At 70.0% G+C, this 114758-nt stretch carries 105 protein-coding genes, 4 tRNA genes and 1 pseudogene (1 of these 110 only partly in view); 68 read left to right on the forward strand and 42 right to left on the reverse strand.

Going from position 1 to position 114758, the window contains the following annotated elements:
- Window positions 1–158: 158 nt before the first annotated feature.
- Entirely contained in the window at window positions 159–674 is a 516-nt protein-coding gene (locus KZ829_RS30470) for a DciA family protein (protein WP_183225830.1), read from the forward strand.
- 44 nt (window positions 675–718) lie between these two features.
- Complete coding sequence (locus tag KZ829_RS30475) at window positions 719–1183, forward strand: hypothetical protein (protein WP_220147323.1); 465 nt, start codon at window positions 719–721, stop codon at window positions 1181–1183.
- A gap of 38 nt (window positions 1184–1221) precedes the next feature.
- Here KZ829_RS30475 and KZ829_RS30480 read toward each other — a convergent pair whose 3' ends face one another.
- Window positions 1222–1788, reverse strand: coding sequence for a hypothetical protein (locus KZ829_RS30480; protein WP_183225828.1), 567 nt, complete (start codon window positions 1786–1788; stop codon window positions 1222–1224).
- Between the two features lie 542 nt (window positions 1789–2330).
- On the opposite strand from KZ829_RS30480, the gene gyrB reads away from it, so the two are divergent.
- The 9 genes from gyrB to KZ829_RS30525 all read left to right on the forward strand — a co-directional run bounded on the left by gyrB (window position 2331) and on the right by KZ829_RS30525 (window position 10359).
- Complete coding sequence (gene gyrB / locus KZ829_RS30485) at window positions 2331–4283, forward strand: DNA topoisomerase (ATP-hydrolyzing) subunit B (protein ID WP_220147324.1); 1953 nt, start codon at window positions 2331–2333, stop codon at window positions 4281–4283.
- 109 nt (window positions 4284–4392) lie between these two features.
- Complete coding sequence (gene gyrA, locus KZ829_RS30490; RefSeq protein ID WP_220147325.1) at window positions 4393–6906, forward strand: DNA gyrase subunit A; 2514 nt, start codon at window positions 4393–4395, stop codon at window positions 6904–6906.
- A gap of 3 nt (window positions 6907–6909) precedes the next feature.
- A complete protein-coding gene (locus KZ829_RS30495) occupies window positions 6910–7824 on the forward strand; it encodes a DUF3566 domain-containing protein (protein WP_220147326.1) in 915 nt (304 codons plus the stop codon).
- 74 nt (window positions 7825–7898) lie between these two features.
- Window positions 7899–7972, forward strand: a tRNA-Ile gene (locus KZ829_RS30500).
- A gap of 96 nt (window positions 7973–8068) precedes the next feature.
- On the forward strand, window positions 8069–8197 hold the full coding sequence (locus KZ829_RS30505; RefSeq protein ID WP_211304171.1) for a DLW-39 family protein: 129 nt from the start codon (window positions 8069–8071) through the stop codon (window positions 8195–8197).
- A gap of 8 nt (window positions 8198–8205) precedes the next feature.
- Window positions 8206–8281: transfer RNA gene (locus tag KZ829_RS30510), tRNA-Ala, on the forward strand.
- A 621-nt stretch (window positions 8282–8902) separates the two neighbouring features.
- The gene (locus KZ829_RS30515; protein WP_220147327.1) at window positions 8903–9085 is read left to right on the forward strand and encodes a hypothetical protein; all 183 of its coding nucleotides are present in this window, start codon (window positions 8903–8905) and stop codon (window positions 9083–9085) included.
- Complete coding sequence (locus KZ829_RS30520) at window positions 9082–9753, forward strand: DUF6461 domain-containing protein (RefSeq protein ID WP_220147328.1); 672 nt, start codon at window positions 9082–9084, stop codon at window positions 9751–9753. The genes KZ829_RS30515 and KZ829_RS30520 overlap by 4 nt, the downstream gene beginning before the upstream one ends.
- A gap of 93 nt (window positions 9754–9846) precedes the next feature.
- A complete protein-coding gene (locus KZ829_RS30525; protein ID WP_308285729.1) occupies window positions 9847–10359 on the forward strand; it encodes an NUDIX domain-containing protein in 513 nt (170 codons plus the stop codon).
- Here the strand turns inward: KZ829_RS30525 and KZ829_RS30530 are convergent.
- A complete protein-coding gene (locus KZ829_RS30530) occupies window positions 10248–10700 on the reverse strand; it encodes a hypothetical protein (RefSeq protein WP_220147329.1) in 453 nt (150 codons plus the stop codon). The two genes, KZ829_RS30525 and KZ829_RS30530, sit on opposite strands and share 112 nt — an antisense overlap.
- A 177-nt stretch (window positions 10701–10877) precedes the next feature.
- Here KZ829_RS30530 and KZ829_RS30535 point away from each other — a divergent pair, with 177 nt between their 5' ends.
- The 3 genes from KZ829_RS30535 to KZ829_RS30545 are packed head-to-tail and all read left to right on the forward strand — an operon-like array spanning window position 10878 to window position 12708.
- Complete coding sequence (locus KZ829_RS30535) at window positions 10878–11651, forward strand: SDR family oxidoreductase (protein WP_220147330.1); 774 nt, start codon at window positions 10878–10880, stop codon at window positions 11649–11651.
- Between the two features lies 1 nt (window position 11652).
- Window positions 11653–12105, forward strand: a complete 453-nt coding sequence (locus tag KZ829_RS30540) for a hypothetical protein (RefSeq protein WP_220147331.1) — start codon at window positions 11653–11655, stop codon at window positions 12103–12105.
- Between the two features lie 51 nt (window positions 12106–12156).
- Entirely contained in the window at window positions 12157–12708 is a 552-nt protein-coding gene (locus KZ829_RS30545; RefSeq protein WP_220147454.1) for a YbaK/EbsC family protein, read from the forward strand.
- Window positions 12709–12737: 29 nt separating this feature from the next.
- On the opposite strand, the gene KZ829_RS30550 is transcribed toward KZ829_RS30545, so the two are convergent.
- The 4 genes from KZ829_RS30550 to KZ829_RS30565 all read right to left on the reverse strand — a co-directional run bounded on the left by KZ829_RS30550 (window position 12738) and on the right by KZ829_RS30565 (window position 16137).
- The gene (locus KZ829_RS30550) at window positions 12738–13379 is read right to left on the reverse strand and encodes a DsbA family oxidoreductase (protein ID WP_220147332.1); all 642 of its coding nucleotides are present in this window, start codon (window positions 13377–13379) and stop codon (window positions 12738–12740) included.
- 1 nt (window position 13380) lies between these two features.
- Window positions 13381–13824 (reverse strand): SufE family protein, encoded by a 444-nt coding sequence (locus KZ829_RS30555; protein ID WP_220147333.1) that lies wholly within the window; start codon window positions 13822–13824, stop codon window positions 13381–13383.
- A gap of 157 nt (window positions 13825–13981) precedes the next feature.
- A complete protein-coding gene (locus KZ829_RS30560; RefSeq protein WP_220147455.1) occupies window positions 13982–14347 on the reverse strand; it encodes a CBS domain-containing protein in 366 nt (121 codons plus the stop codon).
- A 56-nt stretch (window positions 14348–14403) separates the two neighbouring features.
- A complete protein-coding gene (locus KZ829_RS30565) occupies window positions 14404–16137 on the reverse strand; it encodes a proline--tRNA ligase (protein ID WP_220147334.1) in 1734 nt (577 codons plus the stop codon).
- 171 nt (window positions 16138–16308) lie between these two features.
- On the opposite strand from KZ829_RS30565, the gene KZ829_RS30570 reads away from it, so the two are divergent.
- From KZ829_RS30570 to KZ829_RS30625, 12 genes are all read left to right on the forward strand, one after another.
- Window positions 16309–17208 carry a sulfurtransferase gene (locus KZ829_RS30570; RefSeq protein WP_220147335.1) on the forward strand — a complete coding sequence of 300 codons (900 nt, stop codon included), beginning with the start codon at window positions 16309–16311 and terminating at the stop codon, window positions 17206–17208.
- Between the two features lie 104 nt (window positions 17209–17312).
- Window positions 17313–17864, forward strand: a complete 552-nt coding sequence (locus KZ829_RS30575; protein ID WP_220147336.1) for an RNA polymerase sigma factor — start codon at window positions 17313–17315, stop codon at window positions 17862–17864.
- Complete coding sequence (locus KZ829_RS30580; RefSeq protein WP_220147337.1) at window positions 17861–18694, forward strand: cupin domain-containing protein; 834 nt, start codon at window positions 17861–17863, stop codon at window positions 18692–18694. Before KZ829_RS30575 ends, KZ829_RS30580 begins: the two co-directional genes overlap by 4 nt.
- Window positions 18691–19551, forward strand: coding sequence for an ABC transporter ATP-binding protein (locus tag KZ829_RS30585; RefSeq protein WP_220147338.1), 861 nt, complete (start codon window positions 18691–18693; stop codon window positions 19549–19551). Before KZ829_RS30580 ends, KZ829_RS30585 begins: the two co-directional genes overlap by 4 nt.
- Window positions 19548–21014 (forward strand): hypothetical protein, encoded by a 1467-nt coding sequence (locus KZ829_RS30590; RefSeq protein WP_220147339.1) that lies wholly within the window; start codon window positions 19548–19550, stop codon window positions 21012–21014. The genes KZ829_RS30585 and KZ829_RS30590 overlap by 4 nt, the downstream gene beginning before the upstream one ends.
- Window positions 21011–21661: a hypothetical protein gene (locus KZ829_RS30595; protein WP_220147340.1), complete on the forward strand. Its 651-nt coding sequence runs from the start codon at window positions 21011–21013 to the stop codon at window positions 21659–21661. Before KZ829_RS30590 ends, KZ829_RS30595 begins: the two co-directional genes overlap by 4 nt.
- A 114-nt stretch (window positions 21662–21775) precedes the next feature.
- The gene (locus KZ829_RS30600) at window positions 21776–23530 is read left to right on the forward strand and encodes an HSP90 family protein (protein WP_220147341.1); all 1755 of its coding nucleotides are present in this window, start codon (window positions 21776–21778) and stop codon (window positions 23528–23530) included.
- Window positions 23527–26322: an ATP-binding protein gene (locus KZ829_RS30605; protein ID WP_220147342.1), complete on the forward strand. Its 2796-nt coding sequence runs from the start codon at window positions 23527–23529 to the stop codon at window positions 26320–26322. The genes KZ829_RS30600 and KZ829_RS30605 overlap by 4 nt, the downstream gene beginning before the upstream one ends.
- Window positions 26323–26365: 43 nt before the next feature.
- A complete protein-coding gene (locus tag KZ829_RS30610; RefSeq protein WP_220147343.1) occupies window positions 26366–26971 on the forward strand; it encodes a TetR/AcrR family transcriptional regulator in 606 nt (201 codons plus the stop codon).
- Window positions 26972–27131: 160 nt separating this feature from the next.
- Window positions 27132–28061, forward strand: a complete 930-nt coding sequence (locus tag KZ829_RS30615; protein WP_220147344.1) for a hypothetical protein — start codon at window positions 27132–27134, stop codon at window positions 28059–28061.
- A 273-nt stretch (window positions 28062–28334) separates the two neighbouring features.
- A complete protein-coding gene (locus KZ829_RS30620; protein WP_220147345.1) occupies window positions 28335–29864 on the forward strand; it encodes a chaplin in 1530 nt (509 codons plus the stop codon).
- Window positions 29865–30077: 213 nt separating this feature from the next.
- Window positions 30078–31235 (forward strand): acyl-CoA dehydrogenase family protein, encoded by a 1158-nt coding sequence (locus tag KZ829_RS30625; protein ID WP_220147346.1) that lies wholly within the window; start codon window positions 30078–30080, stop codon window positions 31233–31235.
- A gap of 7 nt (window positions 31236–31242) precedes the next feature.
- On the opposite strand, the gene KZ829_RS30630 is transcribed toward KZ829_RS30625, so the two are convergent.
- The gene (locus tag KZ829_RS30630) at window positions 31243–31728 is read right to left on the reverse strand and encodes a MarR family winged helix-turn-helix transcriptional regulator (RefSeq protein ID WP_204296596.1); all 486 of its coding nucleotides are present in this window, start codon (window positions 31726–31728) and stop codon (window positions 31243–31245) included.
- 100 nt (window positions 31729–31828) lie between these two features.
- On the opposite strand from KZ829_RS30630, the gene KZ829_RS30635 reads away from it, so the two are divergent.
- Window positions 31829–32401, forward strand: a complete 573-nt coding sequence (locus KZ829_RS30635; RefSeq protein WP_220147347.1) for a YceI family protein — start codon at window positions 31829–31831, stop codon at window positions 32399–32401.
- 166 nt (window positions 32402–32567) lie between these two features.
- Window positions 32568–34040 carry a glutamate-cysteine ligase family protein gene (locus KZ829_RS30640; RefSeq protein WP_220147348.1) on the forward strand — a complete coding sequence of 491 codons (1473 nt, stop codon included), beginning with the start codon at window positions 32568–32570 and terminating at the stop codon, window positions 34038–34040.
- A 2-nt stretch (window positions 34041–34042) separates the two neighbouring features.
- Here the strand turns inward: KZ829_RS30640 and KZ829_RS30645 are convergent, their stop codons facing one another.
- Window positions 34043–35203, reverse strand: coding sequence for an A24 family peptidase (locus tag KZ829_RS30645; protein WP_220147349.1), 1161 nt, complete (start codon window positions 35201–35203; stop codon window positions 34043–34045).
- A gap of 158 nt (window positions 35204–35361) precedes the next feature.
- Between KZ829_RS30645 and KZ829_RS30650 the strand changes: the two genes are divergently transcribed.
- The gene (locus tag KZ829_RS30650; RefSeq protein ID WP_220147350.1) at window positions 35362–36033 is read left to right on the forward strand and encodes a PASTA domain-containing protein; all 672 of its coding nucleotides are present in this window, start codon (window positions 35362–35364) and stop codon (window positions 36031–36033) included.
- 1 nt (window position 36034) lies between these two features.
- Here the strand turns inward: KZ829_RS30650 and KZ829_RS30655 are convergent, their stop codons facing one another.
- Entirely contained in the window at window positions 36035–36337 is a 303-nt protein-coding gene (locus KZ829_RS30655) for a hypothetical protein (protein WP_220147351.1), read from the reverse strand.
- Window positions 36338–36720: 383 nt separating this feature from the next.
- Between KZ829_RS30655 and KZ829_RS30660 the strand changes: the two genes are divergently transcribed.
- The 3 genes from KZ829_RS30660 (at window position 36721) to KZ829_RS30670 (ending at window position 38396) form a co-directional block, all read left to right on the forward strand.
- Window positions 36721–37602 carry a helix-turn-helix domain-containing protein gene (locus KZ829_RS30660; protein ID WP_220147352.1) on the forward strand — a complete coding sequence of 294 codons (882 nt, stop codon included), beginning with the start codon at window positions 36721–36723 and terminating at the stop codon, window positions 37600–37602.
- Window positions 37572–37790 carry a DUF397 domain-containing protein gene (locus KZ829_RS30665; RefSeq protein WP_372441892.1) on the forward strand — a complete coding sequence of 73 codons (219 nt, stop codon included), beginning with the start codon at window positions 37572–37574 and terminating at the stop codon, window positions 37788–37790. Before KZ829_RS30660 ends, KZ829_RS30665 begins: the two co-directional genes overlap by 31 nt.
- A gap of 162 nt (window positions 37791–37952) precedes the next feature.
- Entirely contained in the window at window positions 37953–38396 is a 444-nt protein-coding gene (locus KZ829_RS30670) for a hypothetical protein (protein ID WP_220147353.1), read from the forward strand.
- 3 nt (window positions 38397–38399) lie between these two features.
- Here KZ829_RS30670 and KZ829_RS30675 read toward each other — a convergent pair whose 3' ends face one another.
- The 3 genes from KZ829_RS30675 to KZ829_RS30685 all read right to left on the reverse strand — a co-directional run bounded on the left by KZ829_RS30675 (window position 38400) and on the right by KZ829_RS30685 (window position 40283).
- The gene (locus tag KZ829_RS30675) at window positions 38400–39023 is read right to left on the reverse strand and encodes a hypothetical protein (protein WP_220147354.1); all 624 of its coding nucleotides are present in this window, start codon (window positions 39021–39023) and stop codon (window positions 38400–38402) included.
- A 143-nt stretch (window positions 39024–39166) separates the two neighbouring features.
- Entirely contained in the window at window positions 39167–39991 is an 825-nt protein-coding gene (locus KZ829_RS30680; RefSeq protein ID WP_220147355.1) for a WecB/TagA/CpsF family glycosyltransferase, read from the reverse strand.
- Window positions 39992–40200: 209 nt separating this feature from the next.
- A tRNA-Leu gene (locus tag KZ829_RS30685) sits at window positions 40201–40283 on the reverse strand.
- Between the two features lie 232 nt (window positions 40284–40515).
- Here KZ829_RS30685 and KZ829_RS30690 point away from each other — a divergent pair.
- From KZ829_RS30690 to pknB, 7 genes are all read left to right on the forward strand, one after another.
- On the forward strand, window positions 40516–41301 hold the full coding sequence (locus KZ829_RS30690) for an FHA domain-containing protein (protein ID WP_183225796.1): 786 nt from the start codon (window positions 40516–40518) through the stop codon (window positions 41299–41301).
- Between the two features lie 5 nt (window positions 41302–41306).
- Complete coding sequence (locus KZ829_RS30695) at window positions 41307–41789, forward strand: FHA domain-containing protein FhaB/FipA (RefSeq protein ID WP_043525772.1); 483 nt, start codon at window positions 41307–41309, stop codon at window positions 41787–41789.
- On the forward strand, window positions 41786–43141 hold the full coding sequence (locus KZ829_RS30700; protein WP_220147356.1) for a PP2C family protein-serine/threonine phosphatase: 1356 nt from the start codon (window positions 41786–41788) through the stop codon (window positions 43139–43141). The genes KZ829_RS30695 and KZ829_RS30700 overlap by 4 nt, the downstream gene beginning before the upstream one ends.
- 77 nt (window positions 43142–43218) lie before the next feature.
- Window positions 43219–44673: an FtsW/RodA/SpoVE family cell cycle protein gene (locus KZ829_RS30705; protein WP_220147357.1), complete on the forward strand. Its 1455-nt coding sequence runs from the start codon at window positions 43219–43221 to the stop codon at window positions 44671–44673.
- The gene (locus tag KZ829_RS30710; RefSeq protein ID WP_220147358.1) at window positions 44670–46172 is read left to right on the forward strand and encodes a peptidoglycan D,D-transpeptidase FtsI family protein; all 1503 of its coding nucleotides are present in this window, start codon (window positions 44670–44672) and stop codon (window positions 46170–46172) included. Before KZ829_RS30705 ends, KZ829_RS30710 begins: the two co-directional genes overlap by 4 nt.
- A gap of 1 nt (window position 46173) precedes the next feature.
- Window positions 46174–47511: a serine/threonine-protein kinase gene (locus tag KZ829_RS30715; protein ID WP_220147359.1), complete on the forward strand. Its 1338-nt coding sequence runs from the start codon at window positions 46174–46176 to the stop codon at window positions 47509–47511.
- Window positions 47508–49277 carry a Stk1 family PASTA domain-containing Ser/Thr kinase gene (gene pknB / locus KZ829_RS30720; RefSeq protein WP_220147360.1) on the forward strand — a complete coding sequence of 590 codons (1770 nt, stop codon included), beginning with the start codon at window positions 47508–47510 and terminating at the stop codon, window positions 49275–49277. Before KZ829_RS30715 ends, pknB begins: the two co-directional genes overlap by 4 nt.
- Before the next feature lie 55 nt (window positions 49278–49332).
- Here pknB and KZ829_RS30725 read toward each other — a convergent pair whose 3' ends face one another.
- From KZ829_RS30725 to KZ829_RS30740, 4 genes are read right to left on the reverse strand one after another with little or no spacing between them, the layout of a single operon-like run.
- Window positions 49333–49983: an aminodeoxychorismate/anthranilate synthase component II gene (locus KZ829_RS30725; RefSeq protein ID WP_220147361.1), complete on the reverse strand. Its 651-nt coding sequence runs from the start codon at window positions 49981–49983 to the stop codon at window positions 49333–49335.
- Window positions 49984–49987: 4 nt separating this feature from the next.
- A complete protein-coding gene (locus KZ829_RS30730; protein WP_220147362.1) occupies window positions 49988–50245 on the reverse strand; it encodes a hypothetical protein in 258 nt (85 codons plus the stop codon).
- A gap of 3 nt (window positions 50246–50248) precedes the next feature.
- Window positions 50249–51742 carry a class E sortase gene (locus KZ829_RS30735; RefSeq protein ID WP_220147363.1) on the reverse strand — a complete coding sequence of 498 codons (1494 nt, stop codon included), beginning with the start codon at window positions 51740–51742 and terminating at the stop codon, window positions 50249–50251.
- Complete coding sequence (locus KZ829_RS30740; RefSeq protein WP_220147364.1) at window positions 51742–52539, reverse strand: DUF881 domain-containing protein; 798 nt, start codon at window positions 52537–52539, stop codon at window positions 51742–51744. The genes KZ829_RS30735 and KZ829_RS30740 overlap by 1 nt, the downstream gene beginning before the upstream one ends.
- Window positions 52540–52736: 197 nt before the next feature.
- Here KZ829_RS30740 and KZ829_RS30745 point away from each other — a divergent pair, with 197 nt between their 5' ends.
- The 5 genes from KZ829_RS30745 (at window position 52737) to KZ829_RS30765 (ending at window position 58827) form a co-directional block, all read left to right on the forward strand.
- Window positions 52737–53000 carry a cell division protein CrgA gene (locus KZ829_RS30745; protein ID WP_183225786.1) on the forward strand — a complete coding sequence of 88 codons (264 nt, stop codon included), beginning with the start codon at window positions 52737–52739 and terminating at the stop codon, window positions 52998–53000.
- A gap of 174 nt (window positions 53001–53174) precedes the next feature.
- Window positions 53175–55328: a (Fe-S)-binding protein gene (locus KZ829_RS30750; protein WP_220147365.1), complete on the forward strand. Its 2154-nt coding sequence runs from the start codon at window positions 53175–53177 to the stop codon at window positions 55326–55328.
- Between the two features lie 129 nt (window positions 55329–55457).
- Window positions 55458–56792 carry a hemolysin family protein gene (locus KZ829_RS30755; RefSeq protein ID WP_220147366.1) on the forward strand — a complete coding sequence of 445 codons (1335 nt, stop codon included), beginning with the start codon at window positions 55458–55460 and terminating at the stop codon, window positions 56790–56792.
- A complete protein-coding gene (locus KZ829_RS30760) occupies window positions 56785–57825 on the forward strand; it encodes a hemolysin family protein (protein WP_220147367.1) in 1041 nt (346 codons plus the stop codon). The genes KZ829_RS30755 and KZ829_RS30760 overlap by 8 nt, the downstream gene beginning before the upstream one ends.
- A 123-nt stretch (window positions 57826–57948) precedes the next feature.
- Window positions 57949–58827, forward strand: coding sequence for a LamG-like jellyroll fold domain-containing protein (locus KZ829_RS30765; protein WP_220147368.1), 879 nt, complete (start codon window positions 57949–57951; stop codon window positions 58825–58827).
- Window positions 58828–58903: 76 nt separating this feature from the next.
- Here the strand turns inward: KZ829_RS30765 and KZ829_RS30770 are convergent.
- Window positions 58904–58977, reverse strand: a tRNA-Gly gene (locus KZ829_RS30770).
- Window positions 58978–59030: 53 nt separating this feature from the next.
- Complete coding sequence (locus KZ829_RS30775; protein ID WP_220147369.1) at window positions 59031–59537, reverse strand: pyridoxamine 5'-phosphate oxidase family protein; 507 nt, start codon at window positions 59535–59537, stop codon at window positions 59031–59033.
- A 91-nt stretch (window positions 59538–59628) separates the two neighbouring features.
- Here KZ829_RS30775 and dcd point away from each other — a divergent pair, with 91 nt between their 5' ends.
- Both dcd and KZ829_RS30785 read left to right on the forward strand, forming a co-directional pair.
- Window positions 59629–60207 carry a dCTP deaminase gene (gene dcd, locus KZ829_RS30780; protein ID WP_220147370.1) on the forward strand — a complete coding sequence of 193 codons (579 nt, stop codon included), beginning with the start codon at window positions 59629–59631 and terminating at the stop codon, window positions 60205–60207.
- A 71-nt stretch (window positions 60208–60278) separates the two neighbouring features.
- Window positions 60279–60563, forward strand: a complete 285-nt coding sequence (locus KZ829_RS30785; protein WP_204296630.1) for a YciI family protein — start codon at window positions 60279–60281, stop codon at window positions 60561–60563.
- Between the two features lie 33 nt (window positions 60564–60596).
- Here KZ829_RS30785 and KZ829_RS30790 read toward each other — a convergent pair whose 3' ends face one another.
- Entirely contained in the window at window positions 60597–61139 is a 543-nt protein-coding gene (locus KZ829_RS30790) for a phosphoribosyltransferase (RefSeq protein ID WP_220147371.1), read from the reverse strand.
- A gap of 123 nt (window positions 61140–61262) precedes the next feature.
- Between KZ829_RS30790 and KZ829_RS30795 the strand changes: the two genes are divergently transcribed.
- A complete protein-coding gene (locus tag KZ829_RS30795) occupies window positions 61263–62396 on the forward strand; it encodes a PP2C family protein-serine/threonine phosphatase (protein ID WP_220147372.1) in 1134 nt (377 codons plus the stop codon).
- 1 nt (window position 62397) lies between these two features.
- On the opposite strand, the gene KZ829_RS30800 is transcribed toward KZ829_RS30795, so the two are convergent.
- Complete coding sequence (locus KZ829_RS30800; protein ID WP_204296618.1) at window positions 62398–62553, reverse strand: hypothetical protein; 156 nt, start codon at window positions 62551–62553, stop codon at window positions 62398–62400.
- 267 nt (window positions 62554–62820) lie between these two features.
- On the opposite strand from KZ829_RS30800, the gene KZ829_RS30805 reads away from it, so the two are divergent.
- Entirely contained in the window at window positions 62821–64677 is a 1857-nt protein-coding gene (locus KZ829_RS30805; protein WP_220147373.1) for an acyl-CoA dehydrogenase, read from the forward strand.
- Between the two features lie 153 nt (window positions 64678–64830).
- A complete protein-coding gene (locus KZ829_RS30810; protein ID WP_220147374.1) occupies window positions 64831–67071 on the forward strand; it encodes a S8 family serine peptidase in 2241 nt (746 codons plus the stop codon).
- A 3-nt stretch (window positions 67072–67074) separates the two neighbouring features.
- Here KZ829_RS30810 and KZ829_RS30815 read toward each other — a convergent pair whose 3' ends face one another.
- Window positions 67075–67593, reverse strand: a complete 519-nt coding sequence (locus KZ829_RS30815) for a SixA phosphatase family protein (protein WP_220147375.1) — start codon at window positions 67591–67593, stop codon at window positions 67075–67077.
- 114 nt (window positions 67594–67707) lie between these two features.
- Between KZ829_RS30815 and KZ829_RS30820 the strand changes: the two genes are divergently transcribed.
- Complete coding sequence (locus KZ829_RS30820; RefSeq protein ID WP_183225773.1) at window positions 67708–67983, forward strand: DUF6458 family protein; 276 nt, start codon at window positions 67708–67710, stop codon at window positions 67981–67983.
- Window positions 67984–68019: 36 nt separating this feature from the next.
- Here KZ829_RS30820 and trhA read toward each other — a convergent pair whose 3' ends face one another.
- On the reverse strand, window positions 68020–68697 hold the full coding sequence (gene trhA, locus KZ829_RS30825; RefSeq protein ID WP_220147376.1) for a PAQR family membrane homeostasis protein TrhA: 678 nt from the start codon (window positions 68695–68697) through the stop codon (window positions 68020–68022).
- Window positions 68698–68775: 78 nt separating this feature from the next.
- On the opposite strand from trhA, the gene KZ829_RS30830 reads away from it, so the two are divergent.
- The 3 genes from KZ829_RS30830 to KZ829_RS30840 are packed head-to-tail and all read left to right on the forward strand — an operon-like array spanning window position 68776 to window position 70974.
- Complete coding sequence (locus KZ829_RS30830) at window positions 68776–69381, forward strand: 5-oxoprolinase subunit B family protein (protein ID WP_220147377.1); 606 nt, start codon at window positions 68776–68778, stop codon at window positions 69379–69381.
- On the forward strand, window positions 69378–70217 hold the full coding sequence (locus tag KZ829_RS30835; RefSeq protein WP_220147378.1) for a 5-oxoprolinase subunit C family protein: 840 nt from the start codon (window positions 69378–69380) through the stop codon (window positions 70215–70217). Before KZ829_RS30830 ends, KZ829_RS30835 begins: the two co-directional genes overlap by 4 nt.
- Window positions 70213–70974 (forward strand): LamB/YcsF family protein, encoded by a 762-nt coding sequence (locus tag KZ829_RS30840; RefSeq protein WP_220147456.1) that lies wholly within the window; start codon window positions 70213–70215, stop codon window positions 70972–70974. Before KZ829_RS30835 ends, KZ829_RS30840 begins: the two co-directional genes overlap by 5 nt.
- A gap of 3 nt (window positions 70975–70977) precedes the next feature.
- On the opposite strand, the gene KZ829_RS30845 is transcribed toward KZ829_RS30840, so the two are convergent.
- The 6 genes from KZ829_RS30845 to pdhA form a co-directional block, all read right to left on the reverse strand.
- Window positions 70978–72771, reverse strand: a complete 1794-nt coding sequence (locus KZ829_RS30845) for an NHL domain-containing thioredoxin family protein (RefSeq protein ID WP_220147379.1) — start codon at window positions 72769–72771, stop codon at window positions 70978–70980.
- A 573-nt stretch (window positions 72772–73344) separates the two neighbouring features.
- Window positions 73345–77118, reverse strand: a complete 3774-nt coding sequence (locus KZ829_RS30850) for an LppU/SCO3897 family protein (protein WP_220147380.1) — start codon at window positions 77116–77118, stop codon at window positions 73345–73347.
- 331 nt (window positions 77119–77449) lie between these two features.
- Window positions 77450–77590, reverse strand: coding sequence for a hypothetical protein (locus KZ829_RS30855; RefSeq protein ID WP_183225767.1), 141 nt, complete (start codon window positions 77588–77590; stop codon window positions 77450–77452).
- A 199-nt stretch (window positions 77591–77789) separates the two neighbouring features.
- Window positions 77790–79268: a dihydrolipoamide acetyltransferase family protein gene (locus KZ829_RS30860; protein ID WP_220147381.1), complete on the reverse strand. Its 1479-nt coding sequence runs from the start codon at window positions 79266–79268 to the stop codon at window positions 77790–77792.
- A gap of 5 nt (window positions 79269–79273) precedes the next feature.
- A complete protein-coding gene (locus KZ829_RS30865; protein WP_220147382.1) occupies window positions 79274–80251 on the reverse strand; it encodes an alpha-ketoacid dehydrogenase subunit beta in 978 nt (325 codons plus the stop codon).
- Window positions 80251–81390 (reverse strand): pyruvate dehydrogenase (acetyl-transferring) E1 component subunit alpha, encoded by a 1140-nt coding sequence (pdhA, locus tag KZ829_RS30870; protein ID WP_220147383.1) that lies wholly within the window; start codon window positions 81388–81390, stop codon window positions 80251–80253. The genes KZ829_RS30865 and pdhA overlap by 1 nt, the downstream gene beginning before the upstream one ends.
- 1631 nt (window positions 81391–83021) lie before the next feature.
- Here pdhA and KZ829_RS30875 point away from each other — a divergent pair.
- A complete protein-coding gene (locus tag KZ829_RS30875) occupies window positions 83022–83270 on the forward strand; it encodes a hypothetical protein (RefSeq protein ID WP_220147384.1) in 249 nt (82 codons plus the stop codon).
- 295 nt (window positions 83271–83565) lie between these two features.
- Here KZ829_RS30875 and KZ829_RS30880 read toward each other — a convergent pair whose 3' ends face one another.
- From KZ829_RS30880 to KZ829_RS30890, 3 genes are read right to left on the reverse strand one after another with little or no spacing between them, the layout of a single operon-like run.
- Complete coding sequence (locus tag KZ829_RS30880; protein WP_220147385.1) at window positions 83566–84768, reverse strand: hypothetical protein; 1203 nt, start codon at window positions 84766–84768, stop codon at window positions 83566–83568.
- A 32-nt stretch (window positions 84769–84800) separates the two neighbouring features.
- Window positions 84801–86462, reverse strand: a complete 1662-nt coding sequence (locus KZ829_RS30885) for a GTPase (protein ID WP_220147386.1) — start codon at window positions 86460–86462, stop codon at window positions 84801–84803.
- Window positions 86459–88321: an ABC transporter gene (locus KZ829_RS30890; protein WP_372453917.1), complete on the reverse strand. Its 1863-nt coding sequence runs from the start codon at window positions 88319–88321 to the stop codon at window positions 86459–86461. The genes KZ829_RS30885 and KZ829_RS30890 overlap by 4 nt, the downstream gene beginning before the upstream one ends.
- Before the next feature lie 200 nt (window positions 88322–88521).
- Here KZ829_RS30890 and dnaK point away from each other — a divergent pair, with 200 nt between their 5' ends.
- From dnaK to KZ829_RS30910, 4 genes are all read left to right on the forward strand, one after another.
- Window positions 88522–90363, forward strand: coding sequence for a molecular chaperone DnaK (gene dnaK, locus KZ829_RS30895; protein ID WP_220147387.1), 1842 nt, complete (start codon window positions 88522–88524; stop codon window positions 90361–90363).
- Window positions 90360–90974, forward strand: a complete 615-nt coding sequence (gene grpE, locus KZ829_RS30900; protein WP_220147388.1) for a nucleotide exchange factor GrpE — start codon at window positions 90360–90362, stop codon at window positions 90972–90974. Before dnaK ends, grpE begins: the two co-directional genes overlap by 4 nt.
- Window positions 90975–91046: 72 nt before the next feature.
- Window positions 91047–92231, forward strand: a complete 1185-nt coding sequence (dnaJ, locus tag KZ829_RS30905; protein ID WP_220147389.1) for a molecular chaperone DnaJ — start codon at window positions 91047–91049, stop codon at window positions 92229–92231.
- Window positions 92232–92269: 38 nt separating this feature from the next.
- A complete protein-coding gene (locus KZ829_RS30910; RefSeq protein ID WP_220147390.1) occupies window positions 92270–92713 on the forward strand; it encodes a heat shock protein transcriptional repressor HspR in 444 nt (147 codons plus the stop codon).
- Window positions 92714–92776: 63 nt separating this feature from the next.
- On the opposite strand, the gene KZ829_RS30915 is transcribed toward KZ829_RS30910, so the two are convergent.
- The 4 genes from KZ829_RS30915 to KZ829_RS30930 form a co-directional block, all read right to left on the reverse strand.
- Window positions 92777–93223, reverse strand: a complete 447-nt coding sequence (locus KZ829_RS30915; RefSeq protein WP_183225756.1) for a hypothetical protein — start codon at window positions 93221–93223, stop codon at window positions 92777–92779.
- Window positions 93224–93407: 184 nt separating this feature from the next.
- Window positions 93408–94559 (reverse strand): cation:proton antiporter, encoded by a 1152-nt coding sequence (locus KZ829_RS30920; protein WP_246636571.1) that lies wholly within the window; start codon window positions 94557–94559, stop codon window positions 93408–93410.
- 66 nt (window positions 94560–94625) lie between these two features.
- Window positions 94626–95123, reverse strand: a complete 498-nt coding sequence (locus KZ829_RS30925) for a cation:proton antiporter regulatory subunit (protein WP_183225754.1) — start codon at window positions 95121–95123, stop codon at window positions 94626–94628.
- A gap of 10 nt (window positions 95124–95133) precedes the next feature.
- On the reverse strand, window positions 95134–96357 hold the full coding sequence (locus KZ829_RS30930; protein WP_308285731.1) for a sugar efflux transporter: 1224 nt from the start codon (window positions 96355–96357) through the stop codon (window positions 95134–95136).
- An 81-nt stretch (window positions 96358–96438) separates the two neighbouring features.
- Between KZ829_RS30930 and clpB the strand changes: the two genes are divergently transcribed.
- The 6 genes from clpB (at window position 96439) to KZ829_RS30960 (ending at window position 103398) form a co-directional block, all read left to right on the forward strand.
- Window positions 96439–99027, forward strand: coding sequence for an ATP-dependent chaperone ClpB (clpB, locus tag KZ829_RS30935; RefSeq protein WP_220147392.1), 2589 nt, complete (start codon window positions 96439–96441; stop codon window positions 99025–99027).
- A gap of 613 nt (window positions 99028–99640) precedes the next feature.
- Window positions 99641–100606 carry a hypothetical protein gene (locus KZ829_RS30940; RefSeq protein WP_220147393.1) on the forward strand — a complete coding sequence of 322 codons (966 nt, stop codon included), beginning with the start codon at window positions 99641–99643 and terminating at the stop codon, window positions 100604–100606.
- A gap of 101 nt (window positions 100607–100707) precedes the next feature.
- A complete protein-coding gene (locus KZ829_RS30945) occupies window positions 100708–101442 on the forward strand; it encodes a hypothetical protein (RefSeq protein WP_220147394.1) in 735 nt (244 codons plus the stop codon).
- 377 nt (window positions 101443–101819) lie between these two features.
- Window positions 101820–102194, forward strand: coding sequence for a hypothetical protein (locus KZ829_RS30950; RefSeq protein WP_220147395.1), 375 nt, complete (start codon window positions 101820–101822; stop codon window positions 102192–102194).
- A gap of 50 nt (window positions 102195–102244) precedes the next feature.
- Window positions 102245–102622: an ArsR/SmtB family transcription factor gene (locus tag KZ829_RS30955; protein ID WP_014440216.1), complete on the forward strand. Its 378-nt coding sequence runs from the start codon at window positions 102245–102247 to the stop codon at window positions 102620–102622.
- 101 nt (window positions 102623–102723) lie between these two features.
- Entirely contained in the window at window positions 102724–103398 is a 675-nt protein-coding gene (locus KZ829_RS30960) for a class II aldolase/adducin family protein (protein ID WP_183225749.1), read from the forward strand.
- A gap of 224 nt (window positions 103399–103622) precedes the next feature.
- On the opposite strand, the pseudogene KZ829_RS30965 reads toward KZ829_RS30960, so the two are convergent.
- From KZ829_RS30965 to KZ829_RS30980, 4 genes and pseudogenes are all read right to left on the reverse strand, one after another.
- Window positions 103623–104372 (reverse strand): annotated as a pseudogene (locus KZ829_RS30965) (DedA family protein); the annotation flags it as partial.
- A 117-nt stretch (window positions 104373–104489) separates the two neighbouring features.
- Window positions 104490–106985 (reverse strand): polynucleotide kinase-phosphatase, encoded by a 2496-nt coding sequence (locus KZ829_RS30970; protein ID WP_220147396.1) that lies wholly within the window; start codon window positions 106983–106985, stop codon window positions 104490–104492.
- The gene (locus KZ829_RS30975) at window positions 106982–108343 is read right to left on the reverse strand and encodes a 3' terminal RNA ribose 2'-O-methyltransferase Hen1 (protein ID WP_220147397.1); all 1362 of its coding nucleotides are present in this window, start codon (window positions 108341–108343) and stop codon (window positions 106982–106984) included. Before KZ829_RS30975 ends, KZ829_RS30970 begins: the two co-directional genes overlap by 4 nt.
- A 53-nt stretch (window positions 108344–108396) precedes the next feature.
- Complete coding sequence (locus KZ829_RS30980) at window positions 108397–108582, reverse strand: hypothetical protein (protein WP_220147398.1); 186 nt, start codon at window positions 108580–108582, stop codon at window positions 108397–108399.
- A gap of 360 nt (window positions 108583–108942) precedes the next feature.
- Here KZ829_RS30980 and fbaA point away from each other — a divergent pair, with 360 nt between their 5' ends.
- Window positions 108943–109968 carry a class II fructose-bisphosphate aldolase gene (fbaA, locus tag KZ829_RS30985; RefSeq protein ID WP_220147399.1) on the forward strand — a complete coding sequence of 342 codons (1026 nt, stop codon included), beginning with the start codon at window positions 108943–108945 and terminating at the stop codon, window positions 109966–109968.
- A 352-nt stretch (window positions 109969–110320) separates the two neighbouring features.
- Window positions 110321–110593 carry a hypothetical protein gene (locus KZ829_RS43415; RefSeq protein ID WP_246636538.1) on the forward strand — a complete coding sequence of 91 codons (273 nt, stop codon included), beginning with the start codon at window positions 110321–110323 and terminating at the stop codon, window positions 110591–110593.
- Window positions 110594–110597: 4 nt separating this feature from the next.
- Here KZ829_RS43415 and KZ829_RS30995 read toward each other — a convergent pair whose 3' ends face one another.
- Together KZ829_RS30995 and KZ829_RS31000 are read right to left on the reverse strand one after the other, a co-directional pair.
- Window positions 110598–110918, reverse strand: coding sequence for a hypothetical protein (locus KZ829_RS30995; protein ID WP_220147401.1), 321 nt, complete (start codon window positions 110916–110918; stop codon window positions 110598–110600).
- Between the two features lie 23 nt (window positions 110919–110941).
- Window positions 110942–112144, reverse strand: a complete 1203-nt coding sequence (locus KZ829_RS31000; protein ID WP_220147402.1) for a hypothetical protein — start codon at window positions 112142–112144, stop codon at window positions 110942–110944.
- Window positions 112145–112201: 57 nt separating this feature from the next.
- Between KZ829_RS31000 and KZ829_RS31005 the strand changes: the two genes are divergently transcribed.
- Both KZ829_RS31005 and KZ829_RS31010 read left to right on the forward strand, forming a co-directional pair.
- Window positions 112202–113194 (forward strand): ADP-ribosylglycohydrolase family protein, encoded by a 993-nt coding sequence (locus KZ829_RS31005; RefSeq protein WP_220147403.1) that lies wholly within the window; start codon window positions 112202–112204, stop codon window positions 113192–113194.
- A gap of 72 nt (window positions 113195–113266) precedes the next feature.
- Window positions 113267–113689, forward strand: a complete 423-nt coding sequence (locus KZ829_RS31010) for a DUF3151 domain-containing protein (protein WP_220147404.1) — start codon at window positions 113267–113269, stop codon at window positions 113687–113689.
- Window positions 113690–113735: 46 nt separating this feature from the next.
- On the opposite strand, the gene KZ829_RS31015 is transcribed toward KZ829_RS31010, so the two are convergent.
- Window positions 113736–114758, reverse strand: the 3' portion of a protein-coding gene (locus KZ829_RS31015) for a chromosome partitioning protein (protein WP_220147405.1). The gene runs 663 nt beyond the window's last position; only the last 1023 of its 1686 coding nucleotides appear in the window; its start codon lies beyond the right edge, outside the window; the stop codon is at window positions 113736–113738.

The following is a 114758-nucleotide window of genomic DNA, read 5'->3' on the forward strand; positions in this document are numbered from 1 at the left end:
GCAAGCCTGCCCGACCCGAAGAGTCCCCTCAGCGCCTCGAGGACGCCCTCGGGGACCTCTGGGCGGGGGTGGATGAGGCCCGGGAGCTTCGAGGCGCTGTGGGAGGCGCTGAGCGCGCTGACCGTACCCCTGAGAACGGCCCGGACGATCCACAGGCTGTGGACAACGACGGCCTTGCCGGACCGGAACTGGCCCGGGCCGTGCTGGATGCCGCGCTCGCGCGGCGACGCGAGGCCGCGCGCACCCCGCGCAAACGAACCGGGACCGGACAGGGCAGCGGGCGACGGTTGCGCGGCTACTCCGGACCGGGCCCGGATCCGCGCGATCCGCAGCCGTTCGGGGCGATGCTGGAGCGCCTCATGCGGGCCCGGGGCTGGGAGAAACCGAAGGCCGAGGCCACCGTCTTCGGCTCGTGGGAGAAGGTCGTCGGGCCGGACATCGCGGCGCACAGTCGTCCGGTGCGGCTGGAGGGCGGGGTGCTGACCGTCGAGGCCGAGTCCACCGCCTGGGCCACCCAGCTGCGGCTATTGGCCGCCACGTTGCTGCGGAAGATCGCCGGCGAGGTCGGGAACAACGTGGTGACCCGGCTCAACATCCACGGGCCGGCGGCGCCGTCATGGAGCCGGGGGCCGCGCCGGGTACAGGGTCGTGGGCCGCGGGACACCTACGGCTGAAACCGGAACGGCGTCCCGTGCGTCTGAACCGCATGATCATGCATGTGCGCCGGGTCCTGGTCCTGATGTTGCTGGTTCTCGCCCCGATTCCGGTAGCCGCGCGGCCGGCCTGGGCATGCTCCTGTGCGTCCGGCTTCGATCCGCTGGAGCGGGCCGAGACCGCCTTCGTCGGGGTGGTTCAGGAGGTCGACGGCGACCTGTGGGACTCACGGGTCGATGTCCGGTTCGCCGTCGAATCGGTGCTCAAAGGTGATGTGGACGACTCGGTGACGTTGGCTACCGAGAAGCACGAGGCGTCCTGTGGATACAGGTTCGTCGAGGGCGGCCGGTACCGGGTGTACGCCACCGACGACCGGACGAACTCGTGTGACGGCAACGAACTGCTGGCGACCGGTGTGGAGGTCGAGGACACCGATCGTTCCCAGATCTTCTGGGCCGGATCGGTGCTGGTCGTCCTGCTGGTGGCGGGTGGCGTGACCTGGTTGATCCGCCACCCACGTGCCCGGTGACCGGGCTTTCAGCAGCCGGGCTCTCGGTGGTCGGGCTCTCAGTAGTCGGCGAAGACCGCGAAGCCGCGGTCGGCGCAGCGGCGGTAGAAGCCGGCCAGGACGGCCAGCTCGGTGCGCGCGAAGCTCCAGTGCGGCGAGTTGCCGGCGTCGTCGCGCAGGGCCGCGAGCCGCTGGTCCAGCCACCGCAGCTGCTGCTCGGCGAGCCGGCCGGCGGAGATCGCGGTGCGCATGACGTCCGTGACGGTGTCGAAGGTGACCAGGTCGCCGTGCTTCTCGTGGCCCTCGACGAACCGCTCGAGGCCGCCGGCGATCCAGGCGCAGCCGTCCGGGTCGATGACCGGGTCCTCGTCCTCGGCGGCCGCCTCGGTGGCGTAGAGCACGCCCTCCAGGCCCAGGAGAAGATCGATGAGCTCGGTGTACGCGGTGGCCCGCACCGTGCCGGTCTTGGCGATGTGCAGCGCCAGCGCGCCGGTGGGCGCGGCGATCTCGGGCCGGTCGGCGATCGCTCCGAAGTCGACGAACTCGGCGGGAGCCACCGGATCGTAGTACTGGTTCGTCCGCGGCCAGTGCACCGCGACGTTGTCCAGGCCCTTGTCGTGCGCCATCCGGGGCCACCCCTCCTCGACCTGCCCTGCGACCACCCGGCCGTCTCCGGCCCGCGCGGGCGAGGTTACGACACGGCCGCGGGACGTTGTCGAGCAGTGTGGCAGTGAGTGCGGGCCGGGCATCGCAGGCGCGCCCGAGCGGTGAAACTGCCGCAGCGTTTGCCATTGCGCGGGGCACCAGTGGCGTGTAGGGGATTACGTGGGTAGCGCCTCAAATCGCGCTACGGCACTCTCAGGCACCCTGAAGGGGTGCCGGACCCTCGCCGATTCGTTCCGGCGGAGTAGAATCGACAGCGACCGGGAAAACTGTGCTTGACGGTCGGGCCGGCCCCCCTGCCAGCCTGCATCGTCACGCTATGCGGTTTTTCCAGCCGATCACGATCCGCGGGCGGTCCGCGGCGACCGGCGCGCATGGTTCCACCGGTGGTCCGCTCCTCCCCGCGGGGTCATCTCCGGTCCTCGTGCGTGCTCATGTCGTCGCCGGCCCGGCCCGCCAACCCCGTAGCGGGGCCTTCCGGCCCGGCGCGAGAAAGTGGCCGAGGGTGTCAGAGAATCAGCAGGAATACGGTGCCGGGTCGATCACCGTGCTCGAAGGCCTTGAAGCGGTCCGCAAGCGTCCCGGTATGTACATCGGCTCCACCGGTGAGCGCGGTCTGCACCACCTGGTCTGGGAGGTCGTGGACAACGCCGTCGACGAGGCACTGGCCGGCTACTGCGACACCATCGACGTGGTCCTGCTCGCCGACGGCGGCGTCTCGGTCACCGACAACGGCCGTGGCTTCCCGGTCGACCTGCATCCGACGCTGAAGAAGCCGGGTGTCGAGGTCGCGCTGACCGTCCTGCATGCGGGTGGCAAGTTCGACGGCCAGGCCTACAAGGTCTCCGGCGGTCTGCACGGTGTCGGTGTCTCCGTGGTGAACGCGCTCTCGACGAGGATGGCCGTCGCGATCCAGAAGGACGGGTTCTGGTGGCGGCAGAAGTACGACTACTCCGTTCCCGGCGAGCTGGTGAAGGGCGAGCCGACCGACAAGCTCGGCTCGACCGTGCAGTTCTGGCCGGACCCGAACATCTTCGAGACCGTCGATTTCGACTACCAGACGATCTATCGCCGGTTGCAGGAGATGGCGTTCCTCAACCGCGCCCTGACGATCAACTACACCGATGAGCGGGCCGACGCGGCCGACGAGAACGGTGAGCCCCGCCGGGTCACCTTCATGTACGAGGACGGCATCGCCGACTTCGTGCGGCACCTCAACGCCACGAAGAGCGCCATCCACAAGTCGGTGATCCAGTTCGAGGCCGAGGACAACGACGCCGGTATGGGCGTCGAGGTCGCGATGCAGTGGAACGAGTCGTACGGCGAGTCGGTCTACACCTTCGCGAACCGCATCAACACGCATGAGGGCGGTACCCACGAGGAGGGTTTCCGTGCCGCGCTGACCACGATCGTCAACAAGTACGGCATCGAGAAGAAGTTCCTCAAGGGCGATCAGAAACTGTCCGGTGAGGACATCCGTGAGGGTCTCGCCGCGATCATCTCGGTGACCCTGCGGGAGCCGCAGTTCGAGGGCCAGACCAAGACGAAGCTCGGCAACACCGACATGAAGAGCTTCGTGCAGAAGGTCGCCAACGAGCAGCTGGCCGACTGGTTCGACCGGAACCCGGCGGACGCCAAGCTGATCATCACGAAGGCGGACCAGGCGGCCCGCGCCCGGATCGCCGCGCAGCAGGCCCGCAAGCTGGCCCGGCGCAAGTCGTTGCTGGAGTCCGGCTCGATGCCGGGCAAGCTGGCCGACTGTCAGTCCACCGACCCGCGCGAGACCGAGCTGTTCATCGTCGAGGGTGACTCGGCCGGCGGCTCGGCCAAGTCCGGCCGGGAGAGCCGCATCCAGGCGATCCTGCCGATCCGCGGCAAGATCCTCAACGTGGAGAAGGCCCGGATCGACCGGGTGCTCAAGAACAACGAGGTCCAGGCGCTGATCACGGCCATGGGCACCGGCATCCACGACGAGTTCGACATCTCCAAGCTGCGGTACCACAAGATCATCCTGATGGCCGACGCCGACGTCGACGGCCAGCACATCCAGACCCTGCTGCTCACTCTGCTGTTCCGCTTCATGCGGCCGATGGTCGAGCAGGGGCACGTCTACCTGGCCTCGCCGCCGCTCTACAAGCTCAAGTGGAACAAGCGGGGCGACGACGCGCAGTACGCGTACTCCGACCGCGAGCGGGACGGTCTGATCGCGCTGCGCCAGCAGAAGAAGGCGAACGCGAAGCCGGACGACATCCAGCGGTTCAAGGGTCTCGGCGAGATGAACTTCCACGAGCTGTGGGACACCACGATGAACCCGGACACCCGAACCCTGCGCCAGGTGACGCTCGACGACGCCGCGGTGGCGGACGAGCTTTTCAGCGTGCTGATGGGTGAGGACGTGGAGGCGCGGCGGTCGTTCATTCAACGCAATGCCAAGGACGTCAGGTTCCTGGACATCTGAGTCCGGCGAGCCGTATCCACAGCTTGCACCGCATTTCCACAACGTTATCCACAGCTATATGCCCGTTCTGGTCGTATTTGCCTGGCATCACCTTGAGTAAGGGTTAAAAGTGACTGACACTCCCGAGCCCCCCGACGGCGACGAGATCCAGAACGACGCCGGCGGCGGTGTGACCCAGCGGGTCGAGCCGGTCGGCCTCGAGGTCGAGATGCAGCGTTCGTACCTCGACTACGCGATGAGCGTGATCGTCGGCCGTGCGCTGCCCGACGTCCGTGACGGCCTCAAGCCGGTGCACCGCAAGATCCTTTACGCGATGTACGACGCCGGCTTCCGTCCGGACCGCGGGTATGTGAAGTGCGCCCGCGTCGTCGGCGACGTGATGGGCAACTACCACCCGCACGGTGACTCGTCGATCTACGACGCCCTGGTCCGGATGGGTCAGATCTGGTCGCTGCGGTACCCGCTGATCGACGGCAACGGCAACTTCGGCTCGCCGGGTAACGACCCGCCGGCCGCCATGCGGTACACCGAGTCGAAGCTGTCCCCGCTCGCCATGGAGATGCTGCGGGACATCGACGAGGACACCGTCGACATGCAGGACAACTACGACGGGCGGACCAAGGAGCCGACGATCCTGCCGGCCCGGTTCCCGAACCTGCTGGTCAACGGGTCCGAGGGCATCGCGGTCGGCATGGCCACCAAGATCCCGCCGCACAACCTGCGCGAGATCGCGGCGGCCGTGCAGTGGCAGCTCGACAATCCCGAGTCGGACGAGGCGACCGCGCTCGAGGCGATGCTCGAGATCGTGAAGGGCCCGGACTTCCCGACGTACGGCCTGATCGTCGGGCAGACGGCGATCACCGAGGCGTACCGGACCGGTCGGGGCTCCATCCGGATGCGCGCGGTGGTCGAGGTCGAGGAGGACCAGCGCGGCCGGCCCTGCCTCGTGGTGACCGAGTTGCCGTACCAGGTGAACCCGGACAACCTGGCCGAGCGTATCGCGGAATTGGTCAAGGAGGGCAAACTCACCGGAATCGCGGACATCCGCGACGAGTCCTCCGGCCGTACCGGTATGCGCCTGATCCTCGTGCTCAAGCGCGACGCGGTCGCCAAGGTGGTGCTGAACAACCTCTACAAGCACACCCAGCTCCAGGAGACGTTCGGCGCCAACATGCTGGCGCTGGTCGACGGCGTCCCCCGCACGCTGAACCTCGCCCAGTTCATCCGCTACTACGTCGACCACCAGATCGAGGTCATCCAGCGGCGGACCGCGTTCCGGCTGCGCAAGGCCGAGGAGCGCGCACACATCCTGCGCGGTCTGGCCAAGGCGCTGGACATGCTGGACGAGGTCATCGCCCTGATCCGGCGCTCGCCCACGGTGGAGGACTCACGTCAGGGCCTGATGCAGCTGCTCGACGTCGACGAGGTCCAGGCGACCGCGATCCTCGACATGCAGCTGCGCCGGCTGGCCGCCCTGGAGCGGCAGCGGATCGTCGACGAACTCGCGAAGATCGAGCTGGAGATCGCCGACTTCAAGGACATCCTGGCGAAGCCGGAGCGGCAGCGCTCGATCGTCTCGGAGGAACTGGCCGAGATCGTCCAGAAGTTCGGGGATGACCGGCGTACCCAGATCATCCCGTTCGACGGCGAGGTCTCCATGGAGGACCTCATCGCCCGGGAAGACGTTGTGGTGACCATCACACGTACCGGCTACGCCAAGCGCACCAAGGTCGACATGTACCGGTCGCAGAAGCGTGGCGGCAAGGGCGTGAGCGGCGCATCCCTGCGGCAGGACGACATCGTCTCGCACTTCTTCGTCATCTCGACCCACGACTGGATGCTGTTCTTCACGAACAAGGGCCGGGTCTACCGGGCGAAGGCGTACGAGCTGCCCGAGGCCAACCGGGTGGCCAAGGGCCAGCACGTCGCGAACCTGCTGGCCTTCCAGCCGGACGAGCACATCGCGCAGGTCATCCAGATCCCGAACTACCAGGTGGCGCCGCACCTTGTGCTCGCCACTAAGAATGGGCTCGTGAAGAAGACCCGCCTGGAGGAATTTGACTCCAACCGCAGCGGTGGCATCATCGCCATCAACCTGCGGGAGGATGACGAATTGGTGGGCGCGGCGCTGGTGGCTTCGGAGGACGACCTGTTGCTGGTCTCCAAGAAGGCACAGGCCATCCGGTTCAACGCCACCGACGAGGCGCTGCGCCCGATGGGGCGGGCCACGTCCGGTGTGATCGGCATGCGGTTCGGCGAGAACGACGAACTCCTCGCGATGGAAGTCGTCCGCGAGGGTATGGATGTGTTGGTCGCCACCGACGGTGGGTATGCGAAACGCACGCCCATCGAGGAGTATCCGGTGCAGGGGCGTGGCGGTAAGGGGGTGCTGACCGCCAAGATCACGGAGCGTCGTGGTGGACTTGTCGGCGCTCTGGTGATCAGCCCGGAGGATGAACTGTTTGCCATCACCAGCAATGGTGGTGTCATCCGGACTCCCGTGAAGCCTGTACGGCGCACACGGGATCGGAACACAATGGGGGTCAAGCTGATGGACCTCCCTGAAGGTGTAACCATCGTGGCGCTTGCTCGCAATGCCGACGAGCCTGACGAACAGGACTAGTTGATGCCGGAGACACAGGCGAAGTCGGGGGGCCCGGGGAGCTCAGCGACTCCGGACGAGGCGGCCAAGAAGGATGGCGCCGCCTCGAACGGTCGCGAGACCGCAGGGCGCGCCGCTGTCCCCGCCGATGCCCCGTCCGCGCCCAAGTTCACCCGCGCGCCGGGAATGGCCCCGCCGCCGGGTGAACCGGCCGCCGGCAGCAGCGACGGCGCGGACAAACGGCCGGGCGCGCAGTCGGGGGTGAAGGGGTCGGCCTCGGTGCCGGTCGTCACCAAGGGCAAGGGCGCCGCTCCTGGGACGCCCGCCGGGCGTACCCCGGGAACTCCTCCCGGCGCGAGCCCGAGCACCCCGCCGCGACCCACCACCGCGCCCGCGTCAGCGGCGCCGGTCGCTCCCGGTGCCGCCGCCGGTGCCGCGAAACAGCGGACCGGCACCGCCCCGGGCGGGCCTGCCGCCGGAGGTGCGGCAGCGGTCGGGGCCGCCCGTGTCTCGGAAGCGGTCCGTTCGGCCCGCTCGACGGTGTCGTCGGCGGCTGCGCGCGGCCCCCGTCGTGCCCGGCTGAACCTGAAGCGGATCGACCCCTGGTCGGTGATGAAGTTCTCGTTCGCCGTGTCGATCGTGCTTTTTATTGTCGTGGTGGTCGCCACCTCGGTGCTCTACCTCGCCCTGGACACCATGGGCGTGTGGAGCTCGGTCAACGGCAACCTGCAGGACCTGGTCACCGCCAGCGGCGGCAGCGAGACGTCGTCCAGTGGCACGTTCAAGATCACCGCCTGGGGCGTCATCGGCACGTCGATGCTGATCGGCGCGGTCAATGTGGTGCTCTTCACCGCGCTGGCCACGCTGAGCGCGTTCATCTACAACGTCTGCGCCGACCTGGTCGGCGGCATCGAGCTGACACTGGCCGAGCGGGACTGACGAACGCACCGGGTTGCGGGTACCCCGCTTTGGAAGCCCGCAACCCGATGCGGTAACGTTTAGTCCGCAGGTGAGGGGCTATAGCTCAGTCGGTTAGAGCGCAGAGCTGATAACTCTGAGGTCGCTGGTTCGATTCCAGCTAGCCCCACGGGTGACTGAGAGGCCCCACTCACGAGATAACGTGAGTCGGGGCCACTTGTCATTCACCGTCCTTTCCGAGCGGTGCCTAGGGGGTAGCAGTTCAGTGCTGAAGAAGCTCCTCATCATTGCCGGTGTCGTCGGGGTCGCGGCCCTGGTGGTCAAGAAGGTCAAGGCCTCCAGCGACGAGCGTGCTCTGTGGCACGAGGCGACCACCGCTCCCGACCTGCGATAGCGGGTCACGGGGCCCTAGCTCAACTGGCAGAGCACCGCCTTTGCAAGGCGGGGGTTAGGGGTTCAAGTCCCCTGGGCTCCACCAAATCGGTCTGTGACCAAGATCGTGGGGACCCCATCGGGGCAATCTCAGCCCAGGTCCCACCGGTCCGCGCCGGCCACCATCCCAGCGAATGCAGGATTTGAACCTGTGACCTGCGGGTTATGAGCAGCCTTCGGGGGTTCACCGGCCGCCCTCCACGAGGAGGGTGATGTCCTTGTGAGCCAGTTGGCCGCATGGGCCGTTTCGCCACCGGGCCAGTCACTTGAAGGGTGACGTCACGGCCTACAGGGCCTCCGAGCGTGGGACGGGTGGAGTCAGCATTGCTCGTAGACGGCGAGGCCGTCTCCGTTGTCATCCGTCAGGTTCTCGTCCCGAACATTGTCGGCCGAGATCCAGCCACTCTTGCTAGCCGCACGCCGCGGATGCCGGCTGGGCCGTGGCGACGCCGAGTCCAGCAGTGAGCAGCATCGCAGCAATCCCTGCGCGTAGGGCTCGGGCAGAATGGTCTTCGGTTCGAGTGCCGCGGGTGCCGTGACCACCGGCGGTGGTATGTCCACCACGCTGCCGCCGGGGTGGGAGCGAGCGCAGCGCACTTCACTGTCCTACGTGTATGGACGACGGTGCGGAGCATCACATGGAAGCGCTACGCAACGCTGTCACTTCTTGACCGGCCGGATCGCCGACACCCTGGCCACTATGGACTTCAACGCGACGCGGATCACTCCGGTGATCAATGAGGCGAACATGGAACACCTGATCCGCGCCGCTCATCGACGGTTGGTCGATTGGCGTCAACCGGTAGGCGGGCGCGAGACTTACAAGAACTTTGATCTACTGGCGCGGTGAATCGCCGCTCCGCCCTTCTCCTGATCGCACTCTCCGGCCTGTCCGGCTGTGGCAGCCCCGGTTTCGCCGAGCCCCTTCCGTCGGCCGGTCCGGAGGCCGACTACGGCTGGCCGGCCCGGAGCGCCGACCTCACCCACGGGTTCTGCTTCACCCTGGTTCGGGGCATCAAGCCGTACGCCCTGATCGAGCGGCTCGGTGGCGACGAACTGGAGCGGGTCGAGTGGCACCGGATCGTCGGCCCCGGCGACGGGGAGACGGGCGACCCGAAGCGGTTCTTCATCGGGATCGCCAGCGCCGGCGACTGGTCGATCCTGGTGGAGGACAACGGGTCGCTCGGTGTCACCCCGCAGATCGTGGAACCGCTGTCGGCGGACGGCGGGGAGGTCGTCTCCTACCGGGGAGGTGGGGGTGTGCCCGGCCGGCTCATGGTCTTCCGGGACGGGAAACTCGCTCTGGACCTCGACCCGGCGGCACCGGAGCGGGCCGGGGGCGGTGGGCTGGACGAGTTCCGGTTCGAGCTGATCACGGCCGGGCTTCTCGGAGGCGGCGGCGTGACGGATCCCACGGGGGCGGCGCTCGGCTTCATGGCCCGGCACACCGGCATCGCTTTGACCTCGGAGCTCCTGCGGGACCGTACATATCTGCTGGTCACCGTTCCGAAGCCGTAGGTGTGCATTTGCCCGGTCTTGGGCTGTGCCGGTTATCCACAGAGGAATGAATGAGCCCTGCGGCGCACAGTCCCGGCGGTTAGCCTGCATGGCGTGGACGAACGAAGACGGGCCGCCGCCGTGATCGTGCGGGACGGCCGTGTGCTGATGGTGCACGAGCGCAGCCGGCGATCCGGTGGCGGTGAGTGGTGGACCCTTCCCGGCGGCGGTCTGCGTCCAGGGGAGACGGCCGAGGAAGCGGTGCGGCGCGAGGTGTTCGAGGAGACCGGCCTCGTCGTCAGCGACGCCCGCTATGTGCTGGAGATGCCCTACCCGTCCGGCATGACCTCGGTCTTCGCGGTCAGTGTCGCGGATGGCGAGCCACGTGTCGGGCGCGATGACGGCTCCGGCCCGGAGCAGCTCGGTGTCGACTGGCTGCCCGTTCCCGAGCTGCCGATCGAGACCAACGGGGTGCCGGTCCCTCCGTTGATGGTGGTGCTGCCGACGCTCGCCGGTCAGACCGTGGGGGTCGAGTCCGCCACCGGGGCGTCCTCCGGCTCCGCGGAGGGTGCGGGCACCGGGAGGAACGGGGCGGTCACCGCGCGGCGCCGCTCCACCACGAAGTAGACGCAGGTGGCGGTGTAGCCCACGGCCAGGAGGCTGCCGAGTATGCGTATCGGCAGGGACATGAACGGGGCACAGCTCGCGGCGACGGCGGTCAGTGCCCAGATCGCCAGCAGCACGGCGTTGACCGTGTCCGTCCAGTACCAGTTGACCTGGGACCGGCGACGAGCCTGACGCTGGACCTCCACCACCAGGGCGTGCGCCATCATCGCCGCCAGCAGACCCAGCAGCAGGGTGGCGAAGAGCGAATGATGGCCGCCGGCGATGGAGACGAGCGCGGTCGCGCCGGTCAGTAGCGCGAGCCCACTGACGGTCCCAACGCGTGCCTTTCGGCGGTCCTCCACAATCACTGACGGTCGGCATGATCCGGCCGGAACTGAGGGCTTTCCGGAAAACAGGCCTTCGCGGTCCGCGGATCCGCGGACCTCTGAAAGGGTTTGGGTCTATTGTCCGCCCGCATCGTGATCGAGGGCACGTCACGATGCCGGGCCGTGGTTCGTCCCCTCCGCATGAGTGACTCGATGACAGTGCTGGTGACCGGGGCGAGCGGCACTCTCGGAACGGCGGTGGTGCCCGCCCTGACGGCCGCCGGCCACCGGATGCGGCCGATGAGCCGGCGGGCGCGGCCGGGATGGGTGACCGCCGACCTGGCGAGCGGAGACGGCCTCGACGACGCCGTACGCGGTGCCGACGCGATCGTGCACCTGGCCTCGGCGCCGGGCCGCCGGCAGCGGGAGACGGACGTGGAGGGCACGCGGCGGCTTCTCGCCGCGGCGGCCGGGGCAGGGGTACGGCACGCGCTGTACGTGTCGATCGTCGGGATCGACCGGGTGCCACTCGGCTACTACCGCACCAAGCTCGCCACCGAGGTCGTGGTCCGTGACTCCGGGGTGCCGTTCACGATCCTGCGGGCCACCCAGTTCCCCTCGCTGGTCGACACCCTCTTCACCACGTCGAGCCGGCTGGGCCCGCTCATCGTCGACCCGGGACTCCGTGTGCAGCCGGTGCACGTCCAGGACGTGGCGGAGCGGATCGTGGCTCTCCTCGGTGAACCGGCCACCGGGCAGGCCGCCGAACTGGCGGGGCCACAGGTGCTGACCTTCGGGGAGATGGCCCGTCCCTGGCTCGCGGCGCGTGGCAGTAAGCGGCCGGTCTGGTCGGTGCGGCTGCCGGGTGGTCTGGCCCGGGCGGTTCGGGAGGGCGGTCTGGTCGGTACCACCGGATCCACGGGTACGCGTACCTGGGACGACTACCTGGACGAGCGGTACGGGAACGCCGGGTGCGAACCTGTGTGACATGCACGAGGCGGTGGACCGGATCGAGGCGGCCTGGGAGTGGTGGTCAGCTGCGATCGACGAATCCCAGGAGGGGCGCTGGGTTCGCGACACCGTGGAGAGGCGGGTGCTGGCGGACATCACGGTCGCTACCCGGTGTCTCCACGGCGGCCGGTTGCCGCCGTTCACCGATGACCCGTTGCGCGTACGGGTGGGGCGAATAGCAGCCTGGGCGGGCGTCCTTCGTTTGGCCGCCCGGGCCGGTGGTTGGACCCTGTCGCCCGTGGTCGGGCACCGGCCACCGCATCCGGCGCGCATGCCGGAGCTGCTGTCCGGCATCTATGCGGTCGCTGAGTGGGGTGAGGTCTGGCTGGCGCGGCCGGAGACTCCCCCAGAGCGGGCCGTAGCGGCTGCCGAGCACTTCTTGGCCGGGCCCGGGTCGATGGAGGACCTCGAGTCGTTCTTCTACGACTGAGGCGTACCCCGCCGCGTTGTGATCGATTGACTGGGCAAGGATGTAGTCATGATGGGACGGCTGCGGACCGAAATCGCCCAGACCCGGCCGGATCTGCTCGCGCCGGCCGTGGCCGAGGCGCTGACGGTTTGGCCGGCTGAGGCGCCGATCGACGCCGACCAGGTGCTGGTCGCGCCTATCGACCCGGGGCTGGCGGACACGGCGGCCTTCTGCGAGGCGTACGGAGTGGGGCTGGCCGAGTCCGCCAACTGCGTGATCGTGGCCGGGCGCCGGGGCGAGGCCACCCGCTATGCGGCCTGCATCATCCTCGCGACCACGCGCGCCGACGTGAACGGCGTGGTCCGGCGGCACCTGGACGTGCGGAAGGCAAGCTTCGCGTCGATGGACGACGCCGTGGCGCTGACCGGGATGGAGTACGGCGGGATCACCCCGATCGGGCTCCCCGCCTCGTGGCCGATTCTGGTCGATGCCCGTGTGGTTGCCGCCCCGCACGTGATCGTCGGTTCCGGTGTTCGGCACAGCAAGATCGCCATCGCCGGCCCGGCCCTCGGTGCCTTACCCGGCGCCGAGGTCATCGATGGCCTGGCCCGTGATGCGGCGTGACGGTTATCGATTCTGTTTCACGTGAAACGTCATAGACCGGTATTGACGTCTGCTCGGCGGGCGATCTCCGCGAAGGCGGCGACCAGCGTCTCTGTCTCCTGAGCGCCCTGGACCTGGTACTTGCCGTCGATCACGAAGTTCGGGACGCTGCTGATTCGGAGCGCCCGTGCCTCCTCGATGTCGATCCGGACCGCCTTGGAGCCGGCGTCCGTCTCCAGATAGGTGAGCGCGGCGGTGCCGTCCAGGCCGATCGAGCCGGCGACCGTGGCCAGGGCGGGAAGCGAACCGATGTCGATGCCGTCGGTGAAGTGCGCGCGCTGGAGCGCGTCCAGCATGTCGGCCTGCCGGTCCTGTGTCTGCGCCCAGGCGATCAGCCGGTGCGCCGCGAAGGTGTTGGCCGCGATTGCCCGGTCGAAGTCCAGGTTCAGGCCCTCACTGGTGCCGATCGCGGTGACCTGCGCGAAAATCTGCTCGGCGCGGGCCGGGCCGCCGAACTTCGCCGCCATCACCTGCTTGATCGGCAGTGGATCCGGCACCGGGGCGGGGTCCAGTTGATAGGCCCGATAGGTGACCGTGGCCGGGCCGTCGAATGCGTCCAGGGCGTTCTCCAGCCGCCGCTTCCCGATGTAGCACCACGGGCAGACCACATCGGACCAAACCTGAATATCCACGTCACTCCGTTTCGGCCGGGGTCGCCTGGGCGGCGACCTGGCGCTTGAGGCGGGCCAGAATGGCGGTCCCGCCGCGGACCCGCAACGGGCTGATCGCTTGGGCCAGCCCCATCCGGGCATAGAGATCATCGGGTACGGCGAGGATCTCCCCGGTGCTCGCCCCCGCCAGTCCCTCGGCCAGGATGCCGGCGAACGCCCGGGTCGTCGGCGCCTCCGGTGGGCAGTCGAAATGGGCCACCACGGTGTCGTCCGGCTGCACCACCGCCTTCAGGAAGAACGCGGTCTGGCACTCCGGAACCTGCTCCATGCCCTCGTGCCCGGCCAGGTCCGCGGGCAGTGGCGGAACGGCGTCGGCGAACTCCAGCAGCATCTCGAGCACGACCTCGCGCGGGGCGGAGGCGAACTCGTCGACGATCTCGACCAGCTTCGGTGGCATGTCAGTCACGCCATCGACCCTAACGCGCTGATCAGCGTGACCCGTTGTGGTGTGCCGGGCCCTTGGTAGCGCCGGATCGTGAGCCGGTCAGGCGGCGGCTGAGGTAGGCAGCAGCGCGATGTCGCTCAGGCAGCGGCCTTGAGGGTAGGCGGCAGCGCGATGTCGGTCAGGCAGCGGCTGACGTGGGCAGCAGCGCGATGTCGCTCAGGCTCAGGATCCCGACCAGATTGCGGTCGGCGTCACAGACCAGCAGACGGCGGACGCCCCGCTCACGCATGGCCTGCACCGCCTCCTCCACCGAGGCGCTCTGCTCGACCATGAGCAGCTCGCGGGTGGCGATCGCACCGAGCGTCGTGGTGGCCGGTGGCAGGTCCTCCGCGATGGCGCGGATCACGATGTCCCGGTCGGTGACGATGCCCGTCATGGTCGGGCCGCTGGTCACCACCACATCGCCGATGCCCCGGTCACGCATGGCCTGGGCCGCTTCGTCGAGCGGGGTGTCCTCTGGCAGATAGACCACCTGACGGGTCATCGCATCCGCGACCAGTCTCACCGCGCTACCACCCTTCCGCTGCCGGTATCTCACGGTTACCCGACCTCCGCCGTGATCACACCCGCCACATCCGCAACGGGCACTTCCTGCCGGTCCTGACTGCGCCGGTCGCGCACTTCCACATACCCCTCCGAAAGACGGCGACCGACCACGACGGACCGTGGGATGCCGATGAGCTCGGCATCGGTGAATTTGACGCCCGCCGACACGTTGGGCCGGTCGTCGACGAGCACCCGCAGCCCGGCCCGGGAAAGTGTGGCCCCGAGCGTGAGGGCCGCCTCGACCTGGCCGTCCTTGCCGGCCGCGACGATGTGCACGTCGGCCGGGGCGATCGCGGCGGGCCAGACCAGGCCCCGATCGTCGTGGTGCTGCTCGGCGATCGCCGCCACCGCCCGGGACAGGCCGATGCCGTAGCAGCCCATGGTGGGCCGCACCGGTTTGCCGTCGGCGCCGAGCACGTCGACCTTGAACGCGTCGGTGTAGCGCCGGCCGAGCTGGAAGATATGGCCGATCTCGATGCCCCGGCGCATGGTCAGCCTGCCCTCGTCGCAGGCCGGGCAGGGATCGCCGGGCCGCACCTCGGCCGCCTCGATGACGCCGTCCGGCGTGAAGTCGCGGCCCGCCACCACGTCGGTCGCGTGCTTGCCGGGCTGGTTGGCGCCGGTCAGCCAAGCCGTGCCGGTCGCGACGCGGGGATCGGCCAGATACCGGATCTTGATGCCCTGCGGGCCGATGTAGCCCTTGACCAGGTCGGGCCGTGACGCGAAATCGTCGAAGAGGACCGCGGTGGCCGGCGCCAGGACGGCGTTGAGCCGCTTGAGATCGACGTCACGGTCGCCGGGCAGGCCGATCGCCAGCAGCTCCGGCTCGCGGCCCGGGTGCTGGACGGTGACCACCACGTTCTTCAACGTGTCGGCGGACGTCCAGTCGGTGCGCCCACCGAGCGCCCGCTCGTTGGCCAGATCGACCAGCGAGGCGATCGTCGGCGTATCGGGGGTGTCGTGCACCGCCATGGCCGGGGCGGTCGGCTGTCGCACGGTGGGCGCCGGAGTGGTCACGGCCTCGGTGTTGGCCGCGTAATCGCACGCGGTGCAGCCGACATAGGTGTCCTCTCCGACCTCGGCCGCGGCCAGGAACTCCTCGGACGCCGAGCCGCCCATCGCGCCGGAGGTGGCCGCGACGACCGTGTGCTCCAACCCCAGCCGGTTGAAGATCCGCTGGTAGGCGGCGCGCATCCGCTCGTACGCCTCCGCGAGCCCGGCATCGGTGAGGTCGAACGAATAGGCGTCCTTCATCAGGAACTCGCGACCGCGCAGCAGACCACCGCGGGGACGGGCCTCGTCCCGGAACTTGGTCTGGATCTGGAACAGGATCAGGGGAAAGTCCCGATACGACACGGTCATCTCCTGCACCAGCAGGGTGACCATCTCCTCGTGGGTGGGCGCGAGCAGATGGTCGGCCCCACGCCGGTCCTTGAGGGTGAAGATGTCGTCGCCGTACTCCGTCCAGCGGCCACTGGTCTCGTAGGGCTCGCGGGGCAGCAGCGCGGGGAACGAGACCTCCTGCCCGCCGGCCGCGAACATCTCCTGCTGGACCACGGCGGTGACGCGGTCCAGCACGAGCTTGCCGAGTGGCAGCCAGGTGTAGCCGCCCGGAGCGGCGCGACGGACGAATCCGGCGCGCACGAGGAGGCGATGACTCGGCACCTCCGCGTCCGCCGGCTCCTCACGCAGGGTCTTGAGCAGCAAGGTGGACATCCGAAGCAGCATGCAGGCGAGCTTAGGGACCGGGTACGACGAAAACATCCGGTTATCTCGTTGTCACCGGCATCACGTTGTGTTGGTCCCCCGCACGTGGCGGTAGCGAGCGGTGACAACCATGCCGTCACGGCCGCGCCAAGCCCGCACGATCAGGCAGCGACAGGCGCTAGCGTGACAGGCATGTCCGTACCGAACGATCCGGCGCAGGCGCTGCAGGCGTACGCGCATCCCGACAAATTGGTCACCACCGAGTGGCTCGCCGCGAATCTGGACACCCCCGGCCTGGTCGTCGTCGAGTCGGACGAGGACGTGCTGCTCTACGACACCGGCCACATCCCCGGCGCGGTCAAGGTCGACTGGCACCTGGAGCTGAACGACCAGGTCAGCCGGGACTACCTGGACCCGGCGGCCTTCGCGGCCCTCTGCGCGGCCAAAGGCATCGGCCGTGACGACACGATCGTCTTCTACGGCGACAACTTCAACTGGTGGGCGGCGTACGCGCTGTGGGTCTTCGGTCTGTTCGGCCACCGCGACGTGCGGCTGCTCGACGGCGGCCGGCAGAAGTGGGTGGCCGAGGGCCGTCCGGTGACCCGTGAGAAGACCGTCCGCCCGGCCGCCGACTACCCGGTTCCGGTGCGTAACGACTCCGAGATCCGCGCTTTCCGTGACCAGGTGATGGGTCATATCGCCACCGGGCGGCCGCTGGTCGACGTGCGCTCCCCCCAGGAGTACACCGGAGAGCTGACCCACATGGAGGCGTACCCCCAGGAGGGCGCTCTGCGTGGTGGCCACATCCCGGGCGCGGTGAGCAAGCCGTGGAAGTCCGCGGCCAACGACGACGGCACGTTCAAGTCGCACGACGACCTCGTCAAGATCTATCGCGACGAGCTGGGCCTGGAGTCGGCGGACGACATCATCGCCTACTGCCGTATCGGCGAGCGGTCCAGCCACACCTGGTTCGTGCTGCGGCACCTGCTCGGCTACCCGCAGGTGCGCAACTACGACGGCTCCTGGACCGAGTGGGGGAACCTGGTCCGGGCGCCGATCGCCAAGGGTCCGGAGCCCGGAACCCTCAGCTGATCCATCCCGAAACGGCGCTGCCGAATGGCGGCGCCGTTTTCTCGTGAACCGAATCCGGGGCCATCGGCGATAGTCCAGATGTGCGACGGAGAAGATTTCGACCGGTGCCGCCGGTCAGCGAGCAGAGCAGTGACGCTGACCTGCTGCGCGCCATCGCCGACGGGCAGACCGCGGCGCTGCGCCTGCTGCACCACCGGCATGCCGGCTGGCTGCGCGCCCGGCTTCGCCGACGCTGCGCGGACCCCGATGTGGTCGATGCCGCGATCCAGGACACCTTCGTCGCGGTCTGGAAAGACGCTCAACGGTACGAGGAGGAGCGCGCCGACGCGGCCGCCTGGCTCTGGACCATCGCGGTCCGCCGGCTGCTCTCGGCCCTACGTGGCCCGGCGCATCGCTGGCTGAGCAGCCCTTCCGGCGAGCTGCCCGACGTGACCACCACACCCTCCGCCGAGGAGCTGGTGCTGCTCGGTGTCGAGCACGGCGCCCTGGGCCCGGCTCTGGACCGGTTGTCCCCCGAGCTGCGCCACCTGATCGAGGCCACCGCGCTGGACGGGCTCACCGTCCGGGAGGCGGCGAAGCTGCTCGGCATTCCGGAGGGCACCGCCAAGACCCGGCTGATGCGGGCCCGGAGCAGATTGAGGGAGCTGCTGACATGAGCGAGTGGCATCTGGACCCGGAGCTATTCGAGCAGTATGAGCAGGGCGTTCTCAACCCGAGCCGGGTCATGGCGGTGGAGGCGCACATGTCGGCCTGCGCCACGTGCCGCGGCCGGGTTCCGGTCGACATCACCTGGCTGACCGGAAACTGGTCGATCGTCTTCGACAACGTCCACGCCCCGCAGGCCGGTCCCGTCCAGCGGTTGCTGACCCGGGTGGGCCTGCCCGAGCACCGGTTTCGGCTGCTCACCGCGACCCCGGCGCTGCGCTGGTCGTGGCTGATCGCCACGCTGTCGGTCGTCGCCCTCGCGGTGATCGCGGCCTCGCTGGCCGCGGTCGGCGAGACCGGCGGGGCGAGCCGGTTGTTCCTGGTCCTCGCCCCGGTCCTGCCGGTGGTCGCGGTCTCCGGCGCCTACGGTTCGGGCATCGACCCGATGCACGAGATCACCGGGACCACACCCTCGGCCGGTCCGGCCCTGGTGCTGTGGCGGGCGATTGCGGTGATCGGCGCCGCCACGGCGCTGGCCGGCGTCGCCGGGCTCCTGATGCCCGGTCCGGGGTGGTATGCGGCTGCCTGGCTGCTGCCCGCGTTGCTGCTCTGCACCGGCACGCTCGCGCTGGCCACGGCCTGGTCCCTCCAGGCCGCGGCGGTCGCGCTCGGCGGCCTCTGGCTCGCCGGGGTGTCCTGGGGGCTCGGCGTCCGGTCCGAGGTCTTCATCCCGTTCGTGTTCGGCCCGATCGCGCAGTTCGTCTACCTCGCCGCGGCGGCCGCCGCCGTGGCCGTCCTGATCCGGCGGCGACGCCACTTCGACCTGGGGGAGAGCCGATGACCACGGTCACCGTGCAGGGAGTGTCCAAACACTACGGATCGCTGACCGCGCTCGACGGCGTCGACCTGGAGATCGGGGTCGGCGTGACCGGCCTGCTGGGGCCGAACGGCGCGGGCAAGAGCACCCTGCTGCGCTGTCTGGCCACCGCGCTCGGCCCGGACAGCGGTTCGATCCGGGTGCGCGGGTTCGACCCTGCCGTGCCCGCACAGCGCACCGAGGTGCGGCGCCGGATCGGCTACCTCCCACAGAATCCGGGTCTGTATCCCAACTTCACGGCGTACGACCTGCTCGACTACGTCGCGGTGCTGAAGGAGATCACCGATACGCGGCAGCGTCGCGCCGAGGTCCGGCGGGTGCTCGACGAGGTCGAGCTCACCGACCGGGCGAAGACGAAGGTGCGCAAGCTCTCCGGCGGCATGCGGCAGCGGCTCGGCCTTGCCCAGGCGCTGCTCGGCGACCCGGAGCTGTTGATCCTGGACGAGCCGACGGTCGGCCTCGACCCCGAGCAGCGGATGCTCTTCCGCGCGCTGATCTCCCGCATCGGCGAGCGCCGCACCGTGCTGCTCTCGACGCACCAGACCGAGGACGTCGGGGCGCTCTGCGAGCGGGTCGTGGTGATGAGCGGTGGCCGGGTGGTCTTCGAGGGCAGCCCTCGCGAGCTGGCCGGCGTCGCCGACGGGCAGGTGTGGTTGTCCGAGTCACCACCGCAGGGAAATACGGCGTATTGGCGCAATGCGGACGGGCTCTACCGGGCCATCGGGCAGCAGCCGGACGGCGCCGAGGCGACCCGGCCGTCCATCGAGGACGGGTACCTCATGCTGTTGGGCCGGGCGGCGATCGCCGAGGTGGTCCGGTGACGATCACCGTCGAGCGGACCGGGCGCCCGGTCCCGTCCCCGCGGGTGGCGACCATCGCGCTGGCCCGGGCCGAGGCTCGCCGGGTCTGGCGCAGCCCCTTCCTCTGGACCGGGCTGGTGTTGTCCATCGTCTCGGGCCTGGCCTGGTCCTGGACCCGGCTGCCGACCTGGGAGACGTTCCACGAGAACAGCGGCATGGCCGCGGTGGTGCTGGCCGCCGCATTGCTGATCACCGCTCAGATGGCGGTCGCGCGCGACCACCGGGCCCAGGCCGTGGAGACCATGCGCACCATGCCCACCGGTCCCGGCCGGCGCAGTCTCGGGCAGCTCGCGGTGGTTCCGATCGCGGCCCTCGCCGGGCTCGTTCTCTATGCGGCGATCCTGCTGCTCCTGCTGCCGACCTGGCCGGTCGGGCGATTCGAGCCCTGGGCGGCCGTCGTGGTGGTCGTCATCCCTCCGATCGGGGCGGCGATCGGCCTGGTGGCCGGCCGGATCCTGCCTGCCGCCGTGACCGGGCCGCTCGCCGTGGTCGCCATCTTCCTGGCCCTCTCGGTGCCGTTCGTCTTCGTTGACAGTGCGGACATCAGCTTCTGGCCGGTCACCTTCGTCGAGTGGGACTTCGGATATCGCTACCCGCACGGATGGCATCTGCTCTACCTCGCCGGCCTGCTGGTGGCGGCCGTCGCCCTGGCGTCCTGGCCGGCCGCCCGCCGGGCGTCGGCGGTGATCGCGGCCGTGTCCGTGGTGTTCGCCGGCTACGCCGTCCAGCACGAGGCGGCGATCACCCCTGACTTCGTCGACGCGGAGGAGGCGCTGCGACGGACCGCTCCGGAGATGCTCGACTGCCGGGTTCATGCCGAGGTGCGTTATTGCGCCCTGCCCGGATACGCGCCATGGATCGAGTACTGGCGCGACGCCGTCGAGCCGGTCGCGTCCCTTCTCCCACCGGGCGCCCGGCGCCCCTCCATCCGGCAGATCGCCACCATGGACGACATGAAGCCGATGACTCCCGGCTATCCCGAAATGATCATCTCGGACAGCTGGGGGCGGATCGGAGGCTGGGCCGGGGACTCACAGCGCAGGATGACCCGCGACTACGTGTCGACCAGCATCGGGATTCTCACCCGGGACCCCATGGCGTGGCTCACTTGCGACGCGTCGGGCCAGCACCGGACGGTTGTCGGCCTGTGGATGCTGGGCCGGGCCGCACCGGGCGAAGGATGGACGCTGCCCCGGACCCGGTACGGGCCGGCCGAGATCCAGGCCGCCGAGAGCCTGCTGGCCATGCCACAGGACAGGGTGGCGAGCTACCTTGCTGAGCACTGGTCCGAGGTCCTCGACCCGTCATCGACCGCGCTGGCCGGGCTCGGCGTGACCCTGGAACCGCCGCCGATCCCCACCGAGCCGCCGGCCTCGCCGGCCGCCGGCACGATGGCCCCGGACGACCGTGGGGTCTGCACGTGACCCGGCCCCTGACCCCGCACCTGATCCGGGCTGTGCCGTGGTGGCCCTTCGCCGGGGCGGTGCTGCTGGCCGTCGTGGCGCAGCTTCCGGTGCTTCTGAAGGACCCGCCGCCCGCCATGATCGTGATCGACCTGCGGATCGCGGCGGCCGTGCTCGGCGCCGCGGCGGGGTTCGCGTTGCCGGATCTGATGGCGTCCACAGTGATCAGTCCGTTGCCGCGCTGGCGGCGGCAGTGGTTGCGGATCGCCCTGCTGCTGGTGCCGTCCGTCCTGGTCTGGGGCCTGCTCTACCTCGCCGTCCGGAATGCGGCCGGCCCGGCCGTGACCTGGCCGCACGGATTCGTGATCCTCCAGGCGGCGGTGTGCGGGCTGTTGCCGGTGGCGGCCGCCGCGGTCGGTGCCCGCTACCGGGACGACGCGTCCGGTGCGCTTCTCGGGCCGGTCGTTCAGGGGGTCGTCCTGGTGGTGAGCCTGTTCTTCACCGATCGCAGCTCGCCCTGGCTGCTCCCGATGGACGGGGTGTGGACGACGGCCCAGCGCTGCTGGCCGATTGCCCTGGCGCTGGTCCTGGTCACGCTCCTGGTCGCCAACCGGGAGACGCCGGCGACGCCTTACCTGACGGCTCGGCGGGAGGGTGGGAAGCGCTGATCGCGACGGTGGATCGTGCCGGAGGCCGGTCCAACGGGGGCCGTCGCGATCAGTGCGACTCACCGAGCGATATCGGTCTGATTTTGTCGTAGGTAACCGGTACCGTGCCGCACCGTGAGCAACACGTTCCAGGTCGACCTGCGGGGCATCGTCGATCTGCTCAGTCATCACCTCTACGCGAGCCCCCGCGTGTATGTCCGGGAGCTGCTGCAGAACGCCGTGGATGCGATCACGGCGATCGGCCCCGGGCACGACGGCGTGGTGACGATCGCCTCGTCGGACACCACCGGCGACGGCACCCTGCGGATCGACGACAACGGCATCGGCCTCACCGAGGCGCAGGTCCACGAGTTGCTCGCCACCATCGGCCGCAGCTCGAAGCGCGACGAGCTGGGCTTCGCCCGGCACGAGTTCCTCGGCCAGTTCGGCATCGGCCTGCTCTCCTGCTTCCTGGTCGCCGACGAGATCCGGGTGCACACCCGCCGGGAGGGCGCTGCCCCGGTGCTCTGGACCGGCTACTCGGACGGCCGTTACGCGGTGCGTGCCGGCGACGACCGCGAGCCGGGCACCACGGTCACCCTGCTGCCCCGCCGCGGTGCCGAGCACTTCCTGACCGGTTCGACGGTGGCCGACCTCGCCACCACCTACGGCTCCCTGCTCCCGGTCGCCGTGTCGGTCGACGGCCGCGCGGTCACCACCGGCACCGTGCCCTGGGAGCTGCCGCACGAGTCCCGTCTGGCGTACGCGCAGCGCACCCTCGGGTTCCGCCCGTTCGACGTGATCGAGCTGAACGTGCCGTCCGCCGGGCTCACCGGCGCCGCGTTCGTGCTGCCCACCCCGGTCAACCCGGCGAGCCGTGGCGGCCACCGGGTCTACCTGAAGCGGATGCTGCTCTCCGAGAGCATCGAGGGCCTGCTGCCCGAGTGGGCCTTCTTCGCCCGCTGCGTGGTCGACAGCACCGAGCTGCGGCCGACCGCGAGCCGGGAGGCGCTCTACGACGACGGCATGCTCGCCGAGACCCGGGAGGCGATCGCCGACCAGCTCCGCGGCTGGCTGGTGCGGTTGTCGGCGACCGACCCGCGCCGTCTTGCCGAGTTCCTGAGCATCCACCACCTCGGCGTGAAGGCACTGGCCCTGCACGACGACGAGATGCTGCGCCTGGTCGAGCAGTGGTACCCGATGCAGACCAACATGGGCGAGGTGACCCTCGCCGAGTTCCGGGCCCGGCACGGTGTCCTGCGGTACGCCGCCACCGCCGACGAGTTCCGGCAGCTCGCGGGTGTCGCCGCGGCCCAGGAGGTGGGCCTGATCAACGGCGGGTATGTGTACGACGCCGAGCTGATCCAGCGCCTCGCCGCCACCGATCCGGAGGTCCGTGCCGAGCGGCTCGACCCGACCGATCTGACCACCCGCTTCACCGGCCTGGACGCGGAGACCGAGCTGTTGCTGCGACCGTTCCTGGCGGCCGCCCAGCGCCGGCTCGACCGGCTCGGCTGCGAGGTCGTGGTGCGCGCCTTCGACCCGGTCACCATGCCCGCGCTGTACCTGGTGAGCCGTGCCGCGGCCTTCCACGGCGAGTTCACCGCGGGCCGGGATCAGGCCGACGACCTGTGGGGCGGGGTGCTGGACGCGCTCTCCCGTACCGTGCCGGCCGACCGGCCGCAGTTGGTCCTCAACCACCGCAACCCGCTGATCCGCCGGATCGCCGCACTGGGTGACGACGAGCTCGCCGGCCTGGCCGTCGAGTCGTTGTACGGGCAGGCGCTACTGCTCGGCCACCACCCGATCCGCCCGGCCGACGCCGCACTGCTCACCACGTCGTTCCTCGGCCTGCTGGATCGGGCCGTTCCGGGGGAGGAGACCCGATGAAGACCGCCCAGGAGCTGTGGGAGCTGCTCGAAGAGGCGCAGCACCTGCCGTACGGTGCCGCGCAGATCGCCCTGGTGGAGCAGGTTCTCCGGCACGTCGACACGACCGACGACCCGGCGCTGCGGTTCTATGCGCGACTCTTCGCGACCACCGCGTACATCTACGGCGGCGAGCCGGTGAAGGCGTTCCCGACCTTCTCCTGGTGCGTGGCGGATTTCGATCGCAACCCGGGGCCGCACCACCAGCGCTGGATGCACAACCTGCTGTGGCTGTTCAAGAACATGGTCAACTCCCTGACCAAGTTCCCGGAGGTGCCGCTGGAGCGCACCTACGCGGTGCTCGACGACATGGAGCGGCGGTACCGGGAATCCGGCCACGGCATGCAGGCGGTCTACAAGCACCGTTACCTGGTGGCGCAGCATGTCGGGCGGACCGGCGAGGTGGCGGAGTGGTTCGAGAAGTGGCAGGCCGCGCCCCGCGACACGCTCTCCGACTGTGCCGGCTGCGACCCGACCACCCTGGTCAACCACCTGGCCGACCAGGAGAGGTACGAGGAGGCCGCCGAACTGGCCGGCCCGGTGCTCGCCGGTGACCTGTCCTGTTCCGAGCAGCCGCAGAGCATCCTCAGCGAGCTGATGCCGGTCTACCTGCGGACCGGCCGGCTGCGGGAGGCCGCCGACGCGCACCGCCGGTCGTACATGATCGAGCGGAACAACCTGGCCGACCTGTGGGGTGTCGGCGATCACGTCCGGTTCTGCGCGCGCACCGGTAACGAGCACCGTGGCCTGGAGATCCTCCAACGGCACGTCGACTGGCTGGACCAGGCGCCGTCACCGGCCGCCGCCATGAACTTCGCGGCGTCCGCGGTTCTGCTGCTGCGCCGGCTCACCGAGCTCGGCCACGGTGACACGCTGATCCGCCGGGCCGGCCGGGCGGACGTCACCGCTTCGGCCCTCGCCGGTGAGCTGGAGACGTTCACCCTCGAGACGGCGGCCCGGTTCGACGCACGAAACGGCACCCGGCACCAGAGCGGCCTGATGGCCGAGGTGATGGAGTCGAAACCGTACGGTGTGAACGTTCCGCTCTCCCCGACCGCGCGCCGCCCGGTGTCGCCGGAGACGAAGATCGTGACGCCGGAGCCCCCGCGAGTGGTGACACCTCCGGTGGAGGTGCCGGAGGCGGCGACGCCCGCGGAGCTGATCGACCTAGCCGAGAAGCACTGGCTGGAGGACCGCGAGGACGCCCTCCGGACCGTGCTGGCAACCTTCGGCGCCCGGTTCGAGGTGCCCGCCGATCCGGCGCTGGCCGCCCGCCTCTGGCTGCTGCGCGGTTTCGCGGCACCGGACGACGACGGCGCGGCGACCAGGTCCGCCTGGGAGCGGGCCGCCGCATTGTTCACCGAGGCCGGGGACACGGGCGAGGCCGGGATGACGCGGGCCCGGCTGGCCGTGCAGAAGGCCTGGACCGACGAGCCGACCGACGAGTTGCTGGCCGTGGTGGAGGCGAATGCCGCCCATCACGACGCCCACGGCGACGCGCGCAGCCGGGCGAGTGCCTGGGTTCGTCTGTCTCAAATGTACCGACTCTTGCAGCGGATGGACGAGGCGAACGAGGCCGGTGACCGATCGGACCGCTTCGCCGAGGAGATCGGTGATCCGCGGCGGGTGGCGTACCACGCGATGATCCGGGCGCAGAACCGTGCGCTGGCCGACCGGAGTGAGGAGGCCGGCGCGGCTGCCCGTCTGGCGTGGGAGTTCTACCGGGCGCACGGTCCGGCCCGGGCCGCCGCCGAGGCGGCCGTGCTCGTCGGTCAGCTCAGCGAGTCACCGGAGGAGACGGTGGCCGTGCTCAGCGAGGCGCTCGCGGTCGGTGTGCCCGGCGCCGAGCTGCCGTCCCGCCTGCACCGGGCTCGCGCCCTGATGAATCTGGACCGCCCGGACGAGGCGATCGACGACTACGTCGAGGTGGTCGCGCTGGTCGCGGCCAACGGTGACGGCGACGGCGGTGGCGTCTTCGTCCGGCACGAGCTGGCACAGGCGTACAAGCAGGCCGGCCGTCCGGCGGAGGCGGCCGAGGTGGCCGAGGAGGCGCTGCTCGGTTTCGACCGGCTGGGCGCCGAGGAGCCGGCCCTCGACACCCGGTTCCTGCTGGCCGCGATCTACCGCGACCTCGACGACAGCAGCCGGGCGCTCCAGCTCTACCGCGACCTGATCGAGCGGTTGGAGGGCAATCCGGCAGGCCGGGGCCAGGTCGGTGAGCAGGCCGGTCAGCTGCTGTACGACCTGGACCGCGACAGCGAGGCCGCGCTGACCTTCCGGGCCGCGGCCGCGGCGTTGCACGAGGCCGGCGACCTGGTCGCCGAGCTGCGGGTGCTGCGCCGCCGGCTGATGGCGCTCAACTACGCCGACGAGGTGCCGGAGGCGGAGGAGGTCATCCGGTTCGCCGAGCGACGGTACGCGGAACTGCCCGCCGAGCTGGGCGCGCAGCCGGGTGTCGTCTGGGGCCGATCCACCTTCGCCTTCGAGGTGGGCAACCTGCTGATGCGCCGGGGCCGCTACGCCGAGGCGCTGCCCCACCTGCGGGGCGCGGTCGAGCCGTTGCGCGGTATCGGCGCGGTGGACGACGCCGACCGGCTGGAGGGCATGCTGGCCGAGGCGCTGCTGCGTTCCGGGTCACCCGGGGAGGCCGAGCGGGTGCTCGATGATCTGCTGAAGCGGATGAGTCCGGAATCGCCCACCCGGGAGCTGGCCACCGGCCTGTACGCCGAGGCGCGGGCGGCTGTCCAGGGATGAACGACCGTTCAGTGCGGACTTGACATCGGGTTACAGTTGCGAGGTGACGACGGTAGATCAGCGGCACCGGACCACCCCACCGGCGCCTCGGCGGCGGTCGCGCCGCGACGAGATTCTGGAAATCGCGGTGGGCCTGTTCGCCTCCCGTGGCTATCACGGCGTGTCGATGGACGACATCGGTTCCGCCGCCGGCGTCACCGGCCCGGCTCTGTACCACCACTTCGCGGGCAAGGAGGCGATGCTGGTCGCCGCCCTGATCCCGGTCAGTGAAAGCCTGTTGCAGGGCGGCCAGGAGCGCGTCGTCCGGCATCCGGACGACGCGGAGGCCGCCCTCGCCGATCTGATCGACTTCCATGTCGACTTCGCTCTGGCCAACCCCGCGGTGATCGCCCTGCATCTGCACGAGCTGGACCGGCTGCCGGAGGATCCGCGCCGGCAGATCCGCAAGCTGCAACGGCTCTATGTGGAGGAATGGGTGGCCGTGCTGTCCCGGGTCCGCCCGGAACTGCCCGCGCCCGAGGCCCGGGTGCTGGCTCACGCGGCGTTCGGTCTGATGAACTCCACACCGTTCCTCGGCGGCGAGGTGGACCGGGCGCGCCGCGCCGCTTTGCTGCGTGACGCGACGGTCCACGCGCTGACCGGACACTAAGGACAAGTGTGATTTTCGCTGCTTTTTCTTGCGATCATTTTTCCGATTTGTCCGCGTGACTTCCGGCTCGCTCCCGTCGTTACCAATACCGAGTGGCCAATACCGCCTGTTTCTAGTGAACAGGGCTAATCGGTCACCGTGACGACGAGGGGTGAAAGCCATGGCGGGCTGGGGGGTCGAGCGCGACGAGCGCGCGACGAGCCGGTCTCTGCCGGGCGCCCTTGGCGGCTCCCCGCTCATGCCGTCCCACAGCCAGGGGGCGGAGCGGCGGACGGAGCGCCGCGCGGGCCGCACCGGATCCCGGTGGATCCTGCGTGCATTCGTCGTCGGAGGCCTGGCCGGAGCGGCCTGGCTGCTCACCGGCTCCGCCGCGCACGCCGCGGACCACGAGGACCTGCTCGGGTCCGCGTTGTCCGAGGTAGCGACGGTGACCGGGAACGAACCCACGGTCGGCGAGCTCCTTGAAGCGGCTGTCCGGCCGCTGGAGACGTCCATGCCGGTGGAGGCGATCGACGAGATCGTGGACGAGGTGACCGCGATCGACGGCGAGCCCGTCGGCGCGTCGCTGCGAACGGCGGCCGCTGCACCGCGTGCCAGCGGTGGACCGGTGGACGACCGGGCGCAGACCGAACCGGTTCCGGTGGGGTCTCCGCCGGAACCGCCGGTGGCCGCTGCGGCCCCGGTGACCGACGTCGACGTCACGGCCGCCGTGCCGGATACGAAACGGCCGGAGAAACCGGTCGTCGTGCGTACCGGAAAGGCGAAGCCGAAAAAGGCTGAGGTCGTGGCCGGTAAGGCCAGGGCACAGCTCAGGTCCCACGTTCAACGGCGCATTCCGGCCGCCCGGCCGGCGCCGGAGACCGCCCGTGACGAGGTGCCCGATGACGGGCCCACGCCACGGGGCATGAACCTCGGGGCAGTCAGCGGCATCCCGGCCAGCGGCTCGGGATCGTCTTCGGAGGCCGGCTCGGTAGCCGTCCTTCCGGCCAGGCTCGCGAACGGCGCGGTGGCGAACCACCAGCTGCCGGTAGCGGCCGATGTTGAGGCCCGGCGGAACGACGCCGAGGCACCGACCGTCTCGCCTGACTAGTGACGGCGTTCCGCCTACCCTCCACCGGCGCTTCGTAGGGCGTCCGGACAGCGATTCCTGAACCGTTTGCGCACAAGCGGCGAATCGTCAAGGACTTGAGGGCATCACCTTCACCGCTATCGAAGCGTCACCTCAGGGCGCGTGTCGACAGGCGGAGTCAGGGCTTGGAAATAGCGCCAGGGCACCGCTGCGCCCAAAAACTGTGGTTCCGGACCAGACAAATGAATACGCGGAAACAATTGCTGACCATTTGCGAAAGGCAAATCTTTTCTGATGAAGAAGACTTGGGTTCGTAAGACTCTGAGTGTCGGCGTCCTGGCCGCCGGTGCCCTCCTGCTGGCCCCGGCCGCGGTCGCCCAGGCCGACGTCGACCAGGCAACCTTCAACAACTTCGGCGCGGCCAACGGCACCCAGGTCGCCATGCCGATCACCGTGCCGGTGAACCTGGTCGGCAACTCGGCGGGCGCCCTCGGCTCGGCGCAGGCGTTCGGGGCCGGCACCAACAAGGTCGAGAACGCCGGTGGCCGGACCAAGCAGCGCTCGTTCAACAACTACGGCGCTCTGAACGGCACCCAGGTGGCCGTGCCGGTCAACGTGCCGGTCAACGTGACCGGGAACGCCGCCGCCGTGGCCGGCCATGCGACCGCCAAGGGCGTCAGCGCCAACCAGGTGGAGTCCGCCCGGACCCCCGAGAGCATCTGGGGCGGCGGTCCCGGCGGCGGCAGCAGCCCGGACCAGCTGAGCTACAACAACTACGGCGCCCTGAACGGCAACCAGGTGTCCGTGCCGATCAACGTCCCGATCAACGCGTGCGGCAACGCCCTCGCGCTGCTCGGTAGCGCGACCGCGAGCGGCATCTGCGCGAACCAGATCGGCCCGACCTACCGCATGGCCCACCCGCAGGAGAGCAAGAAGGCCGGCAAGCGCACCGAGAGCGCCACCGCTGCCGGGGGCGGCTCCGGCGACCAGGTCACCACCGGCAACTTCGGTCTCCTGAACGGCAACCAGGTGTCCGTGCCGATCAACATCCCGATCAACGCGTGCGGCAACGCGATCGGCGTGCTCGGTTTCGCGAGCGCGAACGGCATCTGCGCGAACCAGATCGGTGGCGGCGGTGGCCAGCCGATCAGCTTCAACCGGGACAACGGTCACCCGGGCGGCGGCCAGAACCCCGGTGGCGGCTTCCCCGGTGACGGCTTCCCTGGCGGCGGCTTCCCCGGTGGCGGCTTCCCCGGTGGCGGCGGGATCCTCCCCGGCGGCGTTCTCCCCGGCGACGGCTACCCGGGCGGCTTCTTCCCCGGTGACGACGAGGGCCCCGACTACGGGATCGTGCCGGTGCACAACTATGTGCCGTACTACCCGGTTCCGGACTACATCCTCGACGACTGCGACGAGTTCCTGGGCGACCTCGGCCCGGACGGCCCGCGGGACTACTACCCCGGCGACCGGCGGCCGAGGTTCAAGGGCAACGGCATCGTCAAGGGCGACGGCAACCAGTGGGCGCCGGGCGACGACGTCCGCGGCGACCAGGCCGCCAAGGGCGTCAAGGGCGTCAAGGGCGGCAAGGCCAACGCCAACGCCGGGTACGACAAGGGCGGCAACCGCGGCGACGACTTCCCGGCCGACACGAAGGACGACTTCGAGAACCCGGCCGACGACAACGACGTCAGCCCGGACAAGTACGGCAAGGGCAACGGTGGCCGGACGAACGAGAACTCCCCGGTCTCCGCGCTGACCAAGGACCTGGGCGGCGTCGGCTCGGGCAACTTCGGCGGCCTCGACCTGCTCGACACCCTGCGCTGACCGCACACGGTGGGAGGCTGGGTTGCGCCGGTCCCGGGCGCGACCCGCATCGGCAAGTGACGCCGATGACCGCCGGCGCTACTCCACAGCGCCGGTAGCAGTGAAACGGACGGGAGTCTCCTCGACCAGGAGACTCCCGTTCGTCGTTGCCGCCTCCCGAACAGTGAGATAACCTAACGTCCGTTAAGCCTAACGAGCGTTAAGGATGGGGCAATGGTCGACTTCCGGCTCGGTGATGAGTATGCGGAGTTGCGCGACAGTGTGCGGCAGTTCGCGCGGGAGCAGATCGCGCCGGTGATCGCCGAGCACTACGAGAACAAGACCTTCCCGTACGAGATCGTGCGCCAGATGGGAAAGATGGGCCTTTTCGGTCTTCCCTTCCCGGAGGAGCACGGCGGGATGGGCGGCGACTACTTCGCGCTCTGCCTGGCCCTGGAGGAGCTGGCCAGAGTCGACAGCTCGGTCGCCGTCACCCTGGAGGCCGCCGTCTCGCTGGGCGCCATGCCGATCTTCCGGTACGGCACCGACGAGCAGAAGAAGCAGTGGCTCCCCCGGCTGACCAGCGGTGAGGCGCTCGCCGCCTTCGGCCTGACCGAGCCGGGCACCGGGTCGGACGCGGCCGGCACCACCACCCGGGCGGTGCTCGACGAGAGCACCGGCGAATGGGTGATCAACGGGACCAAGGCGTTCATCACGAACTCCGGCACCGATATCACCTGCCTGGTCACGGTGATGGCGGTGACCGGCATCAACCCGGACGGCAGCAAGGAGCTGTCGACCATCATCGTCCCGTCCGGCACGCCAGGGTTCACGGTGGCGCCGGGCTACTCGAAGGTCGGCTGGTGCGCGTCGGACACCCACGAGCTGTCCTTCGACGAGGTCCGGGTGCCGGCCGCCAATCTGCTCGGCGAACGCGGCCGTGGCCTGGCCCAGTTCCTGCGCATCCTCGACGAGGGCCGCATCGCGATCGCCGCGCTCTCGGTCGGCCTGGCCCAGGGCTGCGTCGACGAGTCGGTGACGTACGCCGGGAACCGCACCGCCTTCGGCCGGCCGATCGGCGCCAACCAAGCCGTCCAGTTCCTGATCGCGGACATGGACATGCGCGCCCACGTGGCCCGGCTCGGCTACTACGACGCCGCCGCCCGGATGCTCGCCGGCGAGGAGTTCAAGCGGTACGCCGCGATCGCCAAGCTGAACGCCAGCAACGCCGCCATGGAGAACAGCCGGTACGCCACTCAGGTGCACGGCGGCTACGGATTCATGAACGAGTCCGCGGTCGGCCGGTTCTACCGTGACGCCAAGATCCTCGAAGTCGGCGAGGGCACCTCCGAGGTGCAGCGCATGCTCATCGCGCGAGGCCTCGGACTGTAGTGACCGATCAGGCGGGCAGCGCGGACTCCGTGCTGCCCGCCGTCGCGCACGGGTTGACCGCGTCCCGGACCGTGCGCAGCGAATCCAGCAGCTGGGTCAGCCGCTCCTCGGGAAGCAACCCGACATACCACCGCTGAACCAGCTCCAGGTGACCCGGCAGGACCTCGGTGAGCCGCTGCATGCCCTCGTCGGTGATGACCGCGTAGGAGCTGCGCCGGTCGCTCGGGCACGCCTCACGACGGACCAGCCCGCTGCGCTCCATCCGGTCGACGACCCGGGTGACACCGCTCGTGGACAGGGTGGTCTGCCCGGCCAGATCGGTCATCCGCAGGTGATTGCCGGGTGACCGGGCCAGCCTCATCAGCACCTCGAACTCCACCGGGGAGAGGCGGTGCTCCTCGAACTGCGCGGCCAGCCGGTTCATCAGGCCCGTGTAGGCCTCCGCGAGCAGCCCGACTGCGGTGAGGCGTGGGTCGTCCAGGTCCGTGTTCACGCTTCGACTCTAGCAGGCACTTGACAGGAGGAATATTGCGGCGCATATAGTTGCTCCGTCAGACAAGCATCCGGACCGAGCTTCGAGAGAAGGCAGTGTCATGACCGTCAGCACCCGTGAGTTCGAAGGCCTCCAGATTCCCGCCGCCGGCACCTACGAGCTGGACGCGGCGCACAAGCGGGTCGGCTTCGTGGTGAAGCACCTCATGGTGAGCAAGGTTCGCGGCCAGTTCGCCGAGGCGACCGCGACCGTCACCGTGGCGGAGAACCCGCTGGAGTCCTCGGTCGTCGCCTCCATCAAGACCGGCAGCGTCGAGACCGGCCAGGTCGACCGGGACAACCACCTGCGTACCGGTGACTTCTTCGAGGCCGAGAAGTACCCGACGATGGAGTACCGCAGCACCGGCGTGAAGTCGCATGCGGGCGCCGAGTTCGTCCTCGACGGCGAGCTCACCATCAAGGGCGTCACCCGGCCGGTCGAGCTGGTCGTCGAGTTCGAGGGCGCCACCACCAGCCCGTACGGGCAGCATCTCTTCGGGTTCAGCGCGCACACCGAGATCGACCGGGAGGACTGGGGCCTGACCTACAACATGGCCCTGGAGACCGGTGGCGTGATGATCGGCAAGAAGATCAAGATCGAGATCGAGGGCGAGGCCATCCTGCAGCAGGGCTGATCGTCCTCATCGGAGAACGCCGCCCGGTTCCGGGCGGCGTTCTCCGTGTATCCGGATGGCTGGCGGTCGTCCGCGAGGGATGGCAGGGTGAACCGAGCGCAGTCGTTCGTTCACAGAGCGGTGATCGATATCCGTTTCGTCCCCAGCCGTCCCGGGAGGGCAGCACATGGGCAAGGAACTGGTGACCGCCGTCTTCTCGCCGCATGATCGGGTGCTGTTCCGGCGGAGGGTCCGCCGTGGCCTCGATGCGCTGACCGGGATGCTCGAGGAGGGCCGGATCGAGGCCGGCGACCGGACCACCGGCCTGGAGATCGAGATCAACCTGGTCGACGCGGAGGCCGCCCCGGCCATGCGCAACGCCGAGGTCCTGACCGACCTGGCCGATCCCCGCTTCCAGTTGGAGCTGGGCCGGTTCAACCTCGAGCTGAACGTGCCACCCCGGTCGCTGGCCGGCGACGGGCTCGGCGATTACGAGCGGGAGATCCTGCAAGCCCTGCGTGCGGCCGGCGACTCCGCCCGCAAACGGGAGACCCGGCTCATCCTGATCGGGATGCTGCCCACCCTCACCGCCGGTCAGCTGGTGCTCGGCGACATCTCCGACAACGAGCGGTTCCGCGCGCTGGACGCCGAGATCGCGGGCGCCCGCGGTGACGCCTTCCGGATCGACATCCAGGGCCCGGAGCGGCTGCGGACCAGCAGCGACACCATCGCTCCGGAAGGCGCCTGCACGAGCGCGCAGTTCCACCTGCGGGTCAACCCGGCCGATTTCGCCCGGTACTGGAACGCGTCCCAGGCGATCGCCGGAGTTCAGCTGGCGCTCGGCGCCAACGCGCCGTTCCTCTACCGGCGGCGGCTCTGGGCGGAGACCCGGATCCCGTTCTTCGAGCAGGCCACCGATGCGCGCCCGGACGAGTTCGCGGCCCAGGGCGTACGACCGCGGGTCTGGTTCGGCGATCGATGGATCGAATCGATCCTCGATCTGTACGAGGAGAACGTCCGGTACTTCCCACCGTTGCTGCCGGAACTCGGTGACGAGGACCCGGTCGCCGTCCTGGCCGCCGGCGGCATCCCCGAACTGCCCGAGTTGCGCCTGCACAACGGCACCGTCTACCGGTGGAACCGGCCGGTCTACGACGTTACCGGCGGCCGTCCGCACCTGCGGGTGGAGAACCGGGTCCTGCCGTCCGGCCCCACCGTGGCGGACATGCTGGCCAACGCGGCGTTCTACTTCGGACTCGTCCGGCAGCTCGCCGAGGAGGATCCGCCGCTCTGGGCGTGCCTGGACTTCGCGGCGGCCGAGGCCGGCTTCCGGACCGGAGCACGGGACGGGATCGAGGCCCGGCTGTTCTGGCCCGGCCTCGGCGAGGTGCCGGTGACCGATCTGGTGCGCGACGTGCTGCTTCCCCGCGCCCATTCCGGTCTGGACCGGTACGGGGTGCACCCGGCGCATCGTGACCGGTTCCTCGGCATCATCGAGGACCGCTGCCGGACCCGGCGCAACGGCGCCGTCTGGCAGAGCGAGACGGTCCGTACCGTCCAGGAACGCGGCCTGGACCGCGCGGTGGCGCTGCGCGAGATGACGCAGCGGTACCTCGAATTCCAGCGCACCAACGAGCCGGTGCACACCTGGCCGATCTGAGGTTATTTGCCGGGCTTCTTGGGATCGTCCGGGTTGATCCGGGCCACCGTCGGGCTGGCCGGCGGCGGGGTGATGGTGGACCGTGGGGCGGTGTCGCCGTTGCCGTTGCGGCGCTTGGCCGGGGTGCGGCCGGTCGGGCGGGACGCCTCGGCGATCTCCGGGTCGGCCGGGTCCGGCTTGGCGTCCGGCTTGGTGGAAGGCGTCGCCTTTGCCGGCGCGGGTGCGGTCACCCGGCCGGTCGCCTTGGCCGGCTTCGCCGGGGCGCTTTCCGTCTTCGGGACGGGGACGGGAGTGAGCCGACCGCGCCGGCCTGTCACCAGGGCCACGGTGAGCGCGGATCCGCCCATACCGGCGAGGACGGCGTACGGAGCGATGAGGTACGCCGACTGCAGCGGCCCCATCGCCTCGGTCAACAGTGGCGCCAGGGTGAGGAACGAGAAGGCGACCAGCAGCGGCCCGACCGCGCCGGAGATCGCCGTGCCCAGCCCCAGATCGCCCTTCAGCGCCGCCGGGCCGGCCGCGACCAGGCCGATGACGAATGCCGCGACCAGGGTCAGCAGGGCGCTCGGCCAGTAGATCCCGCCGTAGCGGACGGGACTCACCGACTCGGCGAACTGCCAGCTGGTCAGGTAGGTGGCGAAGTCCCGCCCGGTGACAAGCTCGGCCACCACGCCGGAGATGGCCAGTGTCCACAGCCACAGCGCGGTGCCGATCAGGTTGGCCGCGACCGGGGTGGACGACACCGCCCAGAACGCGACCACGAGGCCGGCCAGCAGACCGGCGAGCGCATAACCACTGGCGACCAGTTGGGGGGACAGGGTGTCGGCGCGGACCGCGGACCGGGCCGGTAGCGCGACCAGCACGACCGACACCAGCGCGCCGATCGCCGAGGCCGTCGCCAGCGCGAACCGCCAGAGCGCCCGCCACCGGCCGGGCCGTTCGGCTCGGAGCCGACCGGCGATGACCGCGCCGAGCACCGTGGCGCTCGCCGTGATCCAGGTCGCCCAGCCGAGGCTGCCCAGCCAGACGCTGTCGGCGTCGGAGAGCGTGACCGGCCAGGTGATGACACCCAGGCCGTAGCCCAGACCCAGTTGAGCGGCCCCGGTCCCGGCCGCGATGCCGGCCGCGGTGGCAGCCTGTGTTGTCCAGCCATTCTCGGCCATGCCGGGCACTGTACTGGTCTTCGCCGATGTCTGGGAAATGGTCGCCGATCGGCGGCACTCGGCCGCTTTACGGCTGGTGGAAACCACAACCAGGCCGCAAGATTCGATACCTTGACGCTGCGACTAGCGCGGATGTACGGAGCGGAAGGGGCGCGGTGATGCCCGAGGAGCGCGAACCCGAGCGGGATGACGAGACCCGCCCGTTGTCGTCAGTGGATGAGGAGCCGTCCCCGCGACCGGAGGACCGTGGCTCGGACGTGTGGACCGGCCGGGCCGGTGTCCGGCCGTACGGGGCCTATCGCCGTGACGAGTTCGACGAGGACGGCGACTGGGCCGACGGCCGGCCCGCCGAGCCGTCCGGCCGCTGGTGGACGCCGATCGCCATCGGCACCGTCTCGCTGGTCCTGCTCGGGCTGCTGGGCTTCGGCATCATGGTGATCGTGCGGGATTCGGACGGCGAGGTGGAGACTCCGGCCACACCCGCCGTGCGCGCGACGACGACCGAGCCGGCCGATCCCGGCGTGACGACCCCGCCCACGGTCACCGAGACGATCACCACACCGCCGACGACCGACGCGGCGGATCGCGAGGTGACCGTGCCCGCGCTGCGCGGGATGCCGCTGGCCGACGCACAGGCGGCACTGACCCGCTCCGGACTGGGCTACCGGGTGATCCGCCGGGAGAGCGACGCCGAGCCGGGAACGGTGATCAACTGCGACCCCGCGGAGGGTCAGCAGGTGCCGTCGGACACCCGGGTGACCCTCATCGTGGCCACCGCGCGGACGGGCGACCCGTCTCCGGCGACACCGGCGTCCTCCATCGGAGGTTGAATCAGCGCGGGGTGCGGACCGTCCGTGCGGGGGTCACCCCGGGACGGCTGGCCGGCTGACGGCTGTTGCGCAGGCGCGGATCGGGCGCCTTCCCGGCCGGGCGCAGACCATTGACCTGTACGAAGATCGAGCGGCGTTCGACCGCGTCACCGGCCGAGTTCAGTTCGTAGCCGTCCAGCCAGACCCAACCCTCGTAGGTCGGCCAGTCGTGGACCCGGATGACCCTGAAGAGCATCGGTGATGAGAATTGGACACTCGCCGCTCTCGTCACGTGAATGACATCACCGGACCGAGGTAGAACCACGTCATCTCCTGCCCTGAGACCCGTGTAGATGGACTTTGGTGACCTAGGCGCACCAGTTTGCCGGTTTGATACGCCCTTGCAAGCCTCCGACGGGTTTGACCATCGAAGGAGGTTGCGGAACGTCACTATCGCCGATCACATCTACCCGGCTTCGGGGTGAGGTCCATCGTGGACCGGAAGTGGCTCGGCGCCCCGTATCGGACGTCGTCTTGATGTTATTTGTCGGACTTGCCCGCGTCTCTCAAGAACGTTAAGTGATGCAAGCCATACGGAAAGATTGCACCACCAGTCTCGTCGATGCAAGTTGCATGTCACGCTTCCGTGATTCTCCGTGATCATCCAATGTGCTTGAACGATCATGAGTGGCTCGGGAGACTGATCGGGTGAATCGACGTCGCAGTCCCACCGTCCGTCGACGCCGCCTCGGGGTGGAACTGCGCAGGTATCGCGAGGCGGCCGGCGTGACGATTGATGTGGTCGCCGAGCGGCTGGGCTGCTCGACATCCAAGATATCCCGGATCGAAACCGGGCATACCACCGCCAGTCCGCCTGACGTGAGCGCCATGTTAGCTATTTATGGGGTCGATCCGGACATTTCAGGAGAGTTAGTTGAAATTTCGCGAGACGCCCGAAAGAAAGGTTGGTGGCACCCCTTCTCCACCGTCCTGAACAGCACGTATGTCGGCTTCGAGGCCGAAGCTAGATCAATTCAGGCGTACGAGCAGCAGGTCATTCCGGGCCTTCTGCAGAGCGAGCAGTACGCAATGGCTCTCATTCGATCCGCCCGATGGGATGACCCCGATCAGGAAATCGCGCAACGGGTCCGCGTCCGTATGGAACGGCAGTCGTTACTGATTCAGGACGATCCAATCGATCTCTGGGTGGTGCTCGATGAAGCGGTGGTGAGTCGCCCGGTCGGTGGCGACGCGGTCATGCGCGATCAGTTGCGACATCTGGTCGAGGCCGCCGGCCTGCCGAACGTGACACTCCAGATCCTGCCGTTCGCGGTCGGCGCGCACGCCGCCATGGACGGCGCGTTCGCGATCCTCGACTTCCCCTCGGACGGTGACCCCGCCCTGGTGTTCGCCGAGAACGCGGCCGGTGGGCTCTTTCTGGAGAAGGACGACGAACTCCGCAAGTTCCGCGAGGTGTTCGGCACCATCCGGGCTGCCGCCCTGGATCCGGAGGCGTCCATTGAAATGATCGAAAAGTTGGCAGAGGAGCCATTGTGGAAATCGAGGCGAAGGGCCTCCGAGTCGATCTGAACCAGGCACGCTGGTTCAAGAGCACGCGGAGCGGGCCGAACTGCGACAACTGTGTCGAGGTCGCATTCGTCGGCGAGGCTATCGCGGTGCGCGACTCGAAGAACCCGTCAGGACCGGCGCTGATCTTCACGACCGCGGAGTGGGACGCGTTCGTGGGTGGGGCCAAGGACGGCGAGTTCGACCTCTGAGGATGCCTGAGCGGCCGGCCCGGTGATCCGATCGCCGGGCCATCCGTTGCTATTTGCCCGATTCGCGTCGCTGTGCGCGACTCGCCTCGTTGAAAGCTCCAGGCGCGGACCGGACCGCGCTGACGGGCCGGGACACACCACCGACGAGGCAAGGCAGTAGAGATGACGATTGGTTCCGAGAACCTCAGCAGCGGTTCGTCGACGGCGCAGGACCGCTTCAGCGGGGGCGTGAGCGCGTACCGGCAGGGCCGGCGGGAAGCCCTCACGGGCGATCACAGCGACGGTGAGCTGGTGTCCCGTACCAGCTCCGGCCTGCCGACCCGGTCGCCCGGGCGTTCCCACAGCATCGAGCCGACCAGCCCGCTGGACCGGGCCGCGAGGCTGCCCTCCCTGGATCTGCAGAACCTGAGCGAGCCGGTCTTCCCGTCCGGAACCTGGTCCGACTCGTCGAACCAGTCGATGGCCGACCACCCGCTGCTCCGCGGACTGCTGCTGGAGCTGCCGGCTCGGGGCACGCTGCCGCCGTCGGATTGGCTGGACCGCTGGTTCGAGGCGACCCGCTCGATCCTGGAACTGCTCTACGTCCAGGAAGCCAAACAGCGCTGACGATCAGCGGGCGCCGGCCGGCGCCCGCTCCCGGTCCCGGCGTCCGATCGGGGCCAGCACCAGCGGGGCCAGGCGGCTGTGCCGCAGCGCCGCCCGGATCCCGATGCCGGCGACGGTCACCACGATCACCGTGACGGCGATGCCCAGCATGCCGGTCGCCGCGCCGCCGGGCACGTCCACCAGGCCGGCCGCGATCGGTAGGCCCACCAGCGCGGCCACCCCGGTGATCTGCAACGGCGCGGACAGCAGCGGGTGGGCGGCGGCGGCCCGCAGAGCCGGCGGAACCGGCGTCAGCGGCGCGGCGGCGAACGCCCCCGCGCCGCGGCGCACCCAGCCGAGCCGGCGCAGGGTCGCGGTCAGGACGACCAGTGCCGGTACGCCCGGCAGCAGTGCGGCGGCCGGCGCCGCCGAGACACCCGGCACCAGGGCGACGACCAGGGGGATCGCGGCGAACACCGTGACGCCCGCGCCGACCAGCGCGGAGAGCAGCCCGGCACGGCGGCGCAGCTGACGCGCGGTCACGGCGGCGGGCATCCCGTCGACCAGGAGCCCGGCGGAGAGCCAGACGGCGGCGAGAGTGCCGATCAGGAAGACGTCCACGACGGTGTTCACATCGACAGCGTTCACCGCGCGCGTCCGTACCGAAACCGGGATATGCCCGGACCGGGCACCCGTAGGGGTTCCACGGCACTGTGCGTAGGCGCTCTAGAACGCTCCGTCTAGAACGGACAGTGATCTACGACGCACTGTCCGAAACAAGATCCGGTCGGTCAGACGGCGAACTCGTGGACCCGCTCGGTGGCGGGCGCCGGCGGGGTCGCCTTCCACAGGCCCAGCCGCTGAACGGCGAGGCGGCTCAGGTACGCCGGGTTGAGCAGTACATACCGCTTCCACAGCCGCTTCGGCTCCAGGCCCAGGCGCCACAGCCACTCCAGCGCGTACCGCTGCATCCACGCGGGCGGGTTCTTCAGCAGGCCGGCGTGGTAGTCGAAGGCGGCGCCGACGGCCAGCAGCGGCATGTCCAGCAGCGGGCGCATGGCGTAGGTGAAGATCTCCTGCCGGGGGCAGCCCAGGCCGACCAGCACCACGCGGGCGCCGGACGCCTTGATCCGTTCGGCGATCGCCTCCGCCTCACCGGGCTCGGACTTCCGGAACTTGGACGCCTCGACACCGGCGATCCGGAGCGACGGGAACATCCCCATCAGGGCCGGGACCAGCCGTTCCAGGGTGGGCTCGGTCGACCCGTACAGGTAGACGGGCAGGCCCTCGGCGGCCGCCTGCTCGACGACCCGGAGAGTCAGCTCGGGTCCGTACACCCGGTCGGTCAGGCCGGCCTTGTGCAGCACGTTCAGTGCCCAGCGGACCGGCTGGCCGTCCGGTGTGACCAGATCGAACGAGTTCAGCCGGGCGTTGTGGGCGGGATCCTCGACACCGGTCATCACGCCGTGCACCGCGAGCGCCGTCACGGCGAACCCGCGCCGCTCCTTGGCGGCCTCGATGATCTGGGCGGTCGCGGTCGCATAGTCGGTCGCATCCACGAGCACACCGAGAACGTTGCGCTTGCCCTGTCCGACACCCGCACTAGTCGCTGTCACGACCGTCACTCCACCCTGAGAACCGATGAGGCGGCGAGCATAACGCCCCTCACACCTTCACCCGAAAGTTGACGTGAAATTCCGGCGATCACCCGTACTCCAAAGGGGTTGATCTTGTAGCCACCCGAAAGCGCGACTGAATCGCCCGAGCCCGGAAACGACGAAGCGCCCTCGTCCGCAAAGCGGGCCGAGAGCGCTTCAGCGACTCGTGGGGATGGGGGGAGTTGAACCCCCACGTCCTTTCGGACACACGGACCTGAACCGTGCGCGTCTGCCATTCCGCCACATCCCCATGTGACTTGCCTCGAAGATCATACATCCGACCTTCTCGGTCGAAGCGGGCTGGTCGAACCTGCTTCGTTGTTACTGGCTGCGACAGACTACGCTGTCGCAGGTCACCAAGCGAGTAGATACCGCCTCGCGACGCTGGAAACACTAGCACGGCGTCAGAGGCGGTCATACGAGGGTCAGAAGTGCCGGCAGCTCTTGGGCTAAGGATGCGCAAGCGGCCGCCGGATACCATCATGTCCTCGGAACCCGAGGAGGAGCCGGTGAGCGTGCTGCAGCGCTTTGAGAAGCGATTGGAAGGCCTGGTCGAAGGGGCCTTCGCGAAGGTGTTCAAGGGTGTCGTGCACCCTGTGGAGATTCTGAATGCCATGCAGCGGGAGGCGGAGGCGCACAAGGCCATCCTCGCCGGTGGCCGCACCCTCGTGCCCAACCGCTATGTGATCGACCTGTCGCCATACGACCACAGTCGGCTGGCGCCCTATGCCGCCGCGCTGGCCCAGGAGCTGGCGCAGTCCCAGGCCGAGTTCATCGGTGAGCAGGCCTGGACGGTCTACGGCGACGTGATCGTCGAGATCGAGCGTGGCGACGGACTGGACACGGGCATGTTCCGGGTCACCGCGGAGGTGTACACCGGCGGCGAGGTCGCCCCGGTGCAGCAGCCCGCGTACGACGCCGGCCCGCAGTACTCGCCCTACGACCAGCATCAGCAGGGTGGCTACCAGCAGCACCACGGTGGCCCGCGCAGCGTCGGCCTGGTCTCCGGCGACGGCCGGACCTACCCGCTGCAGATGGGCTCGACCGTGATCGGCCGTGGCGACCAGGCGAACCTTCGCCTGCCCGACGTCGGCATCTCGCGGCGCCACGCCCGACTGGACTACGACGGCAACCAGGTCGTGCTGACCGATCTGGGCTCGACGAACGGCACCATGGTCAACGGCCAGCGGGTGTCCGCCGTCGCGCTCAACCCGGGCGACATGATCCAGCTCGGCACCACCACGCTCACCTTCCGAGTGGACGGCTAGCGACCTTGCCCGAATTCGTCCTCACCGTCGCCCGATTCGGTTTCCTCATCCTTCTGTGGATCTTCGTGTTCACGGTGGTCGGGGTCATCCGCCGGGATCTCTTCGCCGGTGGCCGGTCCAAGAGCATCGTCGCCAGCCCTCGGGGGGTGGGTGGCGCGGTGCTCCAGGGCCGGCCGGCGAAGGCGAAACGCGGTAAGGCGGCGCGGCAACTCGTCGTGACCGCCGGTCAACTGGCCGGCACCCGCATCACGCTCGGTGAAGCCCCGATCACGATCGGCCGCGCCGAGGACTCGACGCTCGTCATCACGGATGACTTCGCGTCGGCCCGGCACGCCCGGTTGGTGCCCCGTGAAGGCCAGTGGTTCGTGGAGGACCTCGGCTCGACCAACGGCACGTACCTTGATCGCGGTAAGGTCTCCGGACCCACTCCAGTCCCCCTTGGCGTTCCGATCCGGATCGGGCGCACTTCTCTCGAGTTACGGCCATGACCCTGACCCTGCGCTATGCCGCTCAGAGCGACCGCGGTCTGATCCGAGACCTGAACCAGGACTCCGTCTACGCCGGGCCGCGACTTCTCGCTGTCGCGGACGGCATGGGCGGCATGGCCGCCGGTGACGTCGCGTCCAACATCGTTATCGCCGCCATGGCGCCACTCGACGAAGACGTCCCCGGGGACGCCATGGTCGACGCGCTCCGGCACGCCGTCGGAACCGCCAACCAGCAGTTGCGGGACACCGTCGACGCCAACCCTCAGCTGGAGGGGATGGGGACCACGCTCACCGCGGTCCTCTTCTCCGGCAGCAAGTTCGGCATGGTGCACATCGGGGACTCCCGTGCGTACCTGCTGCGCAAGGGTGAGTTCTCGCAGATCACCAAGGACGACACGTACGTCCAGATGCTGGTCGACGAGGGCCGGGTCAGTCCCGAGGAGGCGAGCAGCCACCCACAGCGGTCGCTGCTCACCCGGGCGCTGGACGGCCGGGACATCGACCCCGAGTACTCAGTACGCCAGGTGCTCAAGGGCGACCGCTACCTGATCTGCAGCGACGGACTCTCCGGCGTGGTCAGCGGGGAGACGATCGGGCAGACCATGCGTGAGCTCACCGACCCGAAGGCGTGCGTGGAGCGGCTGGTGCAACTGGCCCTCCGTGGCGGCGGGCCGGACAACATCACCGTGATCATCGCCGACGCCGTCGACGGCATCGTCGAGCAGGCGCCGATCGTGGGCGGCGCGGCCTCCCTCGACCGGGGCAACACCACGGTGGCCGACAGCTCCACCTCGGCGGCCCGGGCCGCGGCGCTCAAGCCGCAGCCCCGCCCGGCCCAACCGGAACCGGCCACCAACGGCTACGACCGGGACCCGGAGCCCTCCGGCCACCCGGTCCGGACCGCGCTCATGGTGCTGGTGCTGCTCGGAGTGCTCGGCGGTGGCCTGTGGCTGGGCTGGAAGTACACCCAGGACCAGTACTACGTCGGCGCGACCGACGCGGGTCAGCTCGCCATCTTCCAGGGCGTGCCAGGCCAGATCGCCGGGGTCGACCTGTCGACCGTGAGTGAGACCAGCCAGGTCAGCCTGGAAGACCTCACGTCGGTCGCCCAGGAGCGCGTCAAGCAGGGCATCCACGCCGACAACCAGGCCGCCGCCCGTTCCACGCTGGCCGGCCTGACCAGCGAGGAGCCCTCGAACCCGAACCTCAAGCCGATCTGCAACGCCGCCGGTGTCGCGCCGTCGGCCACCGCCTCGGCAACGCCGGCGAAGACCACGCCGGCCCCGTCCGCCGCCGCCTCGGAAAGTGCTCCGCCGAGCGTCGACCCGGTCGGGTGCCGGACCGTCGACTGAACACACGGCCTACACGTCTGGGGAAATTCTTGACCGCGCCCGCCGTACCGGCTCCGACACCCGCCTCCACGGGCGAGATGTCGCGTATCCGGCAATGGAAGACGCGCCGCAACGCCGAGCTCGGACTGCTCGCCTTCGCCATGCTCCTCGTCGCCGCGTTCGGCGCGACGGTGGAGGCGAACCAGTTCGACGAGATCCGGCCGAACTTCTGGGTGCCGGCCGCGCTGATCGGCATCCTGTTCCTCGGCCTGCACGTGGTCGTCCGGTTCACCGCTCCGTTCGCCGACCCGGTGCTGCTGCCGGCGGTGGCGCTGATCAACGGCATCGGGGTGGCGTTCCTGCGCCGCCTCGACATCGCCCGGGCGATCGCCAACGACGAGCCCGTGCCGGGTTTCTTCGCCGAGACCGGCGGCCGTCAGCTGGCCTGGACGCTGCTGTCGCTGATCCTGGCGGCGGTGCTGCTCCTGCTGCTGCGCGACCACAAGGTGATCTCGCGGTACGCGTACACCCTGGGCCTGGTCGGCATCGTGCTGATGATGATCCCGGCGGTGCTGCCTAGCAGCATCTCCGAGGTCAACGGCGCGAAGCTGTGGATCCGGTTCGGGTCGGTCTCGATCCAGCCGGGTGAGTTCGCCAAGCTCGCCCTGGTCTCCTTCTTCGCGTACTACCTGGTGCGCAAGCGGGAGGTCCTGTCGCTGGCGAGCCACCGCTTCCTCGGCATCGACTTCCCGCGTGGCCGGGACCTGGGCCCGGTCGTCACGGTGTGGCTGTTCAGCCTCCTCGTCCTCGTCTTCGAGAAGGACCTCGGCACCGCCCTGCTGTACTTCGGGCTCTTCGTCGTCACGCTGTACGTCGCCACCGAGCGGTCCAGCTGGCTGATCATCGGCCTGGTCCTGTTCTTCGGCGGCGTCTACGTGGCGTACCTGCTGGGCGCCGCGATCGGCGGCCCGTTCGCGAACTTCTACGACCGCGCCGAGCTGTGGCTCGACCCGTTCTCCCAGGAGAACTACACACGCGAGAGCGGCAACAGCTACCAGCTGGTCCAGGGCCTGCTCGGGCTCGGCACCGGCGGCCTCTTCGGCACCGGGCCGGGCGCCGGCTCACCGGGCAAGGTGCCCGAGGTCCGGACCGACTTCATCTTCGCCGGCCTCGGTGAGGAGATCGGCCTGTTCGGGCTCGCCGCGCTGCTGGTCATCTACCTGCTGATCGTGGAGCGTGGCCTGCACGCCGCGCTGGCGGTCCGCGACTCGTTCGGCAAGCTGGTCGCCGGCGGTCTGGCCTTCACCCTCGGCCTGCAGGTCTTCGTCATCCTCGGCGGCATCACCGGCCTCATCCCGCTGACCGGCCAGACCACCCCGTTCCTCTCCGCCGGTGGCTCGTCGCTGATGGCGAACTGGTTGCTCATCGCCATGCTGTTGCGGATCTCCGATGCCGCGCGCCGGCCGGCGAACAGCATCGCCGAGCGGACCAGCGGCCCTAAGAAGGCACCCACCCAGTTGCACGGCGCCATGACGGAGGTGATCAAGCCGTGAACGCCCCCCTCCGACGCTCCGGCGTCGTCATCCTCGTCCTGTTCGGCCTGATCTTCGCCAATCTCAACTGGATCCAGGCGTACAAGGCCGACGACTACCGCACCGATCCGCGCAACCAGCGGGTCCAGGTCGCGGAGTACGAACGCCCCCGCGGTTCGATCGAGGCGGCCGGCGGTGTCGCCCTCGCCCAGAACACCGAGACCGAGGGCGAGCTGAAGTACCAGCGGGTCTACCCGAAGAAGGAGATCTACGCGCCGATCCTCGGTTACAAGCCGGTGGACGGCGCCGCGGTCGGCATCGAGGCGGCCGAGAACGACATCCTCTCCGGCGCCAGCGACAAGCTCTTCGCGGACCGGCTCAGCGACATGTTCACCGGTGACAGCACCAGCGGCGGCAACATCGTCCTGTCGATCAACCCGCGTGCGCAGGAGGTCGCCTGGAAGCAGATGACCGACAACGAGCGCGGTGTCACCAAGGGCGCGGCGGTCGCGATCGACCCGGCCACCGGCGCCGTGCAGGCCATGGTGTCGATGCCGAGTTACAACCCGAACCCGCTGGTCAGCCACGACACGGCGGTGGCCCGGCAGGCCTACGACAAGCTCGAGGCCGACAAGGACAAGCCGCTGCTGAACCGTGCGGTGGCGAACACCCTGCCGCCCGGCTCGGTGTTCAAGGTGATCGTCTCGGCGGCCGCGCTGGAGCACAACTACAACATCGGCAGCGAGCTCCAGGCGGGCAACGTCTACCAGGAGGGCGGCGCGACGATCCGCAACTCCGAGGACGAGGTCTGCCCCGGCAGCACGATCACGCTGAAGGAAGCCCTGACCACGAGCTGTAACACCGCGTATTCGCGGCTCGGCGTGAAGCTCGGCCGCGATGTGGTGATCGACACAGCGAAGAAGTGGGGCTTCGAGGACGAGGGCCTCGTCGTCGGCGACCTGGAGAGCAAGAAGGGCCTGTCGGTGGCGGCCAGCCGGACCGGCGCCATCGCGAACGAGGACGGCTCCGTGGACAAGGCCGCGCTGGCCCAGTCCTCGCTCGGCCAGCGCGACGTCCGGATGACCCCGATGCAGGGCGCCCTGATCGCCGCGACGGTCGCCAACAACGGCAGCCAGATGCAGCCCTACCTGGTGCAACAGCAGCTCGACTCGGACCGCCGGACGATCTACACGGCCAAGCCGAAGGAACTGCGCCAGCCGATCGACTCCTCAGTCGCGAAGGACCTCCAGGAGATGATGCAGAGCGTCGTCGAGGAGGGCACCGGCAAGAACGCGCGGATCTCCGGGCTCACCGTCGGCGGCAAGACCGGTACCGCACAGAACGTCGCGGGCGCCGACCCGCACGGGTGGTTCGTCGGCTACGCCCTTGATGAGGACGGCAAACCGGTCTCCGCGGTGTGCGTCATGCTGGAGAACGTGCCCGGCGGGCACGCCAGTGCCGAGGCTGCCCGGATCGCCGGGCTCATCATGAAGGCCGCCGCGGGCCAGGGAGGGAACTGACATGATCCGCCCGGGGGTCACGCTCGGGGGGCGATACCGCTTGGAGGAGCGGATCGCCGGGGGCGGCATGGGCGACGTCTGGCGCGGCACGGATGACGTGCTGGGCCGTACCGTCGCGGTCAAGATCCTGCTGCCCGCCCTGCTCGACGAGCCGGGCTTCGCCGAGCGGTTCCGCGGTGAGGCCCGGACCATGGCGACCATCAACCACCCGGGCGTCGTGGACGTCTACGACTACGGCAGCGACCAGCAGATCGCGTTCCTGGTCATGGAGTACGTCGAGGGTGACGCCCTCTCCCGGACGCTGAGCCGGGTGGGCCGGCTGACGCCGGCCCGGACCATGGCGCTTGTCGCGCAGGCCGCCGACGCACTCCAGGCCGCACACGCCAACGGCATCGTGCATCGCGACGTCAAACCCGGAAACCTTCTGGTACGCCCGAACGGCACCCTGGTCCTGACCGACTTCGGCATCGCCCGCTCGGCACTCGTGGGCCAGCTCACCGTGGCCGGCGCGGTGCTGGGCACGGCGTCGTACATCTCCCCGGAACAGGCCGCCGGCGACGTCGCCACCCCGGCCTCCGATGTGTACGCCCTCGGTGTCGTCGCCTACCAGTGCCTCTCCGGCCACCGGCCGTTCGACGGCGCGACCCCGATCGAGATCGCCATGAAGCACGTCCGGGAGACCCCGCGGCCGCTGCCCGGCGACATCCCGCCCGCGGTCCGCGCCATCGTGGAACGCGCCATGGCCAAGGACCCGGCGGCCCGCTGGCCCAGCGCCTCGGCGATGGCCGCGGTGGCCCGGCAGGCGGCGTCCTCGCTGACCACGAACGTGCAGCAGCCGGTCGTTCAGCCGGCCCCGCCGGTCAGCCCGGCGCCGCCGATGAACCGTCCGCAGTCCGGCGGCCCCACCGCGGGGGCGGCCCGGGCCGCGGTGCCCCGGCCGGTCTCCGGTGCCCGGGGAGCGGCGTCGGTGCCGGTCCCACCGCCGGTGGCGCCACCGATGTCGCCGGCCCCCTACCGGCAGCAGTCGGCTCCGCCGGTCAATGCCTACCATCCTCCGGCCGCCAAGCCGGAGAGCTCCTTCGGACGCCAGGTGCTGGTTGTCCTCGCCGTCGTACTGGCGCTCCTGGTGCTGCTCTGCGCCGGGGTCATCTCTTTCCTGTTACGACATGGCAACGGCACCACCGCCGGGAGCAACACGCTGGGCTATCACAGCAGCTCCCCGGCTATCCTCCGCTCGGACGCGGTCGCTGACCCTGTGTCGGTGGCGTCGTACCGTCTTACGAAAGCCGATGCCCAGCTCGGCTGGATCCGACCGAACGAAGGACGACAGACGTTATGACGGCGCAGGCCCGCCTGCTCGGCGGCAGGTACCAGGTCGGCGAGCTGCTCGGCTACGGCGGCATGGCCGAGGTGCACCGTGGCCGTGACCTCCGGCTCGGGCGCGACGTCGCGATCAAGATGCTGCGTACCGACCTGGCTCGTGACGCCACTTTCCAGGAGCGGTTCCGCCGCGAGGCGCAGAACTCCGCGGCGCTGAACCACCCCGCCATCGTCGCCGTCTACGACACCGGTGAAGAGGTGTCGGCCACCGGCGAGAAGCTCCCGTTCATCGTGATGGAGTTCGTCAACGGACGGACCCTCAAGGAGGTGCTCGCCCAGGAGCAGCGCCTCCAGCCACGCCGGGCCCTCGAGATCATCGCCGACATCTGCGCCGCCCTGGAGTTCAGCCACCGGCACGGGATCATCCACCGGGACATCAAGCCCGGCAACGTGATGGTCACGCAGAACGGCCAGATCAAGGTGATGGACTTCGGCATCGCCCGGGCGCTGGCCAGTGGCGCTACCACGATGACACAGACCAGCGCGGTCATCGGCACGGCGCAGTACCTTTCCCCGGAGCAGGCGCGCGGCGAGTCGGTCGACGCCCGGTCCGATGTGTACGCCGCCGGTTGCGTCCTCTTCGAGCTGGTCATCGGCCACCCGCCGTTCGTCGGTGACAGCCCGGTGAGCGTGGCCTACCAGCACGTCCGGGAGGACCCGCGGACGCCCAGCTCGATCAACCGTGACATCCCGCCGGACATCGACGCGATCGTGCTGAAGGCGCTGGCCAAGAACCCGCTCAACCGTTATCAGAGCGCCCAGGAGATGCGCGCCGACGCGCTGCGTGCCGTCTCCGGCCGCCCGGTGATGGCCACCCCGGTGATGAGCCAGGCCGAGACCGTGGCGATGACCGGCGGCCCGCACCAGCAGTGGCAGCCGCAGGCCGCCACCACCATGCAGCGGCCGGTCTCGCCGGGGATGGGCGCGCCCCAGAAGCCGGAGAGCCGGTCGTCGTGGGTGATGGCCGCGGTGGCCGGCGTGGCCGTACTGGTCGTGGTGGTTCTCGGTGTGGCCCTGGCGATGGACCGCGACAACAAGACGCCCACCAACAACGAGCCGCAGTCGGTCCCCATGCCGACGCTGGTGGATCTGACCCTGGACCAGGCGAACGCGGAACTCAACCGGGTGGGGCTGACCAACGTCGTTCCCAAGAAGCCGACGACGGGTGAGGACTGCACCGGCAAGATCGTCGACCAGGACCCGCAGCCCGGCACCACCACGGAGCTCACCCAGCAGGTCACCTACCAGGTGTGCAACAAGCCGGACGAGGTGCCCGTGCCGGACACCCTGGTCGGTGGCACCAGCGCCCAGGCCAAGAAGGCTTTGGAGGGCGTCGGTCTCGAGGTGGACTTCCGCAGCGTCGACAGCGTGGCCGAGAAGGGTCAGGTTCTCGAGGTCGAGAGCGAGGGCGAGAAGGTCGCGCCCGGCACCACGATCACGGTCAAGGTGTCGAACAACAATCTGGTGATCGTGCCGGACGTGAAGGGCCGCTCCCAGGAGACCGCCGAGGCCCTGCTGGAGGAGAACTTCCTGACCTTCGACGTGGTCTTCGTCCAGGTCGACGGCGAGCCGGGCACCGTGTTCACCCAGACTCCCGCCGCCGGGAAGAAGGTAAAGAAGAACACGCAGGTCAAACTGCAAGTGATCGTCGAGGCCGACCCGAACCCCAGCGGTTCCCCGTCGCCCGACACGACCGGCGCGGGCGCCGGCGTGGAATTCGACTGAGACGTACGACCACGAAAAAGGCCGGGGACTCCCCGGCCTTTTTCGTGTCGTCAGGTCAGGCGGTGGCGAAGGCGGCGCGGCGGCGGGTCTCCACCTCGGCGGCCAGCGCCGGGGCCTTCTCCAGGGCGGACGGCAGGCCGCACGCGGCCAGCCAGTTCGCCAGCATGGTGTGACCGCCCTCGGTCAGCACCGACTCCGGGTGGAACTGCACGCCCTCGATCGGCAGCTCGCGGTGCCGCATCGCCATCACCACGCCGGACTCGGTCGTGCCGGTCACCTCGATCTCCGCGGGCAGCGTCTCCGGCACGACGGCGAGCGAGTGGTAGCGGGTCGCGGTGAACGGGTCGGGCAGCCCGGCGAGCACACCCACACCCGTGTGGTGCACGTCGGACGTCTTGCCGTGCAGCAGCTCGGGGGCGCGGGCCACGGTCGCCCCGAACGCGGCGCCGATCGCCTGATGGCCCAGGCAGACACCGAACATCGGGATCTTCCCGGCGTACTCCTTGATGACGTCCATCATGATCCCGGCACGGGTCGGCTCGCCGGGGCCGGGCGACAGCAGGATGCCGGCCGCGCCGAAGCCGCCCACCTCGGCCACCGAGATCTCGTCGTTGCGCCGCACCTCGCAGTCGGCGCCGAGCTGGCCGAGGTACTGCACCAGGTTGAAAACGAACGAGTCGTAGTTGTCGATCACCAGAATGCGCACGTCATCACCTGCTGGGGCTGGGCTGCGGTTGATTGGAGGTCGTGCTGTAGGGAAGCTCGTCGTCACCCGGGACGACGGTGGTGCCGCCGGCGTCCTCCCCGGTGCCGGCCTCCACCTGGACGTCGTCGAACGGCAGCAGCGGGGTGGCCCACGGGAACACCACGTACCAGAGCAGCAGCCCGACCACCGACACCAGTGCCAGCGACATGGTCAGCTTGCTCCAGCGGCCGCCCGGCAGCTTGCGCCAGATCCATGCGTACATCCGTTATGCCTTCATCTCGGCCGGCATGCCGGCGTCGGGCAGGGCCTGATCCCGGGGGACGGTCTGGACGAGTTCGGCGTGGACGACCAGGCGCTGGTAGTTGTTGAACTTCGGGTTGCAGGTGGTCAGCGTGAGCAGCGCCTTGGTGGGTTTCGCCTTGGGCTTGCCGGGGACCGCGGCGACCACCTCGACCTGGTTCGGCTTCACGATCTCCTGGTCGTAGACGCGGTAGACGAACCAGCTCTCCCGGGTCTCGACGCCGATCACGTCGCCGGGCTGGAGCTCGTCGAGGCGCCAGAAGATCTTTTTGATCCGGTGGCCGGCGACCGAGAAGTTGCCGACCTTCCCGGGTTTCGCGGTCTCCGGGTAGTGGCCCGGCGCGTACCGGATGTCGTCGGGCTGCACGCCGTCGACGACCACCCACTTCTTGTCGAACTTCGGGATGTAGAGGCGGCCGACCAGATTGGCGCCGGGCGCCTTGGGGCCCTTGACCGCCGTGCTCGCGGTCGGTGCCACGGTCGGGTCGGCCCAGGCCTGGTCCAGTTCCTCGCCGAGGTTGTCCTGCTCGGCCTGCACCGCCGCGGAGTTCCCGAAGACCTGGTAGCCGGCGAAGAGCAGCACCACCAGACCGAAAGTGATCATGATTTCGCCGGAGGTGCGGATGACGGTCCGGATCCGGGTGCCGATGGTGGGGCGGGTCAGCTCCGAATAGACGCTCTTGTAGCCCTCGCCGGTCTGCTCCGGCCGCAGCTGGACCACCCGCTCACCCCGCTTCGCCTTGGCGGGCTCCGCGGGGTCCGGGTCCGGTGCGTCGGTGCCGGCCGAGCCGCCACCGGAGCCTGCTCCGGCAGTGGTGGTCACCGATGCGGCTCCGAGCGCGGCGTCCGGCCCGGCCGCCTCCCGGGCGGCATCCGCCGCGCTCTTCGCGGGTTTCTCCGGGATCGTCGGGAGAATGCCGGTCGGAGCGTCCACCGTACGGATGACCGTGGTGACGCTCGGGTCCCGTGTCGGGCCGGCCGTCCAGGGCTGCGCCGGTGTGCCCGCCGTGGGCAGCCAGGCGGTGGTTCCGCTGGGGGAGCCGGGCACCTCCGGCGGGGGCCAGGCCGGGTCGGTGCGCGACCAGCGGTCACTGGGCTGCCGTCCGGCGGTGGGCGCCCCGGCGGTGATCGCCACCGGGTCCGCGGGCGGGCTCAGCGGCTCGCTGGGCGGCGGGACCGCCGGAGTGGGGGTCCGGTTGGGGATCGGCACTGTCGGGCCGCCCAGATCGTTTGCGGGGGCCTTCGCGGGGAAAGTGTTCCCGCCGGCCCGCGACGCGGTGGGCTCGGGACGCGGGTCGACGTTGCCGCCCGGCCCGATCGGCGGCGCGAGTGGCCCGCCGGGCACCCCGTCGGGCGCCGCATCGGTGATCCGGGGGATGTAGGCGGTCTGCGCGTCGCTGTCCGGTGCGCGATGGCGGCCCGATCCGGACGGGCGTGCCGGGTACTCCGGGGGAACCATCACCGGGCAGCCTGCGCCGATCGGAGATCGGTCGAACCGTCGTACGCCTGCAAAGTCACGTTCTTCTCCACCTTTTCCTGGTAACCGAGCCCGAAGTCGGCGACGGCCTCCCGGAACTGCCTGACTCCCTCTGACGACTCCAACGCGCGACTCAGCGCTGTGGGTTCGCCGATCGCTGTGATCTTGAAGGGTGGTGAGAAGACCTGGCCGTGAAGGAGCAGCGTGTTGCCGACGCAGCGTACCGCGCTCGTGGAGATCACTCGGACATCCATGATCGTCATGGCCTCGGCCCCACCAGCCCAGAGAGCGTTCACGACGGCCTGGACATCGCCCTGGTGGACGACCAGAGCGTCGTTGTCCGGAGCGTTGTCGCCGAAGTCGGAATCACGTCGGGGGGAGTCGTCGAGGGTGATGCTCAGACCCGGACCGTGCATCTTCGAGAAGCCGGCCGACTGACGTAGGACGCCGGCCTGGTCGAGGGCCGGGCGGTCCAGTTCGGCCAGCCGGGCGGTCTCGGCGTCCACCGACGTCCGCAGCTCGGTCGCGCGCTTCTCGCCGGCCGCCAGGCGGTCCCGCTTCTCGGCGATCAGCTGGGTCAGTTTCGGGCGCCGGTCGTCGCGCAGTGCCGTACCGTCGGCGGTGTTCGCTGAGGTGGTGAAGAGCAGACCCGCCGCCAGCGCGATCAGCGGAACCCCCACCGACCAGACGGAACGGTGCTGTTCGCGCCGTGGCCGGAGGCCGCGGGCGACGCGCCGGAGAACGAGTTTCCAGGAGGCCCCGGCAGCGCCGTCGTCCACGTCGCCTACCACTCGAAAACCCACCCCGCCCCCTCAAGAACAGACGCCGAGGTATTTTCCTGCCCCGGCGGGTGCCTCTCTGCACAACGCCTTGACTACGCTAGCTGTCGAACAGTATTCGCCACGGGCAGCATTCGGGACTCCCGGAGCCGCTCAACGGTGGGTTGTTCACCACTTGTTGCCCTCAGGAGAGCACCGTGCCCAAGTCACAGGTTCGCAAGAAGAAGGTCTACACCCCGCCGTCGGACATCAGCCCGGCAGTCAAGGGTGCGTCCAACAAGCCGAGTCCGGTGTGGGTTCCGGCGACCGCGGTCGCCCTGATCGTCATCGGCATCGCGTGGCTCGTCGTCTACTACCTGTCCTCCCAGCAGTGGCCGGTGGAGAGCTGGCAGTACTGGAACCTCGCGGTGGGCTTCGGCTGCATGGTGGCCTCACTGGGCCTGCTCTCGCGCTGGCGCTGAATCTCACACCCCGCCATAGCGCGGTCACGTGAAAAACTGCAGAAGTAAGCGCACCCCCGCTCGTCGTGGGGTGCGCTTTCGGCGTGGGGGTGCATCGCCTTGACCTGCGGCGCGCGCCCGTCTATTACTCGTGGGTAACATAGGCTGGCGCACCGCCGACCGAGGAGGCACCAGATGGGCATCGCGCAGATAATCGCCACCGTCTTAGCAGGGGCAATCACGGTGGTGGCCGTCTATCTGGCGGTTCGTGCCGTCCTGACCATCACCGCGGTGATCCGGCAGGGCCAGCCCGATCCGGCCCGATTCGCCGAGCCGAAGGTCCGGACGAAGACCATGGTGGTGGAGACCGTCGGTCACACCAGGATGCTGAAGTGGTCCGCCATCGGCGCGGCCCACTGGTTCGTGATGGTCTCGTTCGTCATCCTGTCGTCGCTGGTCCTCGAGGCCTACTTCGAGGTCGTCGACCCGGACCTGGGCCTGCCGATCATCGGGCACTGGGTCGTCTTCGGCCTGGTCACCGAGTGGATCGGCATTCTCGGCACGGTCGGCATCCTCTACCTGATATTCGTCCGCCAGCGCCAGAAGCCGGGCGCGGTGAAGCGGAGCCGGTTCCTGGGCTCGACAATGTGGCAGGCGTACTTCGTCGAGGCCGTCATCGTCGGCGTGCTGATCTTCGGCTTCCTGATCCGGGGCTTCAAGGTCGCCACCGAGCACTTCGAGTACCCGCTGTGGGCCACCCCGCTGAGCCACGCCATCGGCTCGGTGCTCCCGGCCTGGGAGGACGGCGCCACCTGGGCCGCGCTCGTCAAGATCCTCATCTCGATGACCTGGCTGATCACCATCTCGCTGAACCCGACGATGGGTGTCGCCTGGCACCGCTTCCTGGCGTTCTTCAACATCTACTTCAAGCGCAGCCCGGAGAAGCCGGCCGGTTCCGGCCTGGGCGCCCTGAAGCCGATGATGAGCGAGGGCAAGCCGCTCGACTTCGAGGAGGCCGACCCGGAGAAGGACCTCTTCGGCGTCAACCAGGTCGAGCAGTTCACCTGGAAGGGCCTGCTGGACTTCTCCACCTGCACCGAGTGCGGCCGCTGCCAGTCGCAGTGCCCGGCGTGGAACACGGCCAAGCCGCTGTCGCCGAAGCTGCTCGTGCTCTCGCTGCGTGACCACGCCTACGCCAAGGCGCCCTACCTGCTCGCCGGCGGTGGCAAGGACCTGATGGGCGAGGAGAAGGCCACCGAGGCGCAGCTCGCGCACATGGACGTCCTCGCGCTCGCCGAGGGCAACCGCCCGCTGATCGGCACCGCCGAGGAGCAGGGCGTCATCGACCCGGACGTGCTCTGGTCCTGCACCACCTGCGGCGCCTGCGTCGAGCAGTGCCCGGTCGACATCGAGCACATCGACCACATCGTCGACATGCGCCGCTACCAGGTGCTGATCGAGTCGAGCTTCCCCTCCGAGGCCGGCGTCATGCTGCGCAACCTGGAGAACAAGGGCAACCCGTGGGGCGCCCCGCAGAACACCCGCGAGGACTGGACCAAGGGCCTGGACTTCGAGGTGCCGCGGGTCGGCGAGGTCGAGGACTTCGACTACCTGTTCTGGGTCGGCTGCGCCGGCGCCTTCGAGGACCGGGCCAAGAAGACCACCCGCGCGGTGGCCACGCTGCTCAACGAGGCCGGCGTCAAGTACGCCATCCTCGGCGAGGGTGAGACCTGCACCGGCGACCCGGCCCGCCGGATCGGCAACGAGTTCATCTTCCAGATGCTCGCCCAGCAGAACGTCGAGGTGCTGACCGAGGCGCTCGGCGAGAACACCACCAAGAAGATCGTCGCGACCTGCCCGCACTGCTTCAACACCCTCGGCAACGAGTACGAGCAGCTCGGTCTCAAGGTCGAGGTGGTCCACCACACCCAGCTGCTGGCGCACCTGGTCGCCGCCGGGAAGCTCACGCCGGTGCAGCCGGTAGACGGCGGCGTCACCTACCACGACCCCTGCTACCTGGGCCGCCACAACCGAGTCTTCGACGCTCCTCGCGAGCTGCTGGGCTCGTCCATCGCGGGCGATATCCAAGAGATGCCGCGTAACCAGGAACGCTCCTTCTGCTGCGGCGCCGGCGGCGCCCGGATGTGGATGGAGGAGCGGATCGGCAAGCGGATCAACGTCGAGCGCACCGAGGAGGCCCTGGCCACCGGCGCCAAGACGATCGCCGTGGGCTGCCCGTTCTGCTACACGATGATCGGCGACGGGGTCACCGGCAAGGGCAAGCAGGAAGAGGTCGAGGTGGTCGACGTGGCCACCGTCCTGCTCCGCTCGCTCAAGAAGGACGCCTGAAAGATCTCCACTGATGGCCGGTCGCCGTAGGCGGCCGGCCATCGGCCTGTCCCGGGCGGGATGTCACACCCGGCGCGGTTAGTGCGGGACGTCCCGGTCCGGCACAATGAGTGCCGAGGTGAAGCGATCATGGACGGCCTGCTCCTGACCGCGGTGCTCCCGCTGGTCGCGTTCGCGCTACTGACGGGTGGCAACGCGTTCTTCGTGGCAGCCGAGTTCGGGCTGGTGACCGTCGATCGTGCTGAGATCGACGCGCGTGCCCAGGCCGGGGACCGGCGCGCAGCCAAGGTCCGTACCGCCCTGCGAGAACTCTCCTTCCAGCTCTCCGGGGCGCAGCTGGGCATCACGCTGACCGCGCTGCTCACCGGCTACCTGGCCGAGCCGGCGTTCTCCGCGATCTTCACTCCCGTGGTGGAACCGGTGGCCGGCGCGTCGACCGGGACCGTCACCCACGTGATCGCCCTGGTCGTGGCCACCCTGATCTCGATGCTCTTCGGCGAGCTGGTGCCCAAGAACGCGGCGCTGGCCCGTCCGATGGGGATCGCGCTGCGCACCACCACCCCGCTGCGCGGCTTCTCGACCCTCTTCAAATGGCTGATCGCCGCGCTCAACGGCACCGCCAACTGGCTGGTCCGCCGGCTCGGCATCGAACCGCAGGAGGAACTGGCCAGCGCCCGCTCGCCGGAGGAGCTCGGCCTGCTCGCCGCGATCAGCGCCTCGGCCGGCGCGCTGCCGGCCGAGACCGCCACCCTGATGCGCCGGACCATCCGGTTCGGCGAGAAACGGGCGGCCAAGGCGATGACGCCACGCGTCGACGTGGTCGGCCTCAAGACCACCGCGAGCGCCGCGGATCTGATCACGGTGGCGCGGGCGACCGGCCACACCCGATTTCCGGTGTACGAGAACACGCTCGACGTCGTGACCGGGGTCGTCGGTGTGAACGAGGCCCTCGGCGTGCCGCCCGAGCGCCGGGCCGCCACTCGCGTCTCCACGCTGGCCAGGGAGCCGGTCTACGTACCGGAGAGTCTGAGTCTCGACAAGGTGCTGGAGGCGCTGCGGGCGGCGGGCGCCGATCTGGCCATCGTGGTCGACGAGTACGGCGGCACCGACGGCGTGGTCACCACCGAGGACCTGGTCGAGGAACTGGTCGGGGAGATCGCCGACGAGTACGACACCGACCTCGCCGAGACCGGCACACAGGAGCTGACCGCCCCGGGTGGGGAGAAGACGTTTCTGGTCGACGGTCTCCTGCGGGAGGACGAGGCGCATGAGCAGACCGGCTTCCGGCTGCCCGAGGGCCCGTACGAGACGCTTGCCGGCTTCCTGCTCGCCCGGCTCGGCCATATCCCGGTCGCCGGGGAATCGCTGGAGGAAGACGGGTGGGAGTTCACCGTGATGCAGGTCGACCGGCACCGGATCGAGCAGGTCCGGGTGGTCGCGCCGGCGGAGAGCACCGATGACTGAACTTCTGTTCGTGGCGGTTCTGCTGGTCGGTAACGGGCTGTTCGTGGGCGGTGAGTTCGCGCTGATCGCCTCCCGGCGTACCGCGCTGGAACCGCTCGCCGAGACGTCCAAGGCCGCCCGGTGGGCGCTGTCGGCGATGAACCAGATTCCGCTGATGATCGCCGGCGCGCAGCTGGGCATCACGATCTGCACGCTGGTCCTCGGTGCGATCGCCGAGCCGACGGTGGCACATCTGCTGGAGGGCCCGTTCTCGCGTATCGGCCTGCCGGCCAACATGGTGCACCCGATCGCCTTCGTGCTGGCACTGATGATCGTGACATTCCTGCACACGGTGGTCGGCGAGATGGTGCCGAAGAACATCACGCTGGCCGGCCCGGAGCGCTCAGCGCTCATCCTGGGCCCGTTCATGCTCGCCTTCTGCACCGCCACCAAGCCCCTGCTCAACGCGATGCGCTGGGCGGCCAAGGTGATCCTGCGGATCTGGAGGATCGAGACCACCGACGCGGTGAAGACCGTCTTCACCGCCGAGGAGCTGGCCGGCATGGTCACCCAGGCGCGCAGCGAGGGCCTGCTCGGCTCGGAGCAGTACGCCCGCATCCACGCCGCTCTCGGCCTCAACAACCGCACCGCCGGCGACACGCTGCTGCCCTGGTCCCGGGTCACCACGGTGGCGGCGGACGTGTCACCGGCAACCCTGGAGGCGGTGGCCACCCGCAGCGGGCGGTCGCGCTTTCCGGTGGTCCAGCGCGAGACCCGGCGGGTGCTGGGCTTCGTTCACGTCAAGGACGTTCTCGGGTACGCCGCGACGCAACGCAGGCTGCCCATCCCGCCCGAGGTGATCCGCCCGCTGGCCGTGGTGCCGCCGGACCGGGGCCTGGCCGACCTGCTGCTCACCATGCGCCGGGACCGGCTGCACATCGTCCTGGTCAGTGACGGGCGGCGGCCGCTCGGCGTGATCACTCTGGACGACGTGCTGCACGCCGTCATCGGTGAGCCGGCCGGCACCGCGCACCCGGCGGTCCGGGCGCGATGACCCGCGTCATCCCGGATCGGTGTCGGAGGTTCGGCTGACCACGTTCGAGGGAATTTCCGGGGAACCGCTTGCGTCACGGAGTTTCGGTTAGCGAAGTAAGCGGCAATCCGGACAATAGCCTTCATGCGTCACTCCTGTCGGCGTGCCCTGCCGATCGGCACCCTCTCCGCGGCCCTCGTCCTGGCCTGGATATTTTCCCTCTCGCAGTACACGCCCTCGGAAGCCGGCGTGGCCGATACGACACCGACGCCCTCGGGCCCGGCCGCTTCGACCGTCGCCCGCCCGGCGCCGGGCTTCCTCAACAACGCCGGCGCCTTCTCGATGCCCGTGGCGCCCGGCCGGATCCGCACCGCCGGTGGGCCGTTCATCGTCCACTACGACTTCGACGACGGCGTCGGCCACCCGATCGCCGACGCCACCGGTAGTCATGAGCTACGACCGCTGGGCCAGAACGGCGGGGTGCTCCGCCTCGTACCCCAGGGGTCCGGTCTTGCCGTCGCCTACCCGGACCGGTGCACCCTGCTGAGGGAACGCGATTGCCCCCGGGCGATCCTGGAGGGGACCCGCGACGACAGCTTCAATCCCGGGCAGCGTCTTCTGCGCTACGGCGCGTCCATCCTGATGACCCACGCCGACCTCGCCGACGGCGCCAACGTCCTCCAGAAGGGCTACTCGGTCGGCGGCGTCAGCCAGTACAAGCTCCAGGTCGACCACCGTCAGGGCCACCCCAGTTGCGTCATCGCCGGCCAGCGGGCCCGGATCTACCGCGCCGAACCGTGGATCGACGTGGCCGACGGCGCCTGGCACGACCTCGAATGCCGCCGCACCGTCGACCGCCTCGTCATGTTCGTCGACGGCGCGCCCCGAGCCTCCGTCCCCGTCCCGCCGCAGGTGTCGATCGCCAACGCCGAGCCGCTGCGCATCGGCGGCAAGGGCCCGGGCCAGGGCAACGACCAGTTCGCCGGCGAGATCGACGACGTGTTCGTCCACATCGGCGGTTGAGCACCGTTCCGGAAGGGACGCCCGGAGAACACGGAAGCCCTGGCGGACCGTAGGTCCTGGCCAGGGCTTCCGTGAGTGGAGCGGGTGACGGGAATCGAACCCGCGCTGTCAGCTTGGGAAGCTGATGTTCTGCCATTGAACTACACCCGCAAGCTGCCCCACTGTACCTGATTATCCATCTCGGTGGCGGCACCGCCCCGCGATCAGCTGGCGACAGCGAGCGGGCGCCGTAAGCCGCGCGGCGCCCGCCAGGTCTGGGCGAAGGCGGGGACGAACGGGGTGGCGGCCAGCGGGAGCGCGCCGGCCGGGCCGTGGCGCCGCAGCATGGCCGTGTCGACGGTCAGCTCGAAGAGCCGCCAGTCGACGTCGGGCGACGCGTGCAGGGCGCCGGCCAGGCGGCCGACCGTGAGCGGGTCACGCACCGGGACGGCACGGCCGGTCAGGCAGGCCTCGTCGTCGTTGTCCTCCGGTGGATAGGCGTGGAGGGCGTAGCGGCCGTCGCGCTCGAGGTCGCGGCGTTTCGGTGAGTCGACGATGAAGCAGAACAGCCCGTCGTCGGTGAAGACCGGCGAGACCGGGTGCAGGCGAGGGCCGCCGTCGGGGCGGATGGTCGCCAGGTAGCCCATGCCGGGACCGTACTGCTCGAGCAGCGCGCGGATGCCGTCGGCGAGCGCCGGCTCGGCGGCGGCGAAAGCGGACCAGGTAGCCATGCGGGCATTCTATCGAACATGTGTTCGAGACAGCCACCGAACACGCGGATCCGGGCAGATCGGTATTCGGGCAGGTCGGTATGGTGTCGCAATGCTCCTTTCCGACCGTGACCTGGTCGCCGAGATCAAGACCGGTGGCCTCTCGCTGGAGCCGTTCGAGCCGACGCTCATGCAGCCGTCCAGCATCGACGTCCGGCTGGACCGCTTCTTCCGGGTCTTCAACAACCACTTGTACACCCACATCGACCCGGCCGAGCAGCAGGACGAGCTCACCGCCGCGGTCGAGGTGGCGGACGGCCAGCCGTTCGTGCTGCACCCGGGTGAGTTCGTCCTGGCGTCGACGCTCGAGGTGGTCACCCTCGGACAGGACCTGGCCGCCCGGCTCGAGGGCAAGAGCAGCCTGGGCCGTCTCGGCCTGCTCACCCACTCCACCGCCGGCTTCATCGACCCGGGGTTCTCCGGCCACGTCACGCTGGAGCTCTCCAATGTGGCGAACCTGCCGATCAAGCTCTGGCCGGGGATGAAGATCGGCCAGCTCTGCATCTTCCGGCTGTCCAGCCCCGCCGAGCACCCGTACGGGTCGGACGTCTACGGCTCCCGCTACCAGGGACAGCGCGGGCCCACCGCGAGCCGGTCCGCCGAGAACTTCCGGACCTGGCCCACCCGTTAGAGGGAAATCAGCGTCTCAGAGGGAAATCAGCGTCGGGCCTTGGCTGGATCTACGATGGCGGCGTGTATCTGATGATTTCGACGTACCTGAAGCCGCTCGCCGAGGTGGATGAGGCCCGCGCCGATCACCTGGCCTTCGTCACCGAGCTGGAGGAGGCCGGTTACTCGGTCACGGCGGGCCGGATCGACCCGCCGACCGGGGGCATCATCCTGCTGGACGTGGACACCGAGGCCGAGGCGCACGAGCTGCTCGCCAAGGACCCGTACGTACAGCGTGGCCTGGCCTCCTACACCGCGACCGGCTGGCACCCGGCCCGTGGCGCCCTCGCCGGTTACCAGCGCGTGCGCAAGAGCTGACCGGCCGGGCGCCGGTCCATCGTGGTGGGCGGCCTACGGATCGAGATCCGTTCCGGTCAGGAGGCTCCGGATGGCCAGCTCGGCGCTGATCTCGGGCGGGCACTCGTCGACGATCACCGCGGTGCCCACGTAGGCCGCGCCGAGCAGGTCCCGCAGGCCCCGGGCCTGGGCGCCGGTGGCCGCCCAGTCGTCGACGACCAGCGCGCGGTCGGAGTCGCCGACCAGGTTCCGCCGGATGCCCAGGCGCTGTGTCTCGCCGCGATGGTCGGCCGGGACGTCGGCCCAGATCATCGGCTCGGCGATGGCCCGGCGCGCGCCGGCCCGGTACGCCTCGACGAAACCCACCCCCAGCGCCCGTGCCACCAGCGGGCCGACCATGAATCCGGTGACCTCGGGTGACACCACCACCGTGGGGCGCTCCGTCTGGAAGAGGCCGGCGAGAGCCGGTCCGAGCCCGTTCAGGATCCGCGGGTCACGCCACCAGCCGGAGCGATCACTGACCATGTAGTCGGTGCCGGGGCCGAGGTCGGTCCAGCGGAACGTGGAGCGCAGGAGATCACGGAGATCATCGGTCACGCGGACATCCTGTCACCGGCTGTCGCCCTCCTTGGACCGACCGAATGACGCCGAACCCGACGGTGGGCCAGAACCTGTTCAGCCTACGGGTCAAGTTGATGCCCGACGTGTGGTCGATCGGGCATGCTGTTCGGCGGAACCATGCATACTTTCCTGCCGGGCCGACGCCCGCTGAGCCCAGGGAACCGCGCCGGACTCGGCGCGGCCCTCGTGCTGCTCGCCGTCGTGTCCGCCGTGGAGGTCGCCGACGGCCCCAAAGAGGTGCACTACGTCGGCCTGCTGGCAGCGGTTCCGTTCGTGGCCGCGGTCTTCGCCGTCTGGCAGGTGGTGCTCGGCGCCGGACTGCTCGCCACCGTGGTCGGCGCGGTCTTCGTGGGCGTGGGCGGCGGGCAGGTCGGGATGGCCGGGCTGATCAATCTGATGGGCATCATGCTGGCGACCGGTGTGGCGGCCGCCGGGGCCACCATCCGGCAGCGGCAGGCCGAGCAGATCACCGAGCTGCTGCGGCTCGCCGCGGTGGCCCAGCAGGCGGTGCTGCGGCCGATCGGGCCGCAGGTGGGCGCCCTGGCGGTGGCCGGCCGGTACATCTCGGCGACCGCGGCGGCGGACATCGGAGGAGACCTCTACGAGGCCCTCAACACGCCGTACGGGGTTCGGATCATCATCGGTGACGTGCGCGGCAAGGGCCTGGACGCGGTCCGGCTGGCGAGCATCGTGCTGGGGTCGTACCGGCACGTGGCGTACGAGCGTGCCGATCTGAAGCTGATCGTGGAGGACCTGGACCGCGCGGTGGCCCGCAGTGTCGGCGACGAGGACTTCGTGACCGCCGCGCTGGTCGAGGAGCGCGGCGGCACCCTGACCATCGTCAACTGTGGACATCCCGCGCCGCTGCTGCTGCGCCGGGGCCAGGTCATTCCGCTGGAGCCGCCGGCGCCGGCCCCGCCGCTCGGCTTCATGCCCGAGGTCAAGCCCCGGGTGGAGCGGCTGGAGCCGGGTGACCGGTTGCTGCTGTTCACCGACGGTCTCGGCGAGGCGCGCCGGGAGGGGGAGTTCTTCCCGACCGCCGACCGTGCGTGGCGCCTGCTCGGCCACGGCACGGTCGGCGACGGTCTGGCATCGCTCGAGACCGCACTGGTCGACTGGGTCTACGGCCGTCTCGAGGACGACATCGCCCTGGTTCTGCTGGAGTACGCCGGTCCGGACGGCGGCGCTGCCGTCTCGGTGCCGAGCTGGGAAGTCGGAGCGGCGGGCAGCTGACTCAGGCCGCGTCTTCCTCGGGTTCGGCCGGGGCGGCCGGTGAGGTCGGAGCCGGAGCAGGCGGAAGCTGGTCGGGCTGACGATGCCGGCCGATGTAGTTGCGCGGTTGGTTCGCTTGGCGCGGCTCCGGAATCAAGCTCTTGATCGTGGCGAACATGGCGTCCCCCTGTTCGTGGCTGTCTATCCGGTGAAACGAACCATTCGGGTCCCCGATACGTGATCCGAGTGTCGAAGTAGGCAAATGGCCGAACGGCTGTCCCGGGGTCCACCCGATCGGAGACGTTTGACCCGCGAACCGACGGACAACCGGCTCCTACAGGTCGGCACACACGAAGAACGCTCCCGGCTTGTCGCAAGCTACCGATGAGTAATACAGTGTGGTTACTGACGGGTAACTCGCGTCCGGAGAGCGGGGCCAAGCACCATGACGCACTACAAGAGCAACCTTCGTGACCTCCAGTTCAACCTGTTCGAGGTCTTCGGAGCGGAGAAGTCGCTCGGCCAGGCGCCGTTCGACGAGTTCGACCTGGAGAGCGCCCGCGACGTGCTCGCCGAGGTCGACCGGCTGGCCCGGGAGGATCTCGCCGCCAGCTACACCGACGCTGACCGCAACCCACCGGTCTTCGACCCGGCGACGAACACCGCGCCGCTGCCGGAGTCGTTCAAGAAGTCCTTCGAGACGTTCATGGCGTCCGAGTTCTGGCGGCTCGACCTGCCGTCCGGCCTGGGCGGCACCCCGGCGCCGCGGAGCCTCGTCTGGGCCGTCGCCGAGCAGATCCTGGGCGCCAACGCCCCGATCTGGATGTACTCGTCGGGTCCCTCCTTCGCCAACGTCATCTGGCACGAGGGCACCGAGGAGCAGAAGGAGTGGGCCAAGCTCTTCGTCGAGAAGCAGTGGGGCTCGACCATGGTCCTCACCGAGCCGGACGCCGGTTCGGACGTCGGCGCCGGCCGTGCCCGCGCCATCGCGCAGCCGGACGGCTCGTGGCACATCGAGGGCGTCAAGCGTTTCATCACCTCGGGTGAGCACGACCTGAGCGACAACATCATCCACTACGTCCTGGCCCGCCCGGTGGGCGTCGAGGGCGTCGGCGGACCCGGCACCAAGGGCCTCTCGCTCTTCATCGTGCCGAAGTACCACTTCGACCCGGCCACCGGTGAGCTCGGTGAGCGCAACGGCGTCTACGCCACCAACGTCGAGCACAAGATGGGCCTCAAGGTCTCCAACACGTGCGAGATGACCTTCGGTGAGCACGGCACCCCGGCCAAGGGCTGGCTGCTCGGCGAGGTGCACCAGGGCATCCGGCAGATGTTCCTGATCATCGAGAACGCCCGGATGATGGTCGGCACCAAGGCGATCGCCACCCTGTCGACGGGTTACCTGAACGCGCTCGAGTACGCGAAGAACCGCGTCCAGGGCGCCGACCTGCTGCAGAGCGGTGACAAGGACGCCCCGCGCGTCACCATCACCAACCACCCGGACGTACGCCGGTCGCTGATGACCCAGAAGGCCTACGCCGAGGCGCTGCGCGCCCTGGTCATCTACACGGCGACCTGGCAGGACAAGGTCGCCATCGCGGAGGCCGCCGGCGACGAGAAGGCCGCCAAGCAGGCCGCCAAGATCAACGACTTCCTGCTGCCGCTGGTCAAGGGCGTGGGCTCCGAGCGGGCGTACGAGCTGCTCGGCGCCGAGTCGCTGCAGACCTTCGGTGGCTCCGGCTTCCTCCAGGACTACCCGCTGGAGCAGTACGTCCGGGACGCGAAGATCGACACCCTGTACGAGGGCACGACCGCGATCCAGAGCCTCGACCTGATCTTCCGCAAGATCGTCAAGGACAACGGTCTGGCGCTCGGTGCGGTGGCCGCCGAGATCCAGGGCTTCGTCGAGAGCGAGGCCGGCAACGGTCAGCTCAAGGACGAGCGGCTCGGCCTCGGCAAGGCGCTCGCCGAGATGCAGAACATCCTCGGCATCACGCTGGGCTGGCTGCAGGCGGTCGGCAACGGCGAGGCCCGCGAGCTCTACAAGATCGGCCTGAGCTCCCGCCGGATCCTGCTCGCCCTCGGCGACGTGGTCCTCGCGTGGCTGCTGCTGCGCCAGGCCGAGGTGGCCCTGACCGCCCTGAACGGCGAGGTCTCCGAGGCGGACAAGAAGTTCTACACCGGCAAGGTGGCCGCGGCCCGGTTCTTCGTACGGGAGATCCTGCCGCGGATCGGCGCCGACCGCCGGATCATCGAGAACACCACCCTCGACCTGATGGACCTGGACGAGGACGCGTTCTGATCAAGCTTTTCCCACTCTCCTGAAAAAGACGAGGGCCCGGCGGACAACGACGTCCACCGGGCCTTCGTTTTTGGTTCGGCGCTACGCAATCGTATCGACGTCCGCTACGATGATCGTCATTCTCTTGTGGGTCGTTGAACGCGGGGACCATCGGTGCGCATCGCTTCATCCTGTCTCGCCTCACTCCTGCTGGTAGGCCTGGTAGCCACCCCGGCTGCCGCCGCGGAGGAGCCGGTACGCCTCAATGTCGGCCTGGTCGCGGGTGCTGAACCGGCGGCCGTCCTGACCGGACTCGGTGACCGGGCCGGTGTGGTGAAGCGGGTGCACGGTCTGGACGCGATCACCGTCGAGGTGGCCGAGCCCGACCGCGACTCCGTGATCGCGACGTTGAGGGATCACAGCGGCGTCCGGTACGCCGAACCGGACGGGCAGGTCCACGCCGACGCGGTGACGGTCAACGATCCGCAGACCTCCAACGAACTGTTCCACCTGGCGGTGAACCGCGTCCCTGACGCATGGACCTGGACCACCGGCAGCACGGCCGTCACCGTGGCCGTGGTGGACTCCGGTGTGACCCGGAACCGGGATCTGGACGACGGACGTGTGCTGACCGGCTACGACTTCGTCGACGGTGACACCTCCCCGGCCGACGCGGACGGGCACGGCACGGCGATGGCGACGCTCATCGCGGCCGAGGCGAACAACTACTACGGCAACGCGGGCGTCTGCATGTCGTGCCGGATTCTTCCGGTCCGGGTCCTGGACCAGCAGGCGGAGGGCCCCGCGGCGGGCGCGGTCGCCGATGCCGCCGCCGGGATCGTCTGGGCCGCCGAACAGGGCGCGCAGGTTGTCAACGTCTCGTTCAGTACGCCGGTCGAGAGCGAGCTGTTGCGGGATGCGGTCGACCGGGCCACCCAACTCGGTGCCTTGGTGGTGGCCGCTGCCGGCAACGACGGCGGTACGGCGCGTGCCTACCCCGCGGCCTTCGAGCCGGTGGTGGCGGTCGGGGCCGTCACCAACACCGGCCGCCCGCATGGGCCCACCAACCAGAACAGCGTGACCGACCAGTGGATCGACGCGGCCGCCGACGACATGTTCGGCGTCGGCAGCGGCAGCCACGTCACCTTCCCGAACGGAACCTCGGTGGCGTCCAGCATCGTCTCCGGGATCGCGGCTCTCGCGTTCTCCACCGGATCCGATGTCCCGGCCGCTGAGGTCAGAGCCGCCATCATGAGCTCCGGATTCCGTCCGAGCGGGCAGCCCACTCATTCGGCACCCCTGGTGGACGCCGCGCGGGTGATCTACGCCTTCGCGAAGGACGACGAGCAGGCACCCACGGTGACCGACATCGGGTTCACCGTGCCCCGCCCTGTGTCCGTCGATGGGATAACGGTGCGGCCCAAGGCCGCTGACGATCACGCGGTGGCCGGTTACCGGTTGCTCGTCGACGGCACCGAGGTCGGCGCGACGGCCGCCACCATGCAGGCGGCCCCGATGACCTGGAGGCCGCCGGCCGTTTTCGAGGGCGAGGTGACGGTCACGGTCGAGGCGATCGATCTCGCCGGACGGGTCGGCCGCATCAGCACAGTGGTGCCGGTCGACACCATCGCACCGAAGATGACCGTGGTCAGCCCGTTCTATTTCGACGTGGTCCACGGGTCGGTCACCGTCGAGATACGCACGCCGGAGACTGCGCCGCACCGGATCACCGCCAATGGCGTCACCTTGACGCAGGTGCCGGGAACCGACCGCTGGATCGGTGAGGTCCCCGCGGCCTCCCCGGTTGAGATGATGGTCGTCGATGCCGCTGACAACGTGATCCGGGAGAGCCGGCCGGTCACCATCGACGACGAGGGCCCGATGATCACCGGCTTGACCCCGGCCGCGAACACCCGGGTACGCGGCACGTTCACCAGCATGTTGCAGGGTGTCCAGGACGTGATCGGTGTCGCCAGGGCGGAGCTGTGGGCGAACGGGAGGTATGTCGGAACCGATAACGTCGCGCCGTACTCGCTGGCGGTGAATTCCGGTGCCGCCAACGGTTCCGTCGTCCTCAGCTGGCGGCTCACCGACCGGTTCGGCAACATCCGGACCTATACGCGAACGGTCATCGCGGACAACGCGGGACCGGCTCTGGCGATCAGTAAGGCGCCGAAGAACAAGGCGAAGATCAAGGGCACGACCAAGGTGTACGTGAAAGCCTCGGACGCCAGTGGGATCGCGCGGGTCGAGCTGATCGTGAACGGGAGGGTCGTGGCCCGGGATGTGACTGCGGGCTACCTGTTGAGCTTCAACGCCAGTAAGCAGCGGAAGACGATGAAGGTGCAGGTCCGGGCGTACGACAAGCTCGGCAACGTGAAGTACACCAGCACCCGGACCTGGTACCGGAAGTAGGGCTCAGCCGCGGGCGGTGTGCGAGCGGGTCAGGCGCATCGCCCCCGGTTCGGCCTGGGACCAGGGCTGGTCGCCGCTGTGGACGGCCAGTCCGGAGGTGCGCATCTCGACGACCGTGCCGGTGTACTGCTCGTCCGGCACCAGCAGGGCGGACACTTCGGACATGGTCGGATTGTGGCCGACGACGAGGACCGTACGAATGGTGTCTGAAACGGCCCGGAGCAGGTCGAAGACCTCGCCGCCGCGACCCAGATAGAGCGACTCCTCGTAATGCACCTCGGGCGCCGGCCGGGGGCCGGGGCCGGTGCTCAGCGCGATGGCCGCGTTCTGCCAGGTCTGCCGGGTGCGTTTCGCGGGCGAGCAGATCACCAGGTCGGGGTGCAGTCGCTCGTCGGCCAACCAGACGCCGGCCGCCTCCGCGTCGGCCACTCCGCGAGCCGCCAGGGCGCGGTCGTAATCGTCGAAGTCGCCGGGGGTCTCGGCCTTGGCATGGCGCAGCAGGATGAGCGTCCGCGTGGTCATCGGTACAGCTTGCCTGATTGGAATGTCATGCGGGCGGGTAAACGCTCGATCGACGCATTCACCACGGTCGAGCGGCGTCGCCCGGCCGGGCGGACACCAATCGAGGAGGGTCCGATGGGTATCGGCGCAAGCATTTTCCTGCTGGCTCTGGGGGCGATCCTGGCGTTCGCCGTGGAGGCGGACATCAGCGGTCTCGACATCGGCGTGATCGGCTGGATCCTGATGCTGGCCGGGCTGGCCGGCCTGGTCATCACGCTGGCGTTCTGGAGCAACCGTCGCCGTACCGTGGTGACTCGTACGCGGCAGCCGGTCGCCGAAGCCGGTTACACCGAGTATCGCGAGGTCCGACGGGACGACGTCCCGCCGCCGCCTCCCCCGGCGTACTCCTGAGATTGCGAAGGCCCAGGCTGATGCCTGGGCCTTCGTTCACGCGTACAGGGCGAAGTAGACCGCGATGTGGTGGCAGATGGCGGCCACCAGCGTGCACGCGTGGAAGAACTCGTGGTGGCCGAAGACGGTGGGCCAGGGGTTGGGCCGGCGCAGCGCGTAGAAGACGGCGCCGACCGTGTAGATCGCGCCGCCCACGATGAGCAGGACCAGGCAGGTCACCCCGCCGACGTGCAGCACCTCCGGGATGATCGCGACGGCCACCCAGCCGAGTGCCACGTAGAGCGGGGCGCCCGCCCAGCGGGGCAGATGCGGCCAGACCATCTTCAGCGCGACACCGCCGGTGGCGCCGCCCCAGACCAGGCTGAGCAGGACGACCTGCTGCGTGCCTTCCAGGAGCAGGACGCAGAACGGCGTGTAACTGCCGGCGATGAAGATGAAGATCATCGAATGGTCGGCGCGCCGCATGATCTGGTAGCCGCGCTCGCTCCAGACCCGTCGGTGGTAGAGCGCGCTGGTCCCGAAGAGCCCGCACACCGTGACGCTGTAGAGCAGGCAGCTCACGAACGGGGCGATGCCGGGGCGGCTCAGTGCGATCGAACTGAGCACGATGCCGCAGACCGCGGCGACGAAGAATGCGTACTGATGCAACCGGCCGCGTAGTCGCGGCTTGCCGAGGTCGGTCGGCGACATCCGAAACGGGGCTGAGGTCGTCACGTCCCCTAGGTTACGGCACCGTAGGTTACTAATGGGTAGTGACGCGGGATACGGTTGACGCTGCCGGATGATTTCCCCATGAAGATACGACGGGTGGGGACCGCCGGTTTGCTGATCGAGTGCCCGGACGCCCAACGGGTCGAGGATTGGCGGGCTGAGCTGTGGAAACGTCGTGCCGCCGGTGAGCTGCGGGTGGTGGAGATCGTGCCCGGCGCCCGTACCGTGCTGCTCGACGGCGCGGCTCCCGGGACCGCGGAGGCCCTGCCCGGATGGGAGCCGGCACCCGGTGGAATTCAGGCCGAAGGACCCCTCGTGGAGATCCACACGGTCTTCGACGGCGAGGACCTGGAATCGGTCGCCGATCTGTGGGGGGTCACCGTGGACACGGCCGTGCGGCGCCTGGTCGACACGCCGCTGACCGTCGCGTTCTCCGGCTTCGCGCCCGGTTTCGCCTATCTGCGCGGACTCGCCGACGAGTGGGCGGTCCCCCGGCTCGCCGCTCCGCGGCCTCGCGTGCCGGCCGGATCGGTCGCCCTTGCGGGTGGCTACGCGGGCATCTATCCCACGGCCTCTCCGGGCGGGTGGCGGCTGGTCGGCCGGACGGATCAAAACCTCTTCGACGTACGACGTGAGCACCCGGCCCTGCTCACTCCCGGCACCCGGGTACGGCTGGTGGCGATGTGATCACCGTGCTGCGGGCCGGGCCGCTCACCACGGTGCAGGATCAGGGCCGGCCGGGGTGGGCACACCTGGGCGTACCCCGCTCGGGTGCCCTCGACGCGCCCGCCCTGCGTCTCGCCAACCGTTTCGTCGGCAATCCTGACGACGCCGCCGGACTGGAGACCACGATGCTCGGCTGCGCCCTGCGTTTCGAGCGGCCCGCACTGGTCGCCGTCACCGGTGCGGTCGCCGACATCGACGTCGACTCCCGGCCGGTCGAGCGGCTCCGTGGCTGCCAGCTCTTCGAGGTGCCGGCCGGTGGGGTGGTCGACGTGAAGCGGGCCACGCGGGGGGTGCGCTCCTACATCGCGGTGGCCGGTGGGATCGCGGTCGAACCGGTGCTGGGCAGCCGCTCGACGGACACGCTCTCCGGACTGGGCCCGGCCCGCCTGGCGGACGGGGACACACTGCCGGTCGGCGTCCCCACGGCGGCGCCCGTACTGGTCGGGGAGCCGGCACGGCCGGGCGGAGAACTGGTTCTCGGGATGCGCCTCGGGCCGCGCGACGACTGGTTCGACACGAAAGGGCTGTTCGGGTCCCCGTACCGAATCAGCCCGTTGAGCAACCGGGTCGGAAGCCGGCTGGCCGGCACCGCCCTGACCCGCACCCGGGCCGGCGAATTGCCCTCCGAAGGAGTGGTGCTCGGCGCCGTGCAGGTCCCGGCGGACGGGCAGCCGATCATCTTCCTGGCAGACCATCCCACCACCGGCGGATACCCGGTGGTCGGGGTGATCGACGACGTCGCGCCGCTGGCCCAGGCGCAACCGGGGACTACCGTGAGGTTCCGTGAGCTGGATTGATCTGAACGCGGACCTCGGCGAGGGCTTCGGCGCCTGGAAGCTTGGCGACGATGACGCCCTGCTGGACGTGGTGACCTCGGCGAACGTGGCCTGCGGATTCCACGCCGGTGATCCGTCCACGATGCATCGGGTGTGCCGGACGGCCGTCGCGAAGGGCGTCGCGATCGGCGCCCAGGTCGGCTACCGGGACCTGGCCGGATTCGGGCGGCGGCGGATCGACTACGACCACGACGAACTGCGGGACGACATCCTGTACCAGATCGGGGCGCTGGAGGCGTTCTGCCGGGCCGCGGGGGATCGGGTCCGCTATGTGAAGCCGCACGGCGCCCTCTACAACACCGCGGCGGTCGATCCCGGGCAGGCGTCGGCCGTGGTGGACGCGGTGCTGGCCTATGACCCCGCGCTTCCCGTGCTCTGCCAGCCCGGCTCGGAGCTGGCGGGTCAGGCCCTGCATCGGGGCCTGACCGTCGTCGGTGAGGGTTTCGCGGACCGCGGCTACCTGCCGGACGGGCGTCTCGTGCCCCGCTCCCGGCCGGACGCGCTGGTCCACGAGCCCGGCCAGGTAGTCCAGCGGGCGGTGCGGATGGCCGCCGACGGCTCGGTGACGGCCGCCGACGGCTCCGCGGTGCCCTGCCCGGTCCGGTCGATCTGCCTGCACGGCGACACGCCGGGTGCGGTCGAGCTGGCCCGGGCCGTACGGGACGGGCTCCGTGCCGCCGGGCTGGAGGTCAGGCCCTTCGCCTTCGCCCTCGCCTGAGATTTACGCGTCCATGCCGCGCAGGATCAGCGGCAGCCGGTCGGGACCGTTCGGGGCGATCACGATCGGCACGCCCCAGTCCTGACGGGTCAGGTGGCAGGCGCCGAACTCGGCGTCCACATCGCACGTCGCGGCCTGGGCGACGACCTGGAGCACACCCTTCGGCACGTCCGGGTTGAGCACGATCTTCCGCGACAGGTCGGTGGTGGTGCCCTCGCCGTCCAGCAGCAGCTCGGCCGGTGACGCCGACACCACCAGGCGCAGCGGCGACCCGAACTGGAAGTCCAGCTTCTGGCCCGGCGCGGGCGTGAAGATCACGTCGAGGGTGACCTCGCCCGGGGCCAGGTACGACGGCGGGCGCTCGGTCCGGTGCCGCTCCCCGCTGACCGTCTTCACCGCGCCCGGAGCCAGACGGGACAGCCGGTGTGCGGCCGACTCCACCACGATGACCTGCCCGTCCCTCGTCACGAGGACATCGCTGGGCTCGGCGACATTCGCATCCACCGTGGACACCTCGCCCTTCGCCGGGTCGAAACGGCGCACCGCGCCGTTGTAGGTGTCCGCCACCAGCACCGAACCGTCGGCCAGCGCCGCCACACCGAGCGGATGCTGGAACAGCGCCTCACCCGCCGGGCCGTCCACGTGACCGAAATCGAACAGGCCCTGGCCGACCACGGTGTGCATCACGCCGTCCTCGACATACCGCAGCGCCGACGTCTCGCTGTCGGCGATCCACAGCCGCTTCCCGTCCGCGCTGACCGACAGGCCGCTCGGCTGGGCCATCCACACATCCGGCAGCGGGCCGTCCCGCAGTGCCTCGACCGTGGTGCCCGCGTAGACGCCGACCGTGCGCTTGATCGGATCGAACCACCACAGCTGGTGGATGCCGGCCATTGCGATGATCACGCGGTCGTCGTACCAGGCCAGGTCCCACGGCGACGACAGGTCGGCGGCGAGGGAGTCGTGGGCGTGATCGTCGACCGCCGACCGCCACGGACGACCGGAACCGGCCACCAGCGTGACCTCCCCCGTTTTCAGGTTCAGGCCGCGCAGCTGGTGGTTGACCGTGTCGGCGACAACCACGTCGTAGCCCGCGGTTCCGGCCACCGCCTCGGGCAGCAGAACCAGGCCCTGCGGCTCGCTGAACGGCTCACCCCGGACCTCGCTGCCGAACCGGCGGACCAGCGTCTCGCCGTCCGCGGACAGTTCGGCAAGCGAGTGCCGGGCCGAGTCGGAGACCAGCAGATTCCCGTTCGGCAGCTCGATCACCTTGCCCGGGAAACGGAGCAGGCTCTCCGGGGCGGGCGGAGGAACGTACGGGCCGTCACCGCGGTGCAGGGTGCCGTCCGCCTCGTGCTTCACGATCAGCTCGTCGATCAGCCGGGACAGGCCCTCGGCGTGCCCCTCGCCGGCCATCGAGGCGACCAGGTAGCCGGCCGGATCGACCACGGACAGCGTCGGCCAGGCCTTCGCGGCGTACTGCTGCCAGATGTGCATGTCCCCGTCGTCGACGACCGGGTGATGTACGCCGTACCGCTCCACGGCGGCGGCCAGTGCCACCGGGTCACGCTCGTGCTCGAACTTCGGCGAGTGCACGCCGATCACGACGAGCGCGTCGCCGTACTTCTCCTCCAGCGGTCGCAGCTCATCCAGGACGTGCAGGCAATTGATGCAACAGAACGTCCAGAAATCCAAAACCAGGATCTTCCCCCGCAAATCGGCCAGGGTGAGGGCCTTTTCGCCGGTGTTGAGCCAACCGCGACCCTTGAGTTCGGGCGCACGCACGCGAAATTCCATCCGCCCATCGTGCCTCACCGGCTCAGCGCGCCCTTGCGGACCGCCGCACGCTGGCTGAGGGAGCTGTTTCAAGGCCCTCGAGACAGCGCTGACCCTGCTGGTCGATTGGTCCGCTGTCCGTTCCCCGGCTCGTTTGCGCCGGCCAGCGCACACGTTACGGTTCCCGTGGTCGCCCGCCCGCGTCATAGCGGCAGGCCGGGCACACGGACGGCGCGACGTGAGCGCCCACCGGACCGGACAGCGCGGGCGGCGGATGACAGTGGGGGCAATCGACCAGCGGGGTCAGCACTGGGAGCCAGCCGTGAAGATCACGCACCCGTCCCTGCCACGGAGCATTCCCGTTGAGCGGCACGGGGGTGCACTCAGCACCCCCGCAAAACGCCGCCGGTGTCGAGGCAAGTGATTTGCCGACGCCAGCGGGGTTTGCTGGCGGCGGGAAATCACCTGCCTCGACACCGGTTACAAGGCGTTTTGCCGCGGAGCGAAGCGCAGCAATCAGGCCCAGCTTTGCCGCGGAGCGAAGCGCAGCAATCAGGCCCAGCTTTGCCGCGGAGCGAAGCGCAGCAATCAGGCTCAGTTGGCCTTCAGGCAGAGGACCTGGTCGCCGTTGTCCTTGGGGACGACGATGTAGGGCTGGGTGGCGTCGGCACACTGGCCCTTGGCGTTGACGATCGAGACGACCTCGAACGTGCCCGCCTCCGAGCAGGGGGCCACCACGGGGCTGCTGCCCTCACGCTTGACGCATTCGCCCTGGGCGACCTTGAACTCCTCGTCACCCATGCCCGAGATCAGGTAGACCAGGCCGAACACCACCGCGAGCAGAACCGCGGCGCCGAGTGCGACGGCGAGGGCCACCGGCACGGTCTTGACGTTCGGCTTGGCGGGCGGGGGTGCGGCCTCGGTGGCCTTGAACTGGTCGAATCGCCCCTGCTCTTCGGCGGGTCCGGGCCAGCTGGTGGTGTCCTCCGGACCGGGCGGCGTCACCGTGGCGCGGGCGGCCGGGCTGTTCGGGTAGGCCCCGCCGCCGGGCTGCTCACCGGGGAGCGGCGGCAGCGCGGGCGCCGGAACGTACGGCGAGTTGCTTCGGCCGGACACGTCCGTGGTGTGCTCGTTGTAATGGTCCGGCAGGCCGCTCGGAGCGTTGCCCCGGCCGGCGATATCGGTGGTGAGGTCGCTGTACGGCGCACCGAACGCCGACGACCCGGGCATCCCGGGACCGTTCGCGCCCGGGAACTGCGAGGACCCCGGCATGGTGGGCTCGCCTGCCCCCGGGTAGGGAGACCCGGGCATGGTGGTGTCGCCCTGTCCCGGGAACTGCGGCGATCCGGGCGCGCCTGCTCCGGAGTACGGGGAGCCCGGCATGGTCGGGTCACCCGCTCCTGGGAACGGCGAACCCGGCATGGTGGAGTTGCCCGCTCCTGGGAACGGGGAGCCCGGCATGGTCGAGTCGCCCGCTCCCGGGAACAGCGAACCCGGCATGGCCGAGTCGTTCTGTCCGGGACCCTGCGACGACCCGGGCATCGCGGGGCCGCCCGGTCCGGGGAACTGCGGCGAGCCCGGCATCGAATACGGGGAAGCGCTGCCCGTAGCCTCCGGCGGCGAGACCCGCGCGCTGGCCGTTGCCCGGGCGGTCGCCCGAGCCGGGGACTGCGGAGCGACACCGGGAGCGCCGGGGCCGTCACCGGACGGTGGCGGGAAGCCACCGAAGCCGTCACCGGCCGGACCACCGATTCCGTCACGGCCGCTCGGGGCGAATCCATCCGAAGGGGCTTCGTCGTCCGGACGGGACAGCGGCGGGATCGAAGCGCGCCCACTCCGGCCACGATCGTCGGCACCACGCTGCGGTAGTCCGAAGCCGCCGTCGTTCTGCGGTGCGTAACCACCCGAAGGGCCGTCGCCCGGCTGGGGCTGGCCGAAGCCGTCAGAGGAACTGTCCCCCGGCTGGGCCATGCCATAAACGCCTGAAGGGCCGTCGCCGGGTTGGGGCCGGCCGAAACCGTCGGACGAGCCGTCGCCCGGCTGGGCCAGGCCGTAACCACCCGAGGGGCCGTTGCCCGACTGGGACCGTCCGAAATCGTCGGACGAGCCGTCGCCCGGCTGGGTCAGGCCGTAACCACCCGAGGGGCCGTTGCCCGACTGGGACCGTCCGAAATCGTCGGACGAGCCGTCGCCCGGCTGGGTCAGGCCGTAACCACCCGAGGGGCCGTCGCCTGGCTGGGGGCGGCCGAAGCCACCGGAGGGGCCTTCGCTCTGCGGCGGCAGGCCGTAACCGCCTGACGGGCTTTCGTCCTGCGGGGGCAGGCCGTAGCCGTTATCGGTCTGCGGCCGGTTCAGAGGGAACCCGCCGGACGGGCTTTCGTCCTGCTGGGGCAGCCCGAAGTCGCTCTGCGGTGCGGCCGCGCCGTACGGGCTCTCCGGCTGCTGACCCGAAGTGAAGCCGCCGAAGGAGCCTTCCGGGCCGTCACCGCCATACGGCGAAGCCGCGGCCGGAGAGAACGGAGCCGCGCCGTAACCGCCGGACTGCGCCTCGTCCGAACCGGTTTCCGGCTCGTCCGCCGGAGCTGGGGCCGGCCGACCGTAGACCCGGGCCTGCGGGGCCGGGCTGGGCGGCGGAAGCTCGCCGGCCTCCGGCGGGGTGACCCGGACACCGGGCACCGAAGCGCTGGCCGTGACCGGCCGGGCCGACCCGAACGCGGGCTTCACACCCGGGTCGCGCGGCTGCGGCACCGCGGACGAGGCGCTCTGCGAATCCCCCTGCGACAGCGAGGCGTTCGGCTCCGCGTCGGCACCCGCTACAGAACCGTTCCGATCGGCTCCCGGGAAGGAGGCGTCGGTACCGGGGAATGCGGCACGCGAGTCGGCGCCCTGCGAGCCGTGAAGGCCGGGCCCCGGGAAAGGCGGAAGCGAGTTGGGTCCGTCGGGCTCCGGGAACGGAGCACGCGACTCCGGACCGGATCCGGGGAACGAGCCGCGCTGCTCCGGCCCGGCGAGCGAGCTGAGCGGGTCCGCCGCGGACGGGGCGCTGTGCATGCCGGCCGCCGGAACGGTGCCGCCGGAGGCGAGCGCCGCGCCGGGGACGCGCTGTGGGAAGCCGGAACCGCCGGCCGGGTCGCCGGCGGGCGCCTCGGGCTGGGCGTCGCCGAACGGCTGCTGGCTGCGGATCGGCAGGTCGAGGCCGGGCGCGGAGCCGTTGTCGGTCTCCACCTGCGGACCGGCCGGGGCGCGCAGCGGGAAGCCGCCGCCGTCGCCACGCCGGGACGGGAAGGTGTCGGAGGCCGGGCGGGCCGAGGCCGAATCGGTCGAGGTCTCCGCGGGCCGGGCGCTCTGCATCCAGCTGTTCTGCGCCGGTCCGGCTGTGAAACCCGCCGAACCGGGTGCGGAGCCCGTCGAACCGGGCGCGGACCCCGCCGAACCGGGCGCGGAGCCTGCTGACCCGAGCGCGGATCCTGCTGACCCGAGCACGGAGCCCGTAGACCCGAGCACGGAGCCAGCCTGGCCCGCGGCGGAGCCCGCCGGGCCGGACCTGGAACCGGCGGGAAGATCGCCGAGGTTGGCGCCGGGTACGCGGACCGGCTGGTCGCCGAAGGCGGAGAACGGGGTGTGGCCGAGGCCGCCGTCCTCGGGCGCGGTCGCACCGGGCGTCCGGGTGGGCAGCCCGCTGGAGCTGAGCTTCAGCGGGGCGCCACCGGCCGGATTGTCGGTGGCGGGCGCGGCGGGCGGCGGCACCGACGCGGAGGTTTGCGCGGGCCGGCCGGCGGGCGGGAACGCGGCCGCGGAACCGAAGGAAGCCGGTGAAGCGGCTGCGGAACCGAAGGAAGCCGGTGAAGCAGCCGCGGAACCGTAGGAGGGGGGTGCCTCGGCTGCGGAACCGTAGGAGGCCGGTGAAGCAGCCGCGGAGCCGTAGGAGGCCGGCGAACCGGGCGCCGCGGGCTCGGCGCCGGACGGCGCCCAGGGCGAACCGTCAGGCCGGGCCCCGTAGGTGCCGGAGGCGGGACCGTACGGCGATTCGGGCGACACCGACCCGTACGGCGAGGCGCTCCCACGCTGTGGCGGCTCGTCACCGTCGGGCTGCGGCACGCGGGCCGAACCGTAGGAGGTGCCGCCCTGGCCGGCGCCGGCGCCGGCGCCGAAGGTGGACACGGCCGGCACGACGAACGGCGAGCCCCCACCGGGGGTGCTGGTCGGCGGCGGACCGTAAGAATTGGGGAAGCCCTCAGCGGGCGACTGGGCCGCCGAGGCCCGGCCGGCGATCCGCTGACCGTCGGAATCGTGCGGGAACCCGCCCGACGTGGGTCCGCCCGACGTGGCCTCGGCCGGCTGACCGGCGTTCTGCCCCTCGGACGTCATACGCGCCTCCTCATCGATGCGGCCGTGCCAGCTTTGCACGGACGCGGCCCCACCGGCGACCTTCCGCCAAGGGCCGTGCCAGCTTTCCGGCCTGGCCGTGCTGGGTCCGTCGCGGACGGTTAACCGCCGGTGGCCCCGGTCTCCGCACCGACCGGCCGTGCCGGGTTGGGGACCGTGCCCACGGTACCGGGCGTGTGCGGCGGGAGGAATCCCGGTGTACGCCCGGAGGTGACGAGTGCCCGATCTTCAGAAGGTGGGATGGGACACGAAACGGCCCGCCCGGGTGATCCGGACGGGCCGTTCGACGTGGTGACTGCCCTGATCGGGGAGATCAGTAAGGGCGGCGCTGGGCGAGGATCGCGAGTTCGTCACGCATCGCCTGCGTGGGCGCCGACTGGAGAGCGCGGTCGATGGCGCGGTTCTCGCGGCTGATCCTGCGGCGCTGGCGGAAACGGTCGATCATGTTGTCCATGGCGGTGCTCACTTCCCCGGCGGTGGCCGGCTGTCGGATCTGACGCCGCCGCCTGCCCGCTTGTGGCGGACCCCCCGGCGCACGTCCCGGTGTTGACTCAATTATGCGCCTACACCGGGGACGTGGCCATCGATTCGTGGGGTGATCCGGGTCATGAACCTAAGGATCGAAAGTCAACCGCCTAACAGGCCGAAAGACCCTAGGTCCAACTGAGCAGCGTCGCCTCCGGGTCCTCGAGGAAGGCGCCGATGTCGCGCAGGAACCGGGAACCCAGCTCGCCGTCGATGATCCGGTGGTCGAAGGAGAGCCCCAGCGTGGTCACCTCGCGGATCCGGATCTTGCCCTTGTGCACCCACGGCGTCGGCCGGATCGCGCCGAACGCCAGGATCGCCGACTCGCCGGGCGGCAGGATCGGCGTCCCGGTGTCGATGCCGAACACCCCCACGTTGGTGATCGAGAGGGTGCCGCCGGACATGTCGGCCGGGGACGTCTTCCCCGACTTGGCGGTCCGGACCAGCTCGTTCAGCGCCTCGGCGAGCTCCCGCAGGGTGAGCCGGCCGGCGTCCTTGACGTTCGGGACGATCAGCCCGCGCTCGGTCGCCGCGGCGATGCCGAGATTCACGTAGTCCTTGACCACGATCTCGCCGGTCGCCCCGGACCAGGATGAGTTGACCATCGGGTGCCGTTTGACCGCGAGCAGCACGGCCTTCGCCACCAGCAGCAGCGGCGAGATCCGGGCGCCCTCGAACTCGGGACGCTTCCGCAGCTTCTCCAGCGCCTTCATCGCGCGGGTCACGTCGACGGTCAGGAACTCCGTGACGTGCGGCGCGGTGAACGCGGACGCGACCATGTTCTCCGCGGTCAGCTTCCGCACGCCCTTGATCGGGATGCGCTGCTCCCGGGAGGCGTCGAAAACCGCGGTGGCCGGGCTCGCCGCCGTCGGCGCCGGCTCCCGCGCCGGAGAAGAAACCGCCAGATGTACGTCGTCCCGCGTCACCGAACCCAGCGGCCCCGTGCCGGTGACCGTGGTCAGGTCGACGCCGAGGTCCCGGGCCAGCTTCCGCACCGGCGGCTTGGCCAGCACGGGGCCGGTGCGGACGACCGGGGCCACGGTCTCCTGTGCCGGGCCTACGGGTGCGGCCGGACGGACCTCGGCAGCCGCCGGAGGCGGGGTAGGCGTGGTCGCGGTCGTGGACGCGACGGGCGTACCGATGCGGGGTCGTCTTGTGGCGCTGGTGGTTCGCGGGCCGTAACCGACGAGCACAGCCGTGCGCCCGCCAGGTGCCGGTCCGCCGATGAGGCCGGCCTCGGCCTCGTCGCCGGATTCCGAAGAAGCCGGCGATTCCGAAGAGGCACGCGATTTCGAAGAAGCCGGCGATGTCGACGCGGCCGGCGCTTCCGGAGCCTGAGGCTCGGCGGGCAGCGGGGTGCCGGGCTGGGTGTCGATGGCGATGATCGGCTTGCCGACCTCCACGACCGTCCCGGCCTCGTGGAAGATCCGGGTGACCACGCCGCCCCACTTCGCGGGGATCTCGACGGCCGCCTTGGCGGTCTCGACCTCGACGATCGGCTGGTTCAGCTCGATCGTGTCGCCGACCTTGACCAGCCAGGCCAGGATCTCGCCCTCGGTCAGTCCCTCGCCGAGGTCGGGCAGGTTGAACTCCTTGATCCGCGACATCGGCGTCACCAGCCGAAGGAACGGTCGACGGCGTCCAGCACCCGGTCCAGGTCGGGGAGGTACTCCTCCTCGATGCGGGCCGCCGGGTACGGCGTGTCGTAACCGGTCACCCGCAGCACCGGCGCCTCCAGTGAGTAGAAGCACTCCTCGGTGATCCGGGCCGCGATCTCGGCGCCGAGACCCACGTTGCCGGGCGCCTCGTGGACGACGACCGCCCGGCCGGTCCGCCGGACCGACTCGAAGATCACCGGGTAGTCGATCGGGGAGAGCGAGCGCAGGTCGATGACCTCCAGCTCCCGCCCGTCCTCGGCGGCGGCCGTGGCGGCGTCGAGCGCCACCCGGACCATCGGGCCGTACGCGAGCACGGTCGCGTCCGAGCCGGCCCGGGCCACCCGTGCCGAGTGCAGCGGGAACGCCCCGGTCAGTGGCGCGTCGAGGTCGACCTCGCCCTTCTCCCAGTACCGCCGCTTAGGCTCGAAGAAGACCACCGGGTCGTCGGTGGCGATCGCCTGCTGGATCATCGTGTACGCGTCCGCCGGGTTGGCGCAGGTCACCACCTTGAGGCCGGGGGTGTGCGCGAAGTACGCCTCGGGCGACTCGGAGTGGTGCTCGACCGCGCCGATGCCACCGCCGTACGGGATCCGGATGACGAGCGGCAGCCGCACCTTGCCCTTGGAGCGGTAGTGCATCTTCGCCACCTGGGCGACGATCTGGTTGTACGCCGGGAACACGAACCCGTCGAACTGGATCTCGCAGACCGGCCGGTAGCCACGGATGGCCAGGCCGACCGCGGTCCCGATGATGCCGGCCTCGGCCAGCGGGGTGTCGATGACCCGGTCCTCGCCGAAGTCCTTCTGGAGGGCGTCGGTGATCCGGAAGACGCCGCCGAGCTTGCCGACGTCCTCGCCCATGATGACGACCTTGGGGTCGTCCTCGAGCGCGCGGCGGAGTCCGTGGTTGAGCGCTTTACCCAGGGTGATCATCAGTGCGCGCTCCCCTCGAACGAGGCCTGGTACTCGGTGAAGGCGGTCCGCTGGGCGTCGATCTCCGGCGAGCCGTTCGGGTAGACGTTGTCGAAGAGGGTCACGGGTTGCGGATCAGGCATCGCCAGCACCCGTTCCCGTAGATCGAGGGCCTGCCGGGTGGCTTCCGCGTCGACCTCGGCGAAGAAGTCCTTCTTGGCGATCTTCTGCTTGGACAGGAAGGCCTTGAGCCGGCTGATCGGGTCCTTCGCCTTCCAGGCCTCGACCTCGCTGGCGATCCGGTAGCGGGTCGGGTCGTCGGAGCTGGTGTGCGCCCCCATCCGGTACGTGTACGCCTCGATCAGCGTCGGGCCCTGGCCGTTGCGCGCGTTGTCCAGCGCGGCCCGGGTCACCGCGTAGGTGGCGAGCACGTCGTTGCCGTCCACCCGGATGCCGGGGAAGCCGTAACCGCCGGCCCGCTGGTACAGCGGGACCCGGGTCTGGCGCTCCAGGGGCTCGGAGATCGCGTACTGGTTGTTCTGGCAGAAGAAGACGATCGGCGCGTTGAAGACGCCGGACCACACGAACGACTCGTTGACCTCGCCCTGGCTGGTCGCGCCGTCGCCGAAGTAGGCGATCACCGCCTCGCCGTCGGCCGAACCGGTCTTGCCGTCCATGGTGACGCCCATGGCGTAGCCGGTCGCGTGCAGCGTCTGCGAGCCGATCACGATCGTGTAGGTGTTGAACTTGAACTCGTTCGGATCCCAACCGCCCTGGTCCACGCCCCGGAACAGGCCGAACGGCATGATCGGGTCGATGCCGCGGCAGTAGAGGACACCGTGCTCGCGGTAGGTCGGGAAGGCCATGTCCTGGGGGCGCAGCGCCCGCCCGGAGCCGACCTGTGCCGCCTCCTGCCCGAGCAGACTGGCCCAGATGCCCAGCTCACCCTGCCGCTGCAGGGCGACCGCCTCGCTGTCGAGACGCCGGACCGTGACCAGGTCCCGGTAGAGACCGCGGTACTCCTCGTCGGTGAAGTCGACGGAGTACGTCGTGCCGTCAGCCGTGGTGACGGTGTCGATGCGTTCCCCGTCGGGGGTCAGCAGTTGGACGAAGCCGCCGGCCGGAATGTCGCTGCCGGCCACGCTCTCGCCTTTCGCCATCCGTGTCTCCTGTTTCCTCAACTAAGCCCGCGGCGGGTGTCTCCCGGCCACGCGACTGACCACTGGGAGCCGCGCCTGGCCCGGGTGGGGCTGGCGCGCGGCAATCTCCGGCAGGTCGCCGGGACGGCACGCTGTAACCCCGCTTGGTCGGCGGAAGGCGACAGCGGCGATGCCGTCGCCCCCATCCTGACAGAGAGAGTGAGCCGCATTACAGGCTGCGTAGATCACGAAAAGAGATCCTGTCGACGTATCGTCAACAGTATTTGCCCGGTTTAGTAACTTTTGTACCCTCACTTTGGTACGAATGGCCCTACTACGCCGCAGCCGAATTTGCCGACCGTCGTTCATCCCCAGTGACCGGAACTGATCCGAGTCGATCTTTTCTCCTGGGGGGATCCGCGCGTGCCACGCCTGCCCGACGACGATGGCTACGAGCCGCCACTCAAGGTGCTGCGCAAGCGCCTGAACGGGGTGTACCGCGAGGACCTCGGCTTCTCCGGCCCGACCCGGCGCTACGTGCTGATGGTCGCGCTCCTGGTCGGGCTGGCCTCGGTGCCGACCCTCGCCGTCCTCACGGCCGGCAGCAGCGAGATCACCGGCACGGATCGGTCCGGCGCGATGGACGTGCCATTCCTGCCGCCTCCGTCGAACGGCCCGGTGCGGCCTTTCCCGCCGCCCTCGGTCGGGGCTCCGGACAGACCGCAAACCGATCAGGGGTACGGCCAGAGCACCCGCCCCGGGAAATCCGGCACACCCTCCCGTCCGGCCGCGTCCCGTCACCCGTCCCCGTCCTCTTCGTCCACCTCCCCGAAGGCGGACATCCCGGCCCCGGCCCAGGTGCTCGCCCCGTCCCCCGTTCAGCCGTCTCCGCAGTCCCCGCGGACCCCGGGCCGGACGTCTCCGCGGCCCCCGGATCGGAAGCCGCCGCGAACCTTGCCGCCGACAGCGCCGTCCTCACCTCCGGCCGGTGTCGTGCCGTCGCGGCCGGCGGTGCCGGCCCGACCGGCCCGGCCGAAGCGGGTCCAACCTCAGCGGATGGCCCGTTCCGCGCCCGGCGGTATCCCCACCGTTCCGGAACTGCCGGCCGTTCCAGCAGAGGACGAAGTCCCGAACTCGTCCCGTTCGTCCTCTTTCCCGTCCGTTGCCGGCCTGCCACCCGTCCCCGAAAAGCCGTCCCGTTCATCCCAGGATCGTTCAGACCGGGATCGTTCATCCCAGGATCGTTCAGACCGGGATCATTCAGACCGGGACCGTTCAGACCGGGACCGTTCAGACCGGGACCGTTCAGACCGGGACCTTTATCGCCCGGACGACTCCTCGGATGGCTGGTCCCAGGACCGTCCGTCCTGGGATCAGCGTTCGGATCAGCGTTCCCCGGATCGGGATGGCGGGCCGGACCGGCCGTCCACGCCGTCCCGGGATCAGCACTCCGCGGGTGACCTACCGGTCGTGCCCGACAAATCGAACCGGGGCCGACGGGCCACACCAAGCCCACGCGCCGTACCCGACGAACCCGACCGGGGTTCCTCGGACCACGACGAATCGCCCTGCCCCGACCACGGGCCACTCCCCGCTTCACCGTCCATGGCAGCCGGTCGCCGGACCGGCCCCGACACCGTCGGAGGTCAGCGATGACCGATCACAACCACAACATCCGCTCGTCGCGGATCCTCGAGCAGAGCTACTCGGGCGGGAACGCGGTCCGCCGCCTGCTCAGCGACTCCAACTCCGAGGAGAACCGCCTCGCCAACCGCCCCTATCGGGGTCAGCACCGGGCCGAGCACACCAACTACCCGGAGGAGCGCAGGAGCGACCGCAGCTCCCGCGTAGGCCGGCATCACGCCGACCGGGCCCCCGACCACTACATCAATCGCCGCTGACCGTTCGGCCCGGCTGGCTAACTCATCCCACCCACGAAACGCTCACCCGAGCCGGACGGCGGTGCACTCAACGTCCCCCCGCAAAACGCCGCCGGTGTCGAGGCAAGTGATTTGCCGACGCAGCGGGGTGTGCTGCGGCGGGAAATCACCTGCCTCGACACCGGTTACAAGGCGTTTTGCCGCGGAGCGAAGCGGAGCCATCAGGCCCAGCGTTTTGCCGCGGAGCGAAGCGGAGCCATCAGGCCCAGCGTTTTGCCGCGGAGCGAAGCGGAGCCATCAGGCACAGCAATCCAACTCAGTCGTCGCGGTTGGCTTCCAGCCAGGCGTCTATGGCGGCGGTGTCGTTCGGGTCGACGCCCTCGGCGATGAGCTGGGCCACCGCCGCCGTGGCGGGGCTGCGTCGTTCGCCCGTCGTGTAGAGGCGGGCGAACTCCGGGATCAGTTCCTCCAGCGCCGCCTCGGCCTGCTCGGCGGCGGCCGTGGGCAACCCCCGGCGGCGCATCGCGAACGCCGACCAGGCCCGGACCACCCGGGGCAGCATGGCCGCGTCGTCCAGGTCCAGCACGGCCCGCCGGTGCACCCAGTCGAGCAGGAACAGCCCGGCCACCGCCGGGCTCCAGCGCAGCGGGTCGGCACCGGGCAGGGTGGCGCCATGGTCCAGCAGGAGGCTGAGACAGAACTCCAGCGACGCGCTCTCCGGTGTCGCGGCCGGCCCGGTGGGCAGGTCGAACCGGGCCGCCTCCGGAGAGGTCAGGAAGTCCCGGATCAGGCCGGTGTCGTCCGGTCCGGACGGCTCGCTGAGCGGCGGCGTGGTCGCCGCCGGCAGCAGCGCGAGCCGAACCCCGGCCAGCGTGCGGTCGGTGGCGAGCGACCCGTCCGACGGCAGCTCGCCCAGACCGTCGGTGACCTCCAGGTGCCGGCTCACCTCGTCGCGCAGCCGGCCCGGGTCCTCGCTGCGGAACCAGGTCAGCTCGTCGGCCTCGCAGATCTGCCGCACCTGGTCGAGCAGCGTCTCCGCCGAGGTGGCCACGAAGACGTCCTTGGTGATGCCGATGTTGTGGTCGACGAGGGCCACCACGGCGTGCTCGGGCCCACCGGCGACGGCGTCCTCGTACGCGAAGGTGACCAGGTAGGACGTCTGGTCGCCGTACACATCGCCATAGGCCCAGCAACCGGTGGCCCGGACCCGGCCGAGCTGGCCGGCCCACGACGGTGATCGCCGGTCGTGGCCGACCCGGCCGGCGCCGTCGGCCTCCGGGACCAGGGTGGCGAAGACGTCGCGGATGGTCACCGCGGCGGGTGTGCCGGAATGGACCGTGGCGGTCAGGAATCGGCCCACGAAGTCGCGCACGGCCTCGGCGCGATCCTCCGCGGCCATCGCGTAGACACTGCCGAGCAGCGCGGCGCCGAGCATCTCGGCATCGAGCGCGCAGCCCAGTTTCGTGACGTCGCGGGCCGCGTGCAACACGGCGTCGTACGCGGTCCGGGGTGCGGGCATGCCGCGAGCCTACGCCCGCGCCCCGGCCCGAACTACTCCGCGCGCACGACTCCGAGCGCTTCCCTCGCCTGGGCGTAGGCGTTCAGCACCTCGCGGACCGGCGCCACCACGTACCCCCGGCCGATGTCGGTGACCGCTGCCCGCAGCCGCTGCTCGGCCCGGCGCCGCGCCCGGCGTGCGCCGGCCTCGATGACGGGGCGCAGAAGCAGCCAGAGCAGCAGACCGCCGAGGATCCCGCCGAGCAGCAGCAGGGTGGGCAGCGGAACCACGCCGACCTCGGGATTGTCGAGCTCCGGCAGTCCGAGGGCGGTCAGGATGTAGCCGAGGACGAGCCAGCCGAGCCCGGCGGTCGCGGTGGCCAGCAGCGCCCACTGCAGGATCCCGGTGACCCGCCACCAGAACGGCGAGCGTTCCATGCCGAGGTCGGTCTGCGCGACGGCCCGGTCCAGTGCGTCCGGCAGATCTGCCGCCCGGGAGCGGGCCGCGGTGTTCAGCGCGGGTGCCCACACCTCGGGCAGCGGTGCGGCGGCCCGGGCCGCGACAGCCCGGACCGAGAGGCCGACCGCCGACTTCTGCGCGGCATCGGCCTCCGGCACCGAGGTACGCGGAACGACATCCGTGGACACCGCATCGGTCTTGACCGGCTCCAGATGCAGCCGGCGCAGCGGGTCGGGCCGTAGCCGGCGCAGCCCCCGGACCAGCGGCCAGCCGGTCGCCACCGCGGCCCGGTGCCGGTAGGCGCCCGCGGTCGCGTCCGCCACCCCCGGCACTCCGGCCGACTCGGCCAGCGCGTCGCACAGCTGCCGGACGGTCGCCCGGTCCACCTCGTCCTCGGCGGCCGGCGGCCCGATCATGCCGCCCAGCTCCTCGGCGACCGCGTCCAGGTCGGCGTCCAGCCGGCGCAGCGCGGCCTGCTTGTTGGCCACCGTGCTCTCCAGTGCGGACCGCAACTCCCGGAGCATCCCGGGTTGCTTGGCCGAGGAGGCGATCACCGGAGTGCCGGTGAGCCCGTCCTCCTCCAGGAGCCGGGTCAGGTCGCCGAGCACCACCTCGGTGTCGCCGGGGCTGAGCCGGTCGGCCTGGTTGAGCACCACGATGGTGACGCCGGCGTGCGCGCTGAACTGGGACAGGTACGCCCGGTGCAGGACCCGGTCGCCGTACTTCTGCGGGTCGACCACCCAGACGATCTGGTCGACCAGGCCGAGCAGGCGGTCCACCTCGAGCTGGTGGCTGCGCTCGACCGAGTCGAAGTCGGGCAGGTCGAGCAGGACCAGCCCGCGCAGCGCCGCCTCGTCGTCGCCGTCCAGCGCGCTCTCCCGCACGAACCGTTGCCGGGGCAGCACACCGACCCAGTCGAGCAGACGGTTCGCCGCCTCCAGCGGCCCCCACACGCAGGCGTGTGCCGTGCCGGTGGTCGGCCGCCGCACCCCGACCTGGGAGAGCTTGAACCGGGCCAGCGCGTTGAACAGGCTCGACTTGCCGCTGCCGGTGCTGCCGGCGAGCGCCACCACGGTGTGGTCGAGCGAGAGCGAGAGCCGGTTGCCGGCCCGTTCCACCAGCGTGTGCGCGGTGACCAGGTCGCTGTCCGGAAGGTACGGGTCGACCACCCGCAGGAACCGGGACAGCGCCTCCAGCCGGCGGGCCAGCTCGTCGCCGTCGACCCGCTTGCCGGGCACCCTCTGTGCCACGTTCATGACCCGGACCCGGTCAACGAAAGTTCCTTCCTGGCGTTCTCCACCTCGACGGCGAGCTGGCGCAGCACGGCGCCGTTCGACGTCTCGTGGCGTGCCGCCGCGGTCCGCTCGGTGAACCGGACGGCCTCGACGGTGAGCAGCTCCTCGAACCGGGTCATCAACTCGGTACGGGCGCGTGTCGCGAGCGTACGGATGGCCTGGTCGCCGAAGACCGCCTCGAGCACCTTCTGCCCGGCGACCGCGCTGCCGGCGCCGGCCGCCACCTCCAGCCCGGTCGGGATGAAGGCGGTCGACGTGAACACCGCGATCATGACAGCCAGCCCGGCGCCGTTCACCGCGTACGCCGCGCCGCGGGCCACCGCCCGCTTGTCCGACGCCTCCCGGCGGACCAGATCGAGGACCCACTGCTGCCAGTCCCGGATCATGCGGTCGGCGCGCAGCGGCAGGTCGTCCGAGGGCCTCTGCAGCTCGGGCGCGAGCAGTGCGGCGCCGGCCGGGTGCGCGTGCCAGGCGGCGTACGTCTGCTCGGCGGCGTCGGCGGCCACCCCGCGCAGCAGGGTCACCAGCTGGGACTCCATGGCCACCCGCAGGTTGCGCCCGGGTGCCGGCCGGCCGCTGAGGGCCGCGGCGATCCGGTCGCGCATGTGCCCGACCCGTGACTCGAGGCTGCGAAGGAAGTCGCCGGTGCCGACGAACTCCTGCCAGCGGGCCAGCACCTCGCCGCGGAGCATCCGGCCGTCACGCAGCCCCTCATCGGCGGCGCGCAGCGCGTTGCGGTAGGCGGACTCCACCCGTTCGTCCAGCGCGTACGACGCCCGGGCCTGGTCGTCGGCGGCCTCACCGAGCCCGCCGAGCGCCGGGGCCAGGGCGCCGAGCGCGCCGTCGAGGGTCTGCCGGACCACCGTGCCCCGGGCGTTGGCGTCTCCCGCCAACTGGGCGAACCAGACCCGCATCGGGCCGATCGCCGAGTCCGGCAGCAGGCCGCGCTCGTCCAGCTCGGTCTCCGGCAGCACGAACAGCGGTGCGGTGCCCAGGTCGTTGGCGGTGAGCATCTCACCCAGGTGGGCGGCGATCTCGGCGGCCGCACCGATCGGCACCCGGTCCAGGACCAGGGCGATCACCGTGCCGCGGAGGCGGGCGGTGGTGAGCAGCTCCCACGGGACGGCGTCGGCGTACCGGGCGGCGGTGGTGACGAAGAGCCACAGGTCGGCGGCGGCCAGCAGCTGGGCGGCGAGCTGGCGGTTGTGGTCGACCACCGAGTCGATGTCCGGCGCGTCGAGCAGGGCCAGGCCGGGCCCGATCGTCGGGGTGGCCACCACCTGTAGGGCGTCGGATGCCGTGCTCGACGCGCCGGTCCGCGTCAGGCCGGGCAGCAGCCCACCACGGCCGAACCAGTTCACATCGTCCGGATGGCACACCAGAACCGGTGAGCGGGTGGTCGGCCGCAGCACCCCGGCCGTGCTCACGGGCGCCTGGACCAGGCTGTTCACCAGGGTCGACTTGCCCGCGCCGGTGGAGCCGCCGACGACCACCAGCAGGGGTGCGTCGAGCCGGGCCAGCCGGGGCAGCAGGTAGTCGTCGAGCTGGGCGATCAGGGCCGAGCCGACCCGCCGGGCCTCGTCCGCGGAGGGCAGCGCCAGGGGGTACGAGACCGTGCCGAGTGCTGCCCGCAACCGGGTGAGCGCGGTCGCGAGCCGTCCCACCGCGGGCGGCACGTTTTGCAGGTTCGGCTGCCGGACCTGGCCACCCCCCGTACGATCAAGTGGTTCTATGGCCGCTTTGACCTGCTGTTTCTCATTCGATGCGGCGGGGACGGCGGAAAGGGCCGACGGACCGACCGCGTCTCCGTGCGTCGTCACGGGTAAAGCGTGCACGATCTATGCATCCAGGACAACGGGTCCCGGTATGCCGTGACCTGACAGGTATGTCGCACGCGTTGACTTGCGCCCCTCGGACTCAACTTCGATTTGACGGTGTGCAGACCCGTGGCATCATTGAGTCGATTCCACTCAACCCTGTCGGTAGCTAGGCCCTGTCGGGTAGCAAAGCGAGGAACACCATGGCACGTGCGGTCGGCATCGACCTCGGCACCACGAACTCCTGCGTCAGCGTTCTGGAAGGAGGCGAGCCCACCGTCATCGCCAACGCGGAGGGCTCCCGGACGACTCCGTCGATCGTCGCCTTCGCCCGCAACGGCGAGGTGCTCGTCGGTGAGGTCGCCAAGCGCCAGGCGGTGACGAACCCCGACCGGACGATTCGCTCGGTCAAGCGGGAGATCGGCACGAACTGGTCGATCGACATCGACGGCAAGCAGTACACCCCGCAGGAGATCTCGGCCCGTGTGCTGATGAAGCTCAAGCGGGACGCCGAGGCCTACCTCGGTGAGACCATCACCGACGCGGTCATCACCGTTCCGGCGTATTTCAACGACGCCCAGCGTCAGGCCACCAAGGAGGCCGGCGAGATCGCGGGGCTCAACGTCCTGCGGATCGTCAACGAGCCCACCGCCGCCGCTCTGGCGTACGGGCTGGACAAGGGCTCCAAGGAGCAGACCGTCCTGGTCTTCGACCTCGGCGGCGGCACCTTCGACGTCTCGCTGCTCGAGCTCGGCGACGGCGTCATCGAGGTGAAGTCCACCTCCGGTGACAACCACCTGGGCGGCGACGACTGGGACCAGCGGGTCATCGACCACCTGGTCAAGACCTTCCGCGGCGAGCACGGCATCGACCTCTCCCAGGACAAGATGGCTCTGCAGCGTCTGCGTGAGGCGGCCGAGAAGGCGAAGATCGAGCTGTCCGCCGCCAGCACCACCAGTATCAACCTGCCCTACATCACCGCGGGGGCGAACGGCCCGCTGCACCTGGACACGTCGCTGAGCCGCGCCGAGTTCCAGCGGATGACGCAGGACCTGCTGGACCGCTGCAAGGGCCCGTTCGAGGCGGCCATCAAGGACGCCGATGTCAAGCTCTCCGACATCGACCACGTCATCCTGGTCGGTGGCTCGACGCGGATGCCGGCGGTCACCGAGCTGGTGCAGAGCCTGATCGGCCGTGAGCCGAACAAGGGCGTCAACCCGGACGAGGTCGTCGCCGTCGGCGCCGCGCTCCAGGCCGGTGTGCTCAAGGGTGAGGTCAAGGACGTCCTGCTCCTCGACGTGACCCCGCTGTCCCTCGGCATCGAGACCAAGGGCGGCATCATGCACAAGCTGGTGGAGCGCAACACCACCATCCCGGCGCACCGCTCCGAGGTCTACACCACGGCCGACGACAACCAGCCCTCCGTGCTGATCCAGGTCTACCAGGGTGAGCGCGAGATGGCGTCGAACAACAAGAAGCTCGGCACCTTCGAGCTGAGCGGCATCGCCCCGGCCCCGCGCGGCGTCCCGCAGATCGAGGTCTCCTTCGACATCGACGCGAACGGCATCGTGCACGTGTCCGCCAAGGACCTGGGCACGGGCAAGGAGCAGAAGATGACGATCACCGGTGGCTCCGCGCTGCCGAAGGAAGACATCGAGCGCATGATGCGCGACGCTCAGGACCACGCGGACGACGACAAGAAGCGCCGCGAGGACGCCGAGGCCCGCAACCTGGCCGAGCAGCTCCAGTGGCAGACCGAGAAGTTCCTGGCGGAGAGCGGCGACAAGCTCCCCGAGGAGAGCAAGAGCAAGATCAACGAGGCGCTCGGCGAGCTGCGTGGCGCACTCGGCGGCACCGACATCGAGAAGATCAAGTCGGCCCACGAGCGGCTGTCCCAGGTCTCCCAGGAGGCCGGTTCGCTGCTCTACTCGCAGGGCGAGGCCCCGCAGGCCGCCGCGGGCGATGCGCCGGGTGGCGCGACCGGCCCGGCTGCCGGTGGCGACGACGTGGTCGACGCCGAGATCGTGGAGGACGACAAGAAGTGACTGCCAGGGACGACGAGAACGACGGTCCGGCGGCCGAGCGGGAAGTCATCCAGGGAGAGATCGAGGAGACGGCCGAGGAGACTCCCGCCGAGGAGCCGGCGCAGAAGCCGGTCGGCGCGCACCGCGCCCCCGAGGAGGAGTCGGCCCCGGCGGCCGACAACGTCAAGCCCGGTCTCGGTGCCGAGCTGGAGGCGCTGCGTGGCGAGCTCGACGAGCGGACCCACGACCTCCAGCGGGTGACGGCCGAGTACGCCAACTACCGCAAGCGGGTCGACCGTGACCGCGGCGCGGCCGCCGAGCAGACCACCGGCAAGGTCCTCACCGACCTGCTCCCGGTGCTGGACGACATCGACCGGGCCCGTGAGCACGGTGACCTGGTCGGTCCGTTCGCCTCGGTGGCCGAGCAGCTCACCGCGGTGACCGGCAAGCTGGGCCTGGTGGCCTTCGGGGAGAAGGGCGACCCCTTCGACCCGAACCGCCACGAGGCGGTCGCGCACCAGACGTCCGCGGACGTCTCCGAGCCGACCTGTGTCGAGGTGATGCGTCGTGGCTATTCGCTGGGCGAGCGTCTGCTCCGCCCCGCGATGGTCGCGGTCGCCGACCCGGAGTGAGATCGATGATCATGTCCCGTCCGCCGGTGCGCCGGCGGGCGGGACGTCGCCAACTCGAGGAGGTGGATTGACATGAGCTCGAAGGACTGGCTCGAGAAGGACTTCTACGCCGTGCTCGGCGTGAACAGGTCCGCCTCCCCGGACGAGATCAAGAAGGCGTACCGGAAGCTCGCCCGCGATCTGCACCCCGACCGGAACCCGGGAAACAAGGAGGCGGAGGAGAAGTTCAAGGCCGCTTCCGAGGCGTACGACGTGCTGGCCGACGACAAGAAGCGCAAAGAGTACGACGAGATGCGCTCGCTGTTCGGCTCGGGCGCGTTCCGCCGCGGGGCACGGGGCGGTGGCACGCAGTTCGATCCGTCCGACCTGTTCGGCGGCTTCTCCGGCGGCGCTGCTCCGGGCGCCGATCGCCGGTTCGGTGGCTCCGGCTTCTCCGACATCTTCAGCTCGATCTTCTCCGGCGGCCAGCCTCCCGGCTCGACCGCGCGGCGGGGGCCCCAGCGCGGGCGGGATGTCGAGACCGAGGTCACCCTGGACTTCGTGCAGGCGGTTCGCGGCACCACGCTGCCACTGACACTGCGTACCCCTGGCGCCTGCGACACCTGCCGGGGCAACGGCGCGAAACCGGGGACCACCCCGCGCGCCTGTCCGAAGTGTCACGGCACCGGCCTGATCTCCAGCAACCAGGGCTCGTTCAGCTTCTCCGAACCGTGCCGTGACTGTCAGGGCTCGGGCAGCGTCGTGGACGAGAAGTGCCCGGAGTGCCGGGGCACCGGCGGGGTCACCAAGACCCGCTCGATCAACGTCCGGTTCCCGGCGGGCGTCGCCGACGGCCAGCGGATCCGGCTCAGCGGCCGGGGCGAGCCGGGCGACCGGGGCGGTCCGGCCGGCGACCTGTACGTGCAGGTCAAGGTCCGGCCCGACGACCTGTTCGGGCGCAGTGGCGACGACCTGACGCTGACCGTGCCGATCACGATCGTCGAGGCCGTGCTGGGCACCGACCTGAAGGTGCCGACGCTGGACGGCCCGGTCACGTTGCGCGTGCCGCCGGGCACACCGAGCGGCCGCAAGCTGCGGGCCCGGGGCAAGGGCGTGGCCCGCAAGGAGGGCCAGGCCGGCGATCTGATCGTCACCGTCGACGTGCAGATCCCGGCGACCGTCACCGGCGAGGCCCGGGACGCGCTGGAGAAGTTCGGAAAGCTCACCCCACCGCCGGCGCGGGAGCGGCTCGAAGCCCGCCTGCGCCGGGCCGACTAGATCGCGTCTGAAGGAAACCCCGTCTCGGGGAGGTGTAAATGTACGAAGAGATCGACATCTCGATAGAACAGGCCTCCGACGCGAAGGTTTTGATCATCTCGGTTGCCGCACGGCTCGCCGGGATGCACCCGCAGACCCTCCGGCAGTACGACCGGCTCGGCCTGGTTCAGCCCGGCCGGGCCGGCGGTGGTGGTCGGCGGTACAGCGAACGCGACGTCGCACTACTGCGTGAGGTGCAGAGACTCAGCCAGGAGGACGGCGTCAACCTGGCCGGCGTCAAGCGCATCATCGGCCTGGAGCACCTGGTCGGCGACCTCCAGCACCGGGTGGCCGAGCTCGAGCAGCAGCTGGAGGCGGCGTACTCCCGGATCGCTCAGATGGAGGCGATGAGCAACCCGTACTCGGGCCGCGATCTGGTGCGCCAGGAGACCCACTCGACTGCCCTGGTGGTGTGGCGCCCGCGCCGTTCCTCTGACAAATGACAGCGGCGGCCCGGATCGGGCCGCCGCTACAGCATGTAGTTACCGCGTGACTACTCGACGTAGTCAGCGGCGATTGAACAGACCCAGTCGGCGCGGGTAGCGCACCAGGCCGCCCTCCATCCAGTCGTGGTGGTCGAAGAGCTCGGGCCGGGTCATCAGAACCCGGCAGTTGTGCGCCCAGATCTGCATCGGCTCGTCGCCGACCTCCTCCGCGCGCTCGATGAACTTCTTGAGCCGGCGCTTCCGCTGCCCGCTCGCGTTCTGCCGCGCCCCGTCCGCGGCGTAGATGTACATGCAATGCTGCGCGAACCGCCGGGCCGGGCACTGCCGGTCCATGGCGAGCTCGAACAGCGTCGGGCCGAGCACGTCGCCGGAGATCAGGAGATCCCAGTCCTTCGGCATGCTGCTCAGCGGGACCGACTCAGGGTTGTATGCCCAGGTCTGCAGCTCGTCGGGTCGGGGGTCGACCGGATTGCCGAAACCGAGGAATGTAGCCTCACGCACGCTCACGCCGCCGCCTCACTCAACCGTTCGCAACGCGGTCGACATCACTCGCCGACCATAGTGGCGAACGTCCCAATACTCAGAGTCGTCGCCGCGCAACGTTAGCGTGTGGAGTCCCGCTAGGGAAGTGTCAAGGGCTCACATTCAGATACTGGACAGTAACTTTGGGCTTTTTCTACGGAGATGCAGGTCACTCCGGGGATGACAGCGGTTTCTGAGCGGCCCGCTGAGCCGCCATCCGCTTGCGCACCCACTCCTTGAACCAGGCGTAATCGGACAGACGTGCCAACAATGGCCCGGACACCACCGTGATCAGTACATAAGCCGTGGCGAGCGGCGCGAGCCGGGCGTCGACGCCGTACACCACCGCGAGGCCGGCGATCACCACCGAGAACTCACCACGGGGCATCAGCGCCAGCCCGGCCCGGATCCGGCCCGGCAGCGCGATGCCCACCCGGCGGGCCGCCAGATATCCGGTCAGCACCTTGGTCAGCATCGTCAGCACGGCCAGCCCGAGCGCCGGAAGCAGCACCGGTGGCATGTCGGCCGGGTCCGTGGAGAGCCCGAAGAAGACGAAGAACACCGCGGCGAACAGGTCGCGCAGCGGGGACAGGATCTGGGTGGCGTTGTGCGCCACCGGCCCGGAGATGGCGATGCCGACCAGGAACGCGCCGACCGCCTCGGAGACCTTCAGCTCGCCGGCCACCCCGGCGATGAAGAGTGTCAGGCCGAGAACGCTGAGCAGCAGGGCCTCCGGATCCTTCACCGACATGAACCGGCTGATCTCACCGCCGTACCGGATCGCGACGACCAGGACCGCGACCACCGTGACCACCGCGACCCCGAGCGTGCTCAGGCCGTTGGCCAGGCTCAGGCCGGCCAGCACGGCGGTCACCACCGGCAGGTAGAAGGCCATTGCCAGGTCCTCGATGACCAGCACCGACAGGATCGTCGGGGTCTCCCGGTTACCGACCCGGCCGAGATCGCTCAGCACCTTCGCGATCACCCCGGACGAGGACACCCAGGTGATGCCGGCCAGCACCAGCGCCGCCTCCCAGCCCCAGCCGAGCAGCAGCGCGAACGCCGCTCCGGGCAGGGCGTTCAGCAGCATGTCGATCAGACCGGCCGGCGCCGCCATCCGCAGGTTGCCCACCAGCTCGTCGGCCGAGTACTCCAGGCCGAGCATGACCAGGAGCAGGATCACCCCGATCTGGGCGCCGACCGCGATGAACTCCTCGCTCGCCGAGAGCGGTATCAGCCCGCCCTGACCGAACGCCACGCCGGCCAGCAGATAGAGCGGAATCGGGGACATGCCGAACCGGCGACCCAGCCGACCGAGCATCCCGAGACCGAAGAGGAGCGCGCCGATCTCGATGAGCAGGATCGTCGTGTGGTGCTGCACGGCCGGTCAGCCGCCGTCGTCGCCGGCCAGGATGGCGGTGACGCCGTCCAGCCCGTGCCGTGTCCCGACCGCGACCACCATGTCGTTCGCCTCGAACCGGAACGACGGGCCGGGCGAGGCGATCACCTCGCGATCGCGCAGCACGGCCACTATCGAAGCGCTGGTCCGGCTACGGGCGCGGGTGTCGCCCAGCTTCCGCCCGACGAACGGGGAGCCGGCCGGCAGCGCGATCTGCTCGGTGAGCAGACCGGCCGCCTGCTGTCGCAGGCCGGCCAGCTGGCCCAGCATCAGCGAGGCGCCGAGCACGTCGGCGAGGGCTTCGGCCTCGTCGTCGGTGAGTGGTATCGACGCCAGGCTGGAGTCGGGATCGTCCACGTCGTACAGCACCAGGTCACGGCGGCCGTTGCGGTGGGAGACCACCCCGACCGTCCGGCCCGACGAGGTCACCAGGTCATGGCGGACGCCGATTCCCGGCAGCGGAGTCTGTTCCACCCGTACGCGCACGATCTCTACGTTAGCCCTCCGCCGGGCACGCCGCGTCGGTGACCGGACGAACCGGCGGCTCCATCGACCGCCGGCGCGAGCGGGCCAGGAACAGCAGGACGAGGCCGATCGCGCTGAGCGCCAGATTGATCCCGAAGGCCAGGCGGAAACCGTACTGCTGGGACAGGCCGAAGAGCGGCGCCGCCAGGACCTGCCCGATCGGGAAGCTGTTGGTGAACAGCGTGGTGGCCCGTCCCGGCTGCTCCGGCATCAGATCCTGTACGTAGGTGATGCCGAGCCCGGCCGTCGCGGCGATGAAGACCGCGTTCGGGATCTGGGCCGCGACGAGTGTCCCGACCGACGACGAGGTGACCACGACGAGCTGGTACGCGACCGCGCACGCCGTCCCGCCGAGGATGATCCGGCGCAGCGGGACGCGGGTGGACAGAACCCCGAAGCCCAGCATGAGCGGGATCTCCAGGGCGGCACAGAGGCCGAAGAGCAGGCCGGCGTCGCGGACCGAGCCGTTCAGTTCGGTGCTCAGGAACAGCGGCATGACCTGACCGCCCAGCACCATGGTGGTCTGGAGCAGGGCGAATCCGCACAGGATCGGCCACAGCACCCGGGGCGCGCGGGCGGGCGGCTCGGCCTTCCTCTCCCGCGGTGCGGACGGTGCCTCCACGCCGGGCAGGAAGCGGACCGCGATCAGGGCGGCGAGCAGATAGAGGAGGGCGGCCGCGCCGTAGACGTGGCGGAAGTCGCCGGTGTCGAGCAGCAGTGCGGCCAGGGACGGGCCGCCCACCCAGGCGATCGAGAAGACGGTACGCAGTGTGCTGATCCCGAGGGCGGTCCGGTTCGGATCATCTCGTTGCAGCACCTGACGGGCGTACGCGAAGGATTGTGGATAGAGCGCCCCGGACGCGGCCGTCACCGTCGCGGTGACCGCGAGCAGAATCCAGTAGTCCCGGATGAAGGCGGTCAGCCCGCTGGCGGCGAAGCCGGCCAGCGCGGCCGCGATGAGCAGCGCGCGGCGGATCGGGAAGCGGTCCGAGACGCGCCCGATGGCCGACGACACCGCCACCCCGGACAGTGAGGCGACGATCAGGAACGTGGCGGTCTGGACCGGTCCGGCGTGCACCTCGGTGCTGAGGAAGAGGCCGAGGAAGGGCCCGACCACCGCGGTGGCGATGCCCGAGGTCAGGAAGACCATGCCGAGCGGGAGGAGACGACGGGACAACCGGAAGGAAACCTTCACGTCCGGCACGTTACGGCTCCTCGAACCGGCGCGCTAAAGTTGAGCGCGCTACGCTCAAGTTTGTCGGCTGCAGGGGAGCTCATGAACACCGAACGCTTGACCACGAAGAGTCGCGAAGTGATCACCTCCGCGGTCGCTGACGCCGGTCGCCGCGGGCACGCCACGGTCGAGCCCTGGCACATGCTGCAGGCGCTGCTCGACACCGGTGGCTCCACCGCCACCGCGCTGTTGCGGGCCGTCGGCGCCAACCCGGCCGACATCCGCCGGGCCGCGGTGCGCGCGATCGAGCAGCTGCCGTCCGCGCGCGGCGCGAGCACCGTCGAGCCCGGTCTGGCCCGTGAGTTCGTCAACGCCATCGGCTCGGCCGAGCTCATCGCCAAGCCCCTCGGCGATGAGTATGTGTCGACCGAGCACCTGCTGGCCGGCCTGGCCCGGGTCGGTGGCGCGGTGTCGCAGGTGCTCAAGGCGGCCGGCGCCACCGAGGAGGCGCTGGTCGCCGCGTTCCCGCAGGTGCGTGGCGGGGATCGGCGGGTCACCACGGCCGACCCGGAGCAGACCTACAAGTCCCTGGAGAAGTACAGCGTCGACCTCACCGCGCTGGCCCGGGAAGGGAAGATCGACCCGGTGATCGGCCGGGACGCCGAGATCCGCCGGGTCGTCCAGGTGCTGTCCCGCCGGACCAAGAACAATCCGGTGCTGATCGGCGAGCCGGGCGTCGGCAAGACCGCGATCGTCGAGGGCCTGGCCCAGCGCATCGTGGCCGGCGACGTGCCGGAGACGCTGCGCGACAAGAAGCTGGTCTCGCTCGACCTCGGCGCCATGGTCGCCGGCGCTCAGTACCGCGGCCAGTTCGAGGAGCGCCTGAAGAGTGTGCTCGAGGAGATCCGCAGCTCCAACGGGCAGGTCGTCACGTTCCTCGACGAGCTGCACACGGTCGTCGGCGCCGGCAAGGGCGAGGGCTCGATGGACGCCGGCAACATGCTCAAGCCGATGCTGGCCCGCGGTGAACTGCGCATGGTCGGCGCCACCACGCTGGACGAGTACCGGGAACACATCGAGAAGGACCCGGCCCTGGAGCGCCGGTTCCAGCCGGTGGTCGTCGGTGAGCCCACCGTCGAGGACACCATCGGCATCCTGCGCGGGCTCAAGGGCCGTTACGAGGCGCACCACCGCGTGCAGATCACCGACGCCGCCCTGGTCGCGGCGGCCAGCCTCTCCGACCGCTACATCAGCGACCGGTTCCTGCCGGACAAGGCGATCGACCTGATCGACGAGGCCGCCTCCCGGTTGCGGATGGAGATCGACTCCCGTCCCGTCGAGCTGGACCAGCTCCAGCGGCAGGTCGACCGGATGCGGGTGGAGCGGCTCGCCCTGGAGAAGGAGACCGACCCGGCGTCGAAGGCCCGGTTGGAGCGCCTGATCGCCGACCTGGCCGACCGCGAGGAGGACCTGACCGCCCTCAACGCCCGGTGGGAGCGGGAGCGCGGCGGGCTGAACCGGGTGGGTGAGCTGAAGAAGCAGCTCGACGAGGCCCGGGCCGCGCAGGAGCGAGCCCAGCGCGACGGCGAGTTGCTCGCGGCGTCCCGGCTGCTCTACGAGGTGATCCCCACTCTGGAGAAGGAGATCCAGGCGGCGGCCGACTCCGAGGAGGAGAGCTCCGAACCGCCGATGGTCAAGGACGAGGTCGGCGCCGACGACATCGCCGAGGTCGTCTCCTCGTGGACCGGCATCCCGGCCGGCCGGATGATGGAGGGTGAGACCGCCAAGCTGCTGCGCATGGAGGAGTCGCTCGCCGCCAAGGTGATCGGCCAGCGCGAGGCGATCACGGCGGTTTCCGGTGCCGTGCGCCGGGCCCGGGCCGGGATCGCCGACCCCGACCGGCCGACCGGCAGCTTCCTCTTCCTCGGTCCCACCGGTGTCGGCAAGACCGAGCTGGTGAAGGCGCTGGCCGGGTTCCTCTTCGACGACGAGCGGGCCATGGTCCGCATCGACATGAGCGAGTATGGCGAGAAGCACTCGGTGGCCCGGCTGGTCGGCGCCCCGCCCGGCTACGTGGGTTATGAGGAGGGCGGCCAGCTCACCGAGGCGGTGCGGCGCCGGCCGTACAGCGTGGTCCTGCTGGACGAGGTGGAGAAGGCCCACCCCGACGTCTTCGACGTGCTGCTCCAGGTGCTCGACGACGGCCGGCTCACCGACGGCCAGGGGCGGACGGTCGACTTCCGCAACGCCATCCTGGTGCTGACGTCGAACCTCGGCTCGGCGACCGCCGACTTCACGATGAGCGACGAGGAACGCCACGACGAGGTGCTGGCCGCCGTCCGGGCGCACTTCAAGCCCGAGTTCCTGAACCGGCTGGACGACATCGTGGTCTTCCACGCCCTCACCAAGGACGACCTGACCGCGATCGTCGACATCCAGCTGGCCCGGCTGCGGGCCCGGCTGGCCGAGCGGCGTCTCGAACTCGTGGTCGCCCCCGGCGCGGTGGATTGGCTGGGCGAGCACGGGTACGACCCGATCTACGGCGCCCGGCCGCTGCGCCGGTTGGTCCAGTCCTCGATCGGCGATCTGCTGGCCAAGGCGCTGCTGTCCGGCGAGATCCGGGACGGGGACACCGTGGTGGTCGACCTGAGCGAGGGCAAGGACGGCCTGTCGGTCCGGCGCGGCCTCTGACGGTGAAGGGCCCCGGGGGAGACTCCCGGGGCCCTTCCTCACCTGTCCGCCTCCCGCTGCCGGTAGGCCTGTGTCATCAGTACGTCCGTGATGGCGTGCTCGCCGTCCGCGGACCAGATCCGTATGCCGTCTCGGTGTAATTGGTACCGGACATCGGTGAAACGTGTCCGGGTGTCGTCATGGTGAACGACGTCGAGGGTGTCGGCGTGGGGCATGGGACTCACCGGTCCTTAACAGGTCTGGGGCGGCCGCGGTGTGGTCACGCGGCCGGCATGGTCGGAAGGGCGCCGTCAGCCGGTCTGCCTCGGCCCCGGGGAGATGTGGGCGGGGCGGGCGACTCGTGCGGGCACGGCGGATCGCTGGAGCTGCTCGCTTCCAGTCGGCCGCCATGGCATCGAAGTTTAGGTGGCGCAGTCCAGGCCTGCCGCCCCCCGATCGAGCGACGTTTTACGGTCATTCGGGCTCGGTCGCCTTGTCTGGCCTCCGGCGGATACCGTGAATTGATCTATAGGAGGGCAGTGTGTCCGTACCGACATATCCGGGCCATCATCCACAACCGGCACGACCGGCCACGGTGACCGCTTCATCGATATTGCTTTATCTCGTGGTGGCCATGCAGTTGCTGAGCGCCGGCCTGGTGGTCTCGATGATCGGTACGGTCACCGAGGCGTACCGGGACGCCATGGACGCCGACGACTTCCCCGCTGAGATCAACACCTTCATCAGCATCGTGCTGGTCGTCACGGCGGGCGTCTATCTGCTGATCGCGGTCGGCCTCGTCGTCCTGGCGATCTTCAACAACCGCGGCAAGAACGGAGCACGCATCACCACCTGGGTGATCGCGGGCCTCGGCCTGTGCTGCAACTCGCTCGGCCTGGGCGGCACGGTGGCCGGCACCGCGGTCGGCGGGACCGGGTCGTCCACCGAACAGGCCCAGATCGAGGCGGACGTGGCGGCCGCCATGCCGGGCTGGTACGACGCGATCAGTCTCCTCACCTCGGTGATCACCGTGCTGGCGCTGCTCGGCGCGATCATCCTGCTCGCGCTGCCGCAGTCCAACGCGTTCTTCCGCCGCCCGGTGCCGTGGAACCCGGCGATGCCGTACGGGCCCTACCCGAGCCTGCCCGGACAGCCCGGTTTCCCAGTCCAACCCGGATACCCGCACCAGGCGGGATATCCGGCGCAGCCGCAGCCCGGGTTCTACCCGCAGCCCACCTATCCGCCGGCTCAGCCGCCGGCCTTCCCGGTGCAGCCGACGTATCCGGGTGCACCGACGTATCCGCCGCTACCGCCCAGCCACTTCGGTTCGCCCGAGCAGTACGGACGGCCGGGTGAACCGGCTCCCGGCCTGCCGCCCTATCCCGGCCAGCCGGGCAGCGTGCCGCCGCCGGCGCTGGAGCCGTCCAGCGATCCGTGGGCGCCCCCGCCCCCGCCGCCGTCCTCGGCGCCGCCCGCGTCCTCACCGCCGTCCTCGGCGCCGCCCGCGTCCTCACCGCCGTCCTCGGCTCCGCCCGCGCAGGAGCCCCCGGCGGACGGGGGAGCACCTGAGGACGAGCCGCCCCAGCGGCCCGCCGGCTGATCGCTATCGGACCGGTCCATCCATCCGGATGGACCGGTCCGGCCACTTCCGGGTCCGCTACGCGATAGGTTCTTGCCAGCCGAACCCTGCGGGAGCCATCGATGTCGTACGCCGCCCAGCCGCCGCCCGCCGCCGAGCCCCAGGCCGCCCCCCGGCCGGCCGCCGTCACCCTGGCGGTGGCCCTGCTCTGGGCCATGGCCGTGGCCGGTCTCACCTATGCGGTCGGCATGGTGGCGGTCACGCCCGGGGTGGTCGGCCGGTTCCGTGACGCCGCCGGTTCGGAGGCCGCCGAGAACTTCATCTCCGTGGTCTGGCTGATCTCCGCGCTCGCCCTCGTGCTGGCCCTGCTCGTGGTGGCACTCTTCGCGGTGCTCGGGATCGCGCTGCGGCGCGGCAGCCGGCTGGCCCGCGCGGTGACCCTGGGCGTGTGCGTCCTCGGCATCCTGGGCGGCTGCGGGACGCTCGCCGTGCTCGCTGCCGAGCGGTCGGGGGAGGCGCTGCCCGGTTCGGTGGGTGAGGCGCTGAGCGAGGCGTACCCCGAAGGGTGGATCGTGCTCAACATCGCGGTGGCCGTCGCGCAGGTGATCGGCTACCTCGTCGTGGGTGTCCTGCTGCTCGCCGCGCCGGGTGAGTTCTTCGGCCGGACCGCTCCCGCCGGGACCGCCCTGCCGGGTTTTGTGCCGCCCAGCCAAATCGTCGCGCCGTCCACCGGGTGGGCTGCCCCACAATCGCAGCCTTTTGTTACCGGCCGGTCCGAACCCGATCAGTTCTCGGATCAACCGGCGCCGTCGAAGTCGGAACCGAACCCGGAAGACGAGTACTGGTCACGACCGTAGGAGTGCGCGGTTCCGTATCGACGACTGTGGGTCACTCGAACGGGTACGGTCCGTTTCTGTCGCTGTCACTCGATCGGCTGTCCGGATAGATCGAGATCGGCCGGACGGTGGGTGTTTTCGCCCGTACGGACAAACGTGATTTCGCGGGTTCACAGGCTCTTCACAGCCCGACCATCAGGTGATCCTGAGGCTGGCGCGGGTACCGTGCAGACGTTAGGTGCTTTGAGCAGCATCTATGCTCCGAGGAAGGGCCGAGATCAGTTGCTGGATCTGTAAACCTTCTTTACAAAATGGGCCAAAGCCATGCGTCAATAGTTCCGTTCCGTCCTGCCGGGGGGAAAGTTTCCGGTTTCCGAACAGCCAGTACGCTCGATGTCATGGAAGCAAGGCACGACCTGGGTAAATTCATCACTGAATTGTCCGTCGCGCAGCGTGGTGTCGTGCTTTCATCGGGTCGTGGGGTGAGTGGCGAACTGATGATCGCGCAGGGTGGCGTGATGGTCTCGACGCGTTCCGTGTTGAGTCATCGTCGAGGATCGGTGGACCGAAAAAATCGACGAAATGACAATGTGGTCCGCCTCACTCCGAAGGCGGGGATCGAGACCTCGACACGGATGGGTAGCGACCAGAAGGCGACTGAGGCGTTGCAGGAGGCAGAGACCGAAGTCGTCATCGCACGAAAGGTGGACTGGGTGAGGGTGTCCGGTCGGCCGACTCGGCGATCGATGTCGGCCTTACGGCCCGAAAGTTAACCGGTTCGTTCCTGCTGACATGCAGGAGAATCGATGCAGTTGGTGGAAGGATGGAGATCGTGGGAACTGCGTTGGCGGAAATGACGATGCCTCAGATCTCGCCGCTTGCCGGCGAGCCTATTGAACGCGCTGACGCTGAGCGCCTGGCGGGAGTGCTCAAGGCGCTCGCCGACCCGGCTCGGCTACGGCTGTTGAGCCTTATCCAGTCCGCCACGGATGGCGAGGCGTGCGTCTGCGACCTGACGGCCCCCCTGGGCCTTTCGCAGCCGACCGTGAGTCACCACCTGCGGATCCTGACGGAGGCGGGTCTGCTGGAGCGTGAGAAGCGTGGTGTGTGGGCGTACTACCGGCTGGTGCCGACCGCCATCGCCACCATCGCGGACCTGCTGACCCCGCCGCGGAAGCGGGCCACCAAGAAGGCCCGCTGAGCTGTCGGTAGCGACCTGGCGTCACTGATCTATGGGGGGCGTGGCGCCAGGCCGAGGACCCCGGCTCAACGGACTGGGCCGGCGGACCTGAGGAGGAACGGGTGAACTACGTCCCCGGTGACCTGCGTGACCAACTCGCGCACGTGGGTTACGACGTGGTGCAGGCGGGCCTCGTGTGTGGATCGGGCGGCAACCTGTCCGCCCGCATTCCCGACGAGGACGCCATCTGGGTCACCGCGAGCGGATCCTGGCTGGACCGGCTGAGCCGGAGCACCTTCGCGCCGGTGCGGATCTCCGACGGGGCGCCCGCCGTCGTCGGGGCCATACCGCCGGCACGGATCGAGCCGACCAGTGAGCTGGCGCTGCACCTCGCGCTCTACCGGGCACGGCCGGACATCAACGCGGTGGTTCATCTCCACCCGCAGACGGCTCTGCTGCTGGACGCCCTGGGCGAGCACATCCGGATCGTGACCACCGATCACGCGTACTACCTGCGGCGGGTGTCGACCGTGCCGTTCCGGCTGCCGGGCAGCACCGAACTGGCCGCGCTGACCGCGGCGATGGCCGCCGACGGCACCGACTGTCTGGTGCTCAGCCAGCACGGGTGCGTGGTGATGGGCGACTCCGTGGAACTCGCGCACAAACGGGCGCGCAATCTGGAGGAGGCGGCGTCGCTCACGTACCGGGCGCTCACCGCGGGCCGGCTGGAGAACCTTCGGGAGTGCCCGGAGGAGTTCCTGGAGCGGCTCTCCGGACCCACCGCCGTAACGGTGTAGGCAGGAACGGAAAGGCCGGCTCCCGATACCGGGGCCGGCCTTCCGTCTGTCCGCCGTCAGTTGCGTGGCGGCCACTGCTGCTGGTCGCCGTAGGGCTGCTGCTGCCCGTACTGCTGGGGCGGGTACTGCTGTTGCGGGTAGGTGGGCTGCCCGTACGCCTGCTGCTGGGGGTGGCCCTGCGGCTGAGCCTGCTGCGGGTAGGCCGGCTGCTGCGGGGCATGGTGGTGGTGCTCCTGAAACTCCTGGAACTCGTGGCGGGCGGCGTCGGCCATGCCCGCGACGCTGGCCGCGGCGACGACACCGATGGCGGCCGCCGGCTCCGGGCCCTTGTGCAGGCCCTGCTTCTTGGCCTTCCGCTCACGCAGGAGCTCGATACCGATCGGCAGCACCGAGATCAGGACGATCAGCACGACCACCGGCAGGATGTAGTGGTCGATCTTGTCGCCGATGGCGTCGTAGATCTGCTGCGCCAGCAGGTAGCCGAGCAGGATGATGCCGTCGGTCCAGAGGACGGCGCCCACGATGTTCCACACCAGGAACTGGCGGGCCGGCATGCCGAGCGTGCCGGCGACCGGGTTGAGGAACGTGCGGACGATCGGGATGAAGCGCGCCAGCACCACAGCCTTGGCCGGGCCGAACTTCTCGAAGTAGTACTCCGCCTTCTCGACGTACTCCTTCTTGAAGAGTTTCGAGTCCGGCTTGTCGAACATCCGGCGCCCGTACCTCGCGCCCAGCCAGTGCCCGAACTGGGCGCCGATGATGGCACAGATCGGGGCGCCGATCAGCAGACCGACGATGGACAGCTTGGCGCCCGGGCCGAAGATCGAGTCGGCCACCTCGGAGGCCGCCACGCCCGCCAGGAACAGCAGAGAGTCACCGGGGAAGAAGAAGCCGACCAGCAGGCCGGTCTCCGCGAAGAGGATGGCCAAGACACCCGGCAACCCGAAGGCACTGAGAAGGTCCTTCGGGTCCATCGGGTTCAGCGCGAGCTGCTCCGTGAGCGCATGGATGTCCACGAGGAGCCAGGGTACCGGCCGATGTGCGGCCGGTACCTGTATGAATGCTGTGCGGTTCAGAAAGTGACCGACCGGTCACAAACGAGGATCCACCGGTTCCGACTCGGCTGCCAGGATCGCGAAGACCAGCTCGTGCACCCGCCAGGCCGGAGCGCCCTCGGCCAGCCGGTCCAGCGCCGCCAGGCCGAGGCCGTGCTCACGCAGAGCCAGCGACCGCTTACGGCCCAGGTTCCGCCGGCGGAGCTGGTCCAGCTGTTCCGGCCGGGTGTACTCCGGACCGTAGATGATCCGCAGGTACTCACGGCCGCGGCACTTCACGCCGGGCTGGACGAGACGGCCCTTCGCGTCGGTCCGGGCGAGCCCGGCCCACGGCTTGACCACCATGCCCTCGCCGCCGGCCGCCGTCAGGGTCAGCCACCACTCGGTGGCGGCGGCCTCCGCCGCCGGATCGTCCAGATCGACGATCATCCGCCGGGTGGGCGTGAAGAGCTCCGGGTCTGCCGCGACCAGGCGGTCCGCCAGCGCCAGGTGCCAGTCGTGGTCCCTTTTCGCGTACGAGACCCCGGCGCCCGCCAGCACGGCGAACGGAGCGAGGGTGACCCCGGTGAGGCCGTCGGTCGGTTTCACATAGGCCCGGTAGGCCGCCGAGTATCCCTCGATCTCGGTGGCCCGCAGCTCCAGCCGGTCCCGCAGTTCGCCGACGTCGAGCCCGCGCCCGGCCACCCGCTCCAGCACCGTGAGCGCGGCGGGCAGCGCGGCCCGGCCGGCCGCGCCGACCCCGGCGTACTGGTCCCGGATGAGGCTGCCCGCCTTCGCCGACCAGGGCAGCAACTCGGTGTCCAGGAGCAGCCAGCCGGTCTCCAGCTCGGCGAAGAGCGGGGCGGCCGCGGCCCGGATGCGGGCCAGCAGCGGCTCGTCCAGTTCCGGGCCGAAGAACGGGCGGCCGGTCCTGGTCCAGACGGCGTCGCCCGTGCCGGAGACGGAGACCCGCACCACGGCACGGGAGCCCATGTGTTTCTCCTCGCACACCACCCGCTCCACCCCGGCGGCACGCAGGTCCGCGAAGGCCGAGGACGGGTGCTCCAGGTAGCCCTCCACGGTCGAGCTCGTGCACGGCGCCATCGTGGGCGGCAGCCAGACCAGAGTCTCCGGGTCGACCGAGAACCGCCCCATGACCTCCAGGGCCGCGGCCGCGTTCTCGGCGGGGACGGTGGTCTGTCCGTACCCGTAATCGATGTGCCGACGACCCGTCACGTCCGCGATGTCCAGGCCCTGATCGGGTTTGGCCGGAGTCGTGAGCAGCGGCCGGACCGGTGCGTAGTACTCCTTCGCGGCCGGGACCGCGACCAGCTCGCGCGACGGCCAGCGGAGCGCGGTGAGCGCGCCGCCGAAGACGCAACCGGTGTCCAGGCAGATGGTGTTGTTGATCCACTCCGGAACCGGGGTGGGCACGTGGCCGTAGACGACGGCGGCCGAGCCGCGGTACTCACGGGCCCAGGGGTAGCGGACCGGCAGGCCGTACTCGTCGGTCTCGCCGGTGGTCTCGCCGTAGAGCGCGAAGCTGCGCACCCGGCCCGAGGCCCGCCCGTGGTAGGCCTCCTTGAGGCCGGCGTGCGCCACCACCAGGTTGCCGTCGTCGAGCACGTAGTGGCTGACCAGGCCGTCGATGAAGACCCGCACCTCGGCGACGAACGCCGGGTCCTCCGCCTCGAGCTGCTCCAGGGTCTCCGGCAGGCCGTGGGTGAGCTGGACGTTGCGCCCGTTCAGCTTGCGAGCCAGTTTCTGCTCGTGGTTGCCCGGCACACAGATCGCGTGCCCGGCCGCCACCATGCCCATGACCAGCCGCAGGACCCCCGGCGAATCGGGACCGCGGTCGACCAGGTCACCGACGAAGACCGCCTTGCGGCCCTCCGGGTGCGTGGCGTCGACCGGCCGGTCGCGCTCGTCGCGGACCAGGTGCCAGCCCAGCTTGCCGAGCAGCGCCTCCAGCTCGGCCCGGCAGCCGTGCACGTCCCCGATGATGTCGAACGGTCCGTGCTCGCCCTTCAGGTCGTTGAAGAGCTTCTCGTAGCGGATCTCGGCGGCGGCGATCTCGTCCACCCCGCGCAGGACGTGGATCTTGCGGAAGCCCTCCTTGGCGAGCTGCCCGAGAGAACGCCGCAGGTCACGGTGCATCCGGGTGATCACCTGGCGGCCGAAGGTCCGGTCCGTACGGCCCTGCGTGCGCTCCCAGGCCAGTGACTCCGGCACGTCCAGCACGACCGCCACCGGCAGCACGTCGTGCTCACGGGCCACCTTGACCAGACCGGCCCGGGCGTGCGACTGGAGGTTCGTCGCGTCCACCACGGTCAGCCGTCCGGCGGCCAGCCGCTTGCCGGCCACGTAGTGCAGCACGTCGAACGCGTCGGACGAGGCGGACTGGTCGTTCTCGTCGTCGGCCACCAGGCCACGGAAGAAGTCCGAGGAGAGGACCTGGGTGGGCGCCCAGTGCCGGGCCGCGAAGGTCGACTTGCCGGAACCGGAGATGCCGACCAGGGCCACGAGCGACAGCTCGGGAACGTCGAGGATCATGCGGTCACCTCCGAGATCTTGAAGAGAGCGAGCTGGGTGGGTGCGCCGGTGACCTCGTCCGCCTCGCCGACCCCACGGATCGTCACCGTGTAGCCGTGTGCCGCGGCGACCGACTCCGCCCACGCGGCGAACTCGGTCCGGGTCCACTCGAAGCGGTGGTCCGAGTGGCGCATCCCGGTCAGCCCCTCGTAGTGCACGTTGTACTCCACGTTCGGCGTGGTCACGATCACGGCGCCGGGCCGCGCGTGACCGAAGACGGCGGCCTCCAGAGCGGGCAGCCGGGGTAGGTCGATGTGCTCGATGACCTCCATCAGCACCGCCGCGTCGAAACCGCGGAGCCGGTCGTCGCGGTAGGTCAGCGCGGTCTGGATCAAGCGGATCCGGTCCTTCTGCCGCTCGGGCAGCCGGTCCAGCCGGAGCCGCCGGGCCGCCTGCTCCAGCGAGCGGGTGGACACGTCGGCACCGACGATCTCGGTGAGAGCCCGGTCCTTGACCAGGGCGGTCAGCAGCGCGCCGCCACCGCAGCCCAGGTCCAGGACGCGGGACGCGCCCACCTCGGTGAGAGCGGCCAGCACGGCCTCCCGGCGCTGCTCGGCCAGCGGGGCGCGGCGGGTCACCGGCAGCTCGGCCTCCTCCTCGGTGGCCGGCTGATCCGCCTCCAGCAGCTGGAGGGCGGTGGTCGCCAGCGACCGGCGGTGCGCCAGGTAGCGCCGGGCGATCAGCACCTTCTCCGGGTGGGCGGCGAGCCATCCCTCACCGGAGCGCAGCAGCTTCTCGATCTCGTCCGGAGCGACCCAGTAGTGCTTCCCGTCGTCCAGCACCGGCAGCAGCACGTACAGATGGTTCAGCGCGTCGGCGACCCGCAGCTCGCCGGACAGGTGCACGTCGACATAGCGGCTGTCGCCGCCGATCTCCGCCTCGAACGGGATGGGGGTGGCCGTGACCTGCCAGCCGAGCGGGGTGAACAGGCGGCTCACCAGCTCCGGAGTGCCGCGCAGCACCGGCACGTGGATCTCCAGCGGGATGCTGGTGGCGGCCAGTTCCGGCCGGTCCCGCGAGGCGCCGCGCAGGGCGCTGCGGAACACCTTGGCCAGGGCGCTCGCCAACAGGCTGGAGGCCGCGTACGGCCGATCGTTCACGTACTGGCTCAGCTCGAACGCGTCCCGCTGCGCCCGCAGCCGCTGTGGGTCGATGTCCAGCAGCAGGGCCGCGGTGCACCGGTCCTCCTCCGCCTCGGGGTAGAGGACGTGCGCCGTGCCGGTGGGCACGTCGAAGGAGTGCACCTTGCCGGGATGCTTGACCAGCAGGTAGCCCAGGTCGGTGGCGGGCCGGTGGGTGGTCGTCAGGGTGAGCAGCACGCGTCGATCGTGTCAGCAGCCCGCGACTCCGGCGATCGATTTGTGCCCGCCGGTCAGCGGTAGTCGTCGTCGAATTCGACCACGCGGACCTGTTCCTGGGCGTCCCACTCGCTGACGTCGCCGGTGTGGGGCGGCTCGTCGTCCGAGTCGTCGTCCTGCAGGCTGGGGACCGCGATCATCGCCTGCTCTGCCGCGTCGAACTCGGGTGTCTCCAGGTCGATCTCCATCGGCTGCGTCATCCTCGGCTCCCTTCCGTTCTCGGCGGCTATCGGCTCCGGGGTGGTCCGGTCTCTCCGGTGCTCGGGCGTGTGGTCCTCGTCTCATGGTGCGCGTTGCCCGGCCGGGATGCCGCACAAACGGGCAGGTGCCGCTTCTTCTGGCGGTGGCGCGAGCGGCCCGATCACGGAGCGCAAGGGGAACAAGGGCCACAGTCCGCCGCGAACCGGCCGGGAGATTGCCGCTTATATACCAATCGCGGGGCTCGCGGTCCGGATTTCGGGGCGATTTCCGCTACGCAACGCGACTGCGGAATACTGCCTGCTGGAGGACAGCGCGGTCCTGCCCTCTGCTGCCCGTACCAAAGAGCAAGGAGCGCACCGATGCCTATCGCTTCTCCCGAGGTCTACGCCGAAATGATCGATCGCGCCAAGGCCGGCGCGTTCGCCTACCCGGCGATCAACGTGACGTCCTCGCAGACCCTCAACGCGGCCCTCCAGGGCTTCGCGGAGGCCGGCAGCGACGGCATCATCCAGATCTCCACGGGTGGTGCCGAGTACGTCTCGGGCCCGACCATCAAGGACAAGGTCACCGGCGCCGTGGCGCTGGCCGAGTTCGCGCACCACGTCGCGAAGCACTACCCGGTCAACATCGCGCTGCACACCGACCACTGCCCGAAGAACCACCTCGACGGGTTCGTCCGGCCGCTGATCGACATCTCCGCCGAGCGTGTCGCCAAGGGCCAGAACCCGCTGTTCCAGTCGCACATGTGGGACGGCTCGGCCGTGCCGCTGGACGAGAACCTCCAGATCGCCGAGGAGCTGCTGGCCAGGACCGCGGCCGCCAAGATCATCCTGGAGATCGAGGTCGGCGTCGTCGGTGGCGAGGAGGACGGCGTCACCGCCGCGATCGACGACAAGCTCTACTCGACCGTCGAGGACGGCCTGGCCACCGCCGCCGCCCTGGGCCTGGGTGAGAAGGGCCGCTACCTGACCGCCCTCACCTTCGGCAACGTGCACGGCGTCTACAAGCCGGGCAACGTCAAGCTGCGCCCGGAGATCCTCAAGGAGATCCAGGACGCGATCGGCGCCAAGTACGGCAAGGAGAAGCCGCTCGACCTGGTCTTCCACGGCGGCTCGGGCTCGCTGCTGTCGGAGATCCACGGCGCTCTGGACTTCGGTGTCGTCAAGATGAACATCGACACCGACACCCAGTACGCGTTCTCCCGCCCGGTCGCGGACCACTTCTTCCGCAACTACGACGGTGTGCTCAAGGTGGACGGCGAGGTCGGCAACAAGAAGGCCTACGACCCGCGCGCCTGGGGCAAGCTGGCCGAGAACGGTCTCGCCAAGCGGGTCCTCGAGGCCTGCGAGCACCTCCGCTCGACCGGAACCACGTTCGCCAAGTAATTCCGCGACGACGGCCGGTCCCCTTCGTGGGGACCGGCCGTCGTTGTCTTGCGGGGTCACGCAGAGGCACGGGTACCATCGACCGATCAAGATCGGCGGGACGGTGGTCGTGCTCGGAATCGAGGGCTGGAAACCCGAGTGGCATCACGATGCCGAAGCCCTCGCTGCCGCCCATCGACACATGTTCGTGCGGCTCATCGGCCGGAAACTGCGATCAAGCCATCTCATGTGGGATGTGGCTCAGCGTGGTTGGTTCGCCGACGGTCCGGTGATCCTCGACTTCGGAATGAGTCGCGTAGAGATCACTCACCGTAAATTCGATGAGTGCGCGATCACCTGGGACCAGATCGACATGAGCGTCCCGATCGACTGGTACGAACACTTCGACTGGCGGTCCGACCCGAACGCCGCGCTGCGCCAGGCCCGTGACCGCCCGCTTCGTGCCGTCAACATCATCGAGCGGACCACCTCGGCCGACTGGCGGCCCCGCGTGCTGCACGCCGTCGAATTCCTCTTCGACGGCGCGCGCCTCGCGATCTACAACGCCATGGACGAGAACGGCATCACCGACGTCCCCGAGGCCGAGCTGCCCGCCGTGCACTGGCGGCGCGTGCACGTCGCCTGAGAGGTCAGTAGCTGCCGCCACCGCCACTGTCCCCACCGCCGCTCCAGCCACCGCCGCCACTGTCCCCGCCGCTCCAGCCGCCGCCACCGCCGCTGTCGGAGCCGCTCCAGCCGCCGCTGTCACTCGACGACGAGCCGCTGTCGCTCCACGAGTGGTCGTCCGAGGAGCCACCGTCGTGGTGGTGGCTGTGCGGGGCCGCCACCCAGGCGCCGTTGTTGTGGGAGCGGGACCGGCCGGCGCGCCGGGCGCCGCCCCTGATGATCTTGAGGAACAGTGAGACCGCCAACAGCGCGATGACGACGATGAAGAACACGGTCAGATCCATGGGTGCAGTGTGCGACACCCCCGCTACTTCGCCGAAGGCGCGGGTGAGAGGGCCGACATGGCCTCGTCCAGTGAGTCGGTGACCACGATCAGACCGGACTGGTCGCCGCGTGGGGAACGGGCCAGCAACGGTCCGAGGAGGTCCGCCACGGGCAGCGCGGCCCAGTGCTCCACACCGAGGAACACGTACGCCCCGGACGGCCCGTCGGTGGCGTAGAACGTCTTGGTCGCCGCCTGGAAGATCTCCTGCACGGTCCCGGCCCAGCCCGGTGCGAACACGATCCCGCCCCGGGACAGCCGCAGGATCGAGTCCTCGCGGACCGCGTTGGAGAAGTACTTGCCGATCTGGCCGGCGAACAGGTTGGCCGGCTCGTGCCCGTACAGCCAGGTGGGCAGGGCCAAGCCGCCGTGCCGGAGCCGGCCGGCCACGTCGAGCGGTGGCAACGGCCAGGTGGCACGCACCGCCAGCGCGGCCGCGGTGTACGGCACGTGGTCCAGGAACTGCGGCGCGACCGCGAGCCGGTCGATCGCGACGGTGAGGTCGGCCTCCGGGAACGAGGAGAAGTAGGCGCCCAGGTTGGCGGCCTCCATCACGCCCGGGCCGCCGCCGGTCACGATCAGGCGCCCGGCGGCGGCCAGGCGGCGGGCCAGGGCCGCGACCATCCGGTACGGCCCCGAGCCCCGTGGCGCGGCATGCCCGCCCATGATCCCGATCGCCCCGCCCGGCCCGGACATCCTCGCCCACGCGTTGAGCGCCTTGCCCAGCGCGTTGTCGATCCCGGCGTCGTGCAGCCGCTGGGCGAGCGCCTCCCGGATGTCCGGAACAGCGCCGCCGTGCGCCACGAAATGGTCGTAGACGGTGGTGTCGTACATGCCGGCGAAGCCGTGCTCGGCGAACCCGGCGGACAGGTCCTCCGCCGTGTACAGCAGCGCCGGATGTGTCGGGTAGGGCCGGCCGTCGAAGGGCGGGACCACGTGCGCCCCGCGCCGGATCAGGTCGGCCTCCACCTCCAGCCCGGCCAGATGGCAGCCGACGAAGACGGTGTCGCGGACGTCGGTGCCGCTCAGGTCGGGCGGATCCTGGTCCAGGCGCAGGCCCAGGACACACAGGCCGGCCAGGGTGTTCCTGGCCAGGTGCACGTTCAGTTCGGCTCGGGTCTCGATCTCGTCGGCGGTCGCGTCGAAGGGCGTGTCGCCGCCGAGCACTGGTTGCAGGGGATCGGGCATACCGTCCATCTTGCTCGCACCGAGCACGTCGTTGACGTACTACCTAAAGTTGTCGGCATGCGTGCTGCGTCGGGGTCACTGTTCGGATTGGCGTACGGGGATTCGCTCGGGAAGCCGACCGAGTTCCAGGAGTACGCCTCGATCGTCGCCCGGTACGGTCCCGGCGGCCCACGGCAACTGGTCGGCGAGCCGGCCCTGGTGACCGACGACACGCAGATGGCCCTGGCGGTCGGTGAGGCGCTGCTCGAGGTCGGCGCCGACGTCACCCCGGCCGCTCTGGAGCCGGTGCTGCGCCGCCGCTTCCTGTCCTGGGCGGCCAGCCCGGAGAACGACCGGGCGCCCGGCATGACCTGCCTGCGGGCCATCGAGCTGCTCGCCGACGGCCGACCGTGGACCCGGGCCACCCAGGCCGGCTCGAAGGGCTGCGGCGCCAACATGCGGGTCACCCCGGTGGGCCTGGTTCCCGGTCTCACCGACGACCAGCGGGCCGGGGTGGCACAGTTCCAGGCGGCCCTCACACACGGCCATCCGACCGGGCTGGCGGCGAGCGAGCTCACCGCGTACGCCTGCCTTTGGCTCCGGAACGGCCTCGCGCCGGCCGATCTGCTCGCCGCCCTCCGGGATCGCTGCGCCGCGCAGCGGAAGGTCTATCGGGGCGACTGGCTGGGGGAGCTGTGGCAGCGCCCGACGGTGACCTCGCCGGAGGACTTCATCGCCCGCGGCTGGGACGAGTGCGCCGCCGCGCTGGACCGGGTCGAGGCCGCGCTCGCGAAGGGCGACCACGCCGGCGACCCGTGCCTGGCCACCGGCGCCGGCTGGATCGCCGAGGAAGCGCTGGCCACGGCCCTCTACTGCTACCTGATCTCGCCGCACGAGCCGGTCACCGTCGTCGGCCGTGGCGCGGCCTCGTCCGGCGACTCCGACTCCATCGCCTGCCTGGCGGGGGCTTTCGCGGGCGCCTCGCTCGGCCTCTCCGCGTGGCCGGACGAGTGGCAGACCCAGATCGAGTACGCCGGCCGGCTGTTCCGTCTCGGCAGGGCCTGGGACTGATCATCGGCTGTTCATTCGGGGAAACGCCGTCTTGACGGGAATGCGGCCCGCCCGGACGGGTTGAATGGGGTCATGCAGAACCTCCTTCCCGAGCCGCCGGCCACCCGCCTGCCCGCCGACGCCGAGGCCGACAAGGCTCTCGCCGAGGCCTCCGCCGCGGGCACCGACGAGGCCTTCAAGGCGGTCGCCGCCAAGTACCCCGCGTACAGCGCCGCCTGGGCGCCTCTGGCCGCCGCGGCGCTGGCCGCCGACGAGCCGGTCACCGCGTACGCGTACGCCCGCACCGGATACCACCGCGGCCTGGACGCGCTGCGCCGCAACGGGTGGAAGGGCCACGGCCCGGTGCCCTGGGCGCACGAGCCGAACCAGGGCTTCCTGCGCTGCCTGCACGTCCTGTCGCTGGCCGCCGCCGTGATCGGTGAGGCGGACGAGGCGGCCCGTTGCGCCCAGTTCCTGCGGGACAGCGACCCGGCGGCGGCCGACGCCCTGACCTGATCCGTTTCGGACGGCGAGCGTCTTCGGCGCTCGCCGTCCATTTTCGTCAGAGCCCCTCAGCGACCGCAGCGGCGATCTTGAGCCAGGCGTCCTTGGTGCTGCTGGACAGTTCGCCGTACCGGATCGGCTCGCCGGAGTCGATCAGCCGCTCGTAGGGGGCCAGCAGCACCGCCCTGGTCCGGGCCGCGAAGTGCTGCTGGATCCACGGCAGGTCGATGTCCTTGCGGGTCGGCGGCATGGTGACGATCGTCACCGCCTGGCGGACCAGTCGCCGGCGACCGCTCTGCTCCAGGTGGTCGAGCGCCCGGGCCGCGGTCTCGGCCGAGTCGTTACGGGCCGACATGGTGATCACCAACTGGTCGGTGGCGTCCATGGCGGCCTGCCAGTTCTCCGCGCGGACGTTGTTGCCGGTGTCCACGAAGATCAGCTTGTAGAACCGGCTCACCACGTCACGGATCTCGGCGAACGAGTCCGCGGTCAGCATCTCGCCGGCGGTCGCCGACTCGTCCGAGGCGAGCACGTCGAACATGCCCTCGCCCTGGGCCCGGACATACTGCGACAGGTCACCGACCCGGCCCTGCGCGCCCTGGAAGAGATGCAGGTCACGCATCATGTCCCGGACCGTACGGGCGTGGAAGTCCTGCTGCGCCCGCATGCCCAGCGTGCCCTGCGTCTCGTTGTTGTCCCAGGCCAGCACGTAGCCGCCGCGCTTCTGCCCGAACGTCATCGCCAGCAGCAGCACGGCCACCGTCTTCCCGGCGCCGCCCTTCGGGTTGACCACGGTTACCTGGCGCAGCCCGCCGAAGTTGCGGCGGACCATCTCCACGTCCTGCTTGTACTCCAGCTCATGCTGGCCCGGAGCCATGTTGAGCAGCCCGAACGTGCTCTTCCGGAGCATCGCCCGGGCACCCATCGTGGCGCTCTGCTGGGACGGCCGGGCGAGCCGCCGCCGGGCGAACTCCTCCGCCGTCGGCGTCGCGTCGAGCAGATCCTGGAACGGGTCGATCTCAGCGGCGCCGGGCGGCACTGCCTGCTGCTGAGGTGGCGACAACGGCGTCGTGTGCACGGG

This window comes from Actinoplanes hulinensis, assembly GCF_019429605.1.
Lineage (GTDB): Bacteria > Actinomycetota > Actinomycetes > Mycobacteriales > Micromonosporaceae > Actinoplanes > Actinoplanes campanulatus.

Excerpts from the sequence above, each read along its gene's own strand:
- KZ829_RS30480 (WP_183225828.1), bottom strand. The coding sequence starts at position 1,788 with ATGGCGCACGACAAGGGCCTGGACAACGTCGCGGTGCACTGGCCGCGG.
- KZ829_RS30495 (WP_220147326.1), top strand. The coding sequence starts at position 6,910 with ATGCCGGAGACACAGGCGAAGTCGGGGGGCCCGGGGAGCTCAGCGACT.
- KZ829_RS30535 (WP_220147330.1), top strand. The coding sequence starts at position 10,878 with ATGACAGTGCTGGTGACCGGGGCGAGCGGCACTCTCGGAACGGCGGTG.
- KZ829_RS30540 (WP_220147331.1), top strand. The coding sequence starts at position 11,653 with ATGCACGAGGCGGTGGACCGGATCGAGGCGGCCTGGGAGTGGTGGTCA.
- KZ829_RS30545 (WP_220147454.1), top strand. The coding sequence starts at position 12,157 with ATGGGACGGCTGCGGACCGAAATCGCCCAGACCCGGCCGGATCTGCTC.
- KZ829_RS30560 (WP_220147455.1), bottom strand. The coding sequence starts at position 14,347 with ATGACCCGTCAGGTGGTCTATCTGCCAGAGGACACCCCGCTCGACGAA.
- KZ829_RS30565 (WP_220147334.1), bottom strand. The coding sequence starts at position 16,137 with ATGCTGCTTCGGATGTCCACCTTGCTGCTCAAGACCCTGCGTGAGGAG.
- KZ829_RS30570 (WP_220147335.1), top strand. The coding sequence starts at position 16,309 with ATGTCCGTACCGAACGATCCGGCGCAGGCGCTGCAGGCGTACGCGCAT.
- KZ829_RS30580 (WP_220147337.1), top strand. The coding sequence starts at position 17,861 with ATGAGCGAGTGGCATCTGGACCCGGAGCTATTCGAGCAGTATGAGCAG.
- KZ829_RS30585 (WP_220147338.1), top strand. The coding sequence starts at position 18,691 with ATGACCACGGTCACCGTGCAGGGAGTGTCCAAACACTACGGATCGCTG.
- KZ829_RS30605 (WP_220147342.1), top strand. The coding sequence starts at position 23,527 with ATGAAGACCGCCCAGGAGCTGTGGGAGCTGCTCGAAGAGGCGCAGCAC.
- KZ829_RS30615 (WP_220147344.1), top strand. The coding sequence starts at position 27,132 with ATGGCGGGCTGGGGGGTCGAGCGCGACGAGCGCGCGACGAGCCGGTCT.
- KZ829_RS30620 (WP_220147345.1), top strand. The coding sequence starts at position 28,335 with ATGAAGAAGACTTGGGTTCGTAAGACTCTGAGTGTCGGCGTCCTGGCC.
- KZ829_RS30625 (WP_220147346.1), top strand. The coding sequence starts at position 30,078 with ATGGTCGACTTCCGGCTCGGTGATGAGTATGCGGAGTTGCGCGACAGT.
- KZ829_RS30635 (WP_220147347.1), top strand. The coding sequence starts at position 31,829 with ATGACCGTCAGCACCCGTGAGTTCGAAGGCCTCCAGATTCCCGCCGCC.
- KZ829_RS30640 (WP_220147348.1), top strand. The coding sequence starts at position 32,568 with ATGGGCAAGGAACTGGTGACCGCCGTCTTCTCGCCGCATGATCGGGTG.
- KZ829_RS30645 (WP_220147349.1), bottom strand. The coding sequence starts at position 35,203 with ATGGCCGAGAATGGCTGGACAACACAGGCTGCCACCGCGGCCGGCATC.
- KZ829_RS30650 (WP_220147350.1), top strand. The coding sequence starts at position 35,362 with ATGCCCGAGGAGCGCGAACCCGAGCGGGATGACGAGACCCGCCCGTTG.
- KZ829_RS30670 (WP_220147353.1), top strand. The coding sequence starts at position 37,953 with ATGACGATTGGTTCCGAGAACCTCAGCAGCGGTTCGTCGACGGCGCAG.
- KZ829_RS30690 (WP_183225796.1), top strand. The coding sequence starts at position 40,516 with ATGTCCTCGGAACCCGAGGAGGAGCCGGTGAGCGTGCTGCAGCGCTTT.
- KZ829_RS30700 (WP_220147356.1), top strand. The coding sequence starts at position 41,786 with ATGACCCTGACCCTGCGCTATGCCGCTCAGAGCGACCGCGGTCTGATC.
- KZ829_RS30705 (WP_220147357.1), top strand. The coding sequence starts at position 43,219 with ATGTCGCGTATCCGGCAATGGAAGACGCGCCGCAACGCCGAGCTCGGA.
- KZ829_RS30715 (WP_220147359.1), top strand. The coding sequence starts at position 46,174 with ATGATCCGCCCGGGGGTCACGCTCGGGGGGCGATACCGCTTGGAGGAG.
- pknB (WP_220147360.1), top strand. The coding sequence starts at position 47,508 with ATGACGGCGCAGGCCCGCCTGCTCGGCGGCAGGTACCAGGTCGGCGAG.
- KZ829_RS30730 (WP_220147362.1), bottom strand. The coding sequence starts at position 50,245 with ATGTACGCATGGATCTGGCGCAAGCTGCCGGGCGGCCGCTGGAGCAAG.
- KZ829_RS30735 (WP_220147363.1), bottom strand. The coding sequence starts at position 51,742 with ATGGTTCCCCCGGAGTACCCGGCACGCCCGTCCGGATCGGGCCGCCAT.
- KZ829_RS30750 (WP_220147365.1), top strand. The coding sequence starts at position 53,175 with ATGGGCATCGCGCAGATAATCGCCACCGTCTTAGCAGGGGCAATCACG.
- KZ829_RS30755 (WP_220147366.1), top strand. The coding sequence starts at position 55,458 with ATGGACGGCCTGCTCCTGACCGCGGTGCTCCCGCTGGTCGCGTTCGCG.
- KZ829_RS30760 (WP_220147367.1), top strand. The coding sequence starts at position 56,785 with ATGACTGAACTTCTGTTCGTGGCGGTTCTGCTGGTCGGTAACGGGCTG.
- KZ829_RS30765 (WP_220147368.1), top strand. The coding sequence starts at position 57,949 with ATGCGTCACTCCTGTCGGCGTGCCCTGCCGATCGGCACCCTCTCCGCG.
- KZ829_RS30775 (WP_220147369.1), bottom strand. The coding sequence starts at position 59,537 with ATGGCTACCTGGTCCGCTTTCGCCGCCGCCGAGCCGGCGCTCGCCGAC.
- dcd (WP_220147370.1), top strand. The coding sequence starts at position 59,629 with ATGCTCCTTTCCGACCGTGACCTGGTCGCCGAGATCAAGACCGGTGGC.
- KZ829_RS30785 (WP_204296630.1), top strand. The coding sequence starts at position 60,279 with ATGATTTCGACGTACCTGAAGCCGCTCGCCGAGGTGGATGAGGCCCGC.
- KZ829_RS30795 (WP_220147372.1), top strand. The coding sequence starts at position 61,263 with ATGCTGTTCGGCGGAACCATGCATACTTTCCTGCCGGGCCGACGCCCG.
- KZ829_RS30800 (WP_204296618.1), bottom strand. The coding sequence starts at position 62,553 with ATGTTCGCCACGATCAAGAGCTTGATTCCGGAGCCGCGCCAAGCGAAC.
- KZ829_RS30805 (WP_220147373.1), top strand. The coding sequence starts at position 62,821 with ATGACGCACTACAAGAGCAACCTTCGTGACCTCCAGTTCAACCTGTTC.
- KZ829_RS30815 (WP_220147375.1), bottom strand. The coding sequence starts at position 67,593 with ATGACCACGCGGACGCTCATCCTGCTGCGCCATGCCAAGGCCGAGACC.
- KZ829_RS30820 (WP_183225773.1), top strand. The coding sequence starts at position 67,708 with ATGGGTATCGGCGCAAGCATTTTCCTGCTGGCTCTGGGGGCGATCCTG.
- KZ829_RS30830 (WP_220147377.1), top strand. The coding sequence starts at position 68,776 with ATGAAGATACGACGGGTGGGGACCGCCGGTTTGCTGATCGAGTGCCCG.
- KZ829_RS30845 (WP_220147379.1), bottom strand. The coding sequence starts at position 72,771 with ATGGAATTTCGCGTGCGTGCGCCCGAACTCAAGGGTCGCGGTTGGCTC.
- KZ829_RS30850 (WP_220147380.1), bottom strand. The coding sequence starts at position 77,118 with ATGACGTCCGAGGGGCAGAACGCCGGTCAGCCGGCCGAGGCCACGTCG.
- KZ829_RS30855 (WP_183225767.1), bottom strand. The coding sequence starts at position 77,590 with ATGGACAACATGATCGACCGTTTCCGCCAGCGCCGCAGGATCAGCCGC.
- KZ829_RS30860 (WP_220147381.1), bottom strand. The coding sequence starts at position 79,268 with ATGTCGCGGATCAAGGAGTTCAACCTGCCCGACCTCGGCGAGGGACTG.
- KZ829_RS30865 (WP_220147382.1), bottom strand. The coding sequence starts at position 80,251 with ATGATCACCCTGGGTAAAGCGCTCAACCACGGACTCCGCCGCGCGCTC.
- pdhA (WP_220147383.1), bottom strand. The coding sequence starts at position 81,390 with ATGGCGAAAGGCGAGAGCGTGGCCGGCAGCGACATTCCGGCCGGCGGC.
- KZ829_RS30875 (WP_220147384.1), top strand. The coding sequence starts at position 83,022 with ATGACCGATCACAACCACAACATCCGCTCGTCGCGGATCCTCGAGCAG.
- KZ829_RS30880 (WP_220147385.1), bottom strand. The coding sequence starts at position 84,768 with ATGCCCGCACCCCGGACCGCGTACGACGCCGTGTTGCACGCGGCCCGC.
- KZ829_RS30885 (WP_220147386.1), bottom strand. The coding sequence starts at position 86,462 with ATGAACGTGGCACAGAGGGTGCCCGGCAAGCGGGTCGACGGCGACGAG.
- dnaK (WP_220147387.1), top strand. The coding sequence starts at position 88,522 with ATGGCACGTGCGGTCGGCATCGACCTCGGCACCACGAACTCCTGCGTC.
- dnaJ (WP_220147389.1), top strand. The coding sequence starts at position 91,047 with ATGAGCTCGAAGGACTGGCTCGAGAAGGACTTCTACGCCGTGCTCGGC.
- KZ829_RS30910 (WP_220147390.1), top strand. The coding sequence starts at position 92,270 with ATGTACGAAGAGATCGACATCTCGATAGAACAGGCCTCCGACGCGAAG.
- KZ829_RS30920 (WP_246636571.1), bottom strand. The coding sequence starts at position 94,559 with ATGCTCGGTCGGCTGGGTCGCCGGTTCGGCATGTCCCCGATTCCGCTC.
- clpB (WP_220147392.1), top strand. The coding sequence starts at position 96,439 with ATGAACACCGAACGCTTGACCACGAAGAGTCGCGAAGTGATCACCTCC.
- KZ829_RS30940 (WP_220147393.1), top strand. The coding sequence starts at position 99,641 with ATGCAGTTGCTGAGCGCCGGCCTGGTGGTCTCGATGATCGGTACGGTC.
- KZ829_RS30945 (WP_220147394.1), top strand. The coding sequence starts at position 100,708 with ATGTCGTACGCCGCCCAGCCGCCGCCCGCCGCCGAGCCCCAGGCCGCC.
- KZ829_RS30950 (WP_220147395.1), top strand. The coding sequence starts at position 101,820 with ATGGAAGCAAGGCACGACCTGGGTAAATTCATCACTGAATTGTCCGTC.
- KZ829_RS30955 (WP_014440216.1), top strand. The coding sequence starts at position 102,245 with ATGGAGATCGTGGGAACTGCGTTGGCGGAAATGACGATGCCTCAGATC.
- KZ829_RS30970 (WP_220147396.1), bottom strand. The coding sequence starts at position 106,985 with ATGATCCTCGACGTTCCCGAGCTGTCGCTCGTGGCCCTGGTCGGCATC.
- KZ829_RS30980 (WP_220147398.1), bottom strand. The coding sequence starts at position 108,582 with ATGACGCAGCCGATGGAGATCGACCTGGAGACACCCGAGTTCGACGCG.
- fbaA (WP_220147399.1), top strand. The coding sequence starts at position 108,943 with ATGCCTATCGCTTCTCCCGAGGTCTACGCCGAAATGATCGATCGCGCC.
- KZ829_RS43415 (WP_246636538.1), top strand. The coding sequence starts at position 110,321 with ATGAGCGTCCCGATCGACTGGTACGAACACTTCGACTGGCGGTCCGAC.
- KZ829_RS30995 (WP_220147401.1), bottom strand. The coding sequence starts at position 110,918 with ATGGATCTGACCGTGTTCTTCATCGTCGTCATCGCGCTGTTGGCGGTC.
- KZ829_RS31000 (WP_220147402.1), bottom strand. The coding sequence starts at position 112,144 with ATGCCCGATCCCCTGCAACCAGTGCTCGGCGGCGACACGCCCTTCGAC.
- KZ829_RS31005 (WP_220147403.1), top strand. The coding sequence starts at position 112,202 with ATGCGTGCTGCGTCGGGGTCACTGTTCGGATTGGCGTACGGGGATTCG.
- KZ829_RS31010 (WP_220147404.1), top strand. The coding sequence starts at position 113,267 with ATGCAGAACCTCCTTCCCGAGCCGCCGGCCACCCGCCTGCCCGCCGAC.